Annotated in this window: 98 protein-coding genes, 3 tRNA genes, 2 pseudogenes and 2 riboswitches (1 of these 105 cut by a window edge); of the genes and pseudogenes, 58 read left to right on the forward strand and 45 right to left on the reverse strand. The window is 59.8% G+C overall.

Features of this window, described 5'->3' with window-relative positions:
* Positions 1–112: 112 nt before the first annotated feature.
* Positions 113–616 (reverse strand): cupin, encoded by a 504-nt coding sequence (locus tag ACZ9BE_RS09555; protein ID WP_256809870.1) that lies wholly within the window; start codon positions 614–616, stop codon positions 113–115.
* A gap of 180 nt (positions 617–796) precedes the next feature.
* Here ACZ9BE_RS09555 and ACZ9BE_RS09560 point away from each other — a divergent pair, with 180 nt between their 5' ends.
* The 19 genes and pseudogenes from ACZ9BE_RS09560 (at position 797) to ACZ9BE_RS09650 (ending at position 25,007) form a co-directional block, all read left to right on the forward strand.
* A complete protein-coding gene (locus tag ACZ9BE_RS09560) occupies positions 797–2,584 on the forward strand; it encodes a thiamine pyrophosphate-requiring protein (RefSeq protein WP_041478664.1) in 1,788 nt (595 codons plus the stop codon).
* Positions 2,585–2,594: 10 nt separating this feature from the next.
* Positions 2,595–3,332, forward strand: a complete 738-nt coding sequence (locus ACZ9BE_RS09565) for a DUF72 domain-containing protein (RefSeq protein WP_476249305.1) — start codon at positions 2,595–2,597, stop codon at positions 3,330–3,332.
* A gap of 74 nt (positions 3,333–3,406) precedes the next feature.
* Complete coding sequence (locus ACZ9BE_RS09570; protein ID WP_056785150.1) at positions 3,407–4,294, forward strand: Dyp-type peroxidase; 888 nt, start codon at positions 3,407–3,409, stop codon at positions 4,292–4,294.
* Between the two features lie 9 nt (positions 4,295–4,303).
* Complete coding sequence (locus ACZ9BE_RS09575) at positions 4,304–5,269, forward strand: Gfo/Idh/MocA family protein (RefSeq protein WP_476249306.1); 966 nt, start codon at positions 4,304–4,306, stop codon at positions 5,267–5,269.
* Between the two features lie 216 nt (positions 5,270–5,485).
* On the forward strand, positions 5,486–6,238 hold the full coding sequence (locus ACZ9BE_RS09580) for a GntR family transcriptional regulator (RefSeq protein ID WP_236169017.1): 753 nt from the start codon (positions 5,486–5,488) through the stop codon (positions 6,236–6,238).
* Positions 6,235–7,965 (forward strand): fumarate reductase/succinate dehydrogenase flavoprotein subunit, encoded by a 1,731-nt coding sequence (locus ACZ9BE_RS09585; protein WP_476249307.1) that lies wholly within the window; start codon positions 6,235–6,237, stop codon positions 7,963–7,965. Before ACZ9BE_RS09580 ends, ACZ9BE_RS09585 begins: the two co-directional genes overlap by 4 nt.
* A 27-nt stretch (positions 7,966–7,992) precedes the next feature.
* Positions 7,993–8,238 (forward strand): 4Fe-4S dicluster domain-containing protein, encoded by a 246-nt coding sequence (locus tag ACZ9BE_RS09590; RefSeq protein WP_003225615.1) that lies wholly within the window; start codon positions 7,993–7,995, stop codon positions 8,236–8,238.
* A gap of 232 nt (positions 8,239–8,470) precedes the next feature.
* On the forward strand, positions 8,471–9,874 hold the full coding sequence (locus ACZ9BE_RS09595; RefSeq protein ID WP_476249308.1) for an ABC transporter substrate-binding protein: 1,404 nt from the start codon (positions 8,471–8,473) through the stop codon (positions 9,872–9,874).
* A 215-nt stretch (positions 9,875–10,089) separates the two neighbouring features.
* Positions 10,090–10,869, forward strand: a complete 780-nt coding sequence (locus tag ACZ9BE_RS09600) for an ABC transporter permease (protein ID WP_024012709.1) — start codon at positions 10,090–10,092, stop codon at positions 10,867–10,869.
* A complete protein-coding gene (locus tag ACZ9BE_RS09605) occupies positions 10,869–11,717 on the forward strand; it encodes an ABC transporter ATP-binding protein (RefSeq protein ID WP_476249309.1) in 849 nt (282 codons plus the stop codon). The genes ACZ9BE_RS09600 and ACZ9BE_RS09605 overlap by 1 nt, the downstream gene beginning before the upstream one ends.
* On the forward strand, positions 11,714–12,676 hold the full coding sequence (locus ACZ9BE_RS09610; protein WP_095179718.1) for a HEAT repeat domain-containing protein: 963 nt from the start codon (positions 11,714–11,716) through the stop codon (positions 12,674–12,676). Before ACZ9BE_RS09605 ends, ACZ9BE_RS09610 begins: the two co-directional genes overlap by 4 nt.
* Positions 12,673–12,951: a DUF971 domain-containing protein gene (locus ACZ9BE_RS09615; RefSeq protein WP_476249310.1), complete on the forward strand. Its 279-nt coding sequence runs from the start codon at positions 12,673–12,675 to the stop codon at positions 12,949–12,951. The genes ACZ9BE_RS09610 and ACZ9BE_RS09615 overlap by 4 nt, the downstream gene beginning before the upstream one ends.
* A 197-nt stretch (positions 12,952–13,148) precedes the next feature.
* Positions 13,149–13,766 (forward strand): transcriptional repressor LexA, encoded by a 618-nt coding sequence (gene lexA / locus ACZ9BE_RS09620; RefSeq protein WP_476249311.1) that lies wholly within the window; start codon positions 13,149–13,151, stop codon positions 13,764–13,766.
* Positions 13,766–14,383 (forward strand): translesion DNA synthesis-associated protein ImuA, encoded by a 618-nt coding sequence (gene imuA / locus ACZ9BE_RS09625; RefSeq protein WP_041478676.1) that lies wholly within the window; start codon positions 13,766–13,768, stop codon positions 14,381–14,383. The genes lexA and imuA overlap by 1 nt, the downstream gene beginning before the upstream one ends.
* A gap of 5 nt (positions 14,384–14,388) precedes the next feature.
* Positions 14,389–15,804: a Y-family DNA polymerase gene (locus tag ACZ9BE_RS09630; RefSeq protein WP_476249312.1), complete on the forward strand. Its 1,416-nt coding sequence runs from the start codon at positions 14,389–14,391 to the stop codon at positions 15,802–15,804.
* Positions 15,801–18,880, forward strand: a pseudogene (locus ACZ9BE_RS09635) (error-prone DNA polymerase). Before ACZ9BE_RS09630 ends, ACZ9BE_RS09635 begins: the two are co-directional and overlap by 4 nt.
* A 518-nt stretch (positions 18,881–19,398) precedes the next feature.
* Positions 19,399–20,088: a GntR family transcriptional regulator gene (locus tag ACZ9BE_RS09640; RefSeq protein WP_076563214.1), complete on the forward strand. Its 690-nt coding sequence runs from the start codon at positions 19,399–19,401 to the stop codon at positions 20,086–20,088.
* 135 nt (positions 20,089–20,223) lie between these two features.
* The gene (locus ACZ9BE_RS09645; RefSeq protein ID WP_095179722.1) at positions 20,224–22,335 is read left to right on the forward strand and encodes a PAS domain-containing hybrid sensor histidine kinase/response regulator; all 2,112 of its coding nucleotides are present in this window, start codon (positions 20,224–20,226) and stop codon (positions 22,333–22,335) included.
* 38 nt (positions 22,336–22,373) lie between these two features.
* Positions 22,374–25,007 carry an excinuclease ABC subunit UvrA gene (locus ACZ9BE_RS09650; protein WP_476249313.1) on the forward strand — a complete coding sequence of 878 codons (2,634 nt, stop codon included), beginning with the start codon at positions 22,374–22,376 and terminating at the stop codon, positions 25,005–25,007.
* 122 nt (positions 25,008–25,129) lie between these two features.
* Here the strand turns inward: ACZ9BE_RS09650 and ACZ9BE_RS09655 are convergent, their stop codons facing one another.
* The 7 genes and pseudogenes from ACZ9BE_RS09655 to ACZ9BE_RS09685 form a co-directional block, all read right to left on the reverse strand.
* Complete coding sequence (locus tag ACZ9BE_RS09655) at positions 25,130–25,876, reverse strand: response regulator (protein WP_409037442.1); 747 nt, start codon at positions 25,874–25,876, stop codon at positions 25,130–25,132.
* 165 nt (positions 25,877–26,041) lie between these two features.
* Positions 26,042–27,073 (reverse strand): annotated as a pseudogene (locus ACZ9BE_RS09660) (ATP-binding response regulator); the annotation flags it as partial.
* Positions 27,063–27,938, reverse strand: a complete 876-nt coding sequence (locus tag ACZ9BE_RS09665) for a sensor histidine kinase (RefSeq protein ID WP_041478682.1) — start codon at positions 27,936–27,938, stop codon at positions 27,063–27,065. The gene ACZ9BE_RS09665 and the pseudogene ACZ9BE_RS09660, both read right to left, overlap by 11 nt.
* On the reverse strand, positions 27,931–28,944 hold the full coding sequence (locus ACZ9BE_RS09670) for an ATP-binding protein (RefSeq protein ID WP_476250133.1): 1,014 nt from the start codon (positions 28,942–28,944) through the stop codon (positions 27,931–27,933). The genes ACZ9BE_RS09665 and ACZ9BE_RS09670 overlap by 8 nt, the downstream gene beginning before the upstream one ends.
* Positions 28,941–29,345 carry an anti-sigma regulatory factor gene (locus tag ACZ9BE_RS09675; RefSeq protein ID WP_016774465.1) on the reverse strand — a complete coding sequence of 135 codons (405 nt, stop codon included), beginning with the start codon at positions 29,343–29,345 and terminating at the stop codon, positions 28,941–28,943. Before ACZ9BE_RS09675 ends, ACZ9BE_RS09670 begins: the two co-directional genes overlap by 4 nt.
* Positions 29,342–29,704 carry an STAS domain-containing protein gene (locus tag ACZ9BE_RS09680; RefSeq protein WP_056785183.1) on the reverse strand — a complete coding sequence of 121 codons (363 nt, stop codon included), beginning with the start codon at positions 29,702–29,704 and terminating at the stop codon, positions 29,342–29,344. The genes ACZ9BE_RS09675 and ACZ9BE_RS09680 overlap by 4 nt, the downstream gene beginning before the upstream one ends.
* 2 nt (positions 29,705–29,706) lie before the next feature.
* Complete coding sequence (locus ACZ9BE_RS09685; RefSeq protein ID WP_041478684.1) at positions 29,707–30,558, reverse strand: STAS domain-containing protein; 852 nt, start codon at positions 30,556–30,558, stop codon at positions 29,707–29,709.
* Between the two features lie 260 nt (positions 30,559–30,818).
* Here ACZ9BE_RS09685 and ACZ9BE_RS09690 point away from each other — a divergent pair, with 260 nt between their 5' ends.
* On the forward strand, positions 30,819–31,082 hold the full coding sequence (locus tag ACZ9BE_RS09690) for a hypothetical protein (RefSeq protein WP_110647015.1): 264 nt from the start codon (positions 30,819–30,821) through the stop codon (positions 31,080–31,082).
* A gap of 56 nt (positions 31,083–31,138) precedes the next feature.
* Here the strand turns inward: ACZ9BE_RS09690 and ACZ9BE_RS09695 are convergent, their stop codons facing one another.
* Entirely contained in the window at positions 31,139–31,660 is a 522-nt protein-coding gene (locus ACZ9BE_RS09695) for a DUF4142 domain-containing protein (RefSeq protein ID WP_056785185.1), read from the reverse strand.
* A gap of 204 nt (positions 31,661–31,864) precedes the next feature.
* Here ACZ9BE_RS09695 and ACZ9BE_RS09700 point away from each other — a divergent pair, with 204 nt between their 5' ends.
* Together ACZ9BE_RS09700 and ACZ9BE_RS09705 are read left to right on the forward strand one after the other, a co-directional pair.
* Positions 31,865–32,119 carry a DUF465 domain-containing protein gene (locus ACZ9BE_RS09700; RefSeq protein WP_041478686.1) on the forward strand — a complete coding sequence of 85 codons (255 nt, stop codon included), beginning with the start codon at positions 31,865–31,867 and terminating at the stop codon, positions 32,117–32,119.
* 98 nt (positions 32,120–32,217) lie between these two features.
* Entirely contained in the window at positions 32,218–32,382 is a 165-nt protein-coding gene (locus ACZ9BE_RS09705; protein WP_016774471.1) for a hypothetical protein, read from the forward strand.
* Positions 32,383–32,513: 131 nt separating this feature from the next.
* Here the strand turns inward: ACZ9BE_RS09705 and ACZ9BE_RS09710 are convergent, their stop codons facing one another.
* The 3 genes from ACZ9BE_RS09710 to ACZ9BE_RS09720 all read right to left on the reverse strand — a co-directional run bounded on the left by ACZ9BE_RS09710 (position 32,514) and on the right by ACZ9BE_RS09720 (position 35,707).
* Positions 32,514–33,590: an SMP-30/gluconolactonase/LRE family protein gene (locus tag ACZ9BE_RS09710; RefSeq protein WP_056785187.1), complete on the reverse strand. Its 1,077-nt coding sequence runs from the start codon at positions 33,588–33,590 to the stop codon at positions 32,514–32,516.
* Positions 33,587–34,732, reverse strand: coding sequence for a sterol desaturase/SRPBCC family protein (locus tag ACZ9BE_RS09715; protein WP_315435839.1), 1,146 nt, complete (start codon positions 34,730–34,732; stop codon positions 33,587–33,589). Before ACZ9BE_RS09715 ends, ACZ9BE_RS09710 begins: the two co-directional genes overlap by 4 nt.
* A gap of 111 nt (positions 34,733–34,843) precedes the next feature.
* On the reverse strand, positions 34,844–35,707 hold the full coding sequence (locus tag ACZ9BE_RS09720) for a LysR family transcriptional regulator (RefSeq protein ID WP_056785192.1): 864 nt from the start codon (positions 35,705–35,707) through the stop codon (positions 34,844–34,846).
* Positions 35,708–36,057: 350 nt separating this feature from the next.
* Between ACZ9BE_RS09720 and ACZ9BE_RS09725 the strand changes: the two genes are divergently transcribed.
* Positions 36,058–36,534, forward strand: coding sequence for an MbcA/ParS/Xre antitoxin family protein (locus ACZ9BE_RS09725; protein WP_252869548.1), 477 nt, complete (start codon positions 36,058–36,060; stop codon positions 36,532–36,534).
* Positions 36,531–37,025 carry an RES family NAD+ phosphorylase gene (locus tag ACZ9BE_RS09730; protein ID WP_476249314.1) on the forward strand — a complete coding sequence of 165 codons (495 nt, stop codon included), beginning with the start codon at positions 36,531–36,533 and terminating at the stop codon, positions 37,023–37,025. Before ACZ9BE_RS09725 ends, ACZ9BE_RS09730 begins: the two co-directional genes overlap by 4 nt.
* A 105-nt stretch (positions 37,026–37,130) precedes the next feature.
* Here ACZ9BE_RS09730 and ACZ9BE_RS09735 read toward each other — a convergent pair whose 3' ends face one another.
* Positions 37,131–37,448: an SCP2 sterol-binding domain-containing protein gene (locus tag ACZ9BE_RS09735; RefSeq protein WP_252877992.1), complete on the reverse strand. Its 318-nt coding sequence runs from the start codon at positions 37,446–37,448 to the stop codon at positions 37,131–37,133.
* 63 nt (positions 37,449–37,511) lie between these two features.
* The gene (locus ACZ9BE_RS09740) at positions 37,512–38,222 is read right to left on the reverse strand and encodes a histidine phosphatase family protein (protein ID WP_252869341.1); all 711 of its coding nucleotides are present in this window, start codon (positions 38,220–38,222) and stop codon (positions 37,512–37,514) included.
* Positions 38,223–38,426: 204 nt separating this feature from the next.
* Between ACZ9BE_RS09740 and sohB the strand changes: the two genes are divergently transcribed.
* Positions 38,427–39,458 (forward strand): protease SohB, encoded by a 1,032-nt coding sequence (gene sohB / locus ACZ9BE_RS09745; protein ID WP_016774479.1) that lies wholly within the window; start codon positions 38,427–38,429, stop codon positions 39,456–39,458.
* 65 nt (positions 39,459–39,523) lie between these two features.
* Here sohB and ACZ9BE_RS09750 read toward each other — a convergent pair whose 3' ends face one another.
* From ACZ9BE_RS09750 to ACZ9BE_RS09760, 3 genes are all read right to left on the reverse strand, one after another.
* Entirely contained in the window at positions 39,524–40,018 is a 495-nt protein-coding gene (locus ACZ9BE_RS09750) for a DUF934 domain-containing protein (protein WP_476249315.1), read from the reverse strand.
* Positions 40,002–41,660 carry a nitrite/sulfite reductase gene (locus tag ACZ9BE_RS09755; protein WP_236168998.1) on the reverse strand — a complete coding sequence of 553 codons (1,659 nt, stop codon included), beginning with the start codon at positions 41,658–41,660 and terminating at the stop codon, positions 40,002–40,004. The genes ACZ9BE_RS09750 and ACZ9BE_RS09755 overlap by 17 nt, the downstream gene beginning before the upstream one ends.
* 471 nt (positions 41,661–42,131) lie before the next feature.
* Positions 42,132–42,350 carry a DUF2970 domain-containing protein gene (locus ACZ9BE_RS09760; protein WP_041478699.1) on the reverse strand — a complete coding sequence of 73 codons (219 nt, stop codon included), beginning with the start codon at positions 42,348–42,350 and terminating at the stop codon, positions 42,132–42,134.
* A gap of 156 nt (positions 42,351–42,506) precedes the next feature.
* Between ACZ9BE_RS09760 and ACZ9BE_RS09765 the strand changes: the two genes are divergently transcribed.
* Positions 42,507–49,799: an NEL-type E3 ubiquitin ligase domain-containing protein gene (locus ACZ9BE_RS09765; protein ID WP_476249316.1), complete on the forward strand. Its 7,293-nt coding sequence runs from the start codon at positions 42,507–42,509 to the stop codon at positions 49,797–49,799.
* Between the two features lie 54 nt (positions 49,800–49,853).
* Here the strand turns inward: ACZ9BE_RS09765 and metH are convergent, their stop codons facing one another.
* Positions 49,854–53,564: a methionine synthase gene (gene metH / locus ACZ9BE_RS09770; protein WP_323620692.1), complete on the reverse strand. Its 3,711-nt coding sequence runs from the start codon at positions 53,562–53,564 to the stop codon at positions 49,854–49,856.
* Between the two features lie 155 nt (positions 53,565–53,719).
* Between metH and ACZ9BE_RS09775 the strand changes: the two genes are divergently transcribed.
* Together ACZ9BE_RS09775 and nfuA are read left to right on the forward strand one after the other, a co-directional pair.
* Positions 53,720–56,014, forward strand: a complete 2,295-nt coding sequence (locus ACZ9BE_RS09775; RefSeq protein ID WP_476249317.1) for a fatty acid cis/trans isomerase — start codon at positions 53,720–53,722, stop codon at positions 56,012–56,014.
* A gap of 103 nt (positions 56,015–56,117) precedes the next feature.
* Positions 56,118–56,702, forward strand: a complete 585-nt coding sequence (nfuA, locus tag ACZ9BE_RS09780) for a Fe-S biogenesis protein NfuA (protein WP_003225494.1) — start codon at positions 56,118–56,120, stop codon at positions 56,700–56,702.
* 144 nt (positions 56,703–56,846) lie between these two features.
* Here nfuA and cobM read toward each other — a convergent pair whose 3' ends face one another.
* The 4 genes from cobM to ACZ9BE_RS09800 all read right to left on the reverse strand — a co-directional run bounded on the left by cobM (position 56,847) and on the right by ACZ9BE_RS09800 (position 58,992).
* A complete protein-coding gene (gene cobM / locus ACZ9BE_RS09785; protein ID WP_476249318.1) occupies positions 56,847–57,593 on the reverse strand; it encodes a precorrin-4 C(11)-methyltransferase in 747 nt (248 codons plus the stop codon).
* Positions 57,594–57,671: 78 nt separating this feature from the next.
* Entirely contained in the window at positions 57,672–58,085 is a 414-nt protein-coding gene (locus tag ACZ9BE_RS09790) for a cobalamin biosynthesis protein (RefSeq protein ID WP_122507089.1), read from the reverse strand.
* Positions 58,082–58,783, reverse strand: a complete 702-nt coding sequence (locus tag ACZ9BE_RS09795; RefSeq protein WP_056785224.1) for a CbtA family protein — start codon at positions 58,781–58,783, stop codon at positions 58,082–58,084. Before ACZ9BE_RS09795 ends, ACZ9BE_RS09790 begins: the two co-directional genes overlap by 4 nt.
* Positions 58,784–58,794: 11 nt before the next feature.
* Entirely contained in the window at positions 58,795–58,992 is a 198-nt protein-coding gene (locus ACZ9BE_RS09800; RefSeq protein ID WP_016774486.1) for a CbtB domain-containing protein, read from the reverse strand.
* 123 nt (positions 58,993–59,115) lie between these two features.
* A riboswitch (cobalamin riboswitch) is annotated at positions 59,116–59,334 on the reverse strand.
* 883 nt (positions 59,335–60,217) lie between these two features.
* Positions 60,218–60,429: riboswitch (cobalamin riboswitch) on the forward strand.
* A gap of 99 nt (positions 60,430–60,528) precedes the next feature.
* Between ACZ9BE_RS09800 and cobW the strand changes: the two genes are divergently transcribed.
* From cobW to ACZ9BE_RS09825, 5 genes are all read left to right on the forward strand, one after another.
* Entirely contained in the window at positions 60,529–61,593 is a 1,065-nt protein-coding gene (cobW, locus tag ACZ9BE_RS09805; RefSeq protein ID WP_225930814.1) for a cobalamin biosynthesis protein CobW, read from the forward strand.
* 3 nt (positions 61,594–61,596) lie between these two features.
* Positions 61,597–65,445: a cobaltochelatase subunit CobN gene (gene cobN / locus ACZ9BE_RS09810; RefSeq protein ID WP_476249319.1), complete on the forward strand. Its 3,849-nt coding sequence runs from the start codon at positions 61,597–61,599 to the stop codon at positions 65,443–65,445.
* 216 nt (positions 65,446–65,661) lie between these two features.
* Entirely contained in the window at positions 65,662–66,672 is a 1,011-nt protein-coding gene (locus ACZ9BE_RS09815) for a magnesium chelatase ATPase subunit I (protein ID WP_476249320.1), read from the forward strand.
* Entirely contained in the window at positions 66,645–67,337 is a 693-nt protein-coding gene (locus tag ACZ9BE_RS09820) for a vWA domain-containing protein (protein ID WP_476250134.1), read from the forward strand. The genes ACZ9BE_RS09815 and ACZ9BE_RS09820 overlap by 28 nt, the downstream gene beginning before the upstream one ends.
* A 357-nt stretch (positions 67,338–67,694) precedes the next feature.
* Entirely contained in the window at positions 67,695–69,254 is a 1,560-nt protein-coding gene (locus ACZ9BE_RS09825) for a TerC family protein (RefSeq protein WP_476249321.1), read from the forward strand.
* 136 nt (positions 69,255–69,390) lie between these two features.
* Here ACZ9BE_RS09825 and ACZ9BE_RS09830 read toward each other — a convergent pair whose 3' ends face one another.
* A complete protein-coding gene (locus ACZ9BE_RS09830) occupies positions 69,391–69,822 on the reverse strand; it encodes a thioredoxin family protein (protein ID WP_476249322.1) in 432 nt (143 codons plus the stop codon).
* A gap of 458 nt (positions 69,823–70,280) precedes the next feature.
* On the opposite strand from ACZ9BE_RS09830, the gene ACZ9BE_RS09835 reads away from it, so the two are divergent.
* The 8 genes from ACZ9BE_RS09835 (at position 70,281) to kdgK (ending at position 76,943) form a co-directional block, all read left to right on the forward strand.
* On the forward strand, positions 70,281–71,129 hold the full coding sequence (locus ACZ9BE_RS09835) for a transporter substrate-binding domain-containing protein (protein WP_041478710.1): 849 nt from the start codon (positions 70,281–70,283) through the stop codon (positions 71,127–71,129).
* 51 nt (positions 71,130–71,180) lie between these two features.
* Positions 71,181–71,843 carry an amino acid ABC transporter permease gene (locus tag ACZ9BE_RS09840; RefSeq protein WP_024012746.1) on the forward strand — a complete coding sequence of 221 codons (663 nt, stop codon included), beginning with the start codon at positions 71,181–71,183 and terminating at the stop codon, positions 71,841–71,843.
* A 9-nt stretch (positions 71,844–71,852) separates the two neighbouring features.
* Positions 71,853–72,515 carry an amino acid ABC transporter permease gene (locus tag ACZ9BE_RS09845; RefSeq protein WP_041478712.1) on the forward strand — a complete coding sequence of 221 codons (663 nt, stop codon included), beginning with the start codon at positions 71,853–71,855 and terminating at the stop codon, positions 72,513–72,515.
* Entirely contained in the window at positions 72,512–73,303 is a 792-nt protein-coding gene (locus ACZ9BE_RS09850) for an amino acid ABC transporter ATP-binding protein (RefSeq protein ID WP_406228975.1), read from the forward strand. Before ACZ9BE_RS09845 ends, ACZ9BE_RS09850 begins: the two co-directional genes overlap by 4 nt.
* A gap of 31 nt (positions 73,304–73,334) precedes the next feature.
* On the forward strand, positions 73,335–73,724 hold the full coding sequence (locus ACZ9BE_RS09855) for a RidA family protein (protein ID WP_016774497.1): 390 nt from the start codon (positions 73,335–73,337) through the stop codon (positions 73,722–73,724).
* A 147-nt stretch (positions 73,725–73,871) separates the two neighbouring features.
* Positions 73,872–74,636 (forward strand): IclR family transcriptional regulator, encoded by a 765-nt coding sequence (locus tag ACZ9BE_RS09860; RefSeq protein ID WP_041478714.1) that lies wholly within the window; start codon positions 73,872–73,874, stop codon positions 74,634–74,636.
* Between the two features lie 38 nt (positions 74,637–74,674).
* Entirely contained in the window at positions 74,675–75,889 is a 1,215-nt protein-coding gene (locus ACZ9BE_RS09865) for an amino acid deaminase (protein ID WP_256809899.1), read from the forward strand.
* Positions 75,890–76,022: 133 nt separating this feature from the next.
* On the forward strand, positions 76,023–76,943 hold the full coding sequence (gene kdgK, locus ACZ9BE_RS09870) for a 2-dehydro-3-deoxygluconokinase (RefSeq protein ID WP_315435849.1): 921 nt from the start codon (positions 76,023–76,025) through the stop codon (positions 76,941–76,943).
* A gap of 116 nt (positions 76,944–77,059) precedes the next feature.
* On the opposite strand, the gene ACZ9BE_RS09875 is transcribed toward kdgK, so the two are convergent.
* Together ACZ9BE_RS09875 and ACZ9BE_RS09880 are read right to left on the reverse strand one after the other, a co-directional pair.
* Positions 77,060–77,335 (reverse strand): peptidylprolyl isomerase, encoded by a 276-nt coding sequence (locus ACZ9BE_RS09875; protein WP_007912322.1) that lies wholly within the window; start codon positions 77,333–77,335, stop codon positions 77,060–77,062.
* A gap of 52 nt (positions 77,336–77,387) precedes the next feature.
* A complete protein-coding gene (locus ACZ9BE_RS09880) occupies positions 77,388–79,925 on the reverse strand; it encodes a hybrid sensor histidine kinase/response regulator (protein ID WP_476249323.1) in 2,538 nt (845 codons plus the stop codon).
* 109 nt (positions 79,926–80,034) lie between these two features.
* Between ACZ9BE_RS09880 and ACZ9BE_RS09885 the strand changes: the two genes are divergently transcribed.
* From ACZ9BE_RS09885 to ACZ9BE_RS09895, 3 genes are all read left to right on the forward strand, one after another.
* Positions 80,035–81,144 carry a PilT/PilU family type 4a pilus ATPase gene (locus ACZ9BE_RS09885; RefSeq protein ID WP_056785248.1) on the forward strand — a complete coding sequence of 370 codons (1,110 nt, stop codon included), beginning with the start codon at positions 80,035–80,037 and terminating at the stop codon, positions 81,142–81,144.
* 142 nt (positions 81,145–81,286) lie between these two features.
* Positions 81,287–83,389 (forward strand): hypothetical protein, encoded by a 2,103-nt coding sequence (locus ACZ9BE_RS09890; RefSeq protein ID WP_476249324.1) that lies wholly within the window; start codon positions 81,287–81,289, stop codon positions 83,387–83,389.
* Positions 83,358–84,977 (forward strand): hypothetical protein, encoded by a 1,620-nt coding sequence (locus tag ACZ9BE_RS09895; RefSeq protein WP_476249325.1) that lies wholly within the window; start codon positions 83,358–83,360, stop codon positions 84,975–84,977. Before ACZ9BE_RS09890 ends, ACZ9BE_RS09895 begins: the two co-directional genes overlap by 32 nt.
* 18 nt (positions 84,978–84,995) lie before the next feature.
* Here ACZ9BE_RS09895 and ACZ9BE_RS09900 read toward each other — a convergent pair whose 3' ends face one another.
* The 10 genes from ACZ9BE_RS09900 to ACZ9BE_RS09945 form a co-directional block, all read right to left on the reverse strand.
* Positions 84,996–86,969 carry an acetoacetate--CoA ligase gene (locus tag ACZ9BE_RS09900; protein ID WP_476249326.1) on the reverse strand — a complete coding sequence of 658 codons (1,974 nt, stop codon included), beginning with the start codon at positions 86,967–86,969 and terminating at the stop codon, positions 84,996–84,998.
* A 150-nt stretch (positions 86,970–87,119) separates the two neighbouring features.
* On the reverse strand, positions 87,120–87,893 hold the full coding sequence (gene hbdH / locus ACZ9BE_RS09905; protein ID WP_071172267.1) for a 3-hydroxybutyrate dehydrogenase: 774 nt from the start codon (positions 87,891–87,893) through the stop codon (positions 87,120–87,122).
* Between the two features lie 7 nt (positions 87,894–87,900).
* Positions 87,901–89,292, reverse strand: coding sequence for a GntP family permease (locus ACZ9BE_RS09910; RefSeq protein WP_016774505.1), 1,392 nt, complete (start codon positions 89,290–89,292; stop codon positions 87,901–87,903).
* 275 nt (positions 89,293–89,567) lie between these two features.
* On the reverse strand, positions 89,568–90,983 hold the full coding sequence (locus tag ACZ9BE_RS09915) for a sigma-54 interaction domain-containing protein (protein WP_476249327.1): 1,416 nt from the start codon (positions 90,981–90,983) through the stop codon (positions 89,568–89,570).
* A 132-nt stretch (positions 90,984–91,115) separates the two neighbouring features.
* Positions 91,116–92,690, reverse strand: coding sequence for an ABC transporter ATP-binding protein (locus tag ACZ9BE_RS09920; protein WP_236168986.1), 1,575 nt, complete (start codon positions 92,688–92,690; stop codon positions 91,116–91,118).
* A 9-nt stretch (positions 92,691–92,699) separates the two neighbouring features.
* Positions 92,700–93,722 carry an ABC transporter permease gene (locus ACZ9BE_RS09925; protein ID WP_041478730.1) on the reverse strand — a complete coding sequence of 341 codons (1,023 nt, stop codon included), beginning with the start codon at positions 93,720–93,722 and terminating at the stop codon, positions 92,700–92,702.
* A complete protein-coding gene (locus ACZ9BE_RS09930) occupies positions 93,722–94,783 on the reverse strand; it encodes a microcin C ABC transporter permease YejB (RefSeq protein ID WP_039758569.1) in 1,062 nt (353 codons plus the stop codon). The genes ACZ9BE_RS09925 and ACZ9BE_RS09930 overlap by 1 nt, the downstream gene beginning before the upstream one ends.
* Positions 94,783–96,651: an extracellular solute-binding protein gene (locus tag ACZ9BE_RS09935; protein ID WP_476249328.1), complete on the reverse strand. Its 1,869-nt coding sequence runs from the start codon at positions 96,649–96,651 to the stop codon at positions 94,783–94,785. Before ACZ9BE_RS09935 ends, ACZ9BE_RS09930 begins: the two co-directional genes overlap by 1 nt.
* A 131-nt stretch (positions 96,652–96,782) precedes the next feature.
* A complete protein-coding gene (locus ACZ9BE_RS09940; protein WP_476249329.1) occupies positions 96,783–97,064 on the reverse strand; it encodes a peptidylprolyl isomerase in 282 nt (93 codons plus the stop codon).
* A gap of 95 nt (positions 97,065–97,159) precedes the next feature.
* Positions 97,160–98,029: an esterase/lipase family protein gene (locus ACZ9BE_RS09945; protein WP_252883884.1), complete on the reverse strand. Its 870-nt coding sequence runs from the start codon at positions 98,027–98,029 to the stop codon at positions 97,160–97,162.
* Between the two features lie 334 nt (positions 98,030–98,363).
* On the opposite strand from ACZ9BE_RS09945, the gene ACZ9BE_RS09950 reads away from it, so the two are divergent.
* Positions 98,364–99,443 carry a hypothetical protein gene (locus ACZ9BE_RS09950; protein WP_476249330.1) on the forward strand — a complete coding sequence of 360 codons (1,080 nt, stop codon included), beginning with the start codon at positions 98,364–98,366 and terminating at the stop codon, positions 99,441–99,443.
* Between the two features lie 54 nt (positions 99,444–99,497).
* Here the strand turns inward: ACZ9BE_RS09950 and ACZ9BE_RS09955 are convergent, their stop codons facing one another.
* Positions 99,498–100,571, reverse strand: coding sequence for a 3-deoxy-7-phosphoheptulonate synthase (locus ACZ9BE_RS09955; protein WP_476249331.1), 1,074 nt, complete (start codon positions 100,569–100,571; stop codon positions 99,498–99,500).
* Between the two features lie 605 nt (positions 100,572–101,176).
* On the opposite strand from ACZ9BE_RS09955, the gene ACZ9BE_RS09960 reads away from it, so the two are divergent.
* The 6 genes from ACZ9BE_RS09960 to ACZ9BE_RS09985 all read left to right on the forward strand — a co-directional run bounded on the left by ACZ9BE_RS09960 (position 101,177) and on the right by ACZ9BE_RS09985 (position 105,064).
* Positions 101,177–101,620, forward strand: a complete 444-nt coding sequence (locus tag ACZ9BE_RS09960; RefSeq protein WP_056785278.1) for a GNAT family N-acetyltransferase — start codon at positions 101,177–101,179, stop codon at positions 101,618–101,620.
* Positions 101,621–101,747: 127 nt separating this feature from the next.
* Positions 101,748–102,389 (forward strand): response regulator transcription factor GacA, encoded by a 642-nt coding sequence (gacA, locus tag ACZ9BE_RS09965; RefSeq protein WP_476249332.1) that lies wholly within the window; start codon positions 101,748–101,750, stop codon positions 102,387–102,389.
* A gap of 2 nt (positions 102,390–102,391) precedes the next feature.
* Positions 102,392–104,215 (forward strand): excinuclease ABC subunit UvrC, encoded by a 1,824-nt coding sequence (uvrC, locus tag ACZ9BE_RS09970; protein ID WP_095179771.1) that lies wholly within the window; start codon positions 102,392–102,394, stop codon positions 104,213–104,215.
* 32 nt (positions 104,216–104,247) lie between these two features.
* Positions 104,248–104,808 (forward strand): CDP-diacylglycerol--glycerol-3-phosphate 3-phosphatidyltransferase, encoded by a 561-nt coding sequence (gene pgsA, locus ACZ9BE_RS09975; RefSeq protein ID WP_041478738.1) that lies wholly within the window; start codon positions 104,248–104,250, stop codon positions 104,806–104,808.
* Positions 104,809–104,868: 60 nt separating this feature from the next.
* Positions 104,869–104,944, forward strand: a tRNA-Gly gene (locus ACZ9BE_RS09980).
* A 46-nt stretch (positions 104,945–104,990) separates the two neighbouring features.
* Positions 104,991–105,064: transfer RNA gene (locus tag ACZ9BE_RS09985), tRNA-Cys, on the forward strand.
* 86 nt (positions 105,065–105,150) lie between these two features.
* On the opposite strand, the gene ACZ9BE_RS09990 is transcribed toward ACZ9BE_RS09985, so the two are convergent.
* On the reverse strand, positions 105,151–105,684 hold the full coding sequence (locus tag ACZ9BE_RS09990; protein ID WP_164488345.1) for a GAF domain-containing protein: 534 nt from the start codon (positions 105,682–105,684) through the stop codon (positions 105,151–105,153).
* A gap of 490 nt (positions 105,685–106,174) precedes the next feature.
* Between ACZ9BE_RS09990 and ACZ9BE_RS09995 the strand changes: the two genes are divergently transcribed.
* Positions 106,175–106,261 (forward strand) — tRNA-Leu (locus ACZ9BE_RS09995).
* Positions 106,262–106,354: 93 nt separating this feature from the next.
* Here ACZ9BE_RS09995 and ACZ9BE_RS10000 read toward each other — a convergent pair.
* The 8 genes from ACZ9BE_RS10000 to ACZ9BE_RS10035 form a co-directional block, all read right to left on the reverse strand.
* Positions 106,355–107,386: a site-specific integrase gene (locus ACZ9BE_RS10000; RefSeq protein WP_150592036.1), complete on the reverse strand. Its 1,032-nt coding sequence runs from the start codon at positions 107,384–107,386 to the stop codon at positions 106,355–106,357.
* The gene (locus ACZ9BE_RS10005) at positions 107,387–107,593 is read right to left on the reverse strand and encodes a DUF4224 domain-containing protein (protein ID WP_150592035.1); all 207 of its coding nucleotides are present in this window, start codon (positions 107,591–107,593) and stop codon (positions 107,387–107,389) included.
* Positions 107,590–108,063 carry a hypothetical protein gene (locus ACZ9BE_RS10010; RefSeq protein WP_476249333.1) on the reverse strand — a complete coding sequence of 158 codons (474 nt, stop codon included), beginning with the start codon at positions 108,061–108,063 and terminating at the stop codon, positions 107,590–107,592. Before ACZ9BE_RS10010 ends, ACZ9BE_RS10005 begins: the two co-directional genes overlap by 4 nt.
* An 11-nt stretch (positions 108,064–108,074) precedes the next feature.
* Positions 108,075–108,437, reverse strand: a complete 363-nt coding sequence (locus ACZ9BE_RS10015; RefSeq protein ID WP_476249334.1) for a pyocin activator PrtN family protein — start codon at positions 108,435–108,437, stop codon at positions 108,075–108,077.
* The gene (locus tag ACZ9BE_RS10020) at positions 108,434–108,682 is read right to left on the reverse strand and encodes a helix-turn-helix transcriptional regulator (protein ID WP_224795334.1); all 249 of its coding nucleotides are present in this window, start codon (positions 108,680–108,682) and stop codon (positions 108,434–108,436) included. The genes ACZ9BE_RS10015 and ACZ9BE_RS10020 overlap by 4 nt, the downstream gene beginning before the upstream one ends.
* A 284-nt stretch (positions 108,683–108,966) precedes the next feature.
* On the reverse strand, positions 108,967–109,248 hold the full coding sequence (locus ACZ9BE_RS10025; RefSeq protein WP_476249335.1) for a phage antirepressor KilAC domain-containing protein: 282 nt from the start codon (positions 109,246–109,248) through the stop codon (positions 108,967–108,969).
* A 9-nt stretch (positions 109,249–109,257) separates the two neighbouring features.
* The gene (locus ACZ9BE_RS10030) at positions 109,258–109,848 is read right to left on the reverse strand and encodes a hypothetical protein (protein ID WP_476249336.1); all 591 of its coding nucleotides are present in this window, start codon (positions 109,846–109,848) and stop codon (positions 109,258–109,260) included.
* Positions 109,849–110,101: 253 nt separating this feature from the next.
* Positions 110,102–110,851: an XRE family transcriptional regulator gene (locus tag ACZ9BE_RS10035; RefSeq protein ID WP_137216841.1), complete on the reverse strand. Its 750-nt coding sequence runs from the start codon at positions 110,849–110,851 to the stop codon at positions 110,102–110,104.
* Between the two features lie 100 nt (positions 110,852–110,951).
* Between ACZ9BE_RS10035 and ACZ9BE_RS10040 the strand changes: the two genes are divergently transcribed.
* From ACZ9BE_RS10040 to ACZ9BE_RS10065, 6 genes are all read left to right on the forward strand, one after another.
* On the forward strand, positions 110,952–111,176 hold the full coding sequence (locus ACZ9BE_RS10040; RefSeq protein WP_476249337.1) for a helix-turn-helix domain-containing protein: 225 nt from the start codon (positions 110,952–110,954) through the stop codon (positions 111,174–111,176).
* 319 nt (positions 111,177–111,495) lie between these two features.
* Positions 111,496–112,014 (forward strand): phage regulatory CII family protein, encoded by a 519-nt coding sequence (locus ACZ9BE_RS10045; RefSeq protein ID WP_476249338.1) that lies wholly within the window; start codon positions 111,496–111,498, stop codon positions 112,012–112,014.
* A complete protein-coding gene (locus tag ACZ9BE_RS10050) occupies positions 112,007–112,231 on the forward strand; it encodes a TraR/DksA family transcriptional regulator (RefSeq protein WP_108224846.1) in 225 nt (74 codons plus the stop codon). The genes ACZ9BE_RS10045 and ACZ9BE_RS10050 overlap by 8 nt, the downstream gene beginning before the upstream one ends.
* A complete protein-coding gene (locus tag ACZ9BE_RS10055) occupies positions 112,221–114,440 on the forward strand; it encodes a VapE domain-containing protein (protein WP_476249339.1) in 2,220 nt (739 codons plus the stop codon). Before ACZ9BE_RS10050 ends, ACZ9BE_RS10055 begins: the two co-directional genes overlap by 11 nt.
* Positions 114,433–114,792, forward strand: a complete 360-nt coding sequence (locus tag ACZ9BE_RS10060; protein WP_047301475.1) for a PA0613 family protein — start codon at positions 114,433–114,435, stop codon at positions 114,790–114,792. Before ACZ9BE_RS10055 ends, ACZ9BE_RS10060 begins: the two co-directional genes overlap by 8 nt.
* Positions 114,793–115,331: 539 nt before the next feature.
* Positions 115,332–115,343, forward strand: partial view of a phage holin family protein gene (locus tag ACZ9BE_RS10065; RefSeq protein ID WP_008080174.1) — the start only. The gene runs 321 nt beyond the window's last position; 12 of the gene's 333 nt are visible here — the first part of the coding sequence; its start codon is at positions 115,332–115,334; its stop codon lies beyond the right edge, outside the window.

The following is a 115,343-nucleotide window of genomic DNA, read 5'->3' on the forward strand; positions in this document are numbered from 1 at the left end:
CTTCGCGAGCAGGCTCGCTCCCACAGGGTATGTATTGGACAGAGAAACAGGGTTCACCCGTATTCATTGTGGGAGCGAGCCTGCTCGCGAAGCGTCGGCAGGGTCGCCGCGCCTAATGGCTCCAATACCGCCCAACCGCACCCTCGACTCCCTGCACCGGATCTGTCTCAGGAAACGCCAGCCCCGCAATCCGCGCCAACTGCGCATCACTCGGCGCGGCCCGGCAAATATCCGCCTGCTGCCCCGGCGGATAAGCACCCACCACGAGAAAATCCTCACTCGATCCCAGATTGCAGTGCCCGGTTCCGGCCGGCAGCAACAACACATCCCCGGCGCTGACGTCGACGACTTGGCCGTCAGGCCCGCCCAACATCAACCGCGCCTGACCGGCCGCCACGCCAAGCACTTCGTGGCCTTCAGTGTGATAGTGGTGATAGTCATAAATGCCGTAGCGCCATTGCGCCGGCCAGCCATTGGCGCCGAAGGTCTGCTCGAAGCGCGCCGCCGGATCGTCGCCTTCAACGGCAATCGCGCTGCGGTAGATCAGCACTGGCAGACGCGGATTGTTCGGCACCCAGTCATTGCGTTGAAGCAGCAGGGTTTGTACTTCAGTCATGGCCCATCCTCCTTCGATCATTTCTCAATCGACCACAGAGCAGGGCGCACGCCTCAAAAAATCATTGCCGCGCAAACACGGCGCCTAAGTTCATGCCCGGACAATCCAGCGAAACTTCATCGCGCACCGGGCTGTCCAGACCCTTACATGTCCATGCAGCGGTAAATGGCGAGGGTCAAGATGACGATGACAGTAGGTGATTTTCTGGTTGAGCGGCTCAGCGAATGGGGCGTCACGCGGATTTTTGGTTATCCGGGGGATGGCATCAACGGCGTGTTCGGCGCCATGAGCCGGGCCAAAGGCAAGATCGAATTCGTTCAGGCACGGCACGAGGAAATGGCTGCGTTCATGGCCTCGGCCCACGCCAAGTTCACTGGCGAGCTGGGCGTCTGCATCGCCACCTCCGGTCCCGGCGCTTCGCACCTGATCACCGGCCTCTACGATGCGCGCATGGACCACATGCCGGTGCTGGCCATTGTCGGTCAGCAGGCGCGGACGGCGCTGGGCAGTCACTACCAGCAGGAGCTGGATCTGGTGTCGATGTTCAAGGATGTCGCCGGTGCGTTTGTGCAGCAGGCTTCGGCGCCGTCGCAAGTGCGCCATCTGCTTGATCGTGCGGTGCGCACTGCGGTCGGCGAGCGCCGCGTCACCGCGCTGATTCTGCCCAATGACTTGCAGGACCTGCCTTACGAACAACCGGCGCGCGCCCATGGCACCGCGCATTCCGGCGTCGGCTACAGCAAGCCGAAAGTCGTTCCTTATGCAGCCGATCTGCAACGCGCCGCCGAGGTACTGAACAGCGGCGAGAAAGTCGCGATTCTGGTCGGTGCCGGCGCGCTGGAGGCGACCGATCTGGTCATCGCTGTGGCAGAAAAACTCGGTGCCGGTGTCGCTAAAGCCTTGCTTGGCAAAGCGGCACTCCCCGATGACTTGCAGTGGGTGACCGGCAGCATCGGCCTGCTTGGCACCGAGCCCAGCTACAAGCTGATGAGCGAATGCGACACCTTGCTGATGATCGGTTCGGGCTTCCCGTATTCCGAGTTTCTGCCCAAGGAAGGCCAGGCGCGCGGCGTGCAGATCGACTTGCAGCCGGACATGCTCAGCCTCCGTTATCCGATGGAGGTCAATCTGGTCGGCGATTCAGCGGAAACCCTTGCCGCGTTGCTGCCCTTGCTGGAACAGAAAACCTCGAACAAGTGGCGCAAGAAGATCGAAGGCTGGCGCAGCAGTTGGGAGAAAACCCTGGAAAAGCGCGCCATGGCCAAAGCCGATCCGGTCAACCCGCAACGAGTGGTCTACGAGTTGTCACCGCGCTTGCCTGAGCAGGCAATCATCACCAGCGATTCCGGCTCTTGCGCCAACTGGTTCGCCCGTGACCTGAAAATCCGTCGCGGCATGAAATGCTCATTGTCCGGTGGCCTGGCCTCGATGGGCGCGGCGGTGCCGTATGCGATCGCGGCGAAGTTTGCCTACCCGGAACGCCCGGTCATTGCCCTGGTCGGCGACGGCGCGATGCAGATGAACAACATGGCCGAGCTGATCACTGTCGCCAAATACTGGCGCCAATGGCAGAGCCCGAAATGGATCTGCGCGGTGTTTAACAATGAAGACCTCAATCAAGTCACCTGGGAGCAGCGGGTGATGGAGGGCGATCCGAAGTTCGAAGCGTCGCAGAGCATCCCGGACGTGCCGTATCACCTGTTCGCGATCTCCATTGGCCTCAAGGGCATTTTTGTTGATCGTGAAGAAGAGGTCGCCGCTGCGTGGGAACAGGCACTCGCCTCGGAAGTGCCCGTGCTGATCGAGTTCAAGACCGACCCGAACGTGCCGCCGCTGCCGCCGCACATCAAGCTTGAGCAAGCGAAGAAATTCGCCACGACCCTGCTCAAGGGCGATCCGGATGAAGCCGGGGTGATTGTGCAGACTGCCAAGCAGGTGCTCGGCGCCGTGTTGCCCGGGAAGAAATGACGGTGGGCGCTTGAACGAGCCAGCGATCTTTATCGGTTGCGCCGGCTGGAGTCTCGGCCGCGAGCACTGGCCGGCATTCCCCGCCGAGGGCACGCACCTGCAACGCTACGCCGCGCGCTTCAACTGTGGGGAGATCAACAGCTCGTTCTACCGCCCGCATCGGCGTCAGACCTACGAGCGCTGGGCTGATTCGGTGGCGCCGGACTTTCGCTTCGCCGTGAAAGTGCCGAAGCTCATCACCCATGAACAGCGGCTGGCGGACAGCGCGGCCGCGCTCGATGAGTTTCTCGGGCAATGCCAGGGCTTGGGTGATCGACTCGGTTGCCTGCTAGTGCAACTGCCACCGAAACTTGCTTTCGATGCGCCGGTGGCCGAGGCGTTTTTTAACGCCCTGCGCGAGCGGTACAAAGGCAGTGTGGTGCTGGAACCGCGACACGAATCGTGGACTGGCGCTGAGGCGATGCTGGTCGATCTGCAAATCGCCCAAGCGGTGGTCGATCCCTCGCGGATCAGCAGCGACACCGCGCCGGGTGGCTGGCAAGGCCTGCAGTATTGGCGCCTGCACGGCTCGCCTCGGATTTATCACAGCGCTTATGAAGCGGCCTATCTGCAACAGCTTGCCCGGAACCTGCTGCGCGCCAGTGCCGAGGGCAAACACATCTGGTGCATCTTCGACAACACCGCCAGCGGTGCCGCCACCGCCGATGCGCTGGCTTTGAAGGCGTTGATCGAAGGCGGTGAGCGCTGAACGACGACGCTCTCGTTACCCACACAAACGATCCGGCTACAGGTAAACTCCGCGCACTTTTTCAAGGAGTTCACATGAGTTACTACCAGCCGGGCATTCTCGCTACCCCTGTTCCTGCGCAAGCACGTCATCTGTTTTTCGCCCTGGCGTCGGTTGAAGCCTTGCCGCAAGCGATCGACAACCTGCTGATGCTGGTGGATGGCAAGTCGGCGGTGGTTGGCTTTGGTGAGTCGTTGACCAAGGCGCTGAACGTAGAGATCGATGGCCTGCGCAGCTTCCCGGCGCTGACCGGAGTTGGCGTGAATAACCCGTCGACCCAGCATGCCCTGTGGATCTGGCTGCACGGTGTCGACCGTGGTGAGCTGCTCAACCGCTGCAACGCTATCGAAGCCGCGCTGGCCCCGGCCTTGCGTCTGGTCGAGATGCAGGAAGCCTTCCGCCACATGGACGGCCACGACCTCACCGGTTACGAAGACGGCACGGAAAACCCCCACGATGACGCCGCTGTCGCCGCCGCGCTGCTGAGCTCCGGCGCTGATGGACTGGTCGGTGGCAGCTTCGCCGCGATCCAGCAATGGCAGCACGACCTCAAGGGTTTTCATCGCCTGTCTGCCGGTGCCAAGGACGACATCATGGGGCGGCGCTTGAGCGATAACGAAGAAATCGACGACGCGCCGATCTCCGCCCACGTTAAACGCACCGCGCAGGAAAGCTTCGCGCCGGAAGCGTTCGTCGTGCGCCGTTCGATGCCGTGGATCGAAGGCGATCGTGCCGGTTTGATGTTCCTCGCTTTCGGTTTCTCCCTCGATGCCTTCGAAGCGCAGCTGCGCCGTATGAGCGGTCTGGAAGACGGTATTGCCGATGGCTTGTACCAGATCAGCCGACCAATCACCGGCGGCTACTACTGGTGCCCGCCGCTCAAGGACGGACGCCTTGATCTGCGCGCGCTGCGCATCGGCTGAGGACTGAAGATGAACGTGGTGCGCTGGGGCATGATCGGTTGCGGTAGCGTCGCTGAACGCAAGAGCGGGCCGGCCTTTTACAAGGCGCCCGGTTCGGCGCTGATTGCGGTAATGGGCCGTCGCCTCGAAGCGGTGACCGACTACGCTGCGCGCCACGGCATTAGTCGCGTCTACACCGATGTCGATGCGCTGATCAACGATCCCGAGGTGGACGCGGTGTACATCGCCACGCCGCCCGACAGCCACCATGCCTACAGCCTGAAAGTCGCCGCCGCCGGCAAGCATTGCTGCGTGGAAAAGCCCATGGCGCTCAACGCCGGGCAAAGCCGCGAGATGCAGCAAGCGTTTGTCGCTGCCGGTCTGCACTTGTTCGTCTCGTATTACCGCCGCTCGCTACCGCGCTTTGCCCAAGTGCGGCATTGGCTGGAGGAGGGCCGCATCGGTGATGTCCGGCATATGAGCTGGACGCTGACCAAAGCGCCGTCGCCGGCTGATCTTGAGGGTCGCGATAATTGGCGCACCGACCCTGCGGTGGCTGGCGGCGGCTACTTTGCCGACCTGGCCAGCCATGGCCTGGACCTGTTCCAGTATCTGCTTGGCGACATCGTTGAGGTCGCCGGTTTCACCGCGCGTCAGGCGGGTCTGTACGCCGCCGAAGATGCGGTCAGCGCCACGTGGCGGTTCGCTTCCGGAGCGCTGGGCATGGGCTGCTGGAACTTTGTTGCGGATCGCCGTGAGGATCGCGTCGAGATTATCGGCAGCAAAGGGCGGATCGGGTTTTCGGTGTTTGACGAGCATCCGGTGCAGCTGTTTGCCGATGAGCAGATCAGCCTGGAAATCGCCCACCATGAGCATATCCAGTGGCATCACGTGCTGGGGATGAATGCGCATATTCGGGGTGATTCACAGCATCCCGCCGCGGCCGAGCAAGCCGTCAAGACCGACTGGGTGATGGACCGGATACTCAAACGCTGAATAGCTTACGATCCCCTGTGGGAGCGAGCCTGCTCGCGAAAGCATTCTGTCAGTCAGTATCTTGGGTGACTGACACACCGCTTTCGCGAGCAGGCTCGCTCCCACAGGTTTTGCCGGCGCAACACGCATCTAAGGTTATGCCCAAACAATATTTCTCAACCTCGGCATCACATCTCTAAGATCACGTCATAACTCGTTATGACAAGTGATCCCGTGATGACCGATAACGTTCTCTCCCTCAGTAGCGTTCCGCTGCACACCCAACTGCGCGACGTCCTGCGTGCGCGGATTCTCGACGGTGAATACCCGCAAGACAGTCAGATGCCTTCCGAAAGCGAGCTGGGTGCGCTGTTCAAAGTCAGCCGCATCACCGTGCGCCAGGCCTTGGGCGATCTGCAGAAAGAAGGGCTGATCTTCAAAATCCATGGCAAGGGCACCTTCGTCGCCAAGCCGAAAACCTTTCAGAACGTCAGCAGCCTGCAAGGCCTCGCCGAGTCGATGACCGGGCGCGGTTATGAAGTGATCAACCGCCTGCGCAGTTTCAAATTCATTCCGGCCGACAAGCGTGTGGCCGAGCGGCTGCAGGTCGCCGAAGGTGAGATCGTCGCGCAGATCAAACGCGTGCGCCTGATCAACCGCGAGCCGATCTCGCTGGAAATTACCTACCTGCCCAAAGCCGTCGGCGAACGGCTGGAGAAGGCTGATCTGGTCACTCGCGACATCTTTCTGATTCTGGAAAACGACTGCGGCATCGCCCTCGGCCACGCCGATCTGGCCATCGATGCGGTGCTGGCCGACAGCGACCTGACCCAGGCACTCAGCGTCGAAGCGGGCTCGCCGATCATGCGCATCGAGCGCCTGACCCACGATGCCCACGGCCAGCCGCTGGACTTCGAACACCTTTATTACCGTGGCGATGCGTTCCAGTACCGCCTGCGGATCGACCGGCAAAAAGGGGAGCAGGCATGACCCGCAACGTTCTAGAACAGGAATACGACATCGTCGTGATTGGCGGCGGTACGGCCGGGCCGATGGCGGCGATCAAGGCCAAAGAGAAGAACCGCGATTTGCGCGTTTTGCTGGTCGACAAGGCCAACGTCAAGCGCAGCGGCGCGATCAGCATGGGCATGGACGGCCTGAACAACGCGATCATCCCCGGCCACTCGACGCCAGAGCAGTACACCAAGGAAATCACCATCGCCAACGACGGCATCGTCAATCAGACGACGGTCTACGCCTATGCGACGCACAGTTTTGAAACCATCGAACAACTCGACCGCTGGGGCGTGAAGTTCGAGAAAGACGAGACCGGTGACTACGCGGTAAAAAAGGTCCACCACATGGGCGCCTATGTGCTGCCGATGCCGGAAGGGCACGACATCAAGAAAGTCCTGTATCGGCAGTTGAAACGTGCGCGGGTGAGCATCACCAATCGCCTGGTCTGCACGCGTTTGTTGACCGACGAGGAGGGCGCGGTCAACGGTGTGATGGGCTTCGATTGCCGCACCGCCGACTTCCATGTGATCAAGGCCAAAGCAGTGATTCTCGCCTGCGGCGCGGCCGGACGCCTGGGTCTGCCATCGTCTGGCTACTTGATGGGCACCTACGAGAACCCGACCAATGCGGGCGACGGCTACGCGATGGCCTATCACGCCGGCGCCGAACTGGCCAATCTCGAGTGCTTTCAGATCAACCCGTTGATCAAGGACTACAACGGCCCGGCCTGCGCCTACGTCACCGGCCCGCTGGGGGGCTACACCGCCAACAACAAGGGCGAACGCTTCATCGAGTGCGACTACTGGAGCGGGCAGATGATGTGGGAGTTCCATCAGGAACTGGAGAGCGGCAACGGTCCGGTGTTCCTCAAACTCGATCACCTGGCCGAGGAAACCATCCAGAACATCGAGGAAATCCTGCACAGCAATGAGCGCCCGAGCCGTGGCCAGTTCCACGCCAACCGTGGCACCGACTACCGCACGCAGATGGTTGAAATGCACATTTCGGAAATCGGCTTTTGCAGCGGCCACTCGGCGTCCGGCGTGTGGGTCAACGAGCGTGCCGAGACTTCAGTGAAAGGCTTGTATTCGGCCGGCGACATGGCTGCGGTGCCGCACAATTACATGCTTGGCGCGTTCACTTACGGCTGGTTCGCCGGGCACAACGCGGCGGAGTTTGTCGCCGGCCGCGAGTTTTCCGCACTGGACAGCGAGCAGATCGCCAAGGAAAAAGCCCGGGTCTACGCGCCGCTCGACCGCGAACACGGCCTGCCACCGGCGCAGGTGGAATACAAGCTGCGCCGCTTCGTCAACGACTACCTGCAACCGCCGAAAGTGACCAAGAAGATGCAGATCGGCCTGCAGCGTTTCAGCGACATCGAACGCGATCTTGAGCAGATGAAGGCCAGCAATGCTCACGAACTGATGCGAGCGATGGAAACCAGCGTGATCCGCGATTGCGCCGAAATGGCCGCCCGCGCTTCGTTGTTCCGCGCCGAAAGCCGCTGGGGCTTGTACCACTATCGCGTCGATCACCCGCAACGCAACGACGCCGAGTGGTTCTGCCATTGCCATCTGAAGAAGGGCGAGGACGGGCGCATGACCAGTTTCAAGAAAGCCGTCGAGCCTTACATCATCCCGCTCGATGCCGAAGAAATGCAGGCCTACGACCGCCTGCGGGTCGGCGCGTTCGCCGCTTGATGCATCACTAGAAAGAGAGTCCGAACCATGGCTTATCAAGCTCAGGAAATCTTCTTCCGCTCCAACGCCCCGGTCACCGTGGACGAGGACAAATGCATCGCCGAAAAGGGCTGCACCGTGTGCGTCGACGTCTGCCCGATGGACCTGCTGGCGATCAACCCGGCCACGCAAAAGGCCTACATGGCGTTCGATGAATGCTGGTACTGCATGCCGTGCGAGAAGGATTGCCCGACGGGGGCGGTGAAGGTCGACATCCCCTATTTGTTGCGTTGACCCCACATCCATTGTGGGAGCGAGCCTGCTCGCGAAAGCAATCGTTCATTCAACAATGATGGTGACTGACCCGCCGCCTTCGCGAGCAGGCTCGCTCCCACGTTGCAATTGTGATTATCCAATAGCCATCCGGTGAACCCCGGACGCTGAATGCAAAACACCCCTCGTTTCCCACCGCGCCCCGATCGCGGCGGAGACGAACCTCAAACAAATGATTCGAGGGGAAACACTCATGTTGCGTGCAGCACTTGCCGGTCTGGTACTGGCTTCATTCACCTTGTCGGCCTCGGCCGAAACCATCCGCATCGCCATCGGCACTCAGGACACCACCATCAACTGCGCCGCCGGTGGCCTGTTGATCCGTGAACTCGGTCTGCTGGAAAAATACCTGCCCCACGATGGCGCCTACAAAGACGCGAAGTACGACGTGCAGTGGAAGAATTTCACCAGTGGCGCGCCGCTGACCAACGAGATGGTCGCCGGCAAACTCGACTTTGGCGCCATGGCCGATTTCCCCGGTGCGTTCAATGGTGTGGCGTTCGAAACGGCGGGCAAGCACAGCCTGTTCATCAGCGTGCTGTCGGGCAGCATCAAGGGCAGCGGCAACGGCATCGTTGTGCCGAGCGCTTCGTCGGTGCAGAGCCTGAGCGAACTCAAGGGCAAGACCATTTCGGTGCCATTCGCCTCGACGGCTCACGGCATGTTGCTGCGCGCCGTGGCAGAGCAGGGCTGGGACCCGCTCAAGGATGTCAACATCATCGCCCAGCCACCGGAAGTCGCCGGCTCGGCATTGCAGGCCGGGAAGATCGACGCCCACGCCGATTTCGTGCCGTTCGCCGAGCTGTTCCCGAGCCGTGGTTTCGCCCGCAAGATCTATGACGGCGCCCAGGCCAACGCGCCGACTTTCCATGGCGCACTGGTGGATCAGGCCTACGCCAGGAAGTACCCGGAAATCGTCGTCGCCTATTTGCGCGCGAGCATCGAAGCCAACCAACTGCTCGCCGCCGAACCCGAGAAGTACAGCGAACTGATCGCCAAGGTCACCGGGGTCGATGCCGAGGTCAACTACCTGTTCCACGGCCCGCTCGGCGTACAGACCCGCGACCTGAGCTGGAAACCTGAATATCGCCAGGCCGTCGGTACCGCCATCGATACCCTGAAGCTGCTGAAGAAAGCCGATCGCGGGCTCGACCTGAACAGCTTCATCGACGACCAGTACATCCGCGCCGCGTTCAACGCCTCAAATCTCGATTACACCTCGCAACTGGCCAACTACGCGCAGACGCCATTGCCGGGTGTGGATGCGGCGACGGGCAAAGCCATCACCGATGTCAGCCATGTCGCGGAGATCTGGGTGCGTGGCGAGGAAAAAGTCCGCCGTTATGGCTCGGCTGAAGCGGCGTTCACCGCGATGGCGGGGTTGAAGCAGGAGGGCAAGAACATTCGTGCGGTTTATGCGCAGGCCAGTGACAGCGGGATCAAGTTGCTCGCTGAACAGGCGTGGTTTGCCAGCGATGCCAAGGGCCGCCTCAGCGCATTTTTGCTCAAGGGCCAGGCCCAGCAATACGCTGCGGCGCAGGGTGGCAAGGTGTTCGACTTTAGCGATGCCACTGCGCAGGTTGTTGCTGCGCGCTGAAGATCAAAAGCCCCTCACCCTAACCCTCTCCCGGAGGGAGAGGGGACTGACCGAGTTGTTGGTGAGAGATACGCCGACGTGAAGTACCGAGTCGAACTCAGGTCGTGAAAGGCACGCAAATCGGCTCCCTTTCCCCCTCGCCCCCCTGGGGGAGAGGGCTGGGGTGAGGGAGTAAATCTCGGCCATCACACAGAACCCGAACTGGAAACCGGACTATGAAAACACCGTTGCGCTGGACATCAAGAGCCGCCTCACTACTGCTCTGCCTGCTCTTCTGGCAACTCGCCGCCAGCCATCACTGGAACCTCGGCCTGGTCACCTTTGCCAACGTGCCGACGCCACTGGCGGTGATCGAAGCCGCACTGGGCCTGGGCGACTCGGGCAAACTCTGGCAGCACCTGAGCAGCAGCCTCGGCCGGGTCTTCGCCGGTTACGTGGCGGCGTTGATCATCGGCATCGCCCTGGGCCTGGCCATCGGCCGGTCGAAATGGGCTGAAGACATTTTGCTGCCACCGCTGGAAGTCCTGCGCCCGATCCCCGCCGTGGCGTGGATTCCGCTGGCGATCCTGATGTTTCCGTCCTCGGAGTTGTCGATGGTTTTCATCACCTTCACCGGCGCGCTGTTCCCGATCCTGCTCAATACCGTGCACGGCGTCGAAGGCGTTGATCCACGTCTGATTGCCTCGGCAAAGAGCCTCGGGGCCGGGCGTCGGGCGATTCTGCTGGAAGTAATCCTGCCGGGCGCTGCGCCGAGCATCATCACTGGCCTGGCGATCGGCATGGGCACGTCGTGGTTCTGTCTGGTGACGGCAGAAATGATCTCCGGGCAGTTCGGCATCGGTTACTACACCTGGGAGTCCTACACCATTCAGAACTACGCCGACATTGTCGTCGGCATGCTCCTGATCGGCGTGTTGGGCATGGGCAGCAGTTGGCTGATCAAACGCCTGGGCGGCTTGTTCACGCCTTGGCATCGACCGCGAGGCAAAGCCTGATGAGCGTGATGCAAACCCCGGAAGGGCGGATCGACATTCGCCAGTTGTCCATCGTCCTCGGCCAGGGCCGCGAAGCCTTCGAAGCGGTGCAGGGCCTCGATTGCCAGATTGAACCCGGGCAGTTCGTGTGCATTCTCGGCCCGTCCGGTTGCGGCAAGTCGACCTTACTCGGCGCCCTGGCCGGACACTTGAATGCCAGTACCGGCAGCTTGAAAGTCGACGGCAGCGCGGTGACCGGCCCGTCGCCGCAGCGCGGCATGGTGTTTCAGCACCACACGCTGTTCCCGTGGCGCACGGTGCGCGACAACGTCGCCTTCGGCCTGAAGATGCGCGGCGTCGGCAAGGCTGAGCGGCATCGAGCCGCTGACGACATTCTCAAACTGGTCGGCCTCGAAGGCTTCGCCGAGCGCTGGCCCGATCAGCTCTCTGGGGGCATGCAGCAACGGGTAGAAATCGCCCGGGTGCTGGTCAATCGCCCGCGACTGTTGCTGATGGACGAACCGTTCGGCGCGCTGGATGCGCTGACCCGTCTGAACATGCAGGAACTGCTGCTGGACATCTGGACGCGCATCCGCACCACGGTGGTTTTCGTCACCCACGACATTGACGAGGCGCTGTTTCTCGCCGACCGCTTGCTGGTAATGAGCGCGCGACCGGGGCGAATCATCGAAGACTTGCCTCTGGACTTTCCGCGTCCGCGCACCAGCGAACTGGTCACCAGCCCGGAATTCGCTCGCCTCAAGCGCCACTGCCTCGACCTGCTGCGCCACGACAACGACCGACCGCTGCCGCGCCTCAATCCGCTCGGCCTGCCTCCTGAAAACCCTTTGCCGCGATTTGCCTTATGACCTCTATTTTTGCTGTGACCGACAATGATGACATCCGCGCCCTGCAACCGCGCCTGACGGCGGAAGATCCCGGCGTGCGGCGCATTGCCCTGATCGATCTGGCCGATCTCGAAGAACCGGATGGCTTGCTCTGGCTGGTTGATCGACTTCGTCAGGATCCTGCCGAGGATGTTCGCGCTGAAGCTGCGCGATTGCTTGAAGCGTGGGAGGACGATGCGGTCGTGCAAGCCTTGTGCGAAGCGCTGACGGATCCGTCGCCCGCTGTGCAATCGGCAGCGGCGCAAAGCCTGAGCCTGCTCAAGACTGCAGCGGCGGGGCGCGTGATTCTGCCGTGGACCGAACATGCCGATGTGAGTGTGCGCATCGCCGCATTTCGGGCGTTGCGAGAATTGCGCTTTGCCGAGGCCGCGCCGGCTGCTGTCGCGGCATTGGAAGATGCCGATGCTCATGTTCGGCGCGAAGCGGTTGGCGTGCTCGGCTGGCTCAAACAGCTCGACGCGCTGCCAGCTCTGGCGCAACTGGCCAGCGACGACCCGGACACCGAAGTGCGCCGCGCCGCGACAGGTGCGCTGGGTCTGGCCAGTGGCGCCGAAGTATTGCCGGCGTTGCGCCAGGCTTTGCACGACCCCGCCTGGCAAGTGCGCGAAGAAGCCGCGACGACACTGGGCAAGGTTGGCCACAGCGACGCCGGCCCGACCTTGGTCGAAGCGCTGAGCGATGACTATTGGCAAGTGCGCCTGCGCGCCGCTCGCAGCCTCGGGCGTCTGCGTTTCGTCCCGGCGCTGGACGCGCTGATCGACACCCTCGGCCACCGCATCAGCAACCTGCGCAAGGAGGCCGCGCTGGCGCTTGGAGAGTTGAACGATCGCGGCGCCGTGGCCGCGTTGCAGGCAGCGCAGGACGACGGCGACCCGGAAGTGCGCAAAGCCGTGCGCATCGCGTTGAGTCAGCTGCAATGACTCCGCTGTCGGTGGGCAACTCGCAGAGTGAGCGCACGTTACGCCTGAGCTGGCCGGACGGGCGCGAATCGCTGCTCAAGCATGCCGATCTGCGCCGGCAATGCCCGTGCTCGCAATGCCGCGCATTTCGCCTGTGCGGCGTCACGCCGCTGGTCGATGAGCGCGTGCGCCTGATCGAACTCAACCCGCAGGGGTATGGTGTGCAACTGGTGTTCAGCGACGGGCATCAACGCGGGATTTATCCGTGGGAGTACCTGGCGCAACTGAATTCCTGAATTTTCCTGGCCCCCTGTGGGAGCGAGCCTGCTCGCGAAGGCGTCGGCACATTCACATCATCGTCGCCTGACACTACGCTTTCGCGAGCAGGCTCGCTCCCACAGGGACTGTGTTCACAGATTGATCCGATTGCAGCTCCCTGCGTCGGCATGCGCCGACTGGCGGTTCTTGTCAGGTAATTCCCACAGGAGTACAAATGTACTCCATGACCAATCTGACTCCCCGCCGTACCGCCATTCTGACCTTTATCCGCGATCGCATCGCCGAGCACGGTCAGCCCCCAAGCCTCGCTGAAATCAGCGAGGCTTTTGGTTTTGCCTCGCGCAGCGTGGCGCGCAAGCATGTGCTGGCGCTCACCGAAGCCGGTTTCATCGAGGTCAACCCGCATCAGGCCCGGGGCATTCGTTTGCTCTGTCAGCCGGCGCGTCCGGAGCTGCTGGAGATCCCCGTACTCGGTCGTGTGGCCGCCGGCGCGCCGATTGGCGCCGATGCCGATATCCATAACCGTTTGCTGCTCGACCCGGCGCTGTTCTCCCGCACCCCGGATTACATGCTGCGGGTGCAGGGCGACTCGATGATCGAAGACGGCATTCTCGATGGCGATCTGGTCGGTGTGCGGCGCAATCCCGAGGCGCTGAACGGCCAGATCGTCGTTGCGCGTCTGGACGGTGAAGTCACCATCAAACGCTTCGAACGGGTCGGGGATGAAGTGCGCCTGCTGCCGCGCAACCCGGCGTACAAGCCGATTGTCGTGCGTGATGATCAGGATCTGGCCATTGAAGGCGTGTTCTGTGGTCTGGTCAGGCAAGGCTGATGGGCGCCGTCGTTGCGTTGGATACGCTGTTCAATGGCGGCCAGGTCTGGCGCGGCAGGCCTGCGCCACCGGCGGCGAGTCCGCAGCCGACCGGGCATGCGGGACTGGACGCAGCTCTGCCCAGCGGCGGCTGGCCGGAAGCGGCGCTGAGCGAAATCCTTCTCGCCGGCCCTGGTGTCGGCGAGCTGCAACTGGTCTGGCCAACCCTGGCGCGATTGTCCGCGGCCGGTGAGCGCATCGTGCTGGTGGCGCCGCCGTTCGTGCCGTACCCGCAGGCCTGGGCCAATGCCGGGGTCGATTTGCGCCAGTTGTCGGTGATTCAGGCCAGCGAACGCGATGCCTTGTGGGCGGCGGAGCAGTGTCTGCGCTCGGGCAGTTGCGGCGCGGTGCTGTGCTGGCCGAACAAGGCCGACGACCGGGCTTTGCGGCGTTTGCAGGTAGCGGCGGAAACCGGCCAGACCCTTGCCTTTGCCTGGCGCCCGTTGAGCGAGGCGGTCAACCCGTCACCGGCAGCGTTGCGCATAGCCATCGATGCCAAACCGGCGCAACTCCGCGTACTCAAATGCCGTGGCGGGCTGGCGCGTGCGGCGCCGATTGCCTTTGCCGTGGGGCACTGATCGTCATGCGCTGGGTATGTATTCTCTTTCCGCAACTGGCCCTCGACGCTGTGCTGCGTCAGCGGCCCGACCCTGAAGAGCCGCTGGTGCTGCTCAGCGGTCCGGCCCAACGCCGAGTGCTGCAAGCGGTAAATCCGGCGGGGCGCAAACTCGGCCTGCGCCCCGGCATGTCGATGACCGCCGCGCAAGCCATGAGCAAAGGCTTTGCCACCGCCGATTACGAGGTGGCCGAGGTCGAGCACTGGCAGCAGTTTCTCGCCGCGTGGGCCTATCGCTTCAGCGCGCAGGTCAGCGTGCATTACCCGCGTACCGTGGTGTTCGAGATCGAATCGAGCCTCGGACTGTTCGGTACCTGGCCGCAATTTGAAGCTCGCCTGCGCCAGGAATTGAAAGATCTGGGCTTTCGCCATCGCATCGTCGCCGCGCCGAACCCGGTGGCGGCACGAGTGCTGGCCAATGCCTACGATGGCCTGGTGGTACCGGACAGCGAAGCCTTGCAGCATCATCTCGGGCAATTGCCGGTTGATCGTGTGGGGCTGGAGCCGAATGTCGCCACGGCGTTGTCGCGCATGGGCCTGCGCAATCTCAGTCAGGTGCAAAGCCTGCCACGCCAGGCACTGGCCCGGCGTTTCGAAGCGCAGATGCTCAAGCACCTCGATACGCTGTTCGGCGCACGCCCGCTGGCGCTGGCGTTCTATCTGCCGCCAGACCGTTTCGATATCCGCATCGAACTGAATTTCGACGTGCAATCCCATCAGGCATTGCTGTTCCCGTTACGGCGCTTGACCGGCGACCTGTCGGCGTTCCTCTGTGGGCGCGACAGTGGCGTGCAGCGTTTTGATCTGCATCTGGAACACGCAGGGCTGCCGGACACGGTGATCAAGGTCGGCCTGCTCAGTGCCGAGCGTGACGCGGCGATGCTGTTTGAACTGGCCCGTGGCCGGCTGGAGCAAGTCCAGGTCGAGGCGCCGGTGCGTGGTTTTCGCTTGCGCGCCGAAGACCTGCCGAGTTTCGTTCCGCAGTATCAGGAACTGTTCGACGACCGCCCGCAGCAGACCTTGCCCTGGGAGCAATTGCGCGAACGTCTGCGCGCACGGCTGGGTGATGACGCGGTGCAGGGCTTGCGCTTTCAGGCCGATCATCGCCCCGAGTGCGCGTGGCAGAATGGCGTCGACAAACAGCCTTGCACAGGTTTGCCCAGCGTGCAGCGCCCGGGCTGGCTGCTCAACGAACCGCAGAGCGTGCCGGAAGGTTCGGCGCGGATTCTCATGGGGCCGGAGCGCATCGAATCCGGTTGGTGGGACGGTGGCGACGTGCGGCGTGATTACTACCTGATCCAGAACCGCGCCGGTCAGCAGGGCTGGGCCTGGCGCGCTGTGGGTGAGGGCGGCCCGCTGTGGCTGCAAGGCTGGTTCGCATGAGTGCCGATTACGCCGAACTGCATTGCCTGTCGAATTTCAGTTTCCAGCGCGGTGCCTCCAGCGCGCTGGAGCTGTTTCAGCGGGCGAAAAAGCACGGCTATCATGCGCTGGCGATCACCGACGAGTGCACCCTCGCCGGGATCGTTCGTGCATGGCAAGCGGCGAAGTCCGTGGAGTTGCCGCTGATCATCGGCAGCGAGGTGCGCATCGACAACGGCCCGAAACTGGTACTGCTGGTGGAAAACCTTGCTGGTTATCAGGCCCTGTGCGGCTTGATCACCCAGGCCCGGCGGCGTACGCAGAAAGGCCAGTATCAGCTGCTGCGCGAAGACTTCGCCGAAGCACTGCCGGGTTTGCTGGTGTTGTGGGTGCCGGATTCAGTGGATGACCGGGAAGAAGGGCGCTGGCTGAAACAAACCTTCGGCGACCGCCTGTGGCTCACGGTGCAACTGCATCGCGGGCAGAACGATCAGCAGCGGCTCGCGGCATTGTTGGCTCTGGCGGCTGAGCTGCGGATTCCAGCCGTGGCCAGCGGCGATGTGCACATGCATGCCCGGGGGCGCCGTGCCTTGCAGGACACCATGACCGCGATCCGTCATCACGTCCCCGTGGCCGAAGCGGGTTTGCGCCTGCATCCCAATGGCGAGCGGCATTTGCGTTGCCTCGATGAGCTGCGCGCACTGTATCCGCCGGACTTGCTCGAAGCGTCGCTAAAACTGGCCAGACGCTGCACCTTCGATCTGAGCGAGCTGCGCTATCAATATCCGAAAGAGCTGGTGCCCGAGGGCCACAATGCCAGTTCCTGGTTGCGTCATCTGACCGAGGAGGGCATTGCCTGGCGCTGGCCTAAAGGGCCTCAGGCCAAGGTGCTCAAGCAGATCGATGACGAGCTGCAACTGATCGCTGAACTCGGCTACGAAAGCTACTTCCTCACCGTGCACGATGTGGTGCGCTTTGCCCGCACGCAGAACATCCTCTGTCAGGGCCGTGGTTCGGCCGCCAACTCGGCGGTGTGTTTTGCCCTGGGCATCACCGAGATCGATCCGGATCGCACTACGCTGCTGTTCGAACGCTTCATGTCCAAAGAGCGCAACGAGCCGCCGGACATCGATGTCGATTTCGAGCACGAGCGCCGCGAGGAAGTCCTGCAATACGTGTTCAACCGTTATGGCCGGCGGCGTGCGGCGCTGACCGCGGTGGTCAGCACCTATCACGCCACCGGTGCCGTGCGCGATGTGGCCAAGGCCCTCGGCCTGCCACCGGATCAGATCAACGCGCTGGCCGATTGCTGCGGGCGCTGGAGCGATGAAACGCCGCCGCTGGAACGTTTGCGTGAAGGCGGCTTCGACCCGGACAGTCCGGTGCTGCGTCGGGTACTGAGCCTGACCGGGCAACTGATCGGCTTCCCCAGGCACCTGTCGCAGCATCCCGGTGGTTTCGTGATTTCCGAGCAACCGCTGGACACCTTGGTGCCGGTAGAAAACGCGGCAATGGCCGACCGCACCATCATCCAATGGGACAAGGACGACCTCGATGCGGTCGGCCTGCTCAAGGTGGATATTCTCGCCTTGGGTATGCTCAGTGCGATTCGCCGCTGCTTCGATCTGCTGCGCCGGCATCGTGATCTGAACCTGACACTCGCGACGATTCCACCTGAAGACAAACCGACCTACGAAATGATCAGTCGCGCCGATACCGTCGGCGTGTTCCAGATCGAGTCGCGGGCGCAGATGTCGATGCTGCCGCGCCTGAAGCCAAAGACTTTCTACGATCTGGTCATCGAAGTGGCGATTGTCCGTCCCGGGCCGATTCAGGGCGGGATGGTTCATCCGTATCTGCGCCGACGTAACAAGGAAGAGGCGGAAACCTATCCGTCGCCAGCGCTCAAAGTCGTGCTGGAAAGAACCCTGGGCGTGCCGCTGTTTCAGGAGCAGGTCATGCAGATCGCCATCGTCGCTGCCGACTATAGCCCCGGCGAGGCCGATCAGTTGCGCCGCTCGATGGCAGCTTGGAAACGCCATGGCGGACTGGAGCCGCACAAGGAGCGCCTCGCCGCCGGCATGAGAAAGAACGGCTACACACCGGAATTCGCCGCGCAGATCTTCGAGCAGATCAAAGGCTTCGGCAGTTATGGCTTCCCCGAATCCCACGCCGCCAGTTTCGCCTTGCTGACCTACGCCAGTTGCTGGCTGAAATGCCACGAGCCGGCGGCGTTCGCCTGTGCATTGATCAACAGTTGGCCGATGGGCTTTTACAGTCCGGATCAGATTCTGCAGGACGCGCGGCGGCACCAATTGCAGATCCGTCCGGTGGACGTGTGCGCGCCAGTGACTGGGATTGCAGCCTCGAGCCGCTGAGTGCCGGGCAACCGGCGATTCGCATGGGCCTGCGCATGATCAAGGGATTTCGCGAAGAGGACGCACGGCGCATCGAAGCCGCGCGCCGACACGGGGCGTTTGCCGATGTCGCTGACCTGGGTGAGCGCGCCGCCCTCGACAGTCGTGCGCAGGCCTTGCTGGCAGACTCCGGCGCCTTGCGCGGTCTGGCCGGGCATCGTCATCGTGCGCGTTGGGAAGTAGCCGGGGTGCAGAAACAACTCGGCCTGTTCGCCGGCCTGCCCAACGAAGAGGAAGTCAAAATCGTCCTGCCCAAACCCAGCGTTGGCGAAGACCTGCATGCTGATTACTCGACCGTGGGGACGACGCTGGGGCCGCATCCACTGGCGTTGTTGCGTGGCGAGTTGCAGGCCCGGCGTTGCCGCAGCTCGCGGGAATTGATGGATATCGAACATGGCCGGCCGGTCAGCGTGGCCGGTCTGGTCACCGGCCGACAGCGCCCCGGTACGGCCAGCGGCGTGACGTTCGTGACCCTGGAAGACGAGTTCGGCAACGTCAACGTGGTGGTCTGGCGTGACCTGGCCGAGCGGCAGCGCCAAGTGCTGGTGGGGTCGCAATTGCTCAAGGTCGACGGCCGCTGGGAACGCGAAGGCGATGTGCGCCACCTGATCGCCGGGCGCATGAGCGACCTTAGCCCGCTGCTCAACGGCATTCACGTGCAGAGCCGGGATTTCCACTGACCTTTGTGGGAACGAGCCTGCTCGCGAAAGCGCAGTCTGAGGCAATGACGATGTTGACTGTGCCGCCGCCTTCGCGAGCAGGCTCGCTCCCACAGGGAATTTGGTTGCGATGAAGATGGTGGATTTACCCCGTATGAGTGTGGGAACGAGCCTGCTCGCGAAAGCGCAGTCTGAGGCAATGACGATGTTGACTGTGCCGCCGCCTTCGCGAGCAAGCTCACTCCCACAGGGAATTTGGTTGCGATGAAGATGGTGGATTTACCCCGTATCAGTGTGGGAGCGAGCCTGCTCGCGAAAGCGGACTGTCAGGCAATGACGATGTCGAACGTGCCTCCGCCTTCGCGAGCAGGCTCGCTCCCACAGGTTTTGGCTGTTTATCCAAAATCGAGATAAATCAAAAGGCTGCACCTTTGGGCCGAAGGCAGATATTCTGCGCTTCACACCGGTACGGGAACCCGATCAATCTCCATGGCCAGCCACTGCCAGGATGAATTGCCCGACGCCAAAGGAGTGTTCGAATGAGCGAAAAGAAACTGGAAACCACGGTCGATCGCGTCTACCAAGGGGTTTACGCGGCGATCAGCAAGCGTTCGTTGCGCCCGGGCATGAAGCTGGGTGAGGCCTCGCTGGCCGAGTTGTTCAATGTCAGCCGCACGTCGGTGCGTGCTGCGCTCAAGCAGTTGGAAGCCGATGGTCTGGTCACCACTGAGCCCAACAAAGGTGCATCGGTGTCGCTGCCCAGTGACGCAGAGCTGCGTTCGCTGTTCGAAACCCGGCGGCTGATCGAAATCGGCATCGTCACCGAACTTTGCCGGCGCAAAGACACCGTTGCGATGCAGGATCTGCGTGAGCACTTGTTGCTGGAGGATGCCGCCCATGCGGCCGGCGACCATGAACGGCTGATCCATCTCCTCGGCGAATTCCACCTCAAACTGGCGCGCAGCCTGAACAATCCGGTGCTGCTCGACTGGTTCCAGAAGCTGATCTCGCGCGCTTCGCTGTATGCCGCCGCGCTCGATGACGACAGTCACCAGGCCTGCCGCGACGATGAACACCTGCGTTTGCTCGAATACATCGAGGCCGGTAATCAGAGCGCCGCGATCGAGCTGACCTGCACGCACCTCAACGGAATCGAGAAGGCGATTCTCGACGTTGCTGCAAAAATGAAAACCGGCTATCACCCACTCAAACACTTGATTGGCGTCTGAATGGCCCTGTGTCGCAAATCGGCTATACCTCCAATGAAACCAATGCGTTTTCAGGGCCTCGAAACACACGGGCGTCGCGTCGTTGTAGCGTTGCGATAGATCGGAAAACCGCAAAAAAGGACACTGAGTCAGGCGATGCAGTTTTTATCCGAAAGCCACGGCTGTGAGGGCTGGAAAGGCGAAATGGCCGGACGCATCCGTGCGTTCGACTGGAGCCTCACCGAACTGGGTCCGCTCGCCGACTGGCCGGCCAGCCTGTGTAACACCGTGCAGCTGATGCTGGCTTCGCCGCTGCCGATGGTGATGCTCTGGGGCCATGCCGGCTACATGATCTACAACGACGCCTACTCCGAATTCGCCGGTGGCCGCCATCCCTATCTGCTTGGCGTGCCGGTAGAGCTGGGCTGGCCGGAAGTCGCCGAATTCAACCGCCACGTCGTTGACACTTGCCTGGCCGGCGGCACCTTGTCCTATCGCAACAAAGAGCTGGTATTGCTGCGCGACGGCGTGCCCGAAGACGTCTGGATGGACTTGTATTACAGCCCGGTGGCCAACGACGAAGGCGTGCCCGGCGGCGTCATGGCGATGGTGGTCGAGACCACCGAGCTGGTGCATTCCGAGCGTCTGCGCCAGGCGGCGGAAGATGCGTACCGCGCCGACAACGAGCGCGTGCGTCTGGCGCTGAATGCCGGCGCACTGCTGGGCTCGTTTGTCTGGGACATCAAGAACAATCGCTTCTCTGCTGACGAACGTTTCGCCCGCACCTTTTCCTACCCGCCGGATCAGGACCTGAGCGATCTGCAACAAGACATCGCCGAATCGCGCATCCATCCCGAAGATCATCGGTGGGTGCAGGAGCGAGTTGCCCATAGCGTGCGCACTGGCGAGCCGTACAACGCTGAATACCGCGTGCAGCGGGCCGACGGCCAGTACCTGTGGGTGTTGGCCAGTGGTGCCTGCGAGTTCGATGAGCAAGGCAAGCCGTTTCGCTTTCCCGGTGTGCTGATCGACATCCATGAGCGCAAAAACGCCGAAGAATCACTGCTCAAATTCACCCGTAATCTCGAACAGCGCGTGGCCGCCGAAGTGAATGCGCGGCTGGCAGCCGAGGAACAACTTCGCCAATCGCAGAAGCTCGAAGCCATCGGCGGCCTGACCGGTGGCGTTGCCCACGACTTCAACAATCTGCTGCAAGTCATCGCTGGCAACCTGCATCTGCTCGCCCGGCATGAGCCCAACAATGCCAACGTACAACGCCGGGTCGTGGCTTCGCTGGCGGCGGTCGAACGCGGTGCCAAACTGTCTTCGCAACTGCTGGCCTTTGCCCGGCGGCAACCGCTGTCACCGGCCGTGTGCAATCCAGAGCAAATTTTCGAAGGCGTGGGCGAATTACTCCAACGTGCATTGGGCGAAACCATTCAGATCGACGTGCAACTGCCGCCGCAGCCCTGGCACATCAACGTCGATCGCAACCAACTGGAAAACGCGATTCTCAATCTGGCCATCAACGCCCGCGACGCGATGAAAGGCGAGGGCGTTATCGGCCTCAGCGCCGCCAATGTCTGTCTGGACAGCGAATACTGCGTCGGCAAGGGCATCGCGTCCGGTGAGTATGTGCGCGTGGCGGTCACCGACACCGGCGTGGGCATTGCCCCACAAATGCTGGAACAGGTTTTCGAACCGTTTTTCACCACCAAGGCCGACGGCCAGGGCACCGGGCTCGGTTTGAGCATGGTCTTCGGCTTCGTCAAACAGAGTGGCGGCCACGTCGAGATCGACAGCAAGCTCGGCGAAGGCACGCGGGTGCAGTTGTATTTCCCGCGCAGTCTGCGTCCGGTTCGCGAAGAGACCGCCAGTGTCGGCGAGCGTAAGAGCGGCGGCCACGAAACCATTCTGGTGGTGGAAGACAATGACGCGGTGCGCGCTTCGGCGGTCGAGTTGCTGCGCGAAGAAGGCTATCGGGTGATGACCGCCGGCAATGGCGACGTGGCCATGCAGATGCTGCTGGAAGGCATCGAGATCGATCTGATCTTCACCGACGTGGTCATGCCCGGCCTGATCAAGAGTTCCGATCTAGCTGCCTGGGCCAAGGTGCAGACGCCGCCAGTGCCGGTGCTGTTCACTTCCGGGCATACCCGCGACATCATTTCCCGCGACCACCAGCTCAGCCCCGATACGCATCTGCTCGGCAAACCCTACAGCCCGCAAGCCTTACTGCAGATGATTTGCGAAGTGCTCGGCACCTGATGCCGAGCGCTGCCCAGTTTTTCAATCAAGGCAGGCCGATGATTTCCAAGCGCAATTCCAAAGCACCCGCCGGCATGGTTCGTGTGCGCGGCGCACGCGAACATAACCTGAAGAACGTTGATGTCGATATTCCGCGCGATGCGCTGGTGGTGTTCACCGGTGTCTCCGGTTCGGGCAAGTCGTCGCTGGCGTTTTCCACGCTGTATGCCGAGGCCCAGCGGCGGTATTTCGAATCGGTGGCGCCGTACGCGCGGCGGCTGATCGATCAGGTCGGCGTGCCGGATGTCGATTCCATCGAAGGACTGCCGCCCGCCGTCGCTTTGCAACAGCAGCGCGGCACGCCGAGCGCGCGTTCGTCGGTGGGCAGCGTGACGACGTTGTCGAGCCTGATCCGCATGCTCTATTCCCGCGCCGGCAGTTACCCGCCGGGGCAGTCAATGCTGTATGCCGAGGATTTTTCACCGAACACGCCGCAGGGCGCCTGTCCGGAGTGTCATGGACTTGGTCGCGTCTATGAAGTCACCGAAGCGCTGATGGTGCCGGACCCGAACCTGACCATCCGCCAGCGTGCAGTGGCGTCCTGGCCGTTGGCCTGGCAAGGGCAGAACCTGCGCGACATCCTCGTGACCATGGGCATTGATGTCGATATTCCCTGGAAGAAACTGCCGAAAAAGCAGCGCGACTGGATTCTCTTCACTGAAGAGACGCCGACGGTGCCGGTGTACGCCGGGCTGACCCCGGAAGAAACCCGCGTCGCGCTCAAGCGCAAGATGGAACCGAGTTATCAGGGCACCTTCACCGGCGCCCGGCGCTATATCCTGCACACCTTCACTCACTCGCAAAGTGCGCTGATGAAGAAGCGTGTTTCACAGTTCATGCGCGGTAGCCCGTGCCCATTGTGCGAGGGCAAACGGCTCAAGCGCGAGGCGTTGTCGGTGACCTTTGCCGGCTACGACATTGGCGAGTTGTCGCAGATGCCGTTGCTGCAAGTGGCCGAAGTGCTGCGGCCTGTAGCGGCGGCGAATTATCTGGAACAGGCCGAGGAGAGCGGCGACACCCTCAGCCATGCGCAAACCCGCGAGGCGCGTCAGCAGCGGGTCGCCCATGGGGCCAGCGGTCACGCCAGCGCGCCGGACGTGCGCCATACGCCGAACCTGTCGCTGGAAAAGCGTCTGGCGGCGCAGCGCATCGCTGAGGATTTGCTGGAGCGGGTCAGCACCCTGACCGATCTCGGCCTGGGTTATCTGGCGCTGGAACGCAGTACGCCGACCTTGTCGTCGGGCGAGTTGCAGCGTTTGCGCCTGGCCACGCAATTGGGTTCGCAGCTGTTCGGGGTGATTTATGTCCTGGACGAGCCGTCTGCCGGTCTGCATCCGGCGGATGGCGAGGCGTTGTTCGAGGCATTGCAGCGCTTGAAGGCCGACGGCAACACGCTGTTTGTGGTCGAACACGATGTCGAAACCATGCGCCGTGCCGACTGGCTGATTGACGTCGGCCCGGCGGCGGGCGAAAAGGGCGGGCGCGTGCTGTACAGCGGTCCGCCTGCGGGACTTGCTGATATTGCAGATTCGCAGACCCGCGCCTATCTGTTTGCCGAACAACAACGCCCTGAGCGCGCCGCGCGCAAGCCGAGCGGCTGGCTGAAGCTCGACGGCGTGACGCGCAATAACCTGAATAATCTTAGCGCCGAATTCCCTTTGGGCTGTTTCACCTCGGTGACCGGCGTATCGGGATCTGGCAAATCGAGTCTGGTCAGTCAGGCCTTGCTCGAACTGGTCGGCGCGCAGTTGGGCCGTCCGGTGGCCGAGGCCGAGTCAGAAGAGCCGAGCCTGGAAGATGACACTCCGCCGCCCAGCACCGGGCAGATCAGCGCCGGCCTGGAGTCGATCAAACGGCTGGTGCAGGTTGATCAGAAACCCATCGGACGCACGCCGCGCTCCAATCTGGCGACTTACACCGGGTTGTTCGACAACGTGCGCAAGCTGTTTGCCGCGACACCTGAGGCACAAGCGGCGGGCTATGATGCCGGGCAGTTTTCTTTCAACGTCGCCAAGGGCCGTTGCGCCACGTGTGAGGGCGAAGGTTTTGTCAGTGTGGAATTGCTGTTCATGCCCAGCGTGTATGCGCCGTGCCCAACTTGCCACGGAGCGCGATATAACCCGCAGACATTGGCGATTCTCTGGCAGGGCTTGAGCATCGCCCAAGTCCTGCAACTGACAGTCGATGAAGCGGTAGCGGTGTTTGCCGAGCAGGCGGGGATTCGTCGTTCGCTGGAAGTGCTGCGCGATATCGGCCTGGGTTATCTGCGCCTGGGACAACCGGCCACGGAGCTCTCCGGTGGTGAGGCGCAGCGAATCAAACTGGCGACCGAGTTGCAGCGCAGCCAGCGTGGCGCGACCTTGTATGTACTGGATGAGCCGACCACGGGATTGCACCCGAGAGATGTCGATCGCTTGCTGGAACAGCTCGATACGCTGGTGACAGCGGGGCACACGGTGATCGTCGTCGAACACGAAATGCGCGTCGTCGCGCAGAGCGACTGGGTGATCGACATCGGCCCCGGGGCCGGCGATCAGGGCGGCAGGATCGTCGCCGCCGGCACACCACAGAAAGTCGCCGCGAGCAAGAAGAGCAAGACCGCGCCGTTTCTTGCCCGTGCTTTAAGCCGATAACTGCAGCGCCTTGCTGGCCGCCATCGCTGGCAAGCCAGCTCCCACAGAAATTCAAGTTGTTGCCGAAAATCTGCGCACACTGATGCCCCTGTGGGAGCTGGCTTGCCAGCGATGGCGCCAGTTCAGGCGCCATCCAGCGTGCGGCGGACCTTGTCGAGCAGTTCGCTGATCTGGAACGGTTTGACCAGCATGTCCATGCCTGTACCGAGGAAGACCTGGCGGTTGAGCGCGGTTTCGGCGTAGCCGGTCATGAACAGGATCGGCAGCCCTTCGTGCCAGCCACGGGCAACATCCGCCAACTCCCGCCCGCTCATGCGCGGCAGGCCGACGTCGGTCAGCAGCAGGTCGATCGACGGGTCATTCTGCAAGCGCTCCAGCGCCGATTCGATATCCGCCGCTTGCGTGCAGCGATAGCCGGCATCCTCCAGCACTTCGGTGACGAACAAGCGCACCGTGGCCATGTCCTCGACGATCAGCACATGCTCACCACTGCCTTTCGCGTCAGGCACGGGCACAGGCGCATCGGCCCCGGTCGGGTCGTTGGTGCCGGGCAGCATGATGGTCACTTCGGTGCCACGTCGGGCGACGCTGCGAATGTGCGCGTCACCGCCGGACTGACGGGCAAAACCGTAGATCGTCGACAGACCGAGCCCGGTGCCCTGGCCCAAAGGCTTGGTGGTGAAAAACGGTTCGAACACCTTGTCGATCACGTTGTGTTCAATGCCGGTGCCGTCGTCGCGTACCGACAGCGCCACGTACGCGCCATCGGCCAGATTCGGATCGCCATGGGAATAAGCGGCGTAAGTATTGACCCAGATATTGCCGCCCGAGGGCAGGGCATCACGGGCGTTGATCACCAGATTGAGCACCGCGCTTTCCAGCTGCACCGGGTCGACCAGCGCAATCGCCGGTTTGTTGGTCAGTTCCAGCTTGAGGGTGATGCGCTCGCCGATGGTGCGCACCAGCAATTCTTCCAGCGAGCGGACATGCTCGTTGATGTCCACCGGCCGTGTATCGAGCGGCTGCTGGCGGGCAAATGCCAGCAGACGATGGGTCAATGAGGCCGCGCTCATGGCTGAGTTCAGCGCTGCTTCGGTATAGAACTGCACCTTGTCCAGACGCTCATCGGCCACGCGTTTCTGGATCAGTTCCAGGCTGGTGATGATCCCGGTCAGCAGGTTGTTGAAGTCGTGGGCGATACCGCCGGTGAGCTTGCCCAGCGCATCCATTTTCTGCACTTGCAGCAATTGCGCTTCGGCGTGCACGCGCTCGGCGACTTCCTTGGCCAGCTGCGTGGTGGTGTCATCCAGCCGCGCCAGATGCGAGCGCTCGCGATGGCGGTGTTCGGTGACGTCCTCGACGAACACCAGACTCAGTTCCGGGGTGCGATACGGCGAAATCTGCCATTGCGTCTCGCGAATCTCGCCCTGCACACGCATGTTCAGCGTGCCTTTCCAGCGCTCGCCGTCGACCAGACGCAGACGCAGTTCATCGAGGATCGAGCATTGATCTTCGGCAAAGCATTCACGCAGCGCCTGCGCGTCGCGGTTATCGACGATCAGTTGGGCAAAGGCGTGGTTGCATTCATGCACTTTCAGATTGGCATCGAGCACGGCGATCGGTGCCGAGACGTTGGCAAAAATCTCGCGGAAACGCGCCTCGCTTTCGCGCAGGGCATTTTCCGTGTCGCGCACCCGCAGCAGGGTACGCAGGGTCGCCAAGAGCACATCGGGGTCGACCGGGTGAATCAGATAAGCATCGGCACCCGCGTTGAGACCAGTGATGATATCGCCGGTCTGGATCGACGCCGCTGACACATGAATCACTGGCAGCAGCGCGGTGCGCGGGTCGGCGCGCAGCAGGCGGACGATGTCGAAACCGCTCATGTCCGGCAGGTTGACGTCGAGGATCAACGCATCGAGGGCTTCGCTCTCGATCAGGGCCAGGCCGTCGCTGCCGGTGCCGGCTTCGAGCACCGTGTAGCCATGGCGCTCCAGGCGCCGGCGCAGGGCGTAACGGGTGGCGACGTTGTCATCGACGATCAACAGGCGGATGTCACGATTCATCGACGTTCTCCAGAGCGATCGCCAGCGGGATGATGACAAAGAACGTCGAGCCGACGCCCGGCGTACTGTCTACCCCGACTTCACCGCCGAGCAGGGCGGCGAAACGCTTGCACAGTGACAGACCCAGACCGGTGCCGCGCAGACGTTTCTGCAATGGCGAATCGACTTGGGAGAAGTCTTCGAACAGCGTGTCATGCAGTTCGGCCGCGATGCCGATGCCGGTGTCGCTGACGGCAAAGCGCACTTTGTCTTCACCTTCCATTCGCGCCGATACCCGCACTTCGCCACGGGTGGTGAATTTCAGTGAGTTGGAAATGAAGTTGCGCAGGATCTGCCCGAGCTTCTTGTCATCGGTATACAGGCGCGGCAGGCCCAGTGGCTCTTCGAAGATCAGATCCACCGCCGAGGCGTCGACGATTGGCCGGAACATCCCGCGCAGGGCGGAGAACAGGTCGAACATGTCGAACCAGGCCGGGGAAATGCTGATGCGCCCGGCTTCGATCTTCGCCAGATCGAGCAGGTCATCAACCATGTCGCTGAGCTCGCGGGCAGCGGTGCTGACGAAGGCTACCTGCTTGTGCTGTTCAGGGCTGAGCGGACCGTCGAGTTCGTCAGCGAGCAGACTGTTGATGCTCAGTATCGAGCCCAGCGGCGTGCGGAATTCATGGCTCATGTACGACAGGAAACGGCTCTTGAGATCCGATGCCTGACGCAGTTCTTCGGCCTGATTGTCTAGCTCGGCGTACAGCGCCAGAACACCCTGGTTGGTTTCATCGAGTTCTTCGCGCAGGGCAGTGGTTTCGCGCTGCAACTGAGCGATGAGCGCCGCCTGTTCGGCGTGGCTCAAGTGAGTCGATTCAGCCATGGGCGGCCTCCAGAGCCACGACCAGCACCGTCACGTCATCGCGACCACGGCAAAAGTCGCGGTGCAGGACGCTGGCTATCACGGCAGGATGGCGATGCACCAGGCCGGGGTAGTCTGCAAGATTCCAACGGGACTGTAGGCCGTCGCTGTACATGATCAATAAATGTCCGTTCACGTGAGCATAGTCAAAGGGTTTGGCTTTACGGTACTGGCCGCCAACGATACCGGGGTGTGAGGCCAGGCCGCGGGATTTGCCAGGCTCCAGCAGACTGGCGCCGATGTTACCGACACCGGCGAACGTCAGGCCGTCGCGCTGGCTGTCAAACTGCGCGAACGCCACGGCGCCACCGCGCGTGCCGAGCATTTCCTGATGCAGGTCTTCCATCAATACCACAGGATCGGCAAACGGTGCCCGGACGAATGCCTGCGCCCCGGCCAGGCCTGCGCGCTCGGCGTCTTCGCCATGACCGAGGCCATCGACCACCAGCGCGCTGATCCGCGAGCCTTCATACGCCAGATGCCAGACATCGCCGCAGGCTGGATCGGCATGCAGCGAATGCTGGCTGACGCCGAAGCGGATATCGGCCTGACGATCGCTGCGCGGAAAAATTCGCGCCAGCATCACCGCGCCACGGTGGTCGGCGTAGACATCGAAGACACTGGTCTGCCGCGATACGGCGCCGAGGCCGATGCCTTGTGTGCCGCCAGTGGAAAAGCCATCCGCCAGACAGGCATCCAGATCAAAGCCCTGCGCCCGATCCACGGTCTGCATTTCGATGCCGAAGCCGTTATCCGGCCGAGCCAGTACACGCAGGTGAAATTCACCACGCTGGGCATGCTTGAGCACGTTGCTCGCCAGTTCGGTCGCGACCAGCGCCACGCGGCCGGCATCGTTTTCGTCGAAGCCATGCTGCTCGGCGAGTTTCTGCGCGGTGCGCCGCGCGTGGCCGATCTGGCTGCTGTCCTCGATCGGCAGAACCTGGGTCAACGACCCGGTGATATTCATGTCCATCGTGTGATCGTAATGCGCGTGCCTTTGCCGGGCTCAGTGTCGAGTTCGAATTCATTGACCAGGCGCTTGGCGCCAGTCAGGCCAAGGCCCAACCCGCTGCCGGAGGTCCAGCCGTCGGTCATCGCCAGTTTGATGTCGGGGATGCCAGGGCCTTCGTCGCGGAAGGTGATGCGCAAACCGACCCGGCCGTTTTCCTCGAGAATCTGCCAGTCCATGTCGCCGCCGCCGCCGTAGACCATGGTGTTACGCGCCAGCTCACTGACAGCGGTCACCAGTTTGGTCAGGTCGATCAGGCGCATGCCACATTCGGTGGCGAGTTTGCGCGTGGTCTGGCGGGCCAGCACTACGTCCTGTTCAATGAGAATGGGTTGCGTACCGCTACTGCGCACGGTCATTGTGCAAGTACTCGTTCCCGCAGCAGTTTCATCCCGCGTTCGACGTTCAGGGCGGTGCTCACGTCTGGCAAAGTCATGCCCAGCTCAACGAGCGTGATCGCCACTGCCGGCTGCATGCCGACCAGCACGGTTTTGGCGTCCATGATTTTCGACAGCCCGGAAATGTCGCCGATCATGCGCCCGATGAACGAATCGACCATATCCAGCGCCGTGATGTCGATCAGCACGCCCCGGGCGGATGTCCGGCTGATGCGCTCGGACAGATCGTCCTGCAGGGTCAGGGCGAGTTGGTCATGCATGTCGACCTGAATGGTCACCAGCAAGATATCGCCCATTTGAAGAATCGGAATACGTTCCATGGTCAAGCCGTCTTGACGAGGCTGACACCCAAGCGGGTCAGGGCCAGTTTCAATGCGTCGGCCAGATTGGCCTTGGTCACTACGCCTTGCAGATCCAGACCCAGGTGCACGATGGTTTGCGCAATCTGCGGACGCACGCCGCTGATGATGCAGTCAGCGCCCATCAGGCGGATTGCGGTCACGGTTTTCAGCAGGTGCTGGGCGACCAGGGTGTCAACGGTCGGCACGCCGGTGATGTCGATGATGGCGATTTCCGAACCGGTGTCGACGATGCGTTGCAGCAGCGATTCCATGACTACTTGGGTTCGCTGCGAATCGAGGGTGCCGATCATTGGCAGGGCGAGGACGCCATCCCACAGCTTGACCACCGGAGTCGACAGTTCCAGCAGCTCTTCCTGCTGACGCTTGATCACCGCTTCACGGGATTTCTGGAAGGTGCCGATGGTGTGCATACCGACGGTGTCGAGCAATTCGGAGACTTCCAGCAATTGCTCGGCAAGCAGTGCCGGCTGGTCCTGATAATGGTTTTGCAGCAGGGCGAACAACGGGCCTTTCAGGGCAAAGATGAAATTGGCGGTTTGCTGGGAATCCTGGCCGAGCAGGGCGCGGCTCTGCGACAGTTTTTCAAGGAACTGACGGGTATCCTCCCAACCCGCAGCGGCAATCTTGCTGCCGTTGCCGTTTTCCAGACCCGCCAAGAGCAGGCCCAGCAAGTCGCGGGTTTGCTGAGCGAGGTCGTGTTCCTTGAGGTTGCGTGTGGCGCCGCTGGCTTCGAGGCGTTTGGTCCACTCGCTCAACAGCTGAGTCTGGTTGTTCTTGATTGCTTCAACTGTGCTGTTCTGCAGTGCTGCCATGTGCGTGTCGCTCCGTTACGTATATGGGCCGGCTCGGCGAAATGACCGGCGCGATTTGACTGACATTTACCGCTTGAAATAGTTGTTCAGCTAGCGATGAATTTTTCTGCCTGCCGCGTCGAACGCCCCGGTAACTCTAGTCGGCGTGGCGGCAGGCAACGATCTTTTGAACGAATCTACGGCGTCAGGCTTCGAATCTGCATGCCCGACGTTTTCCAGTCGTGCTGGAAGAAGGAGGCAGGACTATGAATGAGGTGGATATGAACGAGCAAGCGCCGCAACAGCAAAATCAGTCCTCAGAGTCAATTAACCGCAACGACCCGGCCATCGACCCGCAAACGCCGGGGCAAAATACTCCCGCGCCGGTTGAAGAAGGGCAGGCGGACAGCGCGGCTGCCGAGGTCGATCAGAAGCAGCATCACAACGACAACAGCAACGACTTCAGCCCCGGCTTCAAGCCTGACCCTGACCGTCCTGAACCGGGCGAAAGCACCGACGCCGATATTGACACCGATGGCGGTTGATCGCTGAAACGCAAAAAGGCCGCATCGAAGGATGCGGCCTTTTTATTGCCGGCCGGTTACTTGCTCGGATGTTTGGCTTGCAGCTCTTTGGCGTGGGCCAGGTGTTTTTCCAGCGCTGGCAACATCTTCTGCGCAAACGCTTTCAGTTCAGTAGCGCCCTTGGCCTTGTCATCGGTCACGGTGTTCGCCTGCTTCTTGAACAGCTCGATGGTCTCTTCGTGAGCCTTGACCTGGTTGTTGGCGTAGGCCGCATCGAAGGATTCATCGCGCATGTCGAGAATCTTTTCCTTGGCTTGTTTGACCAGGGTGGTGTCGTCAGGGACTTCGATGTCATTGGTGGTCGCGATCTTCTTCAGCTCTTCATTGGCCTTGGTGTGATCAGCGATCATTTGGTTAGCGAAGGCTTTGATGTCGGCTGACTGGCTTTTTTCCAGTGCCAGCTTGCTGGTTTCGATTTCGGCGATGCCACCAGCGGCGGCATTGTCGACAAAGTCGTTGTCGGTTGCGGCAAAGGCGCTGCCCATGCCGGCAGACAGTGCAACAGCCAGAGCGAGATGACGCAGGTTGAATCCGTCCATTGGGTATCTCCACGCAGGTTTTTGTGAGCGTTATCCAATGGAGCGAGCGCAGACGCCAAAGGTTTTATCGCATTTACGACAGGGCGACGAACGGCAACCGCTGGTCTGACAGGGAGTCGACAGAAGTCATCGGGCAAGGCCATGCTGATAATGAGTCAGCGCATCGGTCGCGCTGGTTGTCGATCAAATTGATGGAGGTGTTTCATGCCGGTTTCACATGATCTGTATCAGGACCTGGGCTGCAAGAAGGAAGAGATCGAGCAAAAACGCTCCGAGGATCCGAAGCTGGATTCGCTGCTCAACAAGTACTTCGACGTCGATAAAGCCGTGGTCGAAGCCGAGAACGCCCAGTCAGACGCCCCCACTGACGACGAATTGAAAAAGCTCAAAGAGAAGCGCGTGATCGTCAAGGAACAGATCGTTGCTCAACTCGCCGGGCAGCCGCTGACGGGACAGTAGTCGCCCGACCCGTGGTCATTTTTGAAGGGAACGGCTACGGCCAATGGCACCTCCAATGTGCAGAGTCTGCAAACCATCGACTCGTTGCGAGGTGCCTTATGAACGACCCCAAATTCCCCAGTGAAGAGCAGGGTGGTTTCGACCCGATTCCTACCCGTCCTGAACCGAACAGCCCGGCGCATACCACAGCGCATCCGGAAAAAACCGTGAAGGAACTGCCGGAGGATGAAGATCCGGAGAAGTTCGACCGGTCCGGCAACTGACAGACCGCTATCGCTGGCAAGCCAGCTCCCACAGGTTCATCTGGTGAACACATATTTGGAGTTCACACGGACACTGTGGGAGCTGGCTTGCCAGCGATATCGTCGGTCCATACGGTGAAAATTTTTCTGTTTTACTTAAGCGCCGCATCCAACCCCATTCGCCCCATATGCCTCGCCTTCAACGAGCCGAAATACAACCACTGCCCATACTCGCGCACCGTGGTAATCGGCGAATAATTGCCTTCGCTCGCGTCCTGCAGATTGGCAATCACCTTGCCGTCCAGATCCAGTCCCAGCACAAACCCACGCTTTTCGACAGGCTTGGGTAAAACCGTCAAAGCCCGCACGATCATCTTACGCACGAACGGGTGTTCAGCGGTGCCATCGAGCAAGGCATTGCGGGGCGCATACAGCGCTACCCAAAAGCGATTGGTGCCATTGAACGAGAGGTTGTCCGGAAGCCCCGGCAAGTTGTCGATGAACACATCATGGGTACCGGCCTTCGGCCCGCTCAGCCAGTAGCGGCTGATGCGATAAGCGCCGGTTTCATTGACCAGCACATAGGCTTCGTCGGGGCCAAGAGTGACGCCATTGGCAAACTGCAACTTGTCGAGCAAGACGCTGGTCTTGCCGGTTTGAAAGTCGTAGCGCAGCAGACGTCCGTCGGCGCCGTGTTCAATGATCGCCTCGCCGTCATGACCATAGCCCCAGCGGCTCGAGGCATCGCTGAAGTAGGCGTAGTGGCCTGACTTGTCGACCGCTACATCATCGGTAAATCCAAATGGCACGCCGTTGGCCTCGGTGGTCAACGGAATCACGCGGCCCTGCGCATCCAGCGACAGCAAGCCTTTGACCGCATCGGCAACTACCAGCATGCCATTCGGATGACGGGCCAGGCCCAGTGGACGGCCACCGGTGTCGGCCAGGACCTTGCGCTGCGTACCGTCGAGGCTGCTACGGATGAGCCTGCCGTCATGCAATCCGGTGATGAGGAATTCGTCTTCCAGTAGCAACGCCTCAGGCCCTTCGATGTCGCTCGGCCCGACCTTCGCCACAGCTTTGAGGCGCTGGTTGTCCGCGTAGATCCCGTCTTTCAGCGAGGGCGCCGGTGGCGGCGTCCAGGCGACCGGTTCGACCTTGGTCGGCAGCAACAACAAGAAGGCGATGACGAGAACGATCAGCAGGCACAGCACATAACGTAATTTCACGCGCTGGCCCTCGCCGCGCCGATAAACTGCGCAGCCATGTCGCGCAGGGCGAGCATGGATGCGGCAGATTCGCGCTCGATGCGCCGCTTGAGCAGCAGGCGATTGGCAAGACGCATGAGCAAACCGTCAAAGCGATATTCCAGCGTGCGCACGAAACGCGTGCCGCCAGCCTCCGCTGAGCACTCGTAAGTCAACCGCAGGGACAAGCCCTGATCACTTTGCGCGCGTGCGCACCAGCGCCGGCCCGGCAGATATTCAGTAACCTCCCAACGCAAGTGACCGGCACGTCCGCCGGCATGGATGTCCTCTTCGAAACGTGCACCGGCATGCAGTGGACCTTGCGCACCGTCAATCTTCAATGAGGAGGGATGCCAGTCCGGCCAGTGACTGACGCTGGCGGCATAAGCCAGCACGGCGACCGGTTCGCCGGCGATATCGATCTGGTGCTGCATGCGCGTCATGGGCATTTTCGAATAACTCAAAGGGGCGGGTTCCGGCTCGCGGTACAGCGTGCCGAACAGGTAGTCCATCAAGGGCAGAACGATGTTGAAATTGCGCTCCTGCATACGCTCGCGGCGGTGATGCAGTTCGTGCAGACGGCGCATCTGGCGAATCCACGGCAAACGAGTCAACGGATTCTGCGGTGGCAGATGTTCACAGGCATGGAATACCTCATAGAGCAGATAACCGAGCACCATGCACCCGGCAAACAGCCCGGCGACATTGGCGTTGACCTGCGCGAGCAGCCACCAGAGGGGCAGGGTGATCAATAGCGTATGAATGACGATCAGCCAGGCTGGAAACAGAATCACTCGCCAGTCCCGCGCGCTGTCGTAGGTCATATGGCCGGGGGTGAAAAAGCTGTGATGGTCGCCGGCATGTCGTGCGTAGAACATCTTTGCGAAAGCTTTTTTGTGATGGCCCAGATGACGATGGACCATGTACACGCCGAAGTTGAACAACAACAGGCTCAGCGGCACGGTCAGCCATTCCAGCCAGCTCACTGAATGCACCGTGCGCCAGAACGCAGCGACGGCGAAAATGCCGAACAGCAACACGAACGCGCCATGCAACCACGGATTGTATAAAGGATGAATGGCCGCACGGTAGCGGCTGCGGAATGCCTCGGTGGTCTGCCTCAACGCTTTCACCTGCGGGTATTGTTGTTATACCCGGCAGATTAGCCGATCCGCTGACTTGTGCAGGGCGAACCTTGCGGCCTTAAGCGCCATGCTCTGGACTGAAGCTGCCCGTCAGCTCAACGGGTTCCAGCGCTGCGACCAGTCGTCATCGGTGCGGATCACCTCGCGCAACAAATCGAAAGCCTGTTGCAGCACTGCCGAATCGCGATCGCGGGAATACACCAGATAGGTCGGATAACCGAATTCCGGGGCTTTGGTGACGGCTTCCAGCGCGCCGGTCTCCAGATAAGTGCGCACGACCCGGGTACGGAAATAACCGCTGCCACCATGTTCGAGGATGTATTGCAGGGCCAGTGGGCCAAGGTTGAAGCTCAGCGCGGCTTTGGCTTTTTCCGGCAGGGCGGCGTCGTGCTGGCGGCGAAAGTCCGGTCCCCAATCGATGTAGACGTAAGGCTCAGGACGCTCGGGCGCGCGCACCAGAATCAGTTTTTCCTCCAGCACTTGCTCGACCTGCAATCCCGGCCAGTATTCCGGTTGATAAACCAGCGCCGCATCGAGCACACCGAGTTCGAGCTGACGCAAAAGATTTTCGCCGTCGCGAATTTCCATGCGCAGTGCGTGGCCGGGAATTTTCTCGCGCAGTTCCGCCGCCCAACTGAGCATTAACGGGTTGCACAGGCTGACCTCACCGCCAATGTGCAGAACGTTGTGATAACCCTCCGGCAGCGGCAAGTCGCGGCGCGCGGCTTCCCAGGTCTGCACCAGTTGATTGGCGTAGACCACGAACGCTTCGCCATTGGCCGTCAACTTCGCCCCGGCGCGATTGCGCACGAACAGCGTACTGCCCAGCTGGCCCTCGAGTTTCTGCACCCGTGCGGTGATCGCCGTTTGTGTGACGAACAGCTTCTGCGCGGCGGCGGCAAGACTGCCGTGGCGGACGATTTCGAGGAAAGTGCGGGCGAGGTCGATGTCCATGGGGCGGGGCCGATATCTGAAGGTGGGGCGCATTGTAAGTCAAAAGTCCCTCTCCCCAACTTGAAAGCCACAACGGATTAAACCGCTGAAAATTCCGTTTGAGTCCTACGGAAACAGGAGCGTTTTGATCAGATGAGGGGATATTTCTGACGACTTTTTCAGGTTGGTCGTCGGACGCCGGATCTATAGGATCAGTCCTGACATTGAAGTCATCGAGCGCACAGATCGCTCTGGACCTGGACAAAGGATGGACTATGCGAATCCCACTGATTGAAAGCCATACGCCTGCTTACTCGCCTCGCCATTACTGGCGCGACGACCGCGCGAGATGCCCCTCGGAGGACGTTGCCATGCCGAGCGCCAAAGTGCCCCGGCTCACGGGCTTGAAGAAGCTTGAGGGCAAACCTCTGGAATTGCTGTTGCGAGGGCAGGACACCGGCGACGATCCGATGCTCATTCTGCGCTGCACAGCCGAAGGATTTGCGCTGCTCGATGTGGTCAACATGATCGCAACCTCCGAACTGTACCAACAGGGAGAGATGGTCAAACGTATCACCGGCAAATCTGTGAGAACCGTGCGACGTCTGCTCAAGGAAGGCGCGTCGGTGCGCCTGGACACGCCGCAGAGCATCATCGCCTACCAATATGCGGCAGCGCTGGAGCTGGCCATCGAGGTGTTCGGGCGACAGGCCAAGGCCGAATCATGGCTGGAGCAACGCGCCACTTACTTCTACGGTTATGTGCCGCTCGATCTGGTTGGAAATGCGTTGGGCTTCAGGATGGTGGAGGAGTATCTGAACCAGATCAAATACGGGGTTTATCAATGAATCCCTTGCCCTGGGATGATCGCTGGTACGCGTGGCGGCTGGATCGCGAGGTGTACAGCGAGACCTGGGACAGCGGCCTGGGGTCGAAACGGGACGGCGGTCGCTGGAATACCCCTGGCCGCAGAGTCGTTTATGCGTCGGTCGACCCTTCCACGGCGATACTGGAGGTGGCCGCCCATGGCAGCTTCGATGCACTTGATCAGGAGCCCTATGTATTGACCTGTTTTGAAATCACCCACGACGCCAGCGTCAGAATCGTGCAACCGGAAGATGTGCCCAATCCGCATTGGCTCACGCCGATCAAAACCTCGCCCAACCAGCGAAAGTTTGCCGACGCACTGCTGGCTGAACATCCATTTGCTCTGGTGCCTTCGGTGGCCACCCGACACTCGTGGAATTTGCTGGTGAGTTGCGATCTGGCGGAAGGTCAGTTCAGGATGGTTTCGCAAGAGCGGTTTGGGCTGGATACGCGGTTGTTGCAGGAGGGTTGATCGTACCTACGCGAACGGAGAGCGAAGCCGAGGCCTGCGCTGATCCCCTTGCATGAACGACAAATCCCGCCAAAAGGGCGGGATTTGTTTGAACCAGGCTGCTTCTTACGCAGGGAACAGCTCGGACAGTTTCATCGACAGCATCATGTCGCCTTCAACGCGCAGCTTGCCGCTCATGAAGGCCTGCATGCCGTCGGTCTCGCCGCTGACGATACCTTTCAGGGTTTCGCTATCCAGCACCAGCGTGCAGTTGGCGTCCGGGTTTTCGCCTTCCTGAATGTTGCAGGTGCCGTCTTTGACGATCAGTGCGTATTGCTTGTCTTCGTCGGTGATTTTGAAACCGAAGACCAGATCCAGACCGGCAGCGGCGGCTGGGTTGAACTTGGCTTGCATTGCTTTTACGGCATCAGCTACGGAGGTCATGGTTCGATCCTTTCTTGGTCATGGGAGCTGGGTGGTTACAGCCAGGGTCACAGTAAGCCGGACTCAGCGAAAAGTGATGAGTTCCGGGGCCTTCAGCAGTTGCAGGTGTGCGTGACTGTTGAAGGAAGCCAGAGCCACCTCGCGACCACGAAACTTCAGTTGGTTGAGCGAGGTGTTGACGATTTGCCAGTTCAATTCAAAGGCCTGTCTGGCAGGCATTTGCGTAATCAGGTGGAGCAGGGCAGTGATGGTGCCGCCGGAGGTAAACACGGCGATTTTCTGGTTCTTTTCTGCCAGATCGAGGATGCGGTGCAGCCCGGCCTGAACCCGTTCGACGAAACCCAGCCAGCTTTCCAGTCCGGGTGTGTCGTAGGTGCCGGCAAGCCAGCGCTCGACGATCAGGGCGAAGATGCGCTGGAATTCACCGCGGTTCTGCGCGGCGTTGCGCAGGATGTCGAGGGCTTCCGGCTCTTCCGGCAGCATGGCCGGGAGCAGGGCGCGGATCACCGCGTCGGCGTCAAATTCGTTGAAGGCGGAATCGGTTTCGAGGACTGGAACCGGCAGGCCTCTGGCGCTGAATTGCTCCAGTGCACTGGTGGCCGTGTGCTGTTGGCGACGCAGGTCACCGGCAAGGCAACGATCGAAGCTGATATCAAGGTCGGCGAGGTGCTGGCCGAGAATTTCTGCCTGACGCACACCGGTCGGCGACAGGACATCGTAATCGTCTGCACCAAAGGAGGCCTGGCCATGTCGTATCAAGTAGATGCTGCCCACGTCCGCGTCGTCCCGGTACGTTGAAGGTCAGGCGAGGTTATGAGGATGGCGTAAGGCTGTCAATGAAAAAACATACGCTTGTTTGAAATGCCCGTTACAGGCGTGTTGCCAGAGGTTTCACGGCTGGCCGACGAGCCGACGCATGGGTATGCTGGAGCCATTCCGCGTGTAATACACCGTCACGCATTGCTTTGAGGAGTCTCTGTGGATTTTTTCACCGAATACGCCAGCTTCCTGGCCAAGACCGTCACACTGGTGATCGCCATTCTGGTGGTGCTCGCCAGTTTCGCCGCGTTGCGCAGCAAGGGCCGGCGCAAATCGGCAGGGCAGTTGCAGGTCAGCAAGCTCAACGATTTCTACAAGGGGCTGCGTGAACGCCTTGAGCAGACCTTGCTCGACAAGGATCAGCTCAAGGCATTGCGCAAGGGCGAGGCAAAAACGGAAAAAAGCGCGAAAAAACAGAAGAACAAGCCTGAGACCAAATCCCGGGTGTTCGTGCTCGACTTCGACGGCGATATCAAGGCTTCCGCCACCGAGAGCCTGCGCCACGAGATCACCGCACTGCTGACCCTGGCCACGCCGAAGGACGAAGTAGTCCTGCGTCTGGAAAGTGGCGGCGGCATGGTGCACAGCTACGGTCTGGCGTCTTCTCAACTTGCGCGAATCCGTGATGCGGGCGTGCCACTGACTGTGTGTATCGACAAGGTCGCGGCCAGCGGCGGTTACATGATGGCCTGCATCGGCGACAAGATCATCAGTGCACCGTTCGCCATCCTCGGTTCGATCGGCGTGGTCGCGCAATTGCCTAACGTCAATCGCCTGCTGAAAAAGCACGACATCGACTTTGAAGTGCTGACCGCAGGTGAATACAAACGCACACTGACCGTGTTTGGCGAAAACACCGAAAAGGGCCGCGAGAAGTTCCAGGAAGACCTCGACATCACTCATCGCTTGTTCAAAAACTTCGTGGCGCGGTACCGCCCGCAACTGGCGATCGATGAAGTGGCTACCGGTGAGGTGTGGCTCGGTATCGCTGCGCTGGAAAACCAACTGGTGGATGAGCTCAAGACCAGCGATGAATACCTGGCGCAGAAAGCCAAACAGGCTGAGGTTTATCACCTGCACTACGCCGAGCGTAAAAGCCTGCAGGAACGCATCGGCATGGCCGCCAGCGGTTCGGTAGACCGCGTGCTGTTGAGCTGGTGGAGTCGTCTTACTCAGCAACGTTTCTGGTAAACACCAGGCATAAAAAAACGCCGGTCAATGACCGGCGTTTTTGTGTCCGCAATAAACCCGCTGGCTTAGCGCCGACGGAACAGCGGCAGCGGTTCGTCACTGGCGGCCTGGTAGGTCACCGAGAAGTCCTTGAGACCTTCCAGTGCTTCGTACGGGTCTTTATCCGCGCGAATGGCAAAGGCGTCGAAGCCACAGCGGTGCATGTAGAACAGCTGGTCCCGCAGCACGTCGCCAATCGCGCGCAGCTCGCCTTTGAAACCATAACGGTCACGCAGCAGACGGGCATTGGAGTAACTGCGGCCATCGGTGAACGCCGGGAAATTCAGCGCGATTACCTGGAACTCACCGACGTCTTCACCGATTTCTTCGGCTTCCTCGTCAGCATCCAGCCACACGCCCAGACCGCCGTCGCGGGCCTTGAGCATGCGGCTGTGCTCGCGCCACAACTGCAGAGGAACGATCAGATCGTCGCAGTTGCTGATCTCATCGATGTTGAAATCCTTCGGCAACAGGTGCCAGGTTTCGTCGACGATTTCGTTGTTCTTAATGATTCGCTGCATAGACGCGTTCCTTGAAGAGGTCGATGCCAATACGCTGATAAGTGTCGATGAAGCGCTCGTCTTCGGTACGTTGTTCAACGTACACGTCGATCAGCTTCGAGATCACGTCAGGCATGGCTTCCTGTGCGAAGGACGGGCCGAGGATCTTGCCCAGGCTCGCATCACGGCTGGCGCTGCCGCCGAGGGAAACCTGGTAGAACTCTTCGCCTTTCTTGTCCACACCGAGGATGCCGATGTGGCCAACGTGGTGGTGACCGCAGGCGTTCATGCAGCCGGAGATGTTCAGGTCCAGTTCGCCAATGTCGAACAGGTAATCCAGGTCATCGAAACGGCGCTGGATCGATTCGGCAATCGGGATCGATTTGGCGTTGGCCAGCGAGCAGAAGTCACCACCGGGGCAGCAGATGATGTCAGTCAGCAGGCCGATGTTCGGCGTGGCGAAACCGCTTTCACGCAACTCGCCCCAGAGGGTGAACAACTGGCTCTGCTCGACATCGGCGAGAATGATGTTCTGCTCGTGGGAGGTGCGCAGTTGACCGAAGCTGTAGCGCTCGGCCAGATCGGCGACGGCGTCGAGCTGCTTGTCGGTAATGTCGCCCGGGGCAACGCCGGTCGGCTTCAACGACAGCGTCACAGCGACATAGCCCGGTTTTTTGTGCGCCAGGGTGTTGCGGCTGCGCCAGCGGGCGAAACCCGGATGCTCTTTGTCCAGATCGGCCAGTTGCGCGGTCTGGTTGTCGAGGGTCTTGTAGTCCGGATCGACGAAGTGCTTGGCGACGCGATGCAGTTCAGCCTCGGTCAGCGTGGTCTGGCCACCGCGCAGGTGCTCCATTTCCGCGTCGACTTTCTGCGCGAACACCTCAGGGGTGAGCGCCTTGACGAGGATCTTGATCCGCGCCTTGTATTTGTTGTCGCGACGGCCGTAGCGGTTGTACACCCGCAGGATGGCGTCGAGATAGCTCAGCAGGTCTTGCCACGGCAGGAATTCATTGATGAATGCGCCAACCACCGGCGTACGACCGAGGCCGCCGCCAACCAGCACGCGGAAGCCCAGCTCGCCAGCAGCGTTATGGACAGGTTCCAGACCGATATCGTGGACTTCAATGGCAGCGCGGTCACTGGTCGAACCGTTGACGGCGATCTTGAATTTGCGCGGCAGGTAGGCGAACTCCGGGTGGAACGTGGTCCACTGACGGACGATTTCGCACCATGGACGCGGGTCGATCACTTCATCGGCGGCGACGCCGGCAAACTGGTCGGTGGTGACGTTGCGCAGGCAGTTGCCGCTGGTCTGAATGGCGTGCATCTGCACGGTCGCGAGTTCAGCGAGGATGTCCGGGATGTCTTCAACCGCCGGCCAGTTGAACTGCACGTTCTGCCGCGTACTGATGTGGGCATAGCCCTTGTCGTAGTCGCGGGCGATCTTCGCCATCATGCGCACCTGACGCGAAGTCAGCTGGCCGTAAGGCACGGCCACGCGCAACATCGGCGCGAAACGCTGGATATACAGGCCATTTTGCAGGCGCAGGGGGCGGAATTCTTCTTCGCTCAGCTCACCTGCCAGATAGCGTCGGGTCTGATCACGGAACTGCTTGACGCGGTCCTCGATGATCCGCTGATCGTACTCGTCGTATACGTACATATAAGTCCTGTTCTCAGGCTTGGGCTTCTCGGAAAACGCTGCGTTTTCGCTTGCTGGAGTCCGATGTTGCCTCTGCAATTCTGCGCGCACGGCCGCGCACTCCGTCACGGAGCCGGGGCAATATACCCGTTTGCAGTTATGCGCAAAAGTGATGTTTGAGTATATGTAAAGAACCAAATCGCCTAACGCGAATGCCGGTCATCTAATCCACATTTGTCGTGCGGACAATCATCGTCTTAACTGTGATCGAGTCTTTGTGCAATCACCGATAAAACCGACAAGAGGCGATGCAATGAGCAACCCGACCAAAGCCAGAAAAAGCGACAGCAGTGTCGACGCGTGGGCCATTTTGTTTCTGATCATTCTCGTAGTAGGAACAGCGGTCTTCTGGGTCAGTCACCAGTAACATCCGCGCTCCGGGCCGTTCTCCCAAGGCCCGGATAACCTGTGGCAGATGCCTGTTCAGTGCCATCACACCCCGGCCAGATACAGCACCAGCTTGACGATGGCAAACAGCGTCAGGCCGAACACCGCCGTGAACAAAACTCCCAGAATCACAAAGTGACTGGGTTTGCCGTGGGTAAAATCCCTTTCCCGGTTCTTGCCGCTCTGCACCCCGAACGCCGCCGCCATGACGCTGTGCAGCATCTGCCAGAAACTCGGCGGTTTGTTGTCGATTGGATCGTCCATAAATCCCTCTGCGAAAAGTCATCCTCCTGAAGCATAGCCAATCCGCTGGGTCCGGAATGCATCGAAGCAGCCCGGACAAGTTTGAGCGATACCCGGATAACGCAGAAGCACTAACGCGACATGGTTTGCTGACCGCTCCATGAAAAAGGAGTGACCATGAACGTTATCCCGCCCAAACCAGTGTCGGCGCTGCCTGCGTCCACCGCTCAGCAGGCAGCCCCCAACCGGTCTGCAAAACTCATCGCAACACAAAGCCTGCACGGCGAGTTTCTCGAGACATCGATCCCGCAATGGTTGACCAGCGCTTTGCCGCATCGGCGCGAGGCGCTCAAGGCGGTTCCGACCGCGTTACCGTCCTGGTATCAGCATGCGACGCCGGCCCAGCGCAAAACCCTCGACGAGACTTTCAAGGCCAGCGTTATCGCCCAGAACAGTCTCGACAAGAGCATGGCGAAATTCGTGGATGTCGAAACATTCGCCAGGCCGTTATTGATCAAAGCCTTGAAGGACCAATACGCGCTGGAAATCGATGTAGACAAAACCCTGTTATGTTTACGGCGCCCGGTCGAAATGGGTATTCAGAGAACCGTATTGGCCTCGTTCGAGGTTCTCAAGATCACGCTGCTGGAAGCCTCGCTGCACAACTTCGAAGCTGACGAATGCGAGGGGACCTATCATTCGAGCTCCGGTTTTGTTGTGGCGACGCCTGCTGCGGACACATTCAAGCACGTCGACACAGGCCTCACGGTCAGCCAGTTTTTGCACCTTTGCCGCAATCTGGATATCGGCCAGCAATACCAGACATACCTGCAGGGATTTTTCCATCCGGGGGACGCGGTGGCAGAGGCGGTGCTCAGCGAACGCTTCATCGCCAGCCAGAAGGCAGCGATGCGCGCCGCAGCCGAACAGGCGCTATTGCGCAATGACATCGAGGCGGCAGATCACGCGATGATCCTCTCGGTCATCGACGGCGAAATGCACCCGTGGATGGGGCGCAAGCAAGTCTGGTTCCAGGACCTCGGCCTGATGAAAAAAAGGCTGACCGGGTGCGTGGCTTTCGTCATCTGCGAAAAATACCGTTACACCGATGAACTGATCCTTTACATCCCCAACGACCCGGAACATCCGCTCAAGCGCTACACGTTCGAGCAAATGCGCGAAGAGCTCAAGCGCTTGCTCACTGCACGTGATGCGTCGCAACAGACCAGCGCAGAGCCCACCGCATACCAGCGTTTTTTAAGTCAGTTCCTGCCCTATGATCAGCGCCCGTACTATTTCAGCCAGTTCAGGCAAAAGGCAGCCGACTCACCTGGCGATGCCTGGGACGTTCTGCGTTCCCCTTGGCTGGCCTTCGTACAGGGTTTTACCGGTGGTTCTACATTCACCACCATCGAACAGGTTCCACCCGAACGCACAGTCAAGTGGGAGCCGGCGGTTGATCCGTACATCGCGCCTTCGACAGTCGAACGCAAGGGCAGGGGGCTTTGGGCGCCCAACGAGGACTTGTGGCAATACCTTTATGCGCAGAATCGCGCCAAGGTGTTGGCCGACGCGCGAAGCCACGCGGTACCCACTGCCGATGTCGATGCGAACGCACGAGATGCCAAACTGGCCCATCTGATGCAGATCGGCATGCTGGGCTTGAATCTGGTGTCGATGTTCGTGCCTGTGCTGGGCGAAACAATGATGATCGTGATGGCGGGACAACTGCTGTATGAAACCCTTGAAGGCGCTATCGAGTGGAGTGAAGGTGATCGCAGGGCCGCCAGGGATCACCTGGTCGACGTGGCCGAAAATCTCGCTCAGGTTGCCGTGATGGCGGGTGTTGGAGCAGGTGTAAGGAAGTTCTCGGCCGCCAGGGCTGTACCGGTCATCGAACAGTTGAGTCCGGTCACGTTACCCAATGGCGAAACCCGCCTGTGGAAACCTGATCTCAGCGGCTACGAGGCCGCTGTTGTCCTTGACGCACACCTGACCCCGAATCCTTCCGGGCAGTATGCGGTGGATGGCAAAACCTGGATCCGTCAGGACAACAAGGTGTATGAGCAGGTCTTCGACGACTCGATCAACCAGTGGCGCATCAAGCACCCGACCGATCCTGCAGCCTATCAACCTGTTCTGCAAAGTAATGGCCATGGAGCGTGGCGCCATACCCTGGAACGTCCTCTGGAATGGGATCGTCTGACGCTGTTGCGGCGCATGGGCCACATCTGCGAGCCGCTATCCGATACGGAGCTGCTCAAAGCGATGGATATCAGCGGCGTCAGCGACGATATGTTGCGCAAGATGCACCTCGACCATGGGGTGCCGCCACCGGAGCTGATTCAGGCCATGCGCTTGTTGAAAACCGATGCACAAGCCGCGCAAGTCATTGAGCAACTGGAGGGTGGGGCGCCGGTCGATGACAAGTATCTGTATGCCCTGCCACTGGTCACTGACATGCCGCGCTGGCCGGCCAATCGCGTACTGGAAGTCTTTGAGGGGACGCAACTGACCGGCAGATCCGTCAAGTATGGCGGCGGATATCGGGTGCGGGGTGTCGGGGGCAAGGCACCGATCCGGATTTCCCGGGCGGACGTCCTCAGCGGCGACCTGCCGCAGCTTGTTCTGGGCGGACTGGATGAATCGGAAATCGTCCACTTGCTCGGAGGTGAAGGTGCGCGGGTTCGAGAAGCGAGACCTGCAGAACTCGCCAAGCAAATTGCGGCCTATGCCCAAACCCGCCAATCGGCCATTTACGACAGTATTTATCAGGGCACCGAGCCTGTCGCCGATCAGGTCAGGCAATTGCAGAACGCCTGTCCGGGACTCAGTGAGTCAGCTGCACAGCAAGTGCTGGCGCAGGCGCGGCCGGATGAACTGCAACGGCTCGGCTCAACTCGTCCCATACCGCTGCGCATGCTGGAGGAAGCTCGCTGGTATGCGCGCCGCAGCCGGCAGGTGCGGGCATATGCGGGGCTGCGCAGCGAGAATATTGCCTCGGCGGACAGTCGATGCCTGGCGTTGCACACGCTTGAACGGTTGCCCGGCTGGCCGGACAACTTGCGCCTTGAAATACGCGAGGGCAGCGACAGCGGTCCGTTGCTTGAGAGCATTGGCAGCCAGACGGCCTTCGAGAGAAAGTACCTGATCAAAAGCGGCCAGCAATTTCAGGCATTCAACGACCGAGGCGAAACGCTCAACAGCCTGCCACGCCACGGTGACAACTTTTATGCCTCTCTCATGCACGCTCTGCCGGATCACGCGCGGCGCGCCCTGGGGGTGCCCGAGGTCAGTCAGTCGGCCGAACTGCAAAAGAAAATCATCGCCCACGCTGACCAGCACCACGGCATGGCGGCCGCATTGCTGGAACAGCCAGCGCAGTGGATGAGACCGCCTGTACGGGTAAACGAAGCGTTGATCGGCTATCCCGCCAGCGGAAGAGCGGGTTGGCTGGAGCGCAATCTGGTTGCCGACCTGCGCGACCTCTACCCGGGCCTCACCGATCAGCAGGCCAGTGGATTGATCCTTGAGCAGGTGCGTGCGGGCAGAAACAACCGGGAGATTTTTCGGTGGTTGCAGTCGCGACGCGAAGAGTGGCAACAACTTGAGGCAACACTGGACGAGTGGGCGGGGACCAACGCGATGGCTCCCTGGGAACCTTCCGGTACTGTTCAGAATCTGCTGGTCGCGCAAGCGCTTAAAACCAGTTGGCGCAATGCCCTTTTGGTCGATGAAGTGCCCAATGCGGATCAACTGCGCCTGGTGACTTACGATGCTTTGCCCGCGCTGACAGCAGACTTTTCCCACGTGCGTAAATTGTCCCTTCGCGGAGATGGCATTACTGATGGCAATGCCGACGCTTTTCTTGCCCTGTTTCCCGGCCTGGAAAAACTCTCGCTGGGTGAGCGCGAGAGTTATTTTGATTTGGGTATGCACCAGCAGTCGCTGTCCTCTCTGCCCGCAAGCTTAGCCAGGATGCCTGCATTGAAAACGCTCAAGCTGAGGACCTCGGCCCCGGCAATGGCCACAGATTTTCCTCAGCGGGTGAAAATGTTGACCTCGCTCGAAGCCCTTGAACTCGATTTTCAAGGATTCATTGACGAGAACCCGCCGGCACTGGAACTGGCCGCGCTCAAACACCTGAAACGACTCAAGATCGAAGCACCCGGCATGACGCAATGGCCAGCATCGGTACAAGCGCTTCCCGAGCTGCAGAGGCTGGATCTGTTTCGGACGTCAATCGCTTCCATTCCTCCAGCGCTTTATACCGGCCATGAAAAACTGTGGGCGGGCCTGTCACTGAATTGGTCGAACTTCTCCCATGAGGCATTCAAACCAGCATTCGAGTACGTCAAAAATTATTCGGGGTCCATGGGGCATCTGATGGACCTGAACTTGATGGTCCGCCAGTACTGCCTCGGTGAGCTGAAATTCCTCACGGGTGAAGGCCGCTTTCTCGATCCGTTGCCTGAGCACATCATGACTGTCTGGAATACCCCGGAAACCCGGTTGAAAGCGATCGAACTGCTGCGCCTGGAACACGCCGGGATCTTCCGTCGGTTTTATCAACCGACGACGTCCGATGGCCTGCGTGGCGCTGCACGCGAGCCGCGCTGGCAGTCGCCGCCGAACAGCGCGGTGGTGCGTGAGCTTGAGGAAAACTGGCGCGCGAGCGTACGCAAACGCTATCGCCTGCTCGACCTGGGGGACGATTCTCTGGTATTCGAGCTGTCTGACACAGACGGTTTGAACCATGGCGCGGCCATCAGCGAGCTTGTGCCATTGCCGGCCGGTACATTTTCCCATGTGCAGACCTTACGTCTGGATCGGTTGAACGTGCCGGCTGGACAGATTCAGGCTTTTCTGCAAGCGTTCAGCGGCGTGCGGACACTGCAAATCACTGGCTGCGGATTGACCGAGTTGCCGGTGAAACCGGCGGATTTTGCGCAGCTGACGCGGCTGGACCTGTCCAGCAACCAGATCACCTCTACGGGGGAAATTCAAAGCCAGTTCGCCGAGCTCAAGGCGCTTGAGTTTCTGAACTTGCGGCGCAACCGTTTGACGGCGCTGGACGTGACGGCCATGCCGAAGCTCGAAGTGCTGGATTTGAGTGGCAATAGCCTTCAAACGTGGCCAGCGGGGGCGGAAAATCTGTCCGGGTTGAAGTGGCTGGATCTGCGAGACAACAGCCTCGATTCGCTGCCCGAGCGCGTTCTTGCCATCGACAGCGTATTGCTCAAGAGCCATCTGACCGGGAACCCGTTCAGCGCTGAGGCAGAGGCAGCTCTGACGACGGCGCGCGGGCGTATCGAGGCGAGCAACGGTTTGCCTCGAGGTGCATTGAAAAGCTATGAAAGTCAGCCGGCCGGCTACCTGGTCGCTGCGAACACCTCGGTGCCAGGCACCGCGTTTTCCCGGATCCACGAGTTTCTGTTACCGCTGCGTACTGCGTCATCTGCGGCTGAAGGTAGCGCAGGTCTGGTCAGGCGGTTGCGGGAATTGAATCCGGATCTTTCCCAGGAACAGGCCCAGCACTGTATGGCGCGGTTGAGCGGCGCAGGGTTGGATGAAGCGCAGATTGATGCCCGGATCAAGGACTGGCGAGAGAGTGACGAGGCGCTGACGCGTCAGTTGAACGGTTGGATCTTCAAGCCGGCGGCCGCGAGGGTTTCGACGCAAGACAGAGTCTTCACGGCGATGAGAATCCGTGATTGCTGGGTCGATGGACTGACCCGTCATACCGAAGAAGCGGGTCGCAAGCTCGACCTCAGCGGCTTGCACATTGTTGAGTTGCCGCCTCTGTCGAACGCGTTTACGCAAGTACGAACGCTCGACCTGACTTCGGTAGGGTTTTCCTTGCAGAGCCTGAATGATTTTTGCAGCGCTTTCCCTGAACTGACCACGCTGGTGCTTAACTCCAACAATCTGGAGGGGCTACCGGAGGCTGTCGGTACATTGCAGAGGCTGGAGCATCTGGAGCTACGCATTAACCATTTTGCTGAAGCGCCTGGCGTTTTGCAGCAAATGGGCAATCGCCTGCGTTCGCTGGATCTGAGTCATAACCAACTGAGCCAATTCAACGCCAGCGCACTCACCCGGATCGAGCGCCTGAATCTGTCTCTCAATTCGATAAGCCACTGGCCTGATGGGGTACAGGCACTGGAGCATTTGCAAACTCTAAATCTTCTTGGCAACCGTATTTCCCTATTTCCCGACACGCTGCTGGATGGCAACCATGAGCGACTGGTGGCAGGCACTGACCTGCGCGGAAACCGACTGCCTCTCGAGAGTCTGGAACAGCTCAGGGACTACAGTGCGGCTAACGCGAACCGTGGCGTCATGGGGTATTCGTTTGCCTCTCTCGAGCGCGCAATTACCGAGTATGAAGCGACGTCCGAAAGCGAGCCCGATACGCCTTTTGATTCCGACAGTAGCGATAGCGATGACAGTAATGCCGGCGGTGCCGGACGCGTGGACAGGCATGAAGCCGTGGAAGCAGACGAAATCATCGCCAATCCGCAGCAAGACGTAGATGAGCAGGCAATGAACACCTGGCTCAATTACACCCGGACCCAGACGCGCGAAACGCGGCAAGCGCTATGGCTGCAATTGGCGCGCGAACCCAACCATGAGGCGTTCTTTCACCTGCTGTCGATGTTGCACGACACTGCCGATTTCAGCGTGTCGGGCGCTGATCTGACGCAACGGGTATGGCGGGTGATAGAAGCGGCAAGCGAAAACACGGAGTTGCGCGAGTTGCTCTTCTTCAACTCCGCGACTCACGGCACCTGCCCCGATGGCCGAATACTGTCGTTCAGTGAGCTGGAAACACGGGTCTATGAATACACCGCATTGCGCGACATCCCACGCCATCTGCCTGATCAGCGCGGCATAGCGTTGGTCGAGCTGACGCGGCGCCTGTTCCGACTGGAAAGGGTCGACAGGCTGGCGGAAGCAGCTGGCAGGTTCCAGGACCGGGCCGAAATCCGTCTGCAGTACCGAATCGGCATGACGCGCGGCTGGCCCGACGGGTTAGAGCTGCCTGCGCAACCGGATCACATGTTGTACAGGACACCGATCGAGGGACAACTGCTGAGCGAGGCACGCGCTTCTGTGCTGGCCGACGAAGCGTCAGACCTGTTCCTCGAGGATTTGATTGCCCGCGATTACTGGATTCGCTACATGCGCGACCGACACGCCGCCATCTTCGATGAGCTTGAACGCAGCGCCACACACCGTCAGGAAGAAGTCGAGGATGCGCATCCAGACAAGTGGAACGACGAGGACTCGCGAAGACTGTACGTGGAAGCGATGAGCCAGTTGGAAATCGAGCTGGCGCAGGCACGCACCGACAAACTCAAGGAGCTGTCTCGCCAGGAACTGGTAAACCTTGCGCGGGTCGCTGCAGGGGATTCGCAGACACGCCCGGCGTCACCGCAACCGGGGCCGTCCTCGCGTCGGGACTGAGGAGCTGACCCGATCCGGGAATCGCAAACTCCCGGATCGGCTTTGCAACAAGCCTCAGCTGTCGTAACCCAGATTCGGCGCCAGCCAACGCTCGGTCACGCTCAGATCCTGTCCCTTGCGTGCGGTGTAGCTTTGCACCTGATCCTTGTCGATCTTGCCCACCGCAAAGTATTGCGCTTGCGGATGGGCGAAGTACCAGCCGCTGACCGCTGCGGCGGGGAACATTGCGTAGTGTTCGGTGAGGAACACGCCACTGCGCCCGGCGCGCATTTCCGCAGCCTCTGGATCGAGCAGGGTGAACAGCGCGGCTTTCTCGGTGTGATCCGGGCAGGCCGGGTAGCCGGGAGCGGGGCGGATGCCACGGTATTGCTCTTTGATCAGTGCATCGTTGTCGAGGGTTTCATCCTTGGCGTAACCCCAATGTTCTTTACGCACTTGCTGGTGCAGCCATTCGGCGCAGGCCTCGGCCAAGCGGTCGGCGAGGGCCTTGACCATGATCGAGTTGTAGTCGTCGCCAGCGTCCTGATAAGCCTTGGCCACTTCTTCGGCGCCGATACCGGCGGTGGTAATGAAGCCGCCGACGTAGTCGGTGACTTCGCTGTCTTTGGGCGCAACGAAGTCGGCGAGGCAGAAGTTCGGTTTGCCGTCGGTCTTGATGATCTGCTGGCGCAAGTGATGCAGCTTGGCCAATGGCTTGCCGTTATCGTCGTACAGCTCGATGTCGTCTTCGTTGACCTGATTGGCCGGCCAGAAACCGAACACCGCACGGGCGCTGATCAGCTTTTCGTCGATCAGCTTGGCGAGCATTTCCCGGGCGTCCTTGTACAGCGCAGTGGCGGCCTCACCGACCACTTCATCTTCAAGGATGCGCGGGAACTTGCCGGCCAGGTCCCAGGAAATGAAGAAAGGCGTCCAGTCGATGTACTCGGCCAGCACGTTCAAATCGATATTGTCGAGCACCTTGCTGCCGGTGAAGGTCGGTACCACTGGCTGATAATTGGCCCAGTCGAATTGCGGCTTCTTGGCGATGGCGGCGGCATAGCTCAGGCGTTCGGTGCGGGCGCTGCGATTGGAAGTGCGCTCGCGCACGTCGATGTATTCCAGGCGGGTCTTCTCGACGAAACCGGCCTTGAGCTCCTTGGACAACAACTGTGTCGCCACGCCGACGGCGCGCGAGGCGTCGGTCACGTAGACCACGGCATCGTTGCTGTACTTCGGCTCGATCTTCACCGCAGTGTGCGCCTTGGAGGTGGTCGCGCCACCGATCATCAGCGGCAGATGGAAATCCTGACGCTGCATTTCGCGGGCAACGTGAACCATCTCGTCCAGCGACGGGGTGATCAGGCCGGAAAGGCCGATGATGTCGCACTTTTCTTCTTTGGCGACCTGCAGGATCTTCTCGGCCGGGACCATCACGCCGAGGTCGACGATGTCATAGCCGTTGCAACCAAGCACCACGCCAACGATGTTCTTGCCGATGTCGTGCACGTCGCCCTTGACCGTGGCCATGAGGATCTTGCCCTTGGCTTCCGGCTTGTCGCCTTTCTCCAGTTCGATGAACGGGATCAAGTGCGCCACGGCCTGCTTCATCACGCGGGCGGATTTCACCACTTGCGGGAGGAACATTTTGCCGGCGCCGAACAGGTCGCCGACGATGTTCATGCCGGACATCAGCGGGCCTTCGATCACTTCGATCGGCCGCGCAAACGACTGGCGGGATTCTTCGGTGTCTTCAACGATGTGCGTGGTGATGCCCTTGACCAGCGCGTGCTCCAGACGTTTGTTGACGTCCCAGTTGCGCCATTCTTCGGTCTCGGCTTCCTTGACGCTGCCGTCGCCCTTGTACTTGTCAGCGATGGCAAGGAGGGCGTCGGTGCCGTCCGGGGTGCGATTGAGGATCACGTCTTCGACCGCGTCGCGCAGCTCCACCGGGATCTGATCGTAGATCTCCAGTTGACCGGCGTTGACGATGCCCATGGTCAGCCCGGCGCGGATCGCGTAGAGCAGGAACACCGAGTGAATCGCCTCACGCACCGGGTTGTTGCCACGGAACGAGAACGACACGTTGGACACGCCGCCGGAGCTCAACGCATACGGCAGCTCGTCGCGGATGTAGGCGCAGGCATTGATGAAGTCGACGGCGTAGTTGTTGTGCTCTTCGATGCCTGTAGCGACGGCGAAGATGTTCGGGTCGAAGATGATGTCTTCCGGCGGGAAGCCGACTTCGTTGACCAGAATGTCGTAGGAGCGTTTGCAGATCTCTTTCTTGCGCGCTTCGGTGTCGGCCTGGCCGGCTTCGTCGAAGGCCATCACCACCACCGCAGCGCCGTAGCGCTTGCACAGCTTGGCGTGGTGGATGAACTGCTCGACGCCTTCTTTCATGCTGATCGAGTTGACGATGCCCTTGCCCTGGATGCACTTGAGGCCGGCTTCGATGACTTCCCATTTCGACGAGTCGATCATGATCGGCACGCGCGAGATATCCGGTTCGCCGGCGATCAGATTGAGGAAGGTCACCATGGCCTTCTTCGAATCGAGCATGCCCTCGTCCATGTTGATGTCGATGATCTGCGCGCCGGCCTCGACCTGCTGCAGCGCGACTTCGAGGGCTTCGGTGTAATTGTCTTCACGGATCAGGCGGGCGAATTTTGCCGAACCGGTGATGTTGGTGCGCTCGCCGACGTTGACGAACAGCGAGCTGCGATCAATGGTGAACGGCTCCAGACCCGAAAGGCGGCAGGCCTTGGGGATGTCCGGAATCTGCCGCGGCGCATAACCGGCCACAGCTTTGGCAATCGCTTCGATGTGCCCCGGGGTGGTGCCGCAGCAGCCGCCGACGATGTTGAGGAAACCGCTCTGGGCGAACTCTTCGATGACTTTCGCGGTTTGCGAGGGCAGTTCGTCGTACTCGCCGAATTCATTCGGCAGGCCGGCGTTCGGGTGCGCGGATACGTGGGTGCTGGCCTTGTTCGACAGCTCTTCCAGGTACGGGCGCAGTTCGCTGGCGCCGAGGGCACAGTTCAGGCCTACGGAAATCGGCTTGGCGTGCGCTACCGAGTTCCAGAACGCCTCGGTGGTCTGGCCCGACAACGTACGGCCGGAGGCGTCGGTGATGGTCCCGGAAATCATGATCGGCAATTCGACGTGCAGCTCTTCGAACACACCTTGCACGGCAAAGATCGCCGCTTTGGCGTTGAGGGTGTCGAAAATGGTTTCGATCAGGATCAGGTCGGCGCCGCCCTCGATCAGGCCTTTGGTGGCTTCGGTGTAGTTTTCCACCAGCTCATCGAAGGTGACGTTGCGGTAGCCGGGGTTGTTGACGTCGGGCGACAGTGAGCAGGTGCGGCTGGTCGGGCCAAGCACGCCGGCCACGAAGCGCGGCTTGGCCGGGTTTTCGGCGGTCTTGGCGTCGGCAATCTTGCGCGCCAGACGTGCGCCTTCTACGTTTAACTCGTACGCCAGCTCTTCCATACCGTAATCGGCCATGGAAATGCGCGTGGCGTTGAAGGTGTTGGTTTCGAGAATGTCGGCGCCGGCGTCCAGATAGGCTTTTTCGATACCGCCGATCACGTCCGGACGGGTGATCACCAGCAGGTCGTTGTTGCCCTTGACGTCGCTCGGCCAGTCCGCGAAGCGCTTGCCGCGATAATCCTGTTCTTCGAGCTTGTAGCTCTGGATCATCGTGCCCATCCCGCCGTCGAGAATCAGGATGCGCTCTTTGAGGGCTTGCTTGAGAGCTTGAAGGCGGACGCTGCGATCGGACATGTGGACTACTCGGAAAGACCATTACGAAGGAGCGCGATCATAGCAAACCTGTGCGCTTTTGGAGCATGTGCAGCTTTTGCATGAATATCGCTCATGTTGGTACGAGCGTCATAACGGTAGAATCGCAGCCTTTTTTTATCATCGAGATCAGCAGCATGCCGCACCGCTTCATCAGTTTATGGTTGCTGGTCCTGAGCGGGAGCGTTGCGGCGCAAGATCCCGCCATTTCTTCTTCCATCTCCTACAGCCGAGATATCCAACCGATCTTCACCGAGAAGTGCGTAGCCTGCCATGCGTGCTATGACTCGGCCTGTCAGCTCAATCTCGGCAGTGGCGAAGGCGCCGCCCGTGGCGCGAGCAAGATGCCGGTATATGACGGCGAACGCACCCAGGCGGCACCGACCACGCGCTTGTTTTACGACGCCTTCGGCAAGCGCGCCTGGCAGCAGAAAGACTTCTATTCGGTGCTCGACGCCCAGGGCAGTCAGGCCGCGCTGATGGCGCGGATGCTTGAACTCGGCCACAAGACGCCGCTGACGCCGAACGCCAAGCTGCCAGAAGAGATTGTTCTTGGGCTCAATCGCAACAATCTATGCGCAATGCCTGCGGAGTTCGACGGATATGCCGGCGCGCACCCGAAAGAGGGCATGCCGCTGGCGGTCACTGGCCTGACCGACCAGCAATACCAGACCCTGCAGCGCTGGCTGGCGTCTGGCGCGCCGATCGACGAGCAGAGCCTGGCGCCGAGTGCCAAAGAGGCCATGCAGATCCTGCAGTGGGAGAACCTGCTCAATGCTCCCGGTGCTCGGCAAAGTCTGGTCGGGCGCTGGCTGTTCGAGCACTGGTATCTGGCGCACATCTATTTCAAGGACGGCGAGCCGGGGCATTATTTCCAGTGGGTGCGTTCGCGCACGCCGAGCGGCCAGCCGATTGATCTGATCGCCACTCGCCGCCCCAACGACGACCCGGGCACGCAGGTGTATTACCGCTTGTGGCCGGTGCAAGGGGTGATCGTGCACAAGACGCACATCACTTATCCGCTGAGCGCGGCGAAAATGGCCCGGATCAAGAGCCTGTTCTACAGCGGCAACTGGCAGGTCAACGCGTTACCGGGTTACGGGCCGCAAAGCCGTGCCAATCCGTTTGCCACTTTCGAAGCGATTCCGGCGCAGGCGCGCTATCAGTTCATGCTCGATAACGCCGAATACTTCGTCCGCACCTTCATTCGCGGCCCGGTGTGCCGTGGGCAGATCGCGACCGACGTGATCCGCGACAATTTCTGGGCGCTGTTCCAGGCGCCGGAACATGATCTCTATATCACCGACCCGAACTACCGCGGCCAGGCCACGCCGCTGCTGGCGATGCCGGGGCAGAACGACGATGTCGGCAGCGTGCTGAGTCTGTGGCGCAACTATCGCGACAAGCGCAACGAATACGAGGCACTGCGCCGTGACAGCTATGCCGATCTGCCGGCGCCGAGCTGGTCGACGCTGTGGGCCGGCAACGACAACGCCTTGCTGAGCATTTTCCGCCACTTCGACAGTGCTTCGGTGACCAAGGGGCTGATCGGTGAGGTGCCGCAAACCATGTGGCTGTTCGACTATCCGCTGCTGGAGCGCACCTATTACCAGCTCGCGGTCAATTTCGACGTGTTCGGCAACGTCTCCCATCAAGCGCAGACCCGTCTGTATTTCGACCTGATCCGTAACGGCGCGGAGCAGAACTTCCTGCGCCTGATGCCCGCCGACTCGCGCGAGGACTACCTCAACGATTGGTACCAGGATGGCGGTCAATTCAAGATGTGGCTCGATTACGAGGCCATCGATGACGACAAACCGACCGCGCTGAAGCTCGACGAAAAAGACCCGAAACACGATTTCGCCATGCAGTTGCTGGCGCGCTACGGTGATCTGAACGCGCGGCCGGACCCGATCAATCGCTGCGACGGCGCTTATTGCTCGCGACCGAATATCGATCCGGCCTTGCAGAATGCCGAGCAGGCCTTGAGCCGTCTGGCCTCGCGCCCGGCCGCAGGGCTGAAAGTCATTGACCAGTTGCCCGAAGCGACCTTGCTGCGCGTTGAAACCGCCAGCGGCAAGCGCGAGGTCTACAGCCTGCTGCGCAACCGCGCCCACAGCAACGTGGCGTTTTTGCTCGGTGAGTCGCGGCGCTATCAGCCAGGGCTCGACACCCTGACGATCTATCCGGGCGTGCTCAGCAGTTACCCGAACTTCATGTTCAACGTACCGGCCGAGCAGGTGCCGGCGTTTGTCGATGCGATGGAAAACGCCAGGGATGCCAGTCGGTTCGAAAAGATCGTCGAACGCTGGGGCATTCGGCGCAGTCATCCGCAGTTCTGGCTGTATTTCCACGATCTGAGCCAATACATCCACGAAACCGACCCGGTGGAAGAGGGCGTGCTGGATATGAATCGGTACGAGAACCTTTGATGATTCGCAGGCGTGTTACGAGATTCTTTCCCGACAAAAATACTAGGACTTTGTCAGCCGCGCCGATTGGCGTAAACTGCGCCCACGCCTGCGAGGAGTTTTTATGACCGCTATTACCATTACCGACGCCGCCCATGATTACCTGGCTGATCTGCTCTCCAAGCAGAACACCCCGGGCATCGGCATCCGTGTCTTCATCACCCAGCCTGGTACCCAGTACGCCGAAACCTGCATTGCCTACTGCAAGCCAGGCGAAGAGAAGCCTGAAGACACCGCGCTGGGGCTGAAAAGCTTCACCGCCTACATCGATTCGTTCAGCGAAGCGTTTCTTGATGACGCGGTCGTTGATTACGCCACCGACCGCATGGGCGGCCAACTGACCATCAAGGCACCGAATGCCAAAGTGCCGATGGTCAATGCCGACAGCCCGGTCAACGAGCGCATCAACTACTACCTGCAAACCGAGATCAACCCGGGGCTGGCCAGCCACGGCGGTCAGGTCAGCCTGATCGACGTTGTCGAGGACGGCATTGCCGTGTTGCAGTTCGGTGGCGGTTGCCAGGGCTGCGGCCAGGCCGACGTAACCTTGAAGGAAGGCATCGAGCGCACCCTGCTCGAGCGCATTCCGGAGCTCAAGGGCGTTCGCGACGTGACCGACCACACGCAGAAAGAAAACGCCTACTACTAAGGCGTTCGCTGCGAACATGAAAAACGGCGCCCCGTGAGCGCCGTTTTTTTATGGGTAACTTTTGCCGCCCCCATTCGCGAGCAGGCTCGCTCCCACAATGAAATGCAATCACCTGTGGGAGCGAGCCTGCTCGCGAAGGCGTCTTCAAGGGCGATAAAGATGCGCATGCCCGGCGCGATACAACGATGATTCGCCAAACACCTCGCTGCCCAGCACCCTGCCAACCAGAATCAGCGCCGTACGCCGAAAGCCTTTGGCCTCGACCTTGTCGGCAATGTCCGCCAATGTACCTACCACCCAGTCCTGATCCGGCCATGTCGCGCGGTGAATAACGGCAATCGGGCAGTCCGCGCCGTAATGCGGCAGCAGTTCGACCAGTATCTTTTCCAGATGATTGACCCCCAGATGAATGGCCATGGTCGCGCCGTGCTGCGCCAGGCTCGCCAGTTCTTCGCCGGCGGGCATCGCGGTCTTGTCGGCGTAACGGGTCAGGATCACGCTTTGCGAAATGTCCGGCAGGGTCAACTCGGCGCCCAGCAGCGCTGCGCATGCCGCTGTGGCGGTCACGCCCGGAATGATCTCGAAAGGAATGTTCAGCTCACGCAAGTAGCGAATCTGCTCACCAATCGCGCCGTACAGACCTGGATCCCCGGAATGCACACGGGCCACATCCTGGCCTTGGGCATGGGCAGTCTTGATCTGATCGATGATCTGTTCCAAGTGCAGTTCAGCGCTATTGACCACGATTTCGGCCTGATGACCTTCCAGCACCGCGGCGGGTACCAGCGAACCGGCGTAGATAATCACCGGGCAGCTGCGAATCAGCCGTTGGCCTTTGACGGTGATGAGTTCCGGGTCGCCGGGGCCGGCGCCGATGAAGTAGACGGTCATCGTTGAGTCCTTGTGAAGAGGCGCAGGCACACTGCAGATGAAGCGTGCTCATGATCAATGGCGGGGATTATCGGGATTTTATGCAGCGCCGGCCAATGCCAGCGTGGCCTGCGCATATTTCTGCCGGTGGATCAGCAGTTTCGCCGGCGCCTGAATCAGTTGCTCGGCGAGCGCCAGCGCGGCGCTTTCCGCCACGCCGTAGCAGCCGGTGCGCTCAAAGGCGATCTGCGATTGATGGCTGAGGCGCTGCTGATAGGGCGCCAGTTCGGCACTGTTGAAATACTGCAGCGGCAGGTTCAACTGTGTGGCCAGTTCCAGCAACCCCGGTTCGTCGCGCTTGAGATCGATACTCGCCAGAGCCTTGACCGCTCGCAGTTCGATGCGGTGTGCCTGCAAAGCCTGGTCGAGTAACGCACGCAACGTACTGGCCGGGCAGCCCCGCTGGCAGCCGAGGCCGACCACGAGGGTCGGCGCTGCGCGGTCATCGGTCATGCCTGATATGGGCCTGCGCTTTTGCGGCGGAACAACCATGCACTGATCAGGCCCAAGGCCAGCCAGAACGCGACGTTGGTCAGCTGCGAAGCGATTTTGAACTGGGTTTCCAGTGCCTCTGGAGCGAGCATCGAATGCACCTGCGGTTGCGGCGCGCCGATCACATGCGGCACGGCGAGAATCGCTACACCAAGAAGCTTCATCAGCCAGTGACGGCTGAAAGCGATCAGTGCCAGGCCGACAGCGGTCGAAGCGGCAGTGCCGATCCACCAGATCTGCCGCGAAGCCAGATCGGCGGCGGCTGTGCCCGGCAACTCAGGTGGCAGGCCCAAGGTCGGCGCGAGAACGAACGTGGCGTAACCGGCCAGACCCCAGAGCAGCCCTTGCGAGGTCTTGGTCGGCGCGCGCAAGGTGTACAGGCCGGCGAGCATCAAGGCGAAACCCACTGCCACCACCAGATTACCGCCAGTGGTCGAGACCACACGCTGCCAGCCGTCTTCCGGCTCCCAGGCTTCGCCATCATGGCTGTGGGCGGCGGTGCCGGCGGCGTGTTCGTGGACTTGCGCGACCGGTTCGGATTTCTCGAAGGTTTCGGCCTGCAGAATCAGTGGCGATACCCAGAAACTCTGCAGCAGGGTCAGCAGCAGGGCGGCCAGCAAGCCGGTGAAGCCTGCGGTTTGCGCGATACGTTTGATCATTTCGGCAGGCCTCAGTGGCACGGGAACGCGGCGCTGTGGCGGGTATCGTGGGCGGCGTTGTGCACCGCTTCGATGTGCGAGAAACCGGCGAACCAGACCAGGCTGGCACCGAGGATCGAGGCGAAGAGGGCGGCGGCGACGCGTTGGCCGAGTGTGGTGCTGCTGGAGATGTGGTCAGTGTGGCTGACGGTGTTACTGATGATCGACATAGCGCTTCCCTCTGAAATGTCAGCGGGTAAACAGAGCGCATGAAAATCCCTGCGAGCCGGGCACGCAGGGATTTCGAACAGCGCCCGCCCACCGCGGGTTTGTTTGTGGTCAGCGGCGCTTGCGCGTGCTGGGTGTTGCGGGCCGGTCTCCGGGCTTGCGAGGGGTTGGCTGGTCGCCGACCTGCAAGCATCACCTTCCCATGCCGGGGCACAGTGGATCTGACGCTTCGCTCGCTTACCGTTGCGGGGGCAGCACCGGACTGACATGGCTTTGAGTAAAGCACATGATTCACCGGTTTCCCGTTTCACCCTGTGAAGGGCACCCGTAACAAGGTGGGCAGGAGAACATGGGTTTGGGTTTTTAGTCAATTTCCGGGGAGTTTTCGGTGCTGCGGTGGGGGATTTTTCTGATGTTTTTGTGTGTATATCCGTTGCTGCGGGTGTTGCTGATTACGGTTTCGCCCTTACGGCGAGGCACTTTTTCCAAACGCCGAAAAAGTACCCAAAAAGGCTTGCTCCTACGTTCGGCCCTCGCAGGCTCGGGTTCCTTCGCTCCGGGACTGATCCGGGCGCAGCGGCTCCGGTTTGCTTCGCTGCACCTACACTCGCTGTGTACGACTGCGTCGTACGGTCGCTGCGCTCCCACGCCCGGATCAATCCCTCCACTCAGCCTTCCGACGTCGCCGGTGGATCAAGATCAAGAGCACTCGAGCTTGCGCTCATTGTTGAGTGGGGCGGCTGCGCCGCGGGCAGCTGCGCTGCTTTGCTTTTGCTTTTGTGGGAGCGAGCCTGCTCGCGAAGGCGGCCTGACATCCGACCTGTTCTTGAGCTGGTGCGCGATCCAACTGTAGGAGCTGCCGAAGGCTGCGATCTTTTGCTTTTGCCTTTGCTTTTGCTCTGGCTTTTGATCTTTTGCCCCTTCGGCAGGCTTCGTTACGGGATCGATCCGGGGGTGGGAGCGCAGCGACCGTGCGACGCAGTCGTACACAGCGGAAGGAGGTGCAGCGAAGCAAACCGTAGCCGCTGCGCCCGGATCGGTCCCGTAACGAAGGTACCCCGAGCCCCAGCGAGCGGGCCGTACGCCGGGGCAAAGCCTTTTGGTTCCTTTTTGGCGTTTGAAAAAGGGACTCGCTGTAAGAGCGAAACCATAAGAAGCCGTTACCGCAGCAACGGATATGCCCCCGAACTCAAACTCAACGCCCATTGACCCACGACGGACCCATGCGTAGCCTTGCGCTTTCGAGGTTCTTCGGCACTCGCCGAAGCTAAGAAGGGAACGCGGTCAAAGCCGCGGCTGCCCCCGCAACTGTGAACGGTGATGTTCGTTGCCACGCCACTGCCAGCTCAACCGATGAGCCAGCGGGAAGGCGCAATGGACGCCAGGCCCAACGCCTGAACGCCGTCAGCCAGGAGACCTGCCTCGTCACAGATTCTCACTACAACCGGGCGGGGTGATCCGGTGGCGAATGCTTCCGGCGTGCACGCGCGCTGCCGGTTCTCGTCCCGTATGCCCGCCGCTTGCCAAAGGGCATACCGATGAAAACACTGGCCAAACTCCCCGTCACCATCGTCACCGGTTTCCTCGGTTCGGGCAAAACCACGCTGCTGCGGCACATGCTCGACAACGCTCAGGGCCGGCGCATCGCGGTGATCGTCAACGAGTTTGGCGAGCTGGGCATCGACGGTGAAATCCTCAAGCAATGCACCATCGGCTGCACCGAAGAAGAGGCCAGCGGCCGCGTTTATGAGCTGGCCAACGGCTGCCTGTGCTGCACCGTGCAGGAAGAATTCTTCCCGGTGATGCGCGAGCTGGTTGCCCGTCGCGGCGATCTCGACCACATCCTTATTGAAACCTCGGGCCTGGCCCTGCCAAAACCGCTGGTGCAAGCCTTCCAGTGGCCGGAAATTCGCAGTGCCTGCACCGTCGATGCAGTCATCACCGTGGTCGACAGCCCGGCCGTCGCTGCTGGCACCTTCGCCGCGTTCCCGGATCAGGTCGATGCCCAGCGCAAACTCGATCCGAACCTTGATCACGAGTCGCCGCTGCATGAACTGTTCGCCGATCAACTGGCCAGCGCTGACCTGGTGATCCTCAACAAAGCCGACCAGACCAGCCCGCAAGACCTGGCTCGCGTACGCGCTGAAGTAGCCGAAGAGCTGCCGCCAGCGGTAAAAATCGTCGAAGCCAGCAATGGCCGCCTGCCGCTCGACGTGCTGATCGGTCTCGGTGCCGGCTCTGAAGAGCATATCGACAGCCGCCACAGCCACCACGATCACCACCATGACGGTGATGACGACGACCACGATCACGACGCCTTCGATTCGATCTCCATCGAATTGCCGCAAGCCGACGAAAGCTTGCTGCTCGATGCGCTGACGCAACTGGTGGTGCAGCACGGCATCCTGCGGGTCAAAGGCTTCGCGGCGATTCCGAACAAGCCGATGCGCCTGTTGATCCAGGGTGTGGGCACGCGTTTCGACAAGCATTTCGACCGCCAGTGGGGCGCCGACGAAGCGCGTGTCACGCGTCTGGTGCTGATCGGACAGGAACTCGATGCCGCACAACTCGAAGCGCAATTGCGCGCTGCGCTCAGCGTTTAAGCCATGCACCTGCTCAGGACCCAGCCGGGCGGATTCGTCTCGGACGACAACATTGCCGACCTCGGACAAACCCCCGCCGAGCTGGTGATCCTGTGCAGCGGCGATTCCAGCCTGGCGCTGCTCGCCGAGGCTGCGCAGCAACTGCCCGATGACTATCCGAGCCTGCGTCTGGCCAACCCGATGCAGGTGCAGAATCATGCCTCGGTCGATCTGTATGTCGACGAAGTGCTGCGCCACGCCAAGGTCATTCTGATCTCACTGCACGGCGGCATCGCCTATTGGCGCTACGGTGTCGAGCGGCTGGTCGAGTTGTCCGAACGCGGCGTGCAACTGATTCTGGTGCCTGGCGATGACCGCCCGGATCCCGAACTCAGTGACTTGAGCACGGTCAGCGCCGAAGTGCGCGATCGACTCTGGCAATTTCTGCGTCAGGGCGGCATGGGCAATGCGCTGGATTTCTTCCGTTGCCTGGGCAACCAATGGTTCGCCCGCGATTACCCGTGGAGCGAGCCGCAAACCCTGCCGCGCACGGCGATTTATCACCCACAGAAAAACAGCGCTGCCCTGAGCGACTGGCAAGCCGAATGGCTGCCCGGTCAACCGGTGGCGGCGTTGTTGTTTTATCGCTCGCATTTGCAGGCGGCGAACACGGCGTTCATCGATGTGTTCTGTCAGCGTTTGCAGGCAGCCGGGCTCAATCCGCTGCCGATCGCGGTGGCCAGTCTGAAGGAGCCCGGTTGTCTGTCGGTGGTCGAGGACTGGCTGGATGAAGTCGAGGCGGGGGTGATTCTCAACACCACCGGTTTTGCCCAGTCCAGCCCCGAAGCGCCGCATCTGCGCCCGTTTCGCCGCAACATCCCAGTGATTCAAGCCATCTGCGCCCAGGACAACGAACCCGGCTGGCGCGACAGCGAACAGGGCCTTGGGCCGCGTGATCTGGCGATGCACATTGCTTTGCCGGAACTCGATGGACGCATCATCAGCCGACCGATCAGCTTCAAGGATCTGGCCTGGCGCAGCGAGCGCAGTCAGTCCGATGTGGTCTGCTACCGCGCCCAGCCCGAACGCATGGAATTCGTCGCCGAACTGGCGCGGCGCTGGATTGCTTTGGCACACGTGCCGAACGGCGAAAAACGCATCGCCCTGATCCTCGCCAACTACCCGACCCGCGACGGCCGCATCGGCAACGGTGTCGGCCTCGATACGCCAGCGGCGGCGCTGAACATCCTCCGCGCTTTGCGCGAAGAGGGTTATCCGGTCACGGCCGAGTTGCCCGATAGCGGCACCGAGCTGATCCAGCAACTGCTCGGCGGTGTCAGCAACGACCTCGACAGTCTCGACCTGCGCCCGTGCCAGCAAAGCCTGGCGATGGACGATTACCTGGCAATGTTCAACGTGTTGCCGGAGGCGAATCGCGCGGCGGTGCTCGAGCGTTGGGGGGCGCCACAAAACGATCCGATGTGCCGCGACGGTCGCCTGATGATCGCCGGTCTGCGTTTCGGTCTGACCTTTGTCGGCATCCAGCCCGCCCGCGGTTATCAGGTCGATCCGAGCGCGGTGTATCACGACCCGGATCTGGTCCCGCCGCACGGCTATCTGGCCTTCTATTTCTGGTTGCGCAACACCTACGGCGCCCACGGCGTGATCCACGTCGGCAAGCACGGCAATCTCGAATGGCTGCCGGGCAAAGGTGTTGGGCTGTCGGAAAACTGCTGGCCCGACGCGCTGCTCGGGCCGTTGCCGAATATCTATCCGTTTATCGTCAACGACCCGGGCGAGGGCGCCCAGGCCAAGCGGCGCACGCAGGCGGTGATCATCGACCACCTGATGCCACCGCTGACCCGCGCCGAAACCTATGGGCCGCTGCGTAATCTGGAGTTGATGGCCGACGAATATTACGAGGCGCAACTGCTCGATCCGCGCCGTGCCCGCGAGTTGCAGCGCGACATTCTGCAATTGGTGCGGGACACGCAGATCGACCGCGAATTGCAACTGGATGCCGCGCTGGACAGCGATGCCGATGCGGCGATCTGGTTGCCGCGTCTGGACACTTATCTGTGCGATCTGAAGGAATCGCAGATTCGCGATGGGTTGCACATTTTTGGTGAATCGCCGAGCGGGCGCTTGCGTATCGACACCTTGCTGGCGTTGCTGCGCATCCCGCGCGGTGACGGTAAAGGCGCGCAGTCGAGCTTGTTGCGAGCGTTGGCCAAGGCGTTTGAGTTGGGCTTCGACCCCTTGGATTGTGCATTGGCCGATCCTTGGAATGGCCCGTGTCCGATCGAGTTGCAGGCCATCAGCGAAGAAGTCTGGCGCACCGCCGGCGACACCCGCGAACGCCTCGAACTCTTCGCCGCAGACCTGATCTTCCAAGCACTGAATGTCCCCTGTGGGAGCGAGCCTGCTCGCGAAAGCGGTGCGTCAGGTAAATCATTGTTGAATGACACACCGAGTTCGCGAGCAGGCTCGCTCCCACAAGGGGCGGGTTGGGCTGAGGTTGATTCGATACTCGACCATCTGCGCGAAGTCGTCGCCCCGCGCCTCGACGCTTGCGGCCCCGCCGAAATGCGCGGTCTGCTCGACGCCCTCAGCGGTCGTTTCGTCCCGGCCGGCCCCAGCGGTGCGCCCAGCCGTGGCCGCCTCGACGTGCTGCCGACCGGGCGCAACTTCTATTCGGTGGACGTGCGCAATCTGCCGACCACCACCGCGTGGCGCATCGGATTCCAGTCGGCAACGCTGATTCTCGAACGGCATCTGCAGGACCACGGCGATCACTTGCGCCAGCTCGGCCTGTCGGTCTGGGGCACCGCGACCATGCGCACCGGCGGCGACGACATCGCTCAGGCCATGGCTTTGATGGGCGTGCGTCCGGTATGGGCCACGGGCAGTCAGCGCGTGGATGATTTCGAGATTCTGCCGCTGAGCCTGCTCGATCGTCCGCGGGTCGACGTGACGCTGCGGGTTTCGGGGTTTTTCCGTGATGCGTTTGCCAATCTCATCCGCCTGTTCGACGCCGCCGTGCAAGCAGTGGCCGCACTGGACGAGCCGGATGACTTGAATCCACTCGCCGCCAAGGTGCGCGCCGAACGCGAGGCGCTGTTGCAGTCGGGCGTCGATGAAGATACCGCGCGGCGTCAAGCCGGGTGGCGCATCTTCGGCGCGAAACCGGGGGCGTATGGCGCCGGGGTGCAAGGCGCTATCGATGGACGTCTGTGGCAGTCGCGCGAAGACCTCGCCGAGGTCTACCTGAACTGGGGCGCCTATGCTTACGGCGGTGCCGACGAGGGCACGGCCGCCCGCGCGCAATTCAGCCAGCGCCTGAGCCAGGTGCAAGCGGTGCTGCAAAACCAGGACAACCGCGAGCATGACCTGCTCGATTCCAACGATTACTACCAGTTCCAGGGCGGCATGCTCGCGGCGGTGGAGACTCTGCGCGGGGAAGCGGCGGCCAGTTATCACGGCGATCACAGCCAACCGGATCTGCCGAAGATTCGTACCTTGAAGGAAGAGCTCAATCGCGTGGTGCGCTCGCGCGCGGCGAATCCGAAGTGGATCGACGGGGTCAAGCGTCACGGCTACAAAGGCGCGTTCGAACTGGCGGCGACGGTTGATAATCTGTTCGCCTTCGATGCGACTACGCAATTGATCGACGACCATCAATATGCGTTGCTGGCGGAGGCATATTTGCTCGATCCGGCGACCCGGGATTTTGTTCGTGAGCATAATCCCCATGCGCTGCGCGACATGACCGAACGCATGCTCGAAGCGCAGCAGCGCGGGATGTGGCAGGAGCCTGGGGCTTATAAAGAAGCGCTGGAGAATTTGCTGTTGGATATCGAGGAAGATATGTAGCCGCTAAAAAGCTACCCTCACCCCACCCCTCTCCCGGAGGGAGAGGGGGCCGATTTTTAGCGCTGTCGAAATTTGCGTCGACCCGATGCATCACGTCGACAGAACTCGAGAGGCCATCACGGTCTGTTCCCTCTCCCTCTGGGAGAGGGCTAGGGTGAGGGCAACAACTGACACACCACAACGTCACGACCATCCACGACCACGAAAGAGAAACCCATGACCGACACCCCGCATTTCCCGCTCTCCGCCGTGGTCGGCGCCGATGACCTGAAGCTCGCCCTGTGCCTGACCGCCATCGACCCGAAAATCGGCGGCGTACTCATAGAAGGCCCGCGCGGCATGGCCAAGTCGACCCTGGCCCGGGGCCTGGCGGACCTGCTCGCCAGCGGCCAGTTTGTCACTTTGCCGTTGGGCGCCACTGAAGAGCGCCTGGTCGGCACCCTCGATCTCGACGCTGCCCTGAGCGGCGCTCGCGCGCAGTTTTCGCCCGGTGTCCTGGCCAAGGCTGACGGTGGCGTGCTCTATGTCGATGAAGTCAATCTGCTGCCCGATCATCTGGTCGACCTGCTGCTCGATGTCGCCGCCAGCGGTACCAACCTGATCGAACGTGACGGCATCTCCCATCGACATTCGGCGAAATTCGTCCTGATCGGCACCATGAACCCGGAAGAGGGCGAGCTGCGGCCGCAACTGCTTGACCGCTTCGGCTTGAACGTTGCCCTCAGCGGCCACACCGCGCCCGCCGAACGTGGACAGATCATTCGCCGGCGGCTGGATTTCGACAGCGATCCACAACGGTTCTGCGCGCAGTGGGCGAGCGAGCAACTCAGCCTGCGTTCGCGCTGTGAAAGCGCCCGCGAGCGCTTGGCAGCCATCCCGCTGGATGATGCGGCATTGGCGTTGATTACCGAGCGTTGTTTCGCCGCCGGCGTCGATGGCTTGCGCGCTGATCTGGTGTGGTTGCGCGCGGCTCGCGCCCATGCGGCGTGGCGTGGGGCCGATGCGATTGCTGAAGAGGATATCGACGCGGTGGCCGAATTTGCCCTGCGCCATCGCCGTCGCGAACAACCTTCGTCCAGCGCCCAATCACAAGCGCAATCTCCGTCAGGCACAGACAGCAAATCCGGCGAAGGCCAGGGCCAGTGGGGCGAGATGCCGGCAACGGCGCAAGCTACCGGTGCCCGCCGCGAAGTTCCGAGCTGGCCGCCACAAGCAAAAAAGCCCTAGGCATTCGCCCCCGATCCGACGCGGGGGCGAATGCCAGACCCCGTGCCGGACAACTCGATAATGGTCGTCAGGGCCAACGCCAGAGTGCCAGCAGCGGTTCGGTGAACTGGCCGGGCACGCTGCTCAATGGCCGCCCTCAGCGCCGCGCTGATCTGCTGTTCCAGCAGCGTACCCGTTCGCCCCATGAAATCTGGCTGGTGATCGTCGACGCGTCGGCTTCGACCCGTCGCCATCAGGCCTTGAGCGATGCCAAGGGCCTGCTCGCGCAGTTGTTCGACGATGCCTACCGCCAGCGGGCGCGGCTGGCGTTGCTGACCGCCAGTGGTTCTGCGCCGAAATGGCAGGTGCAAGGCTTGAAGGCTTCAAGCGGCCTGAGCGCCTGGCTTGACGGTCTGGGCGCTGGTGGCGGCACGCCGTTGCTCGCGGCGCTGGAGCAGGCGCAGCAATGGCTGACGGTTAGACGCAAGCGCTTTCCCGCCGAACAGCAACGCTGCCTGATCGTGACCGATGGTCGCTTGAAAGAGCTGTCGGGGTTGCCGGTGCTGGCGTGCCCGGGATTGCTGATCGACATCGAACGCGGGCCGATCAGGCTGGGCCGGGCGAAGGATCTGGCGACCGCGCTGCAAGCGCAATATCAGCATATCGATGAGCTGGGTCTACGCTGAAATCCGCCGCACCGCTCGCACCCTGTGGGAGCGAGCCTGCTCGCGAAGGCTTCTTCGGCAACGCTGAAAGTCTCCGATCAAGGTCATTCATACAGATTTTGAAATGATTTACCGCTGTGGAGCAGGTCGGTCGACGCTGTACGCTCGAAGGCCATTTTTCATTCAGGATCTACATGAACACCCTCTCGGAGCCTCCCAGTCAGCATTCTCCAGCGCAATATTGCGCGGTCTTGATCCATTCGCAGCATCCCGTCTTCCGACTCCCGACTATGGTTGATAACGCGGCCCTTGAGCCTTCGCGTTGAACTTCGCCGTGTCCGGCCGCCTGAATTCACTGTAGAGAGATCGAGACGTTTTATGGAATGGTTAGCGGATCCCACGGCCTGGTTAGGCCTGTTGACTCTGATCGTGCTGGAACTGGTACTGGGTATCGACAACCTGGTGTTCATCGCAATTCTTGCCGACAAACTGCCGCCGCATCAGCGTGATCGTGCGCGCATCATCGGCTTGTCGCTGGCGTTGATCATGCGTCTGGGCCTGTTGGCGAGCATTTCCTGGCTGGTTACGCTCACGCAGCCGTTGTTCGAGGTGTTCGACAAGAGCTTCTCCGGCCGCGACCTGATCATGCTGTTCGGTGGCGTGTTCCTGTTGTTCAAAGCGACGATGGAGTTGCATGAACGCCTCGAAGGCCACGTCGGCGAGCGCTCGACCAACACAACCTACGCGCTGTTCTGGCCGATCGTGGCGCAGATCGTGGTGCTCGACGCCGTGTTCTCGCTCGACGCGGTGATTACCGCCGTGGGCATGGTCGATGAACTGGCGGTGATGATGATCGCCGTGATCATTTCCATCGGCCTGATGATCGTCGCCAGCAAGCCGCTGACCCGCTTTGTCAACGCGCACCCGACCGTGATCATGCTGTGCCTGGGCTTCCTGATGATGATCGGTTTTGCCCTGACCGCAGAAGGTCTGGGCTTCCATATCCCGAAAGGTTACCTGTACGCGGCCATCGGTTTCTCGATCCTGATCGAGGTGTTCAATCAGATCGCCCGGGCACGGCGCAAACGTTCGATGCAGGGCGTGCGGCCGATGCGCGAGCGCACGGCCCATGCGGTGATGCGTCTGCTCGGCGGGCGCAAGCTGGCGGCGGAGGAGGTTGGCGAGGAAATCTCCGACCTGCTGGACAACGGTGAAGCGCCGGTGGCCGAGCTGTTCGACCGTCGTGAGCGGGTGATGATCAGCGGTGTGCTGCAACTGGCGGAACGGCCGATTCGCAACCTGATGACGGTGCGCGCCGACGTTGACCTGATTGATCTTGCGGATGACGCCGAAACCATTCGCACGAATTTGATGCATTCGTCCTACTCGCGCTTGCCGTTGATTCGCGATGGCGCGGTGGACGAGCCGCTCGGCTTCGTACACAAGAAGGAATTGCTCAAGGAGTATCTGACCGGCAATGAGCCGAACCTTGAGCATCTGGCGCGCAAGACCGTCAATCTGCTCGACAGTTACTCAATCCTCAATGCCCTGGAGCAGATGCGCGCGGCCTCGACCCACATCGCTTTCGTGGTCAACGAGTTTGGCGATTTCGTCGGTGTGTTGACCATGACCGACATCCTCGAATCGATCGCTGGCGAACTACCCGATGCCAGCGAAATCGAAGGCCCGGACGTGGTCGAAGAGCGCGGCGGGTTTCTGGTCAGCGGCGCGCTGCCCTTGGCTCGCGTTCGCCAGCGTACCGGCTTCGATGCCGAGCCGACGGAGGACTATCAGACCATGGCCGGGTTGGTGATGAGTCTGCTGGATCGCTTGCCGATGACCGGCGATCAACTGGAATACGAGGGCTGGCAATTGACTGTCAAAGCGGTGGAAGAGCGGAGGGTGACGCGGGTGTTGCTGGAGCGCGCTGCCGCGTAATACTTGCGTTTTCTAAAAGCTGTGCCTGCCTTTTTGCGAGCGGGCTAGCTGCCACATTGCAACGCGGTCCAATGTGGCAGCGAGCCTGCTCGCGAAGGCAATTTGGCAGGCACTCCATACCTCTGAGGAGGCTCGTTCAGTACATCCTCCGTAGGCGCCCATGTGGGACGGTACGCAAAGTACGAAGTGTCTGACGCAGCCAAGGCAGATCATGCTTCCGTTTACGCGCGGCAAAGGGGGCTTTGGTCTTGCCGATGTGCACGGCGAAATCCCGTGCGAGGGTTTCTTCAGTGCCGATACCTTTGAGCTTTTTCATCAGCCTGCCGTTTTTATAGAACAGCACGGTTGGCGTGCCCGTGACATTCGGGTGCTTGGGCGATTGGCTGGTGTTGAGCATATAGATGTTGGCGCGCAGTCGGTAAGGCTCGGCAATCTGCCGAAAGATCGGCCCGGCCCATTCGCAGGCGGGGCAATGTTCATTGGCGAAATAAAGAATGACCGGACGCCAGGTTTTCAGGGCTTTGCGGTAAACCGGGGCCAGCGCGGAAGATGTGTTGGTGACGTTCATCGAAGGGTCCTTTTCAACGAGCGGATAGGTTGCTTGACGTTAAAGGAGTAGGCATGTCGGGGTCTACTGTCAGAAATTACAGGTGGACTGCGTAACCACGAGAAGTGCTGTCGTCACGGTGATAGCCGTCGCGAAACGGCAGGGTGGTGATGTCTACAGGCAGGCGCTAAAGCGCTGATACCGGGTCTTGTTCAACTGTCACCCTGATTCGCACCACAACGGCGCGATCTGACCCAAGTTGGGAACGCATTACCCCTTTCCTGGCTTTGTCAGGTGTTTCCTTCGTTCCTGGTCGGGCCAAACCCTTTGGTCCACGAACCATATCTTGTTGATTCCAAAAGCGTTCAACGCAGTTACAGATTTCGCGAGATTCCTGTGGCACACTTTCTGCTGTCTATTCCGTAGTAACAAACCGTGTTCCGGTATAGCGGAATAAACACAATTCTGGAGTGCTTGCCATGCGTCGCCATCCTTCGTTGTTCAAAGCGTGTGTTTTTGTCCTTGCGGCTTCTTCCTCGGTCATGGGTCTGGCCCAGGCGGCCGACAGCAAGCTCGACAGTGTTCTCGCCCGTGGCAAGTTGATCGTGGGCACCGGCAGCACCAATGCGCCGTGGCACTTTCAGGGCGCGGACGGCAAGTTGCAGGGTTTTGATATCGACATCGCCAGGATGGTGGCCAAGGGACTGTTCAACGACCCGAGTAAAGTCGAGTTCGTGGTGCAGTCGTCCGATGCGCGTATCCCCAACCTGCTGACCGACAAGGTCGACATGAGCTGCCAGTTCATCACCGTCACCGCGAGCCGCGCCCAGCAAGTGGCATTCACCCTGCCGTACTACCGTGAAGGCGTCGGCCTGCTTTTGCCGAATAACAGCAAGTACAAGGAAATCGAAGACCTGCAGGCGGCGGGCGATGACGTTACCGTTGCGGTGCTGCAGAACGTGTACGCCGAAGAATTGGTGCATCAGGCATTGCCCAAGGCCAAGGTCGATCAGTACGACAGCGTCGACCTGATGTATCAGGCAGTGAACTCCGGCCGTGCCGATGCCGCCGCAACCGATCAGTCGTCGGTCAAATACCTGATGGTGCAGAACCCGGGCCGCTACCGCAGCCCGAGCTATGCCTGGAGCCCGCAGACTTACGCTTGCGCAGTCAAACGTGGCGATCAGGACTGGCTCAACTTCGTCAACACCGCGCTGCATGAGGCCATGACCGGGGTTGAGTTCCCGACCTACGCCGCCTCCTTCAAGCAATGGTTCGGTGTCGATCTGCCGTCGCCCGCGATCGGTTTCCCAGTCGAATTCAAATGATCCCGTGAGAGTGGGGCGATTTCAGTCGCCCCGCTCAAGGTACTGCTGACCATGAATTATCAGTTGAACTTTGCCGCCGTGTGGCGCGATTTCGACACCTTGCTGGCAGGGCTCGGGCTGGGCTTGCAGCTGGCGCTGGTGTCGATCGCCATCGGCTGCGTGATCGGCCTGCTGATGGCGTTTGCATTGCTCTCCAAACATCGCGCCTTGCGGGTGCTGGCCTCGGTGTACGTCACGGTGGTGCGCAACACGCCAATCCTGGTGTTGATTCTGTTGATCTACTTCGCACTGCCCAGCCTTGGCATTCGTCTGGACAAGATTCCTTCGTTCATCATCACGCTGTCGCTGTATGCCGGCGCGTACCTGACCGAAGTCTTCCGTGGCGGCTTGTTGAGCATTCCCAAAGGCCAGCGCGAAGCCGGGCTGGCAATCGGTCTCGGTGAATGGCAGGTCAAGGCTTACGTCACCGTGCCGGTGATGCTGCGCAATGTGCTGCCGGCGCTGTCGAACAACTTCATTTCGCTGTTCAAGGACACCTCGCTGGCGGCTGCGATTGCGGTGCCGGAGCTGACCTATTACGCGCGCAAGATCAACGTCGAGAGCTACCGGGTGATCGAAACCTGGCTGGTGACCACGGCGTTGTATGTCGCGGCCTGTTACCTCATTGCCATGCTGCTGCGTTACCTCGAGCAGCGTCTGGCGATCCGCCGATAGGAGGCTGCGATGTACCAATCTCCCAGTTGGTTGCATGAATTGTGGCTCGCGCGCGAGCCGTTGTGGCAGGGCTTTCTGACCAGCGTGCAGGTCTCGGCGCTGGCCATTGTGTTGGGCACCATGCTCGGCGTGGTTGCCGGCCTGGTCCTGACTTACGGCAGATTCTGGATGCGCGCGCCGTTTCGGCTGTACGTCGATCTGATTCGCGGCACGCCGGTGTTTGTATTGGTGCTGGCCTGCTTTTATATGGCGCCGGCGCTCGGTTGGCAGATCAGCGCGTTTCAGGCCGGAGCCTTGGGCCTGACGCTGTTCTGCGGCTCGCACGTCGCCGAAATCGTTCGTGGCGCCCTACAAGCCTTGCCGCGCGGGCAGATGGAGGCGGGCAAAGCCATCGGTCTGACGTTCTACCAATCCCTCGGCTACGTGCTGTTGCCTCAGGCGCTGCGGCAGATCCTGCCGACCTGGGTCAATTCGTCGACCGAAATCGTCAAGGCGTCGACCTTGCTCTCGGTGATCGGCGTCGCCGAATTGCTGCTCAGCACACAACAGATCATCGCCCGAAACTTCATGACCCTGGAGTTCTACCTGTTCGCCGGTTTTCTGTTCTTCGTCATCAACTACGGCATCGAATTACTCGGCCGGCACATTGAAAAGCGGGTGGCCTTGCCATGACTCAAGCTCAAGTTGTTTCACAGAATCAGGCGTTGCTGGACATTCGCGGCCTGCACAAACAGTACGGCGCGGTGGAAGTGCTCAAGGGTGTCGACCTGAGCATGCAGCGTGGCAACGTCGTTACGCTGATCGGCTCCAGTGGCTCGGGCAAGACCACGCTGCTGCGTTGCGTGAACATGCTCGAAGAGTTTCAGGGCGGGCAGATTCTGCTCGACGGCGAATCCATTGGCTATGACGAGGTCAACGGTAAACGTGTGCGCCATGCGGAAAAGGTCATTGCCCGTCATCGTGCGATGACCGGCATGGCCTTCCAGCAATTCAACCTCTTCCCGCACCTGACCGCGTTGCAGAACGTCACCTTGGGCCTGCTCAAGGTGAAGAAGATGCACAAGGACGAAGCCGTGGTGCTTGCCGAAAAATGGTTGGAGCGTGTCGGCCTGCTGGAGCGGCGCAATCACTTTCCCGGTCAGTTGTCCGGCGGTCAGCAACAGCGCGTAGCGATTGCCCGGGCGATTGCGATGAACCCGAGCCTGATGCTCTTTGACGAAGTCACCTCGGCCCTCGACCCAGAACTGGTTGGCGAGGTGCTCAACGTGATCAAGGGGCTGGCCGAGGACGGCATGACCATGTTGCTGGTGACCCACGAAATGCGTTTCGCTTTCGAGGTCTCGGACAAGATCGTTTTCATGAATCAAGGGCGAATCGAAGAGCAGGGGCCTCCCAAGGAACTGTTCGAACGCCCGCAATCGCCGCGTCTGGCGGAATTTCTCAAAAGCACGCGGTTTTGAATCTGCACTTTTGCAATCAGGAGAAACACCCATGAGCATTACGCGTTACGGCACCGGCAGCACCGCCGCCGGCGGCCAGCCTCGTCCATTCGCCCGCGCTGTTGAAGCGGATGGTTGGCTGCATGTGTCCGGCCAGGTACCGGCGGTGGATGGCGAGATCATCGTCGGCGGCATCGTCGAACAGACCCACCAGACCATGAAGAACCTGATCGCCATTCTCGAAGAGGCTGGTTATGGCCTTGAGGACGTGGTTCGCGCCGGCGTATGGCTGGACGATCCACGGGATTTCAGCAGCTTCAACAAAGTCTTCGCCGAGTATTTCAAACCCGAACACGCCCCGGCGCGGGCCTGCGTGCAGGCGAGCATGATGGTTGATTGCAAGGTTGAGATCGACTGCATTGCCTACAAGAAGAAGGCCTGAAACAAGTGCAGCCCTCTTCGCGAGCAGGCTCGCTCCCACATTTGGAATGCGTTTTCCTGTGGGAGCGAGCCTGCTCGCGAAAGCGATGTAACAGGCGACACTGGACTCTCGGTAAACTCCCGGCGACTTTGAATGGAAACCACTGACATGACCGAAGACACCATCAAGCGCCGGGCACGTGGTCTGGACCGGGCGTTCGATATCCTCGATTTTCTCAAGGAAATCGGCCAGCCCCTGCGCCCCAATGACATCGCCAACGGCATCGGCGGCCCGAAATCCACGGTCTACGAGCTGGTCGCATCCTTGCTGGAACGGCGGATTCTGGAACCGGTGGGCAAGGACGGCCACGTCTATCTCGGCCGCCAGTTGTACTTCCTCGGCCAAGCGCATCTGCGCCATTTCGACCTCAGCCGCGAAGCCGATCACGCCTTGCAGGAGATCGTCAGCCAGACCCGCGAAACCGCGCAGATGTGCCTGCTCAACGGGCGCAAATACACGGTGGCGTTGATGAAGGAGGGCGAGCGGCATTTCCGCATTTCCTCCGATATTGGCGAAAACGCGCCGATCCCGTGGACCGCCTCCGGGCGCCTGCTGCTCGCGCACTTGAGCGATCAGCAGATCATCGACCTGATCGACGAGGACGACTACATCCTGCCCGACGGCGAACGCCTGCCGCTGGAACGCTTTCTGGCGGAGATTCGTCAGGCCGGTATCGATGGCTTCTTCTCCTTCGACAGCGTCGCCGACACCTTCACCCATTGCTTCGCCGCGCCGGTGAAAGACCCGCAAGGCGTGGCCATTTGCACGTTGTGCATCGTCGCCCCACGGGCCGATGCAAAAAACAATTACAACGACTATCGCCGGGTGCTGATCGAGAGCGCCAACAGCCTCGCCCGGCGGATCAACGAATAACCGCGGCTGCCTGCGGCCGCGACTGTGAGGACTGGACCATGACCACTGCCATCAACTCTGCCGTAGAAAAAGGCGACGCCGCCATCGGCGCGCAACTGACCCGCGACGTCAGCCTGCCGGCGTTGGTGCTGCACCGCGAGGCGCTGGAGCACAACATTCGCTGGATGCAGAAATTTGTCAGCGACAGCGGCGCCGAACTCGCGCCCCACGGCAAAACCAGCATGACCCCGGCACTGTTCAAGCGACAGCTCGACGCCGGCGCCTGGGGCATCACCCTCGCCAGCGCCACCCAGACCCGCGCCGCTTATGCTCACGGCGTACGTCGGGTGTTGATGGCCAATCAATTGGTCGGCACGCCTAACATGGCGTTGATTGCCGATCTGCTCGCCGATCCGACGTTCGATTTCTATTGCATGGTCGATCACCCGGACAACGTCGCCGACCTCGGGGCTTACTTCGCTTCCCGTGGGGTCAAGCTCAACGTGATGATCGAATATGGCGTGGTCGGCGGGCGCTGCGGGTGCCGCAGCGAGCAGGAAGTCATCGAGCTGGCCAAGGCCATCGATGCGCAACCGGCGCTGGCACTGACCGGCATTGAAGGTTACGAAGGCGTGATTCACGGCGATCACGCGGTCAGTGGCATTCGCCAGTTCGCCGCATCGCTGGTGCGCCTGGCGGTGCAGCTGCAGGACAGCGGCGCTTTCGCCATTGCCAAACCGATCATCACCGCATCGGGTTCAGCCTGGTATGACCTGATCGCCGAATCCTTCGAAACCCAGAACGCCGCTGGCCGCTTCCTCAGTGTGTTGCGCCCGGGCAGTTACGTGGCCCACGACCATGGTATCTACAAAGAGGCGCAGTGCTGCGTGCTCGACCGTCGCAGCGATCTGCACGAAGGCCTGCGCCCGGCGCTGGAAGTCTGGGCTCATGTGCAGTCGCTGCCGGAACCGGGTTTCGCGGTGATCGCCCTGGGCAAGCGCGACGTCGCATTCGACGCCGGTTTGCCGGTGCCGTTGTTGCGCTACAAGGCCGGTGTGGTGCCGGCGACAGGTGATGATATCGGTGCGTGCAAGGTCACGGCGGTGATGGATCAGCATGCGTTCATGACCGTGGCGCCGGGTGTAGAACTGCGGGTCGGCGACATCATTTCCTTTGGTACTTCGCATCCGTGCCTGACGTTCGATAAATGGCGGGTGGGGTTGCTGGTGGATGAGCAGTTGGCGGTCATCGAGACCATGGCGACTTGTTTCTAAGGCTTGAGATTGCGTTGCGGCGGCTATTTCGCGAGCAGGCTCGCTCCCACAGAGGACGCATTTGAATGTGGGAGCGAGCCTGCTCGCGAAGACGCCCGCTTAGCCACCACTGAACCACCCGAGATCCCACCCGATGAAAATCCTCCGCAACACCCCACGCATCGCCCTGATCGGCGAATGCATGATCGAACTGCAACAACGTGCCGACGGCAGTCTGCAGCAAAGCTTCGGTGGCGATACCCTCAATACGGCCGTGTACCTGTCCCGCGCGCTGGGCGACAAGGCGCAAGTCGACTACGTCACCGCGCTGGGCGATGACAGTTTCAGTGACGCAATGTGCCAGATCTGGCGCAGCGAAGGCATCGGCCTCGATCTGGTGCAGCGCTTGCCTGGTCGGCTTCCCGGTTTGTATTGCATACAGACCGACGCCAACGGCGAGCGGCGTTTCCTGTACTGGCGCAATGAAGCGGCGGTGCGCGATTGCTTTACCACTCCTGCGGCCGAGCCGATTCTCGCGGCCTTGCCGGACTACGACGTGCTGTATTTCAGCGGAATCACCCTCGCCGTACTTGGCATGCAAGGCCGTGCCCGCCTGATCAAGACGTTGAGCGAAGCCCGGCAGCGCGATGCGCGCATCGTGTTTGACAATAACTACCGCCCACGCTTGTGGGCTTCTGTGGAAGAGGCGCGGGCGGCGTATCGCAGCGTCTTGCCTTATGTCGATCTGGCGTTGCTCACCGTGGATGACGAACAGGCGTTGTTCGGGTTTGCCGATTGCGCTGAGGTGTTTGCGACGTATGCGCAGATTGGCACGCCAGAAGTGGTGCTCAAGCGTGGCGCGGAGGCGTGCCTGATTCGTTGTCAGGGGGAGACGTTTGAGGTGCCGGCGCAAAAGGTCGACAAGGTTGTCGACACCACGGCGGCGGGGGATTCGTTCAGTGCGGCATATCTGGCCCGGCGCTTGCTCGGCGGCAGCCCGGCAGAGGCGGCCCAAGCGGGACATGAATTGGCCAGTCAGGTGATACAGGTGCCAGGAGCGCTGATCCCCAGGTAGTCAGAGAATGGCCGCTTGCTGCGCAATCGGTTCGCGAGCAGGCTCGCTCCCACAATGAAAATCCGGTCGAAATGTGGGAGCGAGCCTGCTCGCGAAGAAGCTCGACAGCCAGCCGATCAATCCCGATAAAACACCTGCACCAGGTGATAACCAAACTTGCTCTTGATCGGTCCATGAACGGTGCGCAGTGGTTTCTTGAAAATCACCGCATCAATCGCGCCGACCATCTGTCCTGGACGTACTTCGCCCAGATCACCGCCGCGTTTGCCGGACGGGCAGGTGGAAAACTTCTTCGCCAGCACATCGAATGCTTCGCCCTTGGCGATGCGCTGTTTGAGTTGTTCGGCCTCTTCGGCGGTTTTCACCAGAATGTGGCGGGCTTGGGCTTTCATCGTGCAATACCTGATAACGGGGTGACAGCGGGGCGCGCGATTATGCCTCAAGTCACGGGGTCGGGTTGCTCAACTTGCGAATCTTGCTCGCCAACACTTCCAGGACAAAAGGCTTGGCGACCATGTCCATACCCTCTTCAAGAAAGCCCTGGCGCTCGGCAGCAATCTGCGCGTAACCGGTCATGAACAGCACTTTAAGGCCGGGACGATGCTGGCGCGCAATTTCCGCCAACTGGCGACCGTTCATGCCGGGCAGCCCGACATCGGTGACCAGCAGATCGACACGTTGCGCGGACTCGAACAAGGGCAGGGCGATTTTGGCGTTTGCCGCTTCGAAGGTTTTGTAGCCCAGCTCCCTCAGCAGATCGAGCACCAGCATGCGCACCGCCGCGTCATCCTCGACCACGATTGCGGTTTCGCCAGAAGATGAAGCAGCAATCGGTTCGGCTTTCTTCACAGATGAGGTTTCCGGCGTCGGCTCAAGCAAGCGCGGCAAGTACAGGCGCACGCAAGTACCTTGCCCCGGCACGCTGTCGAGGCTGACGTGACCACCGGATTGCTGGGCGAAACCGTAGATCATCGACAGCCCGAGCCCGGTGCCCTGGCCGATCGGCTTGGTGGTGAAGAACGGATCGAACGCTTTGGAGCGAATTGACGGAGTCATGCCGGTGCCGTTATCGCTGACCGCGAGCATCACATATTCCCCGGCCTTGACCGGTTCGAGAATGGTGATGTCGCTGCTGTCGAGGTAGACGTTGGCAGTCTGGATCAGCAACGTGCCGCCTTCGGGCATCGCGTCGCGGGCGTTGATCACCAGATTGAGCAAGGCATTTTCCAGCTGGCTGACGTCGGTGCTCACCGGCCAAACGTCTTCGGGCAGGCGCAGTTGCAGATCGATCGGATCGCCTTTGGTGCGGCGGATCAGATCTTCCAGCGAGTGCACCAGGTCATTGACGTTCAGTTGCTTACGGTCCAGCGACTGGCGCCGCGAGAACGCCAGCAAGCGATGCGTGAGCGCCGCCGCGCGATTGGCCGATGACACGGCCGCTTCGGTAAAACGGCCGATCTCGTCGGCACGACCATTGGCGATGTAGCGCTGCATCAAGTCCAGACTGCCGATAATGCCGGTGAGCATGTTGTTGAAGTCGTGGGCGATGCCACCCGTGAGCTGGCCGACGGCTTCCATCTTTTGCGCGTGGCGCAAGGCATCTTCGGCGCGCTCGCGTTCGAACATCTCGTTCTGCAAACGCTCGTTGGCCTGAGCCAGTTGCTCGGTGCGCGCGCTGACCCGCTCTTCGAGGGTTTCGTTGAGATTACGCAGGGCTTCTTCGGTTTTCTTGCGCTCGGTCTCGTCGATGACAAAGATGTAGAAGCCGTTCACTGCACCGTCCGCACCATGTCGCGGCAGATAATTCATGAGGGCATGACGGGTGCTGCCGTCGCGGTGGGGGGTATAGAAACTGAAGGAACAGGCGCGTCCGGCCAGCGCTTCGGCGATGTACGGTGCACGCAGGAAATACGCCTCTTCGCCGATGACTTCGCGAATCTTGCGCCCGTACAACTCTTGCGGTGTGAGGCCGTACCAGTCGAGATACGCTGCGTTGTTCAAGCGAAAACGTTCTTCGGCGTCGACATAGCTGATCAGTATCGGCATGGCGTTGATGATCAACTGCAATTCGGTCTGGCTCTGACGCAGCGCTTGTTCGGTGTGTTTGCGTTCGGTCAGGTCCAGCGCCGCGCCGAGAAAGCGCATCGGCCGACCATGATGATCCTTATAGCAACGCCCCCGCGCGAACACCCAGCGCAGCGTGCCATCGGCCTGCAACAAGCGATATTCCTCAGCGTACTCGGTGCCGTGGGTGATGCAGTGCTTGATGCCGCGCGCAACCATTGCGCGGTCTTCGGGGTGCACCCCGTGCATATATTCGCTGATCGGCAATTGCCCGGCCTTGCTCGGATCAACGCCATGCAGTTCGGCAAAATGCGCATCGGCAATGAATCGGTCTTCGCCAATGTCCCAGTCCCACGTACCGACGGCGTCGGCGGCGGCGAGGGCCAGTTGCAGACGCTCTTCGGACTGGCGCTGAGCCTTGAGGCTTTCCTCGGAACGGCGCTGCAATTCCAGGGCAATGCGGCGGCGTTCGTTGGTCTCAATGGCAGTGATCAGAATGCCGGCGACCTGTGCGGTTTCATCGCGAATCGGACTGTAGGTCAGATCCAGCCAGAAATCGGTTTTTTTGCCGTCCCGCTGCACGCTGAAACGCTGCTCGCTGAAGCTGCGCACCTGACCCTGCAGCACCGCTTGGTAGATCGGCTCGGCAAAATCCCGCACTTCCGGCCAGATCTCATGCGTTGGCTGGCCGAAGGCTTCGGGATGCTTGCTGCCGGCGAGCAGGGCAAAGCCATTGTTGTAGATCTGCGTGAGTTGCGGCCCCCACAACAGCAGCATCGGCATCGGCGAATGAATCACGATGTCCACCGCCGTGCGCAGGCTCTGCGGCCAGCTGCCGGCGGCGCCCAGCGGACTGCGGCTCCAGTCGGTGCGGGCGATCAGGGCCTGGGCGTCATCGGTGGTGGGTACAGCATTCATGTTTCAATCCTGAGCGTGGTTCGGTGAGACGGGGTCTATCATTGTTGCAGGAGCCGCGCCAAGCGTAGGCCAAATCTGCTCATTCAATGCTTCGCGGGTGCTTTCAGCCATGGAAATCGATGCACTGTTGTCAACATTGTCGCAAAAAAACGGTTCGGATCTCTTCCTTTCCACCGGCGCACCACCGAGCGCTCGCATTGATGGTGTGCTGACGGCGCTGAGCGATCAGCCATTCAAACCTGGCGAAACCGCGGCCATCGCCACCTCCCTGATGGACGCCGAGCAGCGCCGGGAGTTCGACCGGGATCTTGAAATGAACCTGGCAATCTCCCGAACGGGCGTCGGCCGGTTCCGGGTGAACATTTTCAAGCAGCGCAACGACGTTTCGATCGTTATCCGCAACGTCAAGCTCGACATCCCGCGGTTCGAAGACTTGAAACTGCCGCCGGTGTTGCTGGAAACGGTGATGCTCAAACGTGGCCTGATTCTTTTTGTCGGCGCTACCAGTTCGGGCAAGTCGACCTCCCTGGCGGCGCTCATCGATCATCGCAACCGCCACAGTGCCGGACACATCGTGACCATCGAAGACCCGATCGAATATATCCATCGGCACAAGCGCTCGATCATCAATCAGCGTGAGGTTGGCGTCGATACGCGCAGCTTTCATGCTGCACTGAAGAACACTTTACGCCAGGCACCGGACGTCGTCCTGATTGGTGAGATCCGTGACCGCGAAACCATGGAGCACGCGCTCTCGTTTGCCGATACAGGGCATCTGGTGTTGTCGACATTACATGCGACCAACGCCAATCAGGCGCTGGATCGCATCATCAATATGTTTCCCGAGGAGAAGCGCGAGCAGCTGTTGCAGACATTGGGCAACAACCTGAAAGCATTTGTCTCGCAGCGCTTGGTACGCACTGTCGACGGCCAGCGCAGGGCGGCCGTGGAAGTGTTATTAGGTACGCCGACTGTCGCTGATGCGCTCCGTCGCAATGAGTTGGCTGAGTTGAAAAGTATCATGGAGAAATCCGAAGACTCAGGCATGCAGACATTCGATGCTGCACTGTTACAGTTAGTCCTTGCGCGTGTTATTACAGTAGAAGAAGCTTTGAAAAACGCGGATTCGACAAACAACTTACGGTTAGGCATCAAGCTTAAACTTGATTCTCCAATCAACGAAAAAGCATCGACAGGGGATTGGGGGTTGGTGGAGTAAGTTGTCGTGTCTGTAGGCGGCTGAGCGGTCAGGTGATAGATGTTTGAAATCTAGACTAATACTTGGTTAGTTGTGGTTTCGCCTGTTTTTATTAGATTTGCGATCTCGATAGCAAGTCCATGTAAATAAACAGGTCAATAAAATGAAAAATCGATGTGGTGCAGGTGCTCTTTCCAAATTGAGCGCTGCCGATAATGTGCGTTGTTCTGCCGCAGATGAATTAGAACGAATGGCACTTCTAGGTCAGTTGAAAAGATTTCTTGTTGAAGCTCCGGAAGACGTTGCGCGGGATATTTCAAACGACGACCAAAAGATCATCTGGCTCTCGCCTGAATCCTCTTTTGGACGTTTACAGAAACCGGCCAGCGAGATGCTTCAGGATCTGATGAGCTTACTCGGTTCTGGCACCTACAGTAGAGTTACGTCTTCGGGTGAAATTCACATATACGTTACTCATGAAGGGTGGATGGATGTATCGGATAACGTCAAGAGTAATCCCGACGCGAATGAGAAGTTCGAGAAGTTAGTTGCTATTGCAGCAGGTCTTGGTGGATTCGTTCACCTTGATAACGCAGTGCTGTTGTCGCAGTGGTTGCGTTTTCACGGGTTCAACGTGCCGGATGACAGAGAAAAACTAGAAAGCTTGATTGGCTTTTTGGAGTGGAAGTGGCCTGAAGGAGATGATTTTGGTAATTACTGGGGGCAGATAACTGGGCTAAATGATACGTCGATCACCTTGACACCACAGCAGTGTGCAGAGATTCGCGCAGTGACGAGTAAACTTTTCCCTGCGAATGAGAATCTACTTAACACAATCTTCAGAAGCGTAAGACCGTATAACGTTACTACCGTTAATTGGGACAGCGCTAACGAGGTCGTTGCAATGCTGGTTCGTCATCCAGCGTCGCAGAAAATTGCCAAGGAATACGTCATTGCACTGGACTGGTGGGGGGCGAAGGATTCCGAGGAAATCAGTAGTGACGATCTAGCTCAGGTATTGCTCACCGCAATAATTTTGCAGTTGGATTCATCCATAGGCGTTACTGGTAAGCGCAACTGCATCGGAACCTTTGATATATACGATTCGAGCACCATGGCTGATAGGCCGTTATATGCCATACGTGAAAATTTTGAGGCTTACCTGGTAGCAAAGGGCCATTCGCACTCGATTATTCCTCTCGCTTCCCACCTGCTCCTGGCTCATGTAGCGCCTTGTCTCTTGGTTAAAAATCTGCCCCAAGAGCTTTACGCTGGCTCGATCGGCTGGGTGACGTTTTGCCAGGCGGTGAGCTTTATCGAGATCAATTGTCGAGGCGTCTCTCGCTTCATGACATATGAACAAGTCATGAAGTTTGCAAGCATGGAAACGGTCAGCCCGGTACTGGGGGAGCTGCAAGGTATTACTGCGATCGACCCTATCATTGACTGGGCATTGATGAATGAAGTCATCACTCATGAGCAACTGAGCACGTCTGCTCTTACAGCAGCTCAAGACGCTTGGAATGCGTATAAAACGCACGTGGATGATATTGTTTTGGGGATCAAGGCATTTGGGGCGGCTCCGCCCAATCGGAAACGACTGGCGATGACTGCATTGAAGCAGGCGGTTGCTGATTTTGATGTTATTGAACAACCTCTTTTGCGTCCTGAGACTTATTCTGCAATGAGAGTGTCGATGCTTGATCTTCATATCGAAGGGTTGCTGGCGTCCGGAACATGGGATTGGAATAAAGAGCCCGGCATTTTCGATAAGTATCCGCAGCTTTTGGCCTTGCCTGCCATCAAACCAGCATTCGAAGCTGAGCTCGTTAGCTATCACTGCAATATTCATAAGGCGATGGCTTCAAACATAAAGCTGGCGATAGCAGGAATGCCTCGAGCCGATCGAGATATCTTTGCCTCAAGCAAGATCACGTTTTTTACTGTACGTCCTTCGGTTGCAGAGATTTACTATCCGTCATCGGCTAATTATAACTTGGTCGGCGCGGGTAATCAGCCGCCCAAAAATATCGAAGTTCAGCTCAAGAAAGACCAGGCGGTGGGGCGGTTCGGCGTAATTATGATAGCTTCCTTCGGGAATAATCAGACTTTATGCTATGAAATGTTTACCTTGTTGGGAGAGTGCAGAAGAAACGATGAGCTAGGCAAATTGATTATTTATACCCAAAAAATGAACATGCCTGGAAGGGTTGAATATACAGGGAAGCCCGATGATGCATTTTTCCCTTTGCCCCCCCACGCATAACGTTCCAACTGATTTCGATAGCTACATTGTCGGAAAAAAGCCGTCGCCGAATGCCTCTGGGATTATGGTTATAGAGAAACTTGGCACTGTTATCGCTCCGACTTCTGCGTCGCGGGTCGTTCGTAATCATTATCAGTTTTTCGTAAATGAGCATATCGAAAATATTGCCCAATTTGTTGTGAAGAACAGACCATTGGGCAGCCTCCAGGATTTCAGGGAAGTCTTCACCGAATACACTGATAAAGAGCGTGCGGAGAACACTTATAACGAGGTGCTGACGTATATTATTGACCTGTGTGTCCCGTTCAAGAAATGTATCGAAGACTTGGCTTCCGGAAATAGAAATCAGGTGGTTGACGGAATTTACGCGTGCACGATGGATGCTATCGGTATTTTCTTCACTGTACTGGGTGCCCCGGCTAAAATTCTGCATATCGCAGCCAAAACAGTTTCGTTAACGGCAAAAATCGGCAGCCTCGTCAGGTTTGGCATTTCTCTGACAGTCTCGACTTTCAATCCGATTGATGGATTGCCAACTGCTGGATACCAAGCGTCAAAAGCATTGTTCAAAAGCGTCATGCACTTGGGCGCGTCGGGCGCAAAAGTCGTGGAATCTGCCGTTGTCCAGATGAGCAGACTGACCGGTACGGCGCGGGAATTTCACAAGCTGGCGAATGCTACCGATGTTGGTTTCGGGAGGTGGCGCCCGCTTGGAAGCACCGCGTCTTCTTTCAATGTCTGTGCCATCAAGAAAAGCAGTGAGTGGTACGCGGCCAATCGGCTAGGTAAGCCGTGGGGAAAACGACTCGTCAATTTTGACCTGCAAGAGAAGTTTAGTCTGCCATTACTGCAGAAACCGGTTCCGGGTGTTTTTACAGCTCACATTCTCGAGCGCAGTCTGCCACTGGCCCGTTTCAAAATAGACAGCGCAATTGAAATGCTGGGCTCGCCGGCGCTGAATTTCAAAACCGACCCCACGATTGGATTGTTTTTTGGCAGTACCGCGGCGGCGCGTGACGAATTGTCCAATCTGCTAAGCGCCATCAGGCTGGATTTCGGCGGAACGTCCGCCAGTAATTTCCTGTTGGATAGCCTGAAACTAGATGATGGCGTCATTGAGGTAAATCCATTCGATTACAGTAAATGGAAGAGCGCAGGAGCTACAGATAAAAAGCGTGTTCAGTACATGACGGTCAATACACGTAACTTCAACCAGCGATTCAGCCTGACAGGTTACGGCGAAATCGCTGATGACCTCATCCACGAAATGATTCGGGTCAACCCCGCCAAGACCAGTCTGATCACTGCCGAGGGGGCGACCCGAGATGGTAAGGTCGGTTTGGATGTGGCGCCTTTACTCAACTTGGCAAAGGGACGCTTGCCCCGGTCTGAGCCTATCACTGGCAGTTTTCACGAAAGTGCTCAAGCGCTCCTCAATGCAGACTCGCTGATGCTCGTTATTGCCTTGCTCAGTTTGTTGAAAACAAACGAAGCGTTGTTTTCGCTGAATCTCAGCATCATGCGCGCAGCGATCGAAGCCAGTGGAGATCAGCCCCTCACCGGTGAAGTTGTAATACAGCTGAATTGAGGCTGCGCCAGACGAAATTCAGTGTTGAATAACTTCGGTCATGGCCAGTTCGCGCCGATCCCGAAACTGCTCCAGCGCTTCGGGATTGGCCAGTGCATCGGTATTTTTCACTGGCCTCCCATGCACGACATCGCGCACCGCCAGCTCTACGACTTTTCCGCTGATGGTGCGCGGTATATCGGTTACTGCGACGATGCGTGCGGGAACATGCCTGGGTGTGGTATTGGCGCGGATCACTTCGCGGATTCGCTGTTCAAGCCCTTCATCCAGCTCGACGCCGTCGCGCAAACGCACGAACAACACGACGCGCACATCCTCCTGCCATTGCTGACCGATGGCGACGCTGTCCAGCACTTCACTGATTTTCTCGACCTGCCGATAAATCTCCGCCGTGCCGATGCGCACGCCGCCCGGATTCAACACCGCATCCGAGCGGCCATGGATCATCATCGCTCCATCGCGCATTTGCTCGGCGTAATCACCCTGTGCCCAGACGCCGGGGAACAGGCTGAAATAGGACTGGCGGAGTTTTGAGCCGTCGGGGTCATTCCACAAGCCGATCGGCATCGCCGGGAAATGCCGTGTGCAGACCAGTTCACCTTTCTCACCGATCACCGGCTGGCCAGCGTCGTTCCACACCTCGACGGCCATGCCCAGGCTCTTGCCCATGATTTCTCCGCGACGTACCGCTGACAGCGGGTTGCCATTGACGAAGCACGAAACGATGTCGGTGCCACCGGACATCGAGGCCAGACACACCTCGGTTTTGAAGTCGCGATAAACGAAATCGTAGCTTTGCGGTGACAAAGCCGAGCCTGTGCACAGCAGCGTTTTCAAACTGCTCAAATCATGGCTTTCCCGTGGCCTGGCGCCGCTGCTTTCCAGCGTCGCGAGGAATTTCGGACTGGTGCCAAACACGCTGATGCGTTCATCGTCGATCAGGTCGAGCAGGCGCTGGTGATCCGGGTGGAACGGCGAGCCGTCGTAGAGCACCACGGCGCTGCCCACTGCGAGTGCCGAGACCAGCCAGTTCCACATCATCCAGCCGCAGGTCGTGTAGTAGAACAAGCGGTCACCGGGACCGAGGTCGCAGTGCAAACCATGTTCCTTGACGTGTTGCAGCAGCACACCGCCGGTGCTGTGGACGATGCATTTCGGCACGCCAGTGGTACCGCTGGAGTACAGCACGTAGAGCGGATGATTGAACGGCACCGGGGTGAAATCCGGTTCGCCGCCGGGTTGATAAAAATCTTCCCAGAAGCAGACATCGGCTAGGGTTCGGTAATCCTCGATGCGAGCTTGCGGGCGAGCGTACGGGACGATGATCAACTGCTGCAGTGACGGCAGTTGTGCAAGGATTTCGTTGAGCTTGGCGGTCTGATCCAGGGTTTTTCCGGCGTATTGATAACCGGCACAGGTGAGCAGCACTTTCGGTTCGATCTGGCCAAAGCGATCGATCACGCCGTGGGTGCCGAAGTCGGGCGACGAGCAGGACCAGATCGCGCCGAGGCTGGTAGTGGCCAGCATCGCCACCAGGGTTTGCCAGGTGTTGGGCATGCACGCCGCCACGCGATCACCCCGGCCAACGCCCGCCGCGCGCAGGCTCGCCTGAAACCCGGCGACCTGTTCGGCCAACTCGGCCCAGGTCAGTTGTTCGCGCTGACCATTCTCTGCAACTGCGATCACGGCCACGGCATCGTCGCGTCGGCGCAACAGGTGTTCAGCGAAGTTCAGGGTCGCGCCGGGGAACCACTCGGCGCTGGGCATTTCTGCACCTTCACGCAAGACGGCGTCGGGCTGAGTGTGGAAGCGGATGTCGAAGTAATCGACGATCGCCTGCCAGAACGCCGGGCGCTGATCGATGCTCCATTGGTGCAGGGCAGGGTAGCCGTCGAGCTTGAGCGAATGCCGCTGATTGATATCGCGCCGGAAGGCATCCATACGCGAACCGGCGATACGCTGGGTGTCGGGTTGCCAGAGAATATCGGACATGGGCTTGCCTCTTCTTATCGGATTCGTACAGGCCAGGGAGATCGTTCCCTGTGGGAGCGAGCCTGCTCGCGAAAGCGTTGTCTCAGTATCCCGAACTGTGTCTGATAAACCGCATTCGCGAGCGGGCTCGCTCCCACAATGGCCAGGTGTTTATTGCGCCAACCAGCCACCATCAATGTTCCACGCCGCGCCGCGCACCTGGCTGCCGGCTTCGCTGCACAAGAACAGCACCAGCTCACCCAGATGCTGCGGTGTGACAAACTCCAGCGAGGGCTGTTTTTCCGCCAGCAGATCATGCTGCGCCTGCTGCGGATCGACCCCCTTGGCCGCGCGATCGTCGATCTGCTTCTGCACCAGCGGCGTCAACACCCAGCCCGGACAGATCGCATTGCAGGTGACATTGCTGGTCGCGGTTTCCAGCCCGACCACTTTGGTCAGGCCGATCACGCCATGCTTGGCGGCAACGTATGCGGCTTTGCCGGTGGAGCCGACCTGGCCATGCACCGAGGCGATATTGATAATGCGCCCCCAGTTCTTGCGGCGCATGCCCGGCAGACTCAAACGGGTGCTGTGGAACACCGATGACAGGTTGATCGCAATGATCGAATCCCAGCGCTCAACCGGAAACTCTTCTACCGCCGCAACGTGCTGAATGCCAGCGTTGTTGACCAGAATGTCGACGCCGCCAAACTCGCGCTCGGCGTAGGCGACCATGTCGGCAATCTGCGCCGGGTCGCTGACATCGGCGGGATGATGGCCGACCTTGCCGCCGAACTGAGCGACTTCGGCGATCACCTTCGAGGCGTCGCCGAAGCCATTGAGGATCAGGTTGGCGCCGGCCTTCGCGAGAGTCAGCGCGATGCCCAGGCCGATGCCGCTGGTGGAGCCGGTCACCAAAGCTGTCTTGCCGGAAAGAGTGGTCATGAATACCTCACACAATACCAGTGGCGTAGAAAGTGCCGATCACCACGAAAACCGCCAGCGTCTTGATCAGCGTAATACAGAAAATGTCTTTATAGGCTTCGCGGTGGGTCAATCCGGTCACCGCCAGCAGGGTGATCACCGCGCCGTTGTGCGGCAGGGTGTCCATGCCGCCACTGGCCATCGCGGCCACGCGGTGCAGCACTTCCAGCGGGATATTCGCCGCGTGCGCCGCGCTGATGAACTGCTCGGACATCGCCGCCAGCGCAATGCTCATGCCGCCCGAGGCCGAACCGGTGATGCCGGCGAGCAGCGTCACGGTGATCGCTTCGTTGACCAACGGATTGGGAATCTGCTTGAGCCAGTCGGCCAGCACCAGAAAGCCCGGCAGCGAAGCGATTACCGCACCAAAGCCGTATTCAGACGCGGTGTTCATGGCCGCGAGCAACGCACCGCTGACCGCACTTTTGCTGCCTTCGGCGAGCTTGCTTTTAATCGCCTTAAAGCCGAACGCCAGCACCATGAGGATGCCGACCAGCAACGCCGCCTGCACCGCCCAGATCGCCGTGAGCTTGGCGATTTCAGTAGTGACCGGCGCGGCCATGCCCGGCAGTGCGAGGCTGTGGGTCTTGCCATACCACTGCGGAATCCACTGGGTAAACAGCAGGTTCATGATGCCCACGGCCAGCAATGGCGACAGGGCAATCCACGGGTTGGGCAGCTTCAGGTCTTCGGCAGTTTCCGGTTCGTTGCGCAGTTCAGTGCCGTAGCCTTCGCCGGCACGTTGCGCCTTGTTGCGTTGGCGCTGCAGAAACAGCATGCCGGCGCAGAACACGAAAATCGTGCCGATCACCCCCAGCCACGGCGCCGCCCATGCGGTGGTGTTGAAGAAGGTGCTGGGGATGATGTTCTGGATTTGCGGCGTGCCGGGCAGGGCGTCCATGGTGAACGAGAATGCACCGAGGGCAATGGTCGCCGGAATCAAACGCTTGGGGATATTGCTCTGGCGGAACATCTCCGCTGCAAACGGATAAACGGCGAAGACAACGACGAACAACGACACGCCGCCATAAGTCAGCAGGGCGCACACCAGCACGATCACCAGCATTGCTTGTTTGGTACCGAGCAGGCGAATCGCAGCGGCGACGATCGAGCGCGAGAAACCGGACAGTTCGATGAGCTTGCCGAACACCGCGCCGAGCAGAAATACCGGGAAGTAGAGCTTGATGAAACCGACCATCTTGTCCATGAACACCCCGGTGAACGCGGGGGCAACGGCGGACGGATCGGTCAGCAGCACCGCGCCGAGAGCAGCGATCGGGGCGAAGAGGATGACGCTGTAGCCACGGTAGGCGGCGAGCATCAGCAGCGTCAGGGCTGCCAAGGCAATGATCACACTCATGGTGTGTCTCTCCAGATTGTTATTTTTGTGGGTGAAACGGGTGTGGAGAGTGGGTTAGCGAGATTTGTGCCAATCTTCTAACTGTTTGAAATATAAGGAAATTAGATTTCGGTCGAGTTCTCGAAACTGTTTTTGTCTCTTAGTTGAGATTTTCTTTGAATGGGCCGGAGCCTTCGCGAGCAGTCTCGCTCCCACATTTGACATGCATTCCCCTGTGGGAGCGAGCCTGCTCGCGAAGCTTTTGTTTTGTCTTCATACAGAGATTCGATATCTCTTTATGTAGACTCGGCAATCCCCAGCGCAGCCATTTTCTTGTAGAGCGTCGACCGCCCCAGACCCAGCCGAACCGCAGCCTCCGGCACTTTCCCCGCGCATTGCGCCAGGGTCGATTCGATCAACTGCCGATCAAACCGCGTCCGCGCCTGTGCAAATGTCTCCCCAGCGGGCGCGTGCGTGCTTTGCTCGGACGTTCGCTCAACCGGGGTAAACGTGCCAATCGCCCCGCGAATATCCTGCTCGGTCAACATCAGATCATCACTGAGCAACGCCGCCCGTTCCAGCACATTACGCAACTCACGGATGTTGCCTGGCCAGGCATGCTGGCCGAGCAACGCCAGCGCATCGCGGTGCAGTTCATGCTGGCTGCGCAGCTCTTCGAGAATCGCCTCGCTCAGCGCCGGCAAATCGTCGAGACGTTCACGCAGCGGCGGCACCTGGATCGGCAGCACATTGAGGCGGTAGTACAAATCGGCGCGAAATTCGCCGCGCTTGATCGCTGCCTGCAAATCCGTCGACGTCGCGGCGATTACCCGCACATCGCTCTGAATCACTTCATTGGAGCCGACCGGCTCGAACTCCTTTTCCTGCAACACGCGCAACAGTTTGCTTTGCAGCGGTAGCGGCATATCGCCGATCTCGTCGAGAAACAGTGTGCCACCCTGAGCGATTTGTAATTTACCGGTGCGGCCCTTGCGGTCAGCGCCGGTGAAGGCGCCGGGTGCCGTGCCGAAAAATTCGGCTTCCAGCAGCGCCTCTGGAATTGCCGCGCTGTTGATACTGACGAAGGCTTTGTGCGCGCGCGGCGAAGCGCTGTGAATGGCTTGTGCGAGTAACTCTTTTCCAGTGCCGGTTTCTCCCAACAGCAACACGGGCGAATCAGCGCTGGCGCTTCGTCGCGCACGTCGTTTGACTTCAAGGCTGGCGGCGCTGGTACCGATGAAATGGGCGAAGTTGTATTTGGTCTGCCGCGCACGCAGCAGTGAGCGGGTCGAGGCGAGTTCTTCCTGCATGCTCAGGTAACGCTTGAGCATCGGCGACAGCGTGCGCAACTCGTCGAACAGGGCAAAACCGATGGCGCCGATCACGCTGCCGGCATCGTCGTGGATCGGCAGGCGCATCACCACCAGCGGTTCCTTTGGGGTGTCCTGCATGTCCAGCAGAATCGGCCGACCGGTGCGCACCACCTCGCGCAGCAAACTCCCGGGGATCACGCTTTCGCAAGGCTTGCCGATAGCGCCTGCCGCTGAATCGAGACCAAAGCGCCGGGCGTAGCGTTCGTTCATCCAGACGATATTCGCATCGCGGTCAACAATCACCGTGCCTTCGCTGGATTGCTCGATGATCTCGAACAGCGAACGGATCGCCAGGGTGCGTACCCGTTGGTAGTCCTTGAGGCTTTCGGTGGTGTTCATTGAGGCTGATCCTGATTGTTTGTTGCTGGTACCGGTCCCTTCGCGAGCAGGCTCGCTCTCACAGGGGACTGCATTCCAATGTGGGAGCGAGCCTGCTCGCGAATGCCGCGCCGCGGATTTACAGAAAAAAACCTACCCCGGATGCGCCGCCGCCAACAGCTCTTTGGTGTAGGGATGTTGCGGGTTGTCAAACACGTCGTGACTGGCACCACGCTCTACCACCTGGCCGTCCTTGATCACGATCATGTCGTGTGCCAACGCGCGCACCACCGCCAGATCATGGCTGATAAACAGGTAGGTCAAACCGTATTTTTCCTGCAAATCACGGAGCAGGGCGACCACTTGTTTCTGCACAGTGCGGTCGAGGGCCGAGGTCGGTTCATCGAGCAGGATCAGCGCCGGTTTCAGCACCAAGGCCCGGGCGATGGCGATGCGCTGGCGTTGGCCGCCGGAAAATTCATGCGGGTAGCGATGGCGGCTTTCCGGGTCGAGGCCGACTTCCCTGAGCACGCGAATCACTTGCTCATCACATTCATTAGCGGTCGACTCGCAATGCACTTCCAGACCTTCGCTGATGATCTGTGCCACCGACATGCGCGGGCTCAGGCTGCCAAACGGGTCCTGAAACACCACCTGCATCTGCCGCCGCCACGGCCGCAGCTGCTTTTGATTGAGGCCGTCCAGCGCTTCGCCCTGAAAGCGAATGCTGCCCTCGGAATCCAGCAAGCGCAGGATCGCCTGACCCAGCGTCGACTTGCCCGAACCGGATTCGCCAACAATGCCCAAGGTCTTGCCGCGCTGAATATTCAGACTGATGCCATCGACTGCGCGCAGATACTGCTTGCGCCTGAACAGCCCGCCGCCGACCTGGAAATCGACGCGCAGGTCAGCGACTTCCAGCACATTTTCACGTTCGTCACGGGGCAGGGCTTCACCTTCCGGCTCAGCGTTCAACAGCACGCAGCTGTAAGGGTGTTTGGGTTCGGTGAACAGGGTTTCGCAGGGTGCCTGCTCGACGATCTCGCCAGCCTTCATCACACACACCCGCTGCGCGATGCTGCGCACCAGATTGAGATCGTGACTGATCAGCAGCAGCGACATGCCGAGCCGCTGTTGCAGGGACTTGAGCAGCAAGAGAATCTTGCGTTGCACGGTGACGTCCAGTGCCGTTGTCGGCTCGTCGGCAATCAACAACTCCGGTTCGCAGGCCAGGGCCATGGCGATCATCACCCGTTGCCGTTGCCCGCCAGAGAGTTGGTGCGGATAGGCTTTCAAGCGTTCCTTGGGTTTCTGGATGCCGACCAGCCCGAGCAATTCGAGAATGCGCTGCTGCGCTTGCTTGCCGCCGAGGCCGCGGTGCAGCAAAAGGGTCTCGCCGATCTGCTTTTCGATGGTGTGCAGCGGATTGAGCGAAGTCATCGGCTCCTGAAAGATCATGGCGATACGATTGCCGCGCAGTTCTCGCAAGACCTTCGGATCAGCACCGAGCAGTTCCTGCCCGCGATAGCGGATGCTGCCACGGGTTTGCGCCTCACTCTCGGGCAGCAGTTGCAGGATCGAATGCGCGGTCACCGATTTCCCCGAGCCCGATTCGCCCACCAGAGCCAGGCACTCACCGGGGCGGATATCCAGGCACAGGTCACGCACCACAGTCTGACCATGGAAGGCGACATTGAGGTGGCGGATTTCAATCAGGTTTTCAGTCATGGTCACGCTTCAGGATCGAGGGTCAAAAGCGTCACGTAACGCTTCGCCGATGAATACCAACAAGGAGAGGATCAGCGCCAGAGTGAAGAACGCGGTCAACCCGAGCCACGGTGCTTGCAGGTTCTGCTTGCCCTGACCGATCAGTTCACCCAGCGAAGCGCTGCCGGCCGGCATGCCGAAGCCGAGGAAATCCAGCGCGGTCAGCGTTGAAATGGCACCAGTCAGAATGAACGGCAGGTAGCTCAGCGTCGCGTTCATTGCGTTGGGCAGAATGTGCCGGAAGATCACCTTGCGGTCAGTCAGGCCCAGGGCACGTGCGGCTTTGACGTATTCCAGATTGCGTCCGCGCAGGAACTCGGCGCGCACCACGTCCACCAGCGCCAACCAGGAAAACAGCGCCATGATCCCCAGCAGCCACCAGAAATTCGGCTCGACGAAACCGGAGAGGATGATCAGCAGATACAACACCGGCAGCCCCGACCAGACTTCCAGCACGCGTTGTCCAAGCAGGTCGACCCAGCCACCGTAATACCCCTGCAACGCGCCGGCGGCGATACCGATCAGCGCACTGACAAATGTCAGCATCAAGGCAAACAGAATCGACACCCGAGCGCCAAAGATGACCCGCGCCAGCACATCGCGTGCCTGATCGTCGGTGCCCAGCCAGTTCACCGAAGTCGGCGGACTTGGCGCCGGTTTGTTCAGATCATAGTTGGGTGTGTCGTCGCTGAACGGAATCGGCGGGAACAGCAACCAGCCACCGTCCTTGCGTATCAGATTCTGCACGTACTCGCTGCGATAATCGGCCTGAAACGGCAGTTGCCCGCCGAACTCCTGTTCGGTATGGCGCTTGAACACCGGGAAGTACCACTGGCCCTGATAACTGACCATCAACGGTTTGTCGTTGGCGATCAACTCGCCACCCAGCGTCAGGATGAACAGGCCGATGAACAGCCACAGCGACCACCAGCCACGACGGTTTTTCTTGAACCGTTCGAAACGGCGACGACCCAAAGGCGAGAGCTTGAACATCAGGCATTCCTCGCGGCGAAGTCGATACGCGGGTCGACCAGGGTGTAGCACAGGTCGCCGATCAGTTTTATCAGCAGGCCGAACAGGGTGAAGATGAACAGTGAACCGAACACCACTGGATAATCCCGCGATACCGCTGCTTCGTAACTCATGCGCCCAAGGCCATCGAGGGAGAAGATCACCTCGATCAGCAGCGAGCCGGCGAAGAACACACTGATGAACGCCTGAGGTATCCCCGAGACCACCAACAGCATGGCGTTGCGAAACACGTGTCCGTACAGCACGCGGCGTTCGCTCAAGCCTTTGGCGCGGGCCGTCACTACATACTGTCGGGTGATTTCATTGAGGAACGAGTTTTTTGTAAGGATCGTCAGCGTCGCGAATCCACCGATCACCAGCGCGGTGACCGGGAGCACCAGATGCCAGAAGTAATCGGCGATCTTGCCCAGTGTCGACAGCGATTCGAAGTTGTCCGACACCAGCCCGCGCACCGGAAACCAGTTCAGCGAAGTGCCGCCGGCGAATACGACGATCAGGAACATCGCGAACAGAAACGCCGGCATGGCGTAACCGATGATGATCGCCGTGCTGCTCCAGATATCGAAATGGCTGCCGTGGTGCACAGCCTTGCGGATGCCCAGCGGGATCGACACGAGATAGGTGATCAGCGTCGCCCACAGCCCGAGCGAAATGGTCACCGGCATCTTTTCCAGAATCAGGTCGGTGACTGTAGCGCCCCGGAAGAAGCTCTTGCCGAAGTCCAGTTGCGCGTAATTCTTCAGCATCAGCCACAGACGCTCGTGGGCCGGTTTGTCGAAGCCGTACTGCTTTTCGATGTCCTTGATCAGTTGCGGGTCGAGGCCACGGCTGGCGCGCGAAGCGTTGCTCGATGTCTCGCTGGCACCGCCGCCGACACTGGCGCCGCCGATGCCTTGCAGATGGGCGATGGCTTGTTCGACCGGTCCGCCGGGCGCGGCCTGAATGATGACGAAATTGACCAGCAGGATGATCACCAGCGTCGGAATGATCAGCAGCAGGCGCCGCAGTATGTAACCCCACATCAGTGCGGCCCTCCGGGTCTGCTGCGACTGATTTTCTCAGCGGTCATTTGCTGATTGGTCAGCGGCGTGCGGCTGATTTCCCACCAGCTCTCGATGGCTTCGTCATTGCTCGCCTGCACCGTGGGAATGCCGAAGCGGTTCCACCACACGGTCGAGGTGCCCGGCGGGTAATAGTTGGGAATCCAGTAGTAGTTCCATTGCAGCACCCGGTCCAGCGCATGGGCGTAATGCAGCATGTCCGATTGGGTCGAGGCGCGAATCAGGCCGTTGATCAAAGTGTCGACTGCCGGATTTTTCAGCACCATGTAGTTGTTCGCGCCCGGATCGTTGGCCGCTGCCGAGCCGAAGTAGTTGAGCAACTCGCCGCCCGGAGAAGTGGTAACGGGATAGCCGGTGACGATCATGTCGTAGTCGCGGCTCATCAGGCGATTGACGTATTGCGAGGCGTCGATGCGGCGAATATTGAGCTCGATGCCGATCTGTTTCAGCGTGCGCTTGTAAGGCAACAGCAGGCGGTCCATTCCATTCTGGCTGACCAGAAAAGTGAAGCTCAGCGGTTCGCCGGCGCTGTTGACCAACTGGTCGCCATCCGGTTTCCAGCCGGCCTGCTCGAGCAGTTGCAGGGCTTGCAACTGCTTGTCACGGATGATGCCGCTGCCATCGGTCTTCGGTGCTTCGAAGACTTTGCTGAACACTTCCTCAGGCACCTGACCGCGCAGCGGTTCAAGGATTTTCAACTCCTGCGCATCGGGCAACTGCCGGGCGGCGAGATCGGTGTTGGAGAAGTAACTCTGCTGGCGGATATAGACGTTACGCATCATCTGCCGGTTGCTCCATTCGAAATCCCAGAGCATCGCCAGTGCCTGGCGCACGCGGCGGTCCTGGAACATCGGCTTTTGCAGGTTGAACACGAAACCCTGGGCCGATTGCGGCGCTTCAGTGGCGAGGTGGGCTTTCTGCAAACGGCCATCGCTGAGGGCAGGGCTGTCGTAGCCGATCGAATAGCCGGTCGCGGAAAACTCGCGGTTGTAGTCATAGGCGCCACCACGCAGCACCTGGCGGGCGACATCGGTGTCGCCGAAGTACTCGATGCTGAAATGGTCGAAGTTGTACAGGCCGCGGCTGACCGGCAGGTCCTTGCCCCACCAGTCGCCATTGCGTTCGAACGTGATACTGCGCCCGGAGTCGACCTTGCCAACCCGGTACGGCCCACTGCCCAGCGGCGGTTCATAACCACCGCCGCCGGCGAAATCGCGACTCTTCCACCAGTGTTCGGGGAACACCGGCAGGGTCGCGATATCCAGGGGCAGGGTGCGGTTTTCGTTACTTTTGAAGTCGAAGCGCACGGTCAGCGGCCCCTCGATTTCGACGCCTTTGACGTCGGCAAACTGGGTGCGATAACGCAGGCTGCCTTGGGTCATCAGCAGGTTGTAGGTGTAGCGAACGTCTTCGGCAGTGATCGGTTTGCCATCGGCAAAGCGCGCCTTCGGGTTGATGAAAAAGCGCAGCGACAGACCGTCTTCCGAGCGTTCCATTTTCTGCGCCACCAGACCGTACACCGTGTAGGGCTCATCCAGCGAGCGCTGGGCCAGTGGCGAATACAGCAGGCCGTCGATCTGCGTCACGCCGATGCCTTTGTCTATATAGGGCAGCAGATGATCGAAGTGGCCGATTTCGATGGCCGAGCGCCGCATCGTCCCACCCTTCGGCGCTTGCGGATTGGTGTAGTCGAAATGGCTGAAACCGGCGGGGTATTTGGCCGGTTCGCCGTAAACGGTCAGTGCGTGTTGCGGGGCAGCGTTCACGCCAGCGGCGCCAATGAGAAAGGCGAGGGCGGTGAGCATCAGTGTGGGAAAAACCAGTCGCATCGTCAGCCTTGGAACGCAAAATCGATAAGCGCAAGTTGTACGCGAGCGGCGCGCCACTCGCCAGCCGTATGTGTAACTGAAACACAACGGCCCACCATAAGGCGGGCCGTTGTCAGCAATCGGACGACGAATCAGTCCTGACGGCTGGTGACTTCCAGCAGGTGATAACCGAACTGGGTCTTCACCGGGCCTTGCACGACGTTGATCGGCGCGCTGAACACCACGGTGTCGAATTCCTTGACCATCTGGCCTGGACCGAACGAACCCAGGTCACCGCCCTGACCGCTGGATGGGCAGCTGGAGTTGGCTTTGGCTACATCAGCAAAATCGGCGCCGGCTTCGATCTGAGCCTTGAGTTCGTTGCACTTGTCTTCGCTGGAAACCAGGATGTGGCGGGCAGTGGCTTTGGCCATGGGGAATTCTCCGAACTGTTTCAATAAAAGGTGGAGCGTACCGGAATCAGTCGGCGAATTCTCGGCAAAGTTCCATTCTGCGTTCCTTGCCCGATTCATAGATCCGCCGCTTGCAGACGCTGGGCATGTTCGACGTACAGGTCGATCGGATCCGGCGAGGGCGCTTTTGTGCCCGCGCTCCGCCGCAGGCTGGCCAAATGATCCATTGGGTAATCGGAGCGGATCACTTGGCCGAGATGGCTACTGAAGCGTCCGACGAAACCATCATTCTGCTGGGGTTCGGTGGTGAAATATTGCGACAGGACCCGGCAGGTTGCTTGAACCGGATCCAGCACTGGCAACGTGGATTGCGCAACAACCCCGCTCCACGAGTAGTAGCGCACGCCGTTGACTTGCTCAGGACCATGCCCGCCCCAGGTTTGCGGCAGTCCCTGGGGAAATTTGTCATTGAATTGACCGACGCCGACCGTGGTCAATGCGTTGAGTGCGGCTAACGCATTCTGCGGCAATGTCACGCTGCCGCTCAGGAGTGACAGCAAGTCGGCAAATTGTGTCGCCACGTTCTGTGCGACGGCTTCGGGAAGCTTGCCTGGAATCAGTGCCCTGCGCAGGAAGTCGGCGAGCTCCGAGCCATGGTTCGGGCCACTGACGGAGGTGACCGAGGCGACGACGTCTGGTGCAAGCGCCGCCGCATAGCGTGCAGCGAGTGCGCCTTGACTGTGTCCTATGAGGTTGACTTTCTTCGCGCCTGTGCCTCGTAGCACGCAAGCAATCTGTGACAGCAGTTGCTCGCCCCGCTTTTCATTGTCTTGGGTGGCCGAAAGGTGTGGAACAAACAATCGACAGCCGGCCGTTTTCAGCACGGACTTGACGTCATGGAACAGCTCGCAATGACCGATACGCTCGAACCCGAACAGACCGTGGACCAACAGGATGGGATAACGAGTTGTAGCATTCCGTTGCATGTTCTTACCTTTTTCGTAGAAGTTCATCGGGAAATCACCGGGCCACTCTAAAACACTCATCCCGTTGAAGAAGTACGAAGAGGCTTCACATTGCGTTTGAAAATGGACTACGAGGCGTACGAAATTTCGGAGAGCTGTGAAATCCGAATCGGAAGTTCAGTGGGTCGTTTGTCGGCATAACCGCGTGACCTCTGCTGTTGCCTACTTTGCGAGTAGCGGTTACGCCGTTGTCGCGGTGGATTCGGCTGACATCCGGAATGTTCAAAGAGGTCCTCAATGTAGATGTCAGTGTCGTCATTCGGGGCGGCACGTTTTCCAGGGAGTGGAAGCGAAAATGAATAGCCATGAAATCGAGTTTTGCTGGCGGATGCGCCAGCCGATGGATGCCGAAGTGTCTATGGAACCTCTGGTCGCGCCAACGATTGACGGGCTCCAAGGGAGCGTGTTGGATCCTTCGCTGGCCAAGGCCATCGTTCGCATTTCCCCTTATGCCAACATGAGCTGCGGCGATCAGATCGTGCTGTCTTGGGAGGGGCTGGATATCGAAGGCTTTGCCTATCAATACGAGAGTGTTCGATTCATCAGCCAGGTCCAGGTTGGCAAAGACGTCATCTTCGTCATCAAGGCGATGCATGTCGCTGCGCTGGACGGGGGCTCGCTGGAGGTTTACTGGACACTGCAAAGTGCGTCCGCGCCCAAGGCAGTGGAATCTGCTCGCCTGCAACTGTCTGTCGGGGACGTTGGACCGCATCTGTTGGCGCCGCAAATAGAAGGCTCGGTAAACGGAGCGCTGGAGCCGTCGCGAGTGGTCGAAGGCACCCTGGTGACCCTGCAGCCTTACGCTCGGATGTCAGCGGGCGACAGGATCATGCTGTCGTGGCATGGAGATGCTTCGCCCGAAATATTCACCGACTCGTTGAAGGTCGAGGCCTGCGCCGTCGCGCAAAGCCTGTCGTTCTGGGTGCCGGGCAGCTACGTCGAAGCGCATCGTGGTGGCGAGGTGGTGGTCGCCTACCGTGTTGAACAATGCTGTGGAGCCATTCGAACCTCGGAGCCTGCGACGGTTTTCATTGGGCCGGCAGTGCGTGCTGAACTGGCCGCGCCGGATATTGTTGGGACGATCGGTGATGTGCTGTCGGTGAAGGACTCGATAGAGGGGGTTTCCATTCTGATTGAAGACCCGCTGGTGCAGGAAGACGAGTTGGTCTATCTCAAGTGCGATGGTGATTTTTTCAGTCATCGCGATGATCTTGAAATCACTCGGGAGGCGGCCGGGCAACCGGTGAGTTTCATTGTTCCCCATCGGTTCTGGCGCGAGCACCACGGCACGACGGTGGAGATTGCCTACACCATCGAACGTCTGGACGATACCAGTCAGCAATCTGCCGTGAGGCGGATCAGCATAGTGGCATAACCTGGGGAAGGTCAGCCCTCCGCGCTTCGTATGGAACGGGAGGGCGATCTGCGATCAGGCCCTGGCGTTAGCGAGGCGCCGTGCGGCGTCGGTCAGCAACTGTTCCGTTGCGTCAAAGCCGAGGCAGCCATCAGTTATCGATACGCCGTAGCGTAGAGAGGTGCTCAGCGGCTGGCAGCCTTCGAACAGATGAGATTCCAGCATCGCGCCGATCAGCGAGTGGTTGCCACGCAGGCGTTGTTCAAGCACCTCGTTGAACACGGCTGGCTGACGCAGTGGATCCTTGCCGCTGTTGGCATGGCTGCAATCGACCATGATCCGGCTGGGAATCTTCAGTCGGCTGAGTTCGGCGCTGATGTTGGCTACGCTGGTTGCGTCGTAGTTTGGCCCTTGATGGCCACCGCGCAGCACAATGTGGGTGTCAGCGTTGCCGGCTGTCTGCACGATCGCCGGATGCCCTTGGCTGTCGACGCCGAAGTGTCGATGCGGATGGCCTGCCGAGCGCATGGCGTCGACAGCAATGGCGGCGCCGCCGTCGGTGCCGTTCTTGAAGCCCACGGGCATGTTCAAGCCACTGGCCATTTCGCGGTGGATCTGCGACTCGGTGGTGCGGGCTCCAATGGCCACCCAGCTCAGCAGGTCATCAAAGTAGCTGGCGGCCATGGGTTGCAGGAGTTCGGTAGCGACCGGTAGTCCGAGCTGGATCATTTCCAGCATCAGTTCGCGCGACAGCGTCAGGCCGGTAGCCATGTCGTCAGTGCCGTCCAGATGCGGATCGTAGGCCAGACCTTTCCAGCCGATCGTCGTCCGCGGCTTTTCAACGTAGGCGCGCATGACCAGCAGCATTTCACTGCTGACATCTTCGGCCAGACGAGCGAGTTTGCTGGCGTACTCAATCGCTGATTGCGGGTCATGGATAGAGCAGGGGCCAACGATGACCAGCAGGCGTGGGTCTTCACCGTTAAGGATGGCGCGCACCGCCAGGCGATGAGTGTTGACCTGTTGATGCAGGGAATGGCTGAGCGGCAATTGCTGTTTGAGCTGCAACGAGCTGGGCAGACGCAGGGTCAGCGCTTCGTTGGCAGAATCGATTGTGGACAGCGGCAAAGCGGAAACTGAAGAGTTCATGTTCGGTCTTCCTGGGCGGATGGCGGGTCTTTCCCGCGTAATCGGCCCTACTGGGGTGTTCGACAAATGGCCGTACTGGCTAGGCATGTGTGTTTGCCACCTGTGGGTGACCGATCGGAGGCGGCAGGCTGTCCCGAGCGGAGGCTGGTAAATCGCCAGGCGCTAAAGCTGTCGTAACGGTAATAAGTGGCGTAGTTCATGGTGTAATCCTCGAAATGTGGTGTGTCGCTGAAAGTGATGGGCCTGAAAAAACAAAACCCCCGGTCGGGAGGCCGACCGGGGGTTGAGAAATCTCTGGTAGGCGACCCGTTATCATGGGCGCCGTTTGGGTATCAGGCGCGCCAGTGGCTAAACCAATACCCAAAATAAAAATTGTCAGGAGCGCAAGTGTGATTCACCCGGGCAGCCGCAACCGAGCGCAGGGCGCTGGTGGTGCAAGACTGTGGAAGGGTGTTGAACATGTGCTGTCTCCGTTGAATGCGCCGAGCTTACTCGACGCTGATACGCATCAGCAATCAGAAAATGCTATTGCCCGCCGCTCGAAACGCCTATCACTGGCAAACCATGCGGGTGAAGGGCAACTTTGCAGTCATGGAGAAAGCTGAATGAGTTATCGAATCCGGCATGCCACCCGTGATGATCTTGCTCTTGCGCGGGATCTGACCTGTCGCAACATGCTGCGCTATTACATTGACCACGACCTGTTGTGGCAGGACGAGGCGTTCGACGCAGGCTGGCAGTATCGTGACAACTGGATGATCCTCCAGGATGAACTGGCGATCGGTTTTTTCAGTCTGAGCCAGGATGCGCGGGCGCTGTACATACGCGAATTGCAGATTGATCATCTCTGGCAAGGGCAGGGCGCCGGTTCCTGGGCCATTGGTCAAGTTACCGAAATGGCTCGTCAGGCAAGACGACCGGCACTGCGACTGACAGTGTTTGACAATAACCGGGCGCAAGAACTGTATGCACGCAAAGGACTGCGCATCGTGGGCAGGGATGAGTGTTTCCTCAGGATGCAGCTCGATTTGAGTACAGCTGTGCTCTGAAACCCACAGCCGGCAAGCCCTGAATGATGAATTGAAACTTTTTAAATGCGGCTTTCCGCTAGGTCTGTCTGGCACTTTTTGCTAAGGTGTCCGGCATCCCAATAAGACCATATCGCGAGGTGTCTGCTTGATTAGGGTGCTAGTGGTCGACGACCATGATCTCGTTCGCACAGGCATTACACGAATGCTGGCCGATATCGATGGCCTGCAGGTGGTGGGTCAGGCCGAGTCAGGTGAAGAGTCCCTGATCAAGGCCCGTGAATTGAAGCCTGACGTAGTGCTCATGGACGTCAAGATGCCCGGCATTGGCGGCCTCGAAGCCACGCGGAAGCTGCTGCGCAGCCACCCGGACATCAAGGTGGTTGCCGTTACGGTGTGCGAGGAAGACGCTTTCCCGACGCGTTTGCTGCAGGCCGGGGCGGCTGGTTACCTGACCAAGGGCGCGGGTCTGCCGGAAATGGTTCAGGCCATTCGTCTGGTCTTCGCCGGGCAGCGTTACATCAGTCCGCAGATCGCTCAGCAGTTGGCAATCAAATCATTCCAGCCCACCAATGATTCGCCGTTCGATGCGTTGTCCGAGCGGGAAATCCAGATTGCGTTGATGATTGTCGGTTGCCAGAAGGTCCAGATCATTTCCGACAAGTTGTGCCTGTCGCCGAAAACCGTGAATACCTACCGCTATCGCATTTTCGAGAAGCTTTCGATCAGCAGCGACGTCGAGTTGACACTGCTCGCGGTGCGTCACGGCATGGTGGATGCCAGCGCCTGACCATGACCGAGAAATTTGATTCCAGTGCTTTCCTGTCGACCGTCAGCGGTCGGCCCGGCGTCTATCGCATGTTCGACAGCGAAGCGCGCCTGCTCTATGTCGGCAAAGCGAAAAACCTGAAGAAACGTCTGGCGAGCTACTTTCGCAAGACCGGGCTGGCGCCGAAGACGGCCGCACTGGTCGGCCGTATCGCTCAGGTCGAGACGACCATCACCGCCAACGAAACCGAAGCGCTGCTGCTGGAACAGACGCTGATCAAGGAGTGGCGCCCGCCGTACAACATCCTGCTGCGCGACGATAAATCCTATCCGTACGTGTTTCTCTCCGACGGGCAGTTTCCGCGCCTGAGTATCCATCGCGGGGCAAAAAAGGCCAAGGGCAAGTATTTCGGCCCATATCCGAGTGCCGGTGCCATACGCGAAAGCCTGAGCATCCTGCAAAAAACCTTTTTCGTCCGTCAGTGCGAAGACAGCTATTACAGGAACCGCACCCGTCCGTGCCTGCAATACCAGATCAAACGCTGCAAGGCGCCGTGCGTGGGGTTGGTCGAGCCTGACGTCTACGCCGAAGACGTGCGCCACTCGGTGATGTTCCTCGAAGGTCGCAGCCATGCGCTGACCAACGAGCTGTCCATGGCGATGGAAGAGGCAGCGATCAATCTCGAGTTCGAGCGCGCGGCCGAATTGCGTGACCAGATCGGATTGCTGCGCCGGGTACAGGACCAGCAGAGCATGGAAGGCGGAACCGGCGATATCGACGTTATTGCCGCATTCGTCAACCCCGGCGGCGCCTGTGTTCACCTGATCAGCGTGCGCGGCGGGCGAGTGCTGGGCAGCAAGAATTTTTTCCCGCAGGTCGGCATCGAGGAAAACGTTTCCGAAGTCATGGCGGCGTTTCTCGGCCAGTACTACATCAGCAGCCCCGAGCGCGATTTGCCGAGCGAACTGATCGTGAATGTGGTTCACGAAGATTTTCCAGCGCTGATCGAAGGGATTCATACCTTGCGCGGCCGCGAATTGGCCATCAGTCACCGGGTGCGCGGTACCCGTGCGCGCTGGCAGCAACTGGCCGTGACCAACGCTGAGCAAGCGTTGGGCGCGCGTCTGGCCAACCGTCAGCACACCGCCGCGCGATTCGACGCGCTGGCCGAAGTGCTGAATCTGGATGAGCCGCCGCAACGTTTGGAATGCTACGACATCAGTCATTCCAGCGGCGAAGCGACGGTTGCCTCCTGCGTGGTGTTCGGGCCGGAAGGCGCGATCAAGTCGGATTACCGCCGCTACAACATCGAAGGCGTCACTGCCGGCGACGATTATGCGGCCATGCACCAGGCGCTGACCCGCAGGTTCAGCAAACTCAAGGACGGAGAGGGCAAGTTGCCGGACATCCTGCTGGTTGACGGTGGCAAGGGCCAATTGTCGATGGCCCGCGATGTGCTCAACGAACTGGCCGTGCCGGATCTGATCCTGTTGGGCGTCGCCAAAGGCGCCACGCGCAAGGCCGGTTTCGAAACGTTGTATCTGAATGATGCAGCGCACGAGTTCACCTTGCGCGGCGATTCGCCCGCGTTGCACCTGATTCAGCAGATCCGCGATGAGGCACACCGCTTTGCAATTACGGGGCATCGCGCCCGTCGCGGCAAGACCCGCCGAACCTCGACGCTTGAGGGTGTCGCAGGGGTAGGGCCGACGCGCCGCCGTGACCTATTGAAACATTTTGGTGGATTGCAGGAGCTGTCTCGTGCAAGCATCGAAGAGATCGCCAAAGCCCCGGGGATCAGTAAAAAGCTCGCTGAGTCGATTTATGCGAACCTGCATAGTGAGTAGAATGCCCCTTCACCTCGTAGCCAGTTGTGCCGATGAATATCCCTAATCTGATTACCGTTCTACGCGTCCTGCTCATCCCGATCTTCATATTGCTGTTCTATCTGCCTTACCAATGGAGTTACATGGCCTCCGCTTCGGTTTTTGCCTTTGCGGCTGCAACCGACTGGCTCGATGGTTATCTGGCGCGCCGACTGGAGCAAAGCACACCGTTCGGGGCGTTTCTCGATCCGGTCGCCGACAAGCTGATGGTCGCTGTTGCCCTGGTCTTGCTGGTGCAGGAACACGGCAATCTCTGGCTTACGCTGCCCGCAGCAGTCATCATCGGTCGCGAGATCGTGATTTCGGCGCTGCGCGAATGGATGGCCGAACTCGGCGCCCGGGCACAGGTGGCCGTTTCCAATCTCGGCAAATGGAAAACAGCGGCGCAAATGCTCGCGTTGGTGATTCTGCTGGCTCATCCAAAGGCATTGAGCTTCTGGGTCGTGCTCGGTTATACGCTGCTGATCGTCTCGGCAGGGCTGACCCTGTGGTCGATGGTTCAATACCTTCGCGCCGCCTGGCCGCACCTGAAGACTGATGTAGAAAAGAAATAAAAGTTTTTTGAATCAAGGGGTTGACGGGGCTTCTTAATTCTATAGAATGCGCCACACCAAGCGGGAATAGCTCAGTTGGTAGAGCACGACCTTGCCAAGGTCGGGGTCGCGAGTTCGAGTCTCGTTTCCCGCTCCAATTTGTACAGTGTTTGTTGTTGCGCTACTGACAGCAAATACTTTGAGGCCGAGTAGCAAAATGGTTATGCAGTGGATTGCAAATCCACCTACGCCGGTTCGATTCCGACCTCGGCCTCCACTATCAAAAACCCCGTAGATCAATGATCTACGGGGTTTTTTGTTGCTTGTGGGAAAAGTGTGGTGTTCCGCATCGTTTGAGTAGGGTCACTCAGTCAGACACGCCCCGGTCTTGATATGGCTGGCACCTTCCACCGTCAGATTCGAGAAAAAGATGCAGCCAATAAGGCGTGCGAATAACGTCAGTGTGTCCGCAAGATCCGGGTTATCAAACAGAACGGCCCTTGAATCCAGAGCACATAGGGCACCCCAGAGTCTTCCGTCCGGCAGGAAAACAGGCGCGCCTGCGTAGCTTTCAATTGAATACTGCTTCACCACAGGACGTGACGACAGTCGTCCATCCTTGCTGATTTGTGGAAGGAAGAGGGCTTGAGGATTTCGTCGAAACTCACTGCAGAGCGTAGTTTCCAGATCCAGCGTATCGCCTACGTTTATTCCCAGTTCAATCGGATCGTATGCCGAACAGACGATCCATTCCGTTTCCGTGAATTTTGCGATTCCGGCAAAGCGTGTACCGGTCAGGCGGGTGACAAGCTGCAGGATATTGGTGGTCGCTTCGATCTCGGCGATCGCCGAGCGCTCCTCTTGGCTTAAAGACGCTTTTAGAACGGTGTCACTCATTTGCATGGAATCAAATCTCCTGATTGCTTGTACATCCCTGAGCTCTGCTCTGGTGACGTTCTGTGAGGCGTGATCGTGGTTGAAGGGGGGCGTGCTGATACCCTTTGATTATTGATTTCGGCGCCAACCTTTAGCGTAGACATCCCGTCCAGACTTGGGTTGCCTGCTCATAATCTCAATCGATGAAACATCTGTCACCCGTGCAGCCAAGGTGATGGTGAGCATCTGAATCTTTTGAGTTTATCGCCACAATTTCCAGTCTGGTTGCTGCGATTTGCCAGTTACCTCGGCCTCTACTTCAAGCAAACTCCGTAGCTCCCTGATTTCTGAGGCTTTTTGATTTTCTGCGGTCAGCGATATTTAGTTCTCAAATCGCGCACTCCAAACTTGCTTCACCGGGACGTGATGTATATATTCCCCGCTCGGCTTTTCAAGCGGTCATCCTGTCAGGATCCAACCGCAAGGCTGAGCAGAGCAATACCGCGCTACCGCCCGAATGGCGAAACTGGTAGACGCATGGGACTTAAAATCCCCCGCTCGTAAGGGCGTGCCGGTTCGATTCCGGCTTCGGGCACCATGAATATCAAGGGCTTGCATGACATATCTCATGTAAGCCCTTAGTTCTTTTTTCCGCAATCAAAAAATCTTTTCCGCAATTCGTGACCGTCAGTCACTTCGTAGGGGTAACCTTCATTCCCTTTCGCATTCGGATGTACTGTTCTGTCATCCCGACGGTTGTATGTCCGAGCTGGTCCCGAGCTTCCCGGATGCTGCCTGTTGACTCCTCCTTATCTGTCGCCGCTTTCGCTCTAAGGTCGCGCATCTGAAATTCTGCTTTTGGGATCCCGGCTGCTTCCCTGGCGTCATCGAACCGTTTCCTGAGCATGCTGGTCGTCATCGGCTGCCCAGAGTCGATTACTACCAGACGTGTTGATCTGATTTTGTGTCCAGCCTTTCGTGCCATGATTCGATCGATTACGACTTTGAGCTCACCAATGATCTCTATCCTTCGTTTAGCCCCAGTCTTTCCTTGCTGGACGGAGAGCTTCCCTTCTTTTATGTCGCGCTCATCCATCTTCAATGTGTCTGCGACCCTCTGACCTGTTAGATAGAACAGGTCTAAAGCGTCTCTCAAGGGCTGATCGGCATGCTGGTAGGCTCTGGCAAGTACGTCGTCTTCAACATATACGTCGCGACCGGTTTCTTTATTGCCTTTCACGCCTGAGCAAGGATTTGCCAAGGATGTATAACCATTCTCGCGAGCAAAGTTCCAGATGGAGCTTAGTAGCGCTTTCTCCCGATTCGCACGAATGGGTGCTGTCTTACCGCGATGACGAAGGTACTGGCTGATATGTTTCGGTTCGATAGCTTCTAGAGGAGCGGGCGGGTCGTTGAAGAACAGGAGAAGGTTTTTCAGTTCGCGTGCGTTGTCCTTTTGGGTAGCGTGGGCTTTTGTGGGAACCACCTCCTTCATATAAAGCTCAGCTACGTAAGCAAAGGTAAGTACGGTTTGTGTCAGGGCTTGAGAGACGCGGCTTTTTTCGAGCTTTGCGTACTCTAGTATGGCTAGGCCGTAATCCGTACCTAGCGGGATTTCCTTGCGTGGTTTCCCGCCAGTGTCATAAAGGTAATAGGTGGTGTTGCCGCGTTTTCTCTCGCGCAGCCGAGGAATGCTCCCCGGCTTTGTTGGTCTTCGTCCCATTTATCCCACCAGGCGCGGCTGCCACGTCGGAGTTTCTGGTGCGGTTGTAATTGCTCCTGTCAGCGCGGAAGCAATCACGCAAGGCCAGCCATTGCGCTTGATGGTGTGACGAATGCCATTACGCTTCAGTACAGTAATCTGACCGGCTTTAGTTTTGGCTCCAGTCAACTCGCAGACCTGCTCATGGCTAAGAAATTGAATGTTCATGCTGCCTCCTTGCTAGGAAATACAAAGCGCTTCGAATGCGCTTGCTGTGCGACTTTGCTGCTCTCGATTCCTGGTTGCAGCTGCGCAGCCATTGCAATTGCCTGTTCGCGCATAGATCGGGCATCACGCTCGAGCTTCTTGCCGGTACGAAAGGCGCTGAAGGTTTCGGCGGCGATCCGCAGCAACTCGCCGATGGCGACCAGCGTCTGGTGCTCGGCCTGGCCGAAGAGGGGGCCTGCTTCAAGTCGTTTGCAGGTTTGTGCCAAGCGAGTGTGATCGGCCCGGATGAGTTGCAGGGAGGCCAGAAGCTCGCGGATGGTTTTGGCGCTTACGGCGCGTTGGATGTCTTCACCCTCGCGCAGGCCGGTCTCCAGGCCATCGCTGCGGCATATGATGTAACCGCCCCAGAGCAGCAGAGCGGCCAGGACTATCAGGATGATCAGTGCACCGATTTGTATTGGGGTCATCATGTGGTGTGCTCCTAGGGTTGTCGTTGGCTGGTGGTGACAGCCGTCAGTGGTGTGAGGGCCGTTTGGCGTTGGCCGTACTGCTGTCGCTGCATATCTTCATCAGCCTTGTAGGCGCGGATGTCTATCAGCGAGGCGACGTGGCGGATGTGCGCGTACTTCAGGGCCTTGCGGCTGGTGTCCAGAGTGGTGACCGGAAGCTGGATCCGGCCGCTGTTGATTTCCGTCACGAATGACTGTTCGTTGAGGTTGCGAAAGTACTGCTCACGTACTTTTTCCAGCGGGATCAGGACGTCCCCGAAGATGCGGTACAGTAGTTCGACGGTGGCTGCTTCAGGCGCAGGGATGAGGCGCAACTCGCTCTGATTGGCGGTCATGCTCTTGTCTCTTTTCGAGGTTCATATTCACAGCGAAATGCCAGCCGAGAACGAGCCCATTGCTGTACTTCTGCCAGTACCCAAGCTACGGGCGCGCCCTTTGCGGTCGCTGCTGATAGCTTTACGGGGCGAGGAAAGTCATGGTCGGGGTCGCTTAAGAACTTATAGAGAGTTGAGCGTGCTAATCCGACGATCTTCGATACTTCTTCAATCCGAATTAACGTCGCTGCTGGATTCGGAGTGATTGTGACTTCGCCTGGCGGTAGCGGGGTGCCGCCTACGGCTTCAGCAGCCAGATTGAGTACGTTTCTTACGTTCTTAGGTGTCCGATCTGCATGAGGCAATATCAGTAAAGATTTCAAGAGGTAATCAAGAAGGTCGTTGTTCATCATTCTTTTTCCTTTTCGGATGATTCCAGGCGTTCAGGCAGTGGCGTCTCGTGAGCTCGCGCAGATGTTCAGGTACTTCGAGGAGCGCGGCGTTGCGCTCCTCGCGTGTGCGCATGGCAACGATCTGGCGGGCGTATTCCCTAGGCCACGTCACGGCGGTCTGCCGGGATGGCGGGTAGATCGATGTCCAACTGGTCAGCTAACCAGTGGATGCCGGCTTGCATGACGCGGGTCGACTGGCTGTACTGCATTCCGTATTTCTCGTCATACCAAGGGCTGTCCTTGACCCGCAGGTAGGCTTTGTCGCGCTTCGGGTCCGCCGGCAGGTTTCCCTTGAGCAAACCTTTTTCCCGCATGAGAACGATCAATTTGGGGCGAGTGAGGCCGAGTTGTGCGGCTGCTTGGGCGAGGGTGCGTTCCATATCTCTCTCCTATGCTGCGTGCGCAGCTGGAGTGGCCGCTGCAGCAAGGTGATTAATGGACTCAATGATCTTTGCGTAGATCTCGGCATCGGAGTCATACAAGGTGAAGCAGCGCGTATGCGGACTCTTGTTGCCGATGCTCAAGATCGCGGTGACGCCGCGGCGTGTATGAGTGCGATGCAGCGCCACATGCAGGGGAAGTTCAAATCCCATGTCGAGGCTCAGCACGCCGCCGGTTTGCACCAGTTCGAACACGCGCTGCTTGTCCTGGACTTCAAAGCGACCGTATTGACGATCAGCATGAGGGAGATGCACCAGGTCGCTGGAGTTGCTCGCGTCGAACGGACCGTTGGCAATCTCTTCAATGAAATCGGCCAGTTTGAGGTGCATCTTCTTGTCGTTTGGCAGGGTTAGCGTGTGGCGTTCGCTGCCCAGTTCGACGACAAAAGTGCTTTGCACTGTGCCGCGCTCAGCCTTGAGACGGAATGCCAGGCATTCACGCTTCGGTGCTGTGCGCAGGACGTGGTTGAAGGTCTCGGTCAGGTTGACCTGGGCGTTGAGCAACTGCAGGGTGCGGTTGTCGATCTTGTACTTGATCATGCTGCGTGCCCTCCACCGTTCGGACCGATAGGAGAGGGCTGGCAGGACTTGGCGACAAGCTTTGGTTTGCTGTTATGAATGACGACCAGACAGCCCGTGGCGAGCTGCAGCTGTTCGATCAGTTTGCGATTGCTGACGCATGCCGGATGGACATGCAAGGTCGCGGTGGTGCACATAGGTATTGCCTCGCTCTGTGGTAAAGAGTGAGGCAAATATCACGCAACGTGCTTGTTTGTGTCAACACATATCGTGCTTATGGCGTGGCGGCGCTATGAAGAAACCGTGATGATTTGAGAATCCCGCCTACGAGGTGAATTTCTTCGACCTCTTGTTCTGGTAAGTGGATGCTCTCGTGATCTGTATTGACGCTATCCAGCCTGTACATCCCATCGCGAAGATAGATGAATTCTTTGATCATGGTCCGCCCCGAGGACGTCCGAACCATAACCTCATCCCCGCTGTAGAAATTTTTGTTGGGCTCTATGAGTACGAATTCGCCGTGTTTTATGCGCGGCATCATGCTGTCGCCAGTAACTCGCAGACCATATGCATCGGGGTCGTCGCTATGAATATTTAAGTAGCCATCGCCGTGTCCAGGCGGGAAATCAAGCGCCTCGAAAAAACCTTCATTTCCTAATTGAGCGTTTCCTAACACCGGTACTTTTCCATCCTTAGCCCAGCCGATATTGCTACTAACAGGTTGCCCCTTATCTCGCGAGCGTCCGTATTGCGCTACCAAGCGATCTTCGGATCGCACTCGGCCTTGGATGACGTCGGGATATGACTCAATTTCTGAGCGGTCTCGTCCTGCTACTAAGTCGGGGAAGGACACCCCAAGCGCTGCAGAGATTTTCTCTAGATCTTGAAGGTTGGGTTGGCGAGCGCCTTTCTCATAGTTTCCTATGCGGGATTGCGATTCCCACCCGCAAGCGTATGCAAGAGCTTGCTGGCTCATGCCTTTCGCTTTGCGGTATTGCTTGATTCGTAAGCCTAATGTGTTCATGTGCTTTTTTTACCACGCACTGAAATTCTTTATCATCACTTTGCGTGTTGAAATGTCTGCGTATCGTGATTAAGATGGCGTCGGATTATTGGAGAACGTTATGAACTTAATTGCTCACAATCGAGAGAAGGCAGGCGTCAAGCAGCGGGATTTAGTAGTCGCTTTGGGATGGACCCAAGCGCGTGTAAGCAATTACGAAGCCGGGAGACGAACTCCGGGACTAGCGGAGTGCAGAACCATTGTCGCTGCTCTCAACAAGCTCGGGGCCATGTGTACTCTTGATGAGGTTTTCCCCCCGGTGAATGAACCGTCCAAAGCTGCTTAGAAAAAAGGCGACCCTAGGGTCGCCCAGTTTCTCCCGACCGCATCACCACAATGCTATCGGGTCGCGATGTCAGAAGGCGAGCACACCACATGCCGCCGACCTTCATCGCGTTTCCAAGGCTCGGAAGCCTTGGTGTTGCTGCCGTTCTTACCACAGAGCTGGCAGCTTTTGCGCCAGGGGTGAACAACGGATTGTTCGCCCCGGCACGGTGCCGGTTGTCCCCTGCAAGGGTTACCGGCGTTTGGGCCTCTCCAGACCACGCGGCAAATGTATCACCAACTTCTGTCGCGCGGCACTGGCAACTTTTAGGATTAATGCCATGAGCCGTATCGCTCTCAGTTCTCTGGAACGGGCGCAGCGGGAAATCCTGCCGCTCGATTTAGCGCTGTACCACGCCGCTCGCGATTACCCGGGCGGCGCTGCTGCCATCGCTGCCACGACCGGTCGTAACCCGACCACGCTGCAACACAAACTGTCGCCGACCCACCCGAGCCACTCCATCAACATTCAGGAGTTCGGTGAGATCCTCGAACTGACCAAGGACCGCCGCATTCTCGATGCGGTGCATGCGCTGGTTGGTGACACGATCTGGCAGGAGCTGGCCCATACCTACACCAACGACATGCCCGAGACCCTGACCACGGGTATCGCCGAATACTTCCGCCAGGTTGCTGATCTGGCCGAGACTTGGGCCAAGAGCATCGGCGACGGTGTCGTCACCGATCAGGAACTCGCGGCGATTCGCCTGCAGGTGTTCCGGGGTATTCAAGGTCTGCTGGGTTTGTTCAACCGCGCCACCTACGTCAACCAAACGACGCGAGGTGCTGACCGTGGCTGACATCGCTGATTTCGCCAACGATCTGGTGCAGGAACGTATCGATCAGGCCATGGCCGCGCGCAGCGCTGCCAAGGCCGAAAACGCTGCCCATTCTTTGCTGTTCTGTGAAGCCTGTGACGATCCAATCCCGGAAGCGCGCCGCCTGGCCCAGCCGGGTTGCTCGCAGTGCATCAGCTGCCAATCCCTTTCTGAGCGGGGGATTCAGCATGCTCGATGAGGTATTGGGCCAATTCGCCGATTACGGTCTGGAGCCAGCGCAACCGCTGGTGTTCGGCAAGCTGACCCGCTGCAAGACTTCGCAGGACAAGGGCAAGGAAAAGAACGGCTGGTACGTGGTTCACGAGCAGCGCACGGAGAAGGGCGACACGCTGATCTTCGGCGCTTTCGGTGACTGGCGTTCGGGCGAGACGCAGAAGATCAAGGTCAAGGCCGGCCGCATGTCGCCGGAAGAACGCGAAGTGATGCGCGCACGTCAGGAAGAAGCCAAGCGCCGCGCCGCCGAAATCGCGAACAACGCTGCGCGGCGGGCCGCGAAGAGGGCGCAGGGTTTGTTCGAGCGCATGCCGACCACCGGGCGCAGCGATTACCTGGACCGCAAACAGATCGTTGGCATCAACGTGCGTTACGCGCCGCGCACCGGTGCCGTGCTGGTCCCCATGAAGAACGCCCGTGATCAGATCATGGGCCTGCAGGTGATCTTCCCGAACAAGCAGGAAGACACCGGCCGCGACAAGTCCTACTGGCCTTACGGGATGGCGAAGGAGGGCACCTATCACCTGCTCGGCCCGCACCCGGTACCAGGTGAACCGGTGCTGGTCTGTGAGGGTTACGCTACCGGCGCCAGCCTCCACATGGCGACGTCGCTCGCCGTCGCCGTGGCCTTCGATGCGGGCAACCTGCTGGCCGTGTGCAAGGTCATGCGCGAGCGCTTCGCCGGCTGCCCGCTGATCATCTGCCGCGACGATGACTGGAAGACCACCAAGCCTAATGGCGATGCCTGGAACCCGGGTGAGGAGAAGGCCAGCAACGCCGCGTTGATCGTCGGTGCCCAGGTGGTCGCGCCGATCTTCGCGGTCGAGCGTCACGACAAGTGGACCGACTTCAACGACCTGCACGTCGCCGAAGGCCTCGACGCGGTTCGCCGCCAAGTCCTCGCTGTGGTGCGTCCACCGGCGGCGGGTGGCTGGAAAGATCAGCTGGCCCGCAGTGAAAGCGGGGCGCTGATCGCGCACATGCAGAACGTCGAACTGATCCTGGCTAACGACGAGCGCTGGGCCGGGGTGATCAGCTACTGCGCCTTCAGCTCGAAGATCGTCAAGTTACGCGCCGCGCCCTATGGCGGTGGTACTGGCGAATGGGCCGACATCGATGATGTGCGCGTCATGAAGTGGCTCGCGCAGCAGTACAACCTGCGCGTGAAGTCCTCGCACGTGATCGAAGCGGTCAGCGTCGTGGCGCACGACCACGCGTTTCATCCGGTGCGTGAGTACCTGAAAAAACTCGAATGGGATCGTGTGCCGCGCCTGGAGCGTTGGTTGACGGATGTCATGGGGGTGAAGGCAACCGACTACACGTCCAAGGTCGGCAAGCGCTGGATGATCTCGGCCGTGGCGCGGGTGATGAAACCCGGCTGCAAGGCGGACTCGGTGATGATCCTCGAAGGCGTACAAGGCGCCGGTAAGTCGACCGCCATGAGCGTGCTCGGCGGCGAGTGGTTTATGGACACGCCGTTTGCCCTCGGCGACAAGGACGGCTTTCAGGCGATCCGTGGCAAGTGGATTGTTGAGCTGGGCGAGCTGGACAGCTTCAACAAGGCCGAGAGCACCAAGGCCAAGCAGTTCTTCTCGGCGTCCACCGACACCTACCGCGAAAGCTATGGCCGCAGAACGCTGGACGTGCCACGCCAGTGTGTTTTCGTCGGTACCACCAACCAGGACGAGTACCTCAAGGACGCCACCGGCAACCGCCGTTATTGGCCGGTGGCCTGTACCAAGGTCGACGTGGCGTTACTGCGCGAGATCCGCGACCAGTTGTGGGCCGAAGCGATGTTCTGCTTTGAGGCCGGCGACCTATGGTGGGTAACACGAGAGGAAGCGCCGATGTTCAGCGAGGAACAGGACGAACGCTTTGTGGTAGATGAATGGGAAACGCCCATCCTGACCTGGCTTGAAGAGTCGCAGATCGGCGAGACCACCACCGGCAGTGAGGTGATGAGTCAGGCGCTCAAGCTCGATCCCGGTCATTGGGGCAAACCGGAGCAGATGCGCGTGGGTGCGATCTTGCATCGACTGGGCTGGCGACGTTTCCGTTTGGGCGCCCTGAGCAAGAGCGGCCAGCGGCCGTGGGCGTACAAAAAACCGGAGGGTTGGGGCAGGGCGCCTGCGCTGGAACAACCTGCGTTCGAGGAGCCGTGCTTCGATGATTAAGGCAATCGATATGGCCCTCAAGCAATGGGCGCAGGAGCTGCACAGCGATGAGGTCGCCGCCGGTTACTCGGGCGGCAACATGGTCGCGATGATGATGGAAAGCGGTGGCCAGCTTGTGCGCGGCAGGCGCGGGAGCAGGGTGCCGCTGGAGGCCTCCCTGGACATCGAGCGCATCGTCAAGAAACGCCTTGATCCCGAGTTGATGACGGTGGTCCAGGTGCATTACTTCCAGCCTGATGCGCCTCTGACTGCGCGTCTGGCTGAGAGTGGCTGCACACGCAACCTCTACTACCAGCGCCTGCATGACGCTCACATCGTGGTTGAGCACTTCCTCCTGGGGGAAGCGGCTTGATCGTGGGCATCTCTCTGGCTCATGCCGTCCCACTGGCCTGCCTCCGTCCCACTGCTTTTTGCGGTGGTGGGACGGGCGCAGGCCCCGTCGTTGTTGGGCTGTCCCACCGTCCCACCTTTTTCATGCCTCCCGCCCGTGTGTGCGTAGCGGGCACAGGTACGCGCGTTTACGCGCACGCGTGCTTTTTAAATTTCTCTCTATACACGAGAAAAGAGAAAGAAAAGTAGGACGGTAGGGCAGAGCCCCAATCTGCGGGGCTTTCAGACGTCCCACCTTGTTTTGGAGAGGTGGGACGCATGGGACGCCGCTGAAACACCAGAAGCAAAAGCCAGCCGGGTTGAGATATTCACCGACATGCGCCAGCCGTTCACCGGGCGTCACCCACACATTCACCGGATGGCATTAAAACGGTCTTGCTGCCACCAGAATCGACCTGTAAAAAGGGGCCATCTTCGATGGGTGCGACCGCAAAGCGCGGCAGGCCACCCACCACCCGACCCGGCCATAGCGCCGGGTCTTTTTGTTTAAGGGGCAGGGCAATGACGAACGAG

This window comes from Pseudomonas sp. TE9122, assembly GCF_056278925.1.

Coding starts and splice junctions, on each gene's coding strand:
- ACZ9BE_RS09555 (WP_256809870.1), bottom strand. CDS start 616: ATGACTGAAGTACAAACCCTGCTGCTTCAACGCAATGACTGGGTGCCG.
- ACZ9BE_RS09560 (WP_041478664.1), top strand. CDS start 797: ATGACGATGACAGTAGGTGATTTTCTGGTTGAGCGGCTCAGCGAATGG.
- ACZ9BE_RS09570 (WP_056785150.1), top strand. CDS start 3,407: ATGAGTTACTACCAGCCGGGCATTCTCGCTACCCCTGTTCCTGCGCAA.
- ACZ9BE_RS09575 (WP_476249306.1), top strand. CDS start 4,304: ATGAACGTGGTGCGCTGGGGCATGATCGGTTGCGGTAGCGTCGCTGAA.
- ACZ9BE_RS09580 (WP_236169017.1), top strand. CDS start 5,486: ATGACCGATAACGTTCTCTCCCTCAGTAGCGTTCCGCTGCACACCCAA.
- ACZ9BE_RS09585 (WP_476249307.1), top strand. CDS start 6,235: ATGACCCGCAACGTTCTAGAACAGGAATACGACATCGTCGTGATTGGC.
- ACZ9BE_RS09590 (WP_003225615.1), top strand. CDS start 7,993: ATGGCTTATCAAGCTCAGGAAATCTTCTTCCGCTCCAACGCCCCGGTC.
- ACZ9BE_RS09595 (WP_476249308.1), top strand. CDS start 8,471: ATGTTGCGTGCAGCACTTGCCGGTCTGGTACTGGCTTCATTCACCTTG.
- ACZ9BE_RS09600 (WP_024012709.1), top strand. CDS start 10,090: ATGAAAACACCGTTGCGCTGGACATCAAGAGCCGCCTCACTACTGCTC.
- ACZ9BE_RS09605 (WP_476249309.1), top strand. CDS start 10,869: ATGAGCGTGATGCAAACCCCGGAAGGGCGGATCGACATTCGCCAGTTG.
- ACZ9BE_RS09610 (WP_095179718.1), top strand. CDS start 11,714: ATGACCTCTATTTTTGCTGTGACCGACAATGATGACATCCGCGCCCTG.
- ACZ9BE_RS09615 (WP_476249310.1), top strand. CDS start 12,673: ATGACTCCGCTGTCGGTGGGCAACTCGCAGAGTGAGCGCACGTTACGC.
- lexA (WP_476249311.1), top strand. CDS start 13,149: ATGTACTCCATGACCAATCTGACTCCCCGCCGTACCGCCATTCTGACC.
- imuA (WP_041478676.1), top strand. CDS start 13,766: ATGGGCGCCGTCGTTGCGTTGGATACGCTGTTCAATGGCGGCCAGGTC.
- ACZ9BE_RS09630 (WP_476249312.1), top strand. CDS start 14,389: ATGCGCTGGGTATGTATTCTCTTTCCGCAACTGGCCCTCGACGCTGTG.
- ACZ9BE_RS09640 (WP_076563214.1), top strand. CDS start 19,399: ATGAGCGAAAAGAAACTGGAAACCACGGTCGATCGCGTCTACCAAGGG.
- ACZ9BE_RS09645 (WP_095179722.1), top strand. CDS start 20,224: ATGCAGTTTTTATCCGAAAGCCACGGCTGTGAGGGCTGGAAAGGCGAA.
- ACZ9BE_RS09650 (WP_476249313.1), top strand. CDS start 22,374: ATGATTTCCAAGCGCAATTCCAAAGCACCCGCCGGCATGGTTCGTGTG.
- ACZ9BE_RS09665 (WP_041478682.1), bottom strand. CDS start 27,938: ATGGCTGAATCGACTCACTTGAGCCACGCCGAACAGGCGGCGCTCATC.
- ACZ9BE_RS09670 (WP_476250133.1), bottom strand. CDS start 28,944: ATGAATATCACCGGGTCGTTGACCCAGGTTCTGCCGATCGAGGACAGC.
- ACZ9BE_RS09675 (WP_016774465.1), bottom strand. CDS start 29,345: ATGACCGTGCGCAGTAGCGGTACGCAACCCATTCTCATTGAACAGGAC.
- ACZ9BE_RS09680 (WP_056785183.1), bottom strand. CDS start 29,704: ATGGAACGTATTCCGATTCTTCAAATGGGCGATATCTTGCTGGTGACC.
- ACZ9BE_RS09685 (WP_041478684.1), bottom strand. CDS start 30,558: ATGGCAGCACTGCAGAACAGCACAGTTGAAGCAATCAAGAACAACCAG.
- ACZ9BE_RS09690 (WP_110647015.1), top strand. CDS start 30,819: ATGAACGAGCAAGCGCCGCAACAGCAAAATCAGTCCTCAGAGTCAATT.
- ACZ9BE_RS09695 (WP_056785185.1), bottom strand. CDS start 31,660: ATGGACGGATTCAACCTGCGTCATCTCGCTCTGGCTGTTGCACTGTCT.
- ACZ9BE_RS09700 (WP_041478686.1), top strand. CDS start 31,865: ATGCCGGTTTCACATGATCTGTATCAGGACCTGGGCTGCAAGAAGGAA.
- ACZ9BE_RS09705 (WP_016774471.1), top strand. CDS start 32,218: ATGAACGACCCCAAATTCCCCAGTGAAGAGCAGGGTGGTTTCGACCCG.
- ACZ9BE_RS09720 (WP_056785192.1), bottom strand. CDS start 35,707: ATGGACATCGACCTCGCCCGCACTTTCCTCGAAATCGTCCGCCACGGC.
- ACZ9BE_RS09725 (WP_252869548.1), top strand. CDS start 36,058: ATGCCGAGCGCCAAAGTGCCCCGGCTCACGGGCTTGAAGAAGCTTGAG.
- ACZ9BE_RS09730 (WP_476249314.1), top strand. CDS start 36,531: ATGAATCCCTTGCCCTGGGATGATCGCTGGTACGCGTGGCGGCTGGAT.
- ACZ9BE_RS09735 (WP_252877992.1), bottom strand. CDS start 37,448: ATGACCTCCGTAGCTGATGCCGTAAAAGCAATGCAAGCCAAGTTCAAC.
- ACZ9BE_RS09750 (WP_476249315.1), bottom strand. CDS start 40,018: ATGCAGCGAATCATTAAGAACAACGAAATCGTCGACGAAACCTGGCAC.
- ACZ9BE_RS09755 (WP_236168998.1), bottom strand. CDS start 41,660: ATGTACGTATACGACGAGTACGATCAGCGGATCATCGAGGACCGCGTC.
- ACZ9BE_RS09760 (WP_041478699.1), bottom strand. CDS start 42,350: ATGGACGATCCAATCGACAACAAACCGCCGAGTTTCTGGCAGATGCTG.
- ACZ9BE_RS09765 (WP_476249316.1), top strand. CDS start 42,507: ATGAACGTTATCCCGCCCAAACCAGTGTCGGCGCTGCCTGCGTCCACC.
- metH (WP_323620692.1), bottom strand. CDS start 53,564: ATGTCCGATCGCAGCGTCCGCCTTCAAGCTCTCAAGCAAGCCCTCAAA.
- ACZ9BE_RS09775 (WP_476249317.1), top strand. CDS start 53,720: ATGCCGCACCGCTTCATCAGTTTATGGTTGCTGGTCCTGAGCGGGAGC.
- nfuA (WP_003225494.1), top strand. CDS start 56,118: ATGACCGCTATTACCATTACCGACGCCGCCCATGATTACCTGGCTGAT.
- cobM (WP_476249318.1), bottom strand. CDS start 57,593: ATGACCGTCTACTTCATCGGCGCCGGCCCCGGCGACCCGGAACTCATC.
- ACZ9BE_RS09790 (WP_122507089.1), bottom strand. CDS start 58,085: ATGACCGATGACCGCGCAGCGCCGACCCTCGTGGTCGGCCTCGGCTGC.
- ACZ9BE_RS09795 (WP_056785224.1), bottom strand. CDS start 58,783: ATGATCAAACGTATCGCGCAAACCGCAGGCTTCACCGGCTTGCTGGCC.
- ACZ9BE_RS09800 (WP_016774486.1), bottom strand. CDS start 58,992: ATGTCGATCATCAGTAACACCGTCAGCCACACTGACCACATCTCCAGC.
- cobW (WP_225930814.1), top strand. CDS start 60,529: ATGAAAACACTGGCCAAACTCCCCGTCACCATCGTCACCGGTTTCCTC.
- cobN (WP_476249319.1), top strand. CDS start 61,597: ATGCACCTGCTCAGGACCCAGCCGGGCGGATTCGTCTCGGACGACAAC.
- ACZ9BE_RS09815 (WP_476249320.1), top strand. CDS start 65,662: ATGACCGACACCCCGCATTTCCCGCTCTCCGCCGTGGTCGGCGCCGAT.
- ACZ9BE_RS09825 (WP_476249321.1), top strand. CDS start 67,695: ATGGAATGGTTAGCGGATCCCACGGCCTGGTTAGGCCTGTTGACTCTG.
- ACZ9BE_RS09830 (WP_476249322.1), bottom strand. CDS start 69,822: ATGAACGTCACCAACACATCTTCCGCGCTGGCCCCGGTTTACCGCAAA.
- ACZ9BE_RS09835 (WP_041478710.1), top strand. CDS start 70,281: ATGCGTCGCCATCCTTCGTTGTTCAAAGCGTGTGTTTTTGTCCTTGCG.
- ACZ9BE_RS09840 (WP_024012746.1), top strand. CDS start 71,181: ATGAATTATCAGTTGAACTTTGCCGCCGTGTGGCGCGATTTCGACACC.
- ACZ9BE_RS09845 (WP_041478712.1), top strand. CDS start 71,853: ATGTACCAATCTCCCAGTTGGTTGCATGAATTGTGGCTCGCGCGCGAG.
- ACZ9BE_RS09850 (WP_406228975.1), top strand. CDS start 72,512: ATGACTCAAGCTCAAGTTGTTTCACAGAATCAGGCGTTGCTGGACATT.
- ACZ9BE_RS09855 (WP_016774497.1), top strand. CDS start 73,335: ATGAGCATTACGCGTTACGGCACCGGCAGCACCGCCGCCGGCGGCCAG.
- ACZ9BE_RS09860 (WP_041478714.1), top strand. CDS start 73,872: ATGACCGAAGACACCATCAAGCGCCGGGCACGTGGTCTGGACCGGGCG.
- ACZ9BE_RS09865 (WP_256809899.1), top strand. CDS start 74,675: ATGACCACTGCCATCAACTCTGCCGTAGAAAAAGGCGACGCCGCCATC.
- kdgK (WP_315435849.1), top strand. CDS start 76,023: ATGAAAATCCTCCGCAACACCCCACGCATCGCCCTGATCGGCGAATGC.
- ACZ9BE_RS09875 (WP_007912322.1), bottom strand. CDS start 77,335: ATGAAAGCCCAAGCCCGCCACATTCTGGTGAAAACCGCCGAAGAGGCC.
- ACZ9BE_RS09880 (WP_476249323.1), bottom strand. CDS start 79,925: ATGAATGCTGTACCCACCACCGATGACGCCCAGGCCCTGATCGCCCGC.
- ACZ9BE_RS09885 (WP_056785248.1), top strand. CDS start 80,035: ATGGAAATCGATGCACTGTTGTCAACATTGTCGCAAAAAAACGGTTCG.
- ACZ9BE_RS09890 (WP_476249324.1), top strand. CDS start 81,287: ATGAAAAATCGATGTGGTGCAGGTGCTCTTTCCAAATTGAGCGCTGCC.
- ACZ9BE_RS09895 (WP_476249325.1), top strand. CDS start 83,358: ATGCATTTTTCCCTTTGCCCCCCCACGCATAACGTTCCAACTGATTTC.
- ACZ9BE_RS09900 (WP_476249326.1), bottom strand. CDS start 86,969: ATGTCCGATATTCTCTGGCAACCCGACACCCAGCGTATCGCCGGTTCG.
- hbdH (WP_071172267.1), bottom strand. CDS start 87,893: ATGACCACTCTTTCCGGCAAGACAGCTTTGGTGACCGGCTCCACCAGC.
- ACZ9BE_RS09910 (WP_016774505.1), bottom strand. CDS start 89,292: ATGAGTGTGATCATTGCCTTGGCAGCCCTGACGCTGCTGATGCTCGCC.
- ACZ9BE_RS09915 (WP_476249327.1), bottom strand. CDS start 90,983: ATGAACACCACCGAAAGCCTCAAGGACTACCAACGGGTACGCACCCTG.
- ACZ9BE_RS09920 (WP_236168986.1), bottom strand. CDS start 92,690: ATGACTGAAAACCTGATTGAAATCCGCCACCTCAATGTCGCCTTCCAT.
- ACZ9BE_RS09925 (WP_041478730.1), bottom strand. CDS start 93,722: ATGTTCAAGCTCTCGCCTTTGGGTCGTCGCCGTTTCGAACGGTTCAAG.
- ACZ9BE_RS09930 (WP_039758569.1), bottom strand. CDS start 94,783: ATGTGGGGTTACATACTGCGGCGCCTGCTGCTGATCATTCCGACGCTG.
- ACZ9BE_RS09935 (WP_476249328.1), bottom strand. CDS start 96,651: ATGCGACTGGTTTTTCCCACACTGATGCTCACCGCCCTCGCCTTTCTC.
- ACZ9BE_RS09940 (WP_476249329.1), bottom strand. CDS start 97,064: ATGGCCAAAGCCACTGCCCGCCACATCCTGGTTTCCAGCGAAGACAAG.
- ACZ9BE_RS09945 (WP_252883884.1), bottom strand. CDS start 98,029: ATGCAACGGAATGCTACAACTCGTTATCCCATCCTGTTGGTCCACGGT.
- ACZ9BE_RS09950 (WP_476249330.1), top strand. CDS start 98,364: ATGAATAGCCATGAAATCGAGTTTTGCTGGCGGATGCGCCAGCCGATG.
- ACZ9BE_RS09955 (WP_476249331.1), bottom strand. CDS start 100,571: ATGAACTCTTCAGTTTCCGCTTTGCCGCTGTCCACAATCGATTCTGCC.
- ACZ9BE_RS09960 (WP_056785278.1), top strand. CDS start 101,177: ATGAGTTATCGAATCCGGCATGCCACCCGTGATGATCTTGCTCTTGCG.
- uvrC (WP_095179771.1), top strand. CDS start 102,392: ATGACCGAGAAATTTGATTCCAGTGCTTTCCTGTCGACCGTCAGCGGT.
- pgsA (WP_041478738.1), top strand. CDS start 104,248: ATGAATATCCCTAATCTGATTACCGTTCTACGCGTCCTGCTCATCCCG.
- ACZ9BE_RS09990 (WP_164488345.1), bottom strand. CDS start 105,684: ATGAGTGACACCGTTCTAAAAGCGTCTTTAAGCCAAGAGGAGCGCTCG.
- ACZ9BE_RS10000 (WP_150592036.1), bottom strand. CDS start 107,386: ATGGGACGAAGACCAACAAAGCCGGGGAGCATTCCTCGGCTGCGCGAG.
- ACZ9BE_RS10005 (WP_150592035.1), bottom strand. CDS start 107,593: ATGAACATTCAATTTCTTAGCCATGAGCAGGTCTGCGAGTTGACTGGA.
- ACZ9BE_RS10010 (WP_476249333.1), bottom strand. CDS start 108,063: ATGATGACCCCAATACAAATCGGTGCACTGATCATCCTGATAGTCCTG.
- ACZ9BE_RS10015 (WP_476249334.1), bottom strand. CDS start 108,437: ATGACCGCCAATCAGAGCGAGTTGCGCCTCATCCCTGCGCCTGAAGCA.
- ACZ9BE_RS10025 (WP_476249335.1), bottom strand. CDS start 109,248: ATGGAACGCACCCTCGCCCAAGCAGCCGCACAACTCGGCCTCACTCGC.
- ACZ9BE_RS10030 (WP_476249336.1), bottom strand. CDS start 109,848: ATGATCAAGTACAAGATCGACAACCGCACCCTGCAGTTGCTCAACGCC.
- ACZ9BE_RS10035 (WP_137216841.1), bottom strand. CDS start 110,851: ATGAACACATTAGGCTTACGAATCAAGCAATACCGCAAAGCGAAAGGC.
- ACZ9BE_RS10040 (WP_476249337.1), top strand. CDS start 110,952: ATGAACTTAATTGCTCACAATCGAGAGAAGGCAGGCGTCAAGCAGCGG.
- ACZ9BE_RS10045 (WP_476249338.1), top strand. CDS start 111,496: ATGAGCCGTATCGCTCTCAGTTCTCTGGAACGGGCGCAGCGGGAAATC.
- ACZ9BE_RS10055 (WP_476249339.1), top strand. CDS start 112,221: ATGCTCGATGAGGTATTGGGCCAATTCGCCGATTACGGTCTGGAGCCA.
- ACZ9BE_RS10060 (WP_047301475.1), top strand. CDS start 114,433: ATGATTAAGGCAATCGATATGGCCCTCAAGCAATGGGCGCAGGAGCTG.